Origin of the sequence: Kitasatospora sp. NPDC057595 (assembly GCF_042800875.1) — a bacterium.
GTDB lineage: Bacteria > Actinomycetota > Actinomycetes > Streptomycetales > Streptomycetaceae > Kitasatospora.
Genome location: NZ_JBHVGL010000015.1, coordinates 104,628 through 216,593 on the forward strand (window position 1 = coordinate 104,628; position 111,966 = coordinate 216,593).

At 74.2% G+C, this 111,966-nt stretch carries 97 protein-coding genes, 1 tRNA gene, 1 other RNA gene, 1 pseudogene and 1 riboswitch (1 of these 101 cut by a window edge); of the genes and pseudogenes, 49 read left to right on the top strand and 51 right to left on the bottom strand.

The window, feature by feature from the left end:
- The first annotated feature begins 132 nt into the window (after window positions 1-132).
- Genes ACFU9E_RS22780 through ACFU9E_RS22790 form a run of 3 tightly spaced genes read left to right on the top strand, consistent with a single transcriptional unit; the run spans window position 133 to window position 2,795 of the window.
- Entirely contained in the window at window positions 133-693 is a 561-nt protein-coding gene (locus ACFU9E_RS22780) for a DUF1697 domain-containing protein (RefSeq protein ID WP_380686433.1), read from the top strand.
- Between the two features lie 34 nt (window positions 694-727).
- Entirely contained in the window at window positions 728-2,263 is a 1,536-nt protein-coding gene (locus ACFU9E_RS22785) for a hypothetical protein (protein ID WP_380686431.1), read from the top strand.
- Window positions 2,250-2,795, top strand: a complete 546-nt coding sequence (locus ACFU9E_RS22790) for an FHA domain-containing protein (RefSeq protein ID WP_380686429.1) — start codon at window positions 2,250-2,252, stop codon at window positions 2,793-2,795. Before ACFU9E_RS22785 ends, ACFU9E_RS22790 begins: the two co-directional genes overlap by 14 nt.
- Window positions 2,796-2,802: 7 nt before the next feature.
- On the opposite strand, the gene ACFU9E_RS22795 is transcribed toward ACFU9E_RS22790, so the two are convergent.
- Window positions 2,803-3,765, bottom strand: coding sequence for a DUF1152 domain-containing protein (locus tag ACFU9E_RS22795; protein WP_380686427.1), 963 nt, complete (start codon window positions 3,763-3,765; stop codon window positions 2,803-2,805).
- Between the two features lie 69 nt (window positions 3,766-3,834).
- Between ACFU9E_RS22795 and ACFU9E_RS22800 the strand changes: the two genes are divergently transcribed.
- Window positions 3,835-4,437 carry a DUF6891 domain-containing protein gene (locus tag ACFU9E_RS22800; RefSeq protein ID WP_380686425.1) on the top strand — a complete coding sequence of 201 codons (603 nt, stop codon included), beginning with the start codon at window positions 3,835-3,837 and terminating at the stop codon, window positions 4,435-4,437.
- Window positions 4,438-4,509: 72 nt separating this feature from the next.
- Here the strand turns inward: ACFU9E_RS22800 and ACFU9E_RS22805 are convergent, their stop codons facing one another.
- The gene (locus tag ACFU9E_RS22805) at window positions 4,510-4,923 is read right to left on the bottom strand and encodes a hypothetical protein (protein ID WP_380686423.1); all 414 of its coding nucleotides are present in this window, start codon (window positions 4,921-4,923) and stop codon (window positions 4,510-4,512) included.
- A gap of 117 nt (window positions 4,924-5,040) precedes the next feature.
- Entirely contained in the window at window positions 5,041-5,697 is a 657-nt protein-coding gene (locus ACFU9E_RS22810) for a TetR/AcrR family transcriptional regulator C-terminal domain-containing protein (protein ID WP_380686421.1), read from the bottom strand.
- Between the two features lie 122 nt (window positions 5,698-5,819).
- On the opposite strand from ACFU9E_RS22810, the gene ACFU9E_RS22815 reads away from it, so the two are divergent.
- Window positions 5,820-7,391: an FAD-dependent monooxygenase gene (locus ACFU9E_RS22815; protein ID WP_380686419.1), complete on the top strand. Its 1,572-nt coding sequence runs from the start codon at window positions 5,820-5,822 to the stop codon at window positions 7,389-7,391.
- A 112-nt stretch (window positions 7,392-7,503) separates the two neighbouring features.
- Here the strand turns inward: ACFU9E_RS22815 and ACFU9E_RS22820 are convergent, their stop codons facing one another.
- A complete protein-coding gene (locus ACFU9E_RS22820; protein WP_380686417.1) occupies window positions 7,504-8,268 on the bottom strand; it encodes a hemerythrin domain-containing protein in 765 nt (254 codons plus the stop codon).
- A gap of 274 nt (window positions 8,269-8,542) precedes the next feature.
- Window positions 8,543-9,640, bottom strand: a complete 1,098-nt coding sequence (locus ACFU9E_RS22825) for an alpha/beta hydrolase (RefSeq protein WP_380682136.1) — start codon at window positions 9,638-9,640, stop codon at window positions 8,543-8,545.
- 493 nt (window positions 9,641-10,133) lie between these two features.
- On the opposite strand from ACFU9E_RS22825, the gene ACFU9E_RS22830 reads away from it, so the two are divergent.
- Window positions 10,134-10,880: an SDR family oxidoreductase gene (locus ACFU9E_RS22830; protein WP_380682137.1), complete on the top strand. Its 747-nt coding sequence runs from the start codon at window positions 10,134-10,136 to the stop codon at window positions 10,878-10,880.
- Between the two features lie 63 nt (window positions 10,881-10,943).
- Here the strand turns inward: ACFU9E_RS22830 and ACFU9E_RS22835 are convergent, their stop codons facing one another.
- Both ACFU9E_RS22835 and ACFU9E_RS22840 read right to left on the bottom strand, forming a co-directional pair.
- Entirely contained in the window at window positions 10,944-12,668 is a 1,725-nt protein-coding gene (locus tag ACFU9E_RS22835) for a carbohydrate-binding module family 20 domain-containing protein (RefSeq protein WP_380682138.1), read from the bottom strand.
- Window positions 12,669-12,876: 208 nt separating this feature from the next.
- A complete protein-coding gene (locus ACFU9E_RS22840) occupies window positions 12,877-15,213 on the bottom strand; it encodes a M4 family metallopeptidase (protein WP_380682139.1) in 2,337 nt (778 codons plus the stop codon).
- An 815-nt stretch (window positions 15,214-16,028) separates the two neighbouring features.
- Here ACFU9E_RS22840 and ACFU9E_RS22845 point away from each other — a divergent pair.
- On the top strand, window positions 16,029-16,940 hold the full coding sequence (locus tag ACFU9E_RS22845; protein WP_380682140.1) for a phosphatase PAP2 family protein: 912 nt from the start codon (window positions 16,029-16,031) through the stop codon (window positions 16,938-16,940).
- A gap of 72 nt (window positions 16,941-17,012) precedes the next feature.
- Here the strand turns inward: ACFU9E_RS22845 and ACFU9E_RS22850 are convergent, their stop codons facing one another.
- Window positions 17,013-20,045 carry a bifunctional [glutamine synthetase] adenylyltransferase/[glutamine synthetase]-adenylyl-L-tyrosine phosphorylase gene (locus ACFU9E_RS22850; RefSeq protein ID WP_380682141.1) on the bottom strand — a complete coding sequence of 1,011 codons (3,033 nt, stop codon included), beginning with the start codon at window positions 20,043-20,045 and terminating at the stop codon, window positions 17,013-17,015.
- 162 nt (window positions 20,046-20,207) lie between these two features.
- On the opposite strand from ACFU9E_RS22850, the gene ACFU9E_RS22855 reads away from it, so the two are divergent.
- Window positions 20,208-20,957, top strand: a complete 750-nt coding sequence (locus tag ACFU9E_RS22855; protein ID WP_380682142.1) for a class E sortase — start codon at window positions 20,208-20,210, stop codon at window positions 20,955-20,957.
- A gap of 120 nt (window positions 20,958-21,077) precedes the next feature.
- On the opposite strand, the gene ACFU9E_RS22860 is transcribed toward ACFU9E_RS22855, so the two are convergent.
- On the bottom strand, window positions 21,078-22,319 hold the full coding sequence (locus ACFU9E_RS22860; RefSeq protein ID WP_380682143.1) for a hypothetical protein: 1,242 nt from the start codon (window positions 22,317-22,319) through the stop codon (window positions 21,078-21,080).
- A 162-nt stretch (window positions 22,320-22,481) separates the two neighbouring features.
- The gene (locus tag ACFU9E_RS22865; protein WP_380682144.1) at window positions 22,482-23,843 is read right to left on the bottom strand and encodes a glutamine synthetase family protein; all 1,362 of its coding nucleotides are present in this window, start codon (window positions 23,841-23,843) and stop codon (window positions 22,482-22,484) included.
- A gap of 225 nt (window positions 23,844-24,068) precedes the next feature.
- On the opposite strand from ACFU9E_RS22865, the gene ACFU9E_RS22870 reads away from it, so the two are divergent.
- Entirely contained in the window at window positions 24,069-25,823 is a 1,755-nt protein-coding gene (locus ACFU9E_RS22870) for an NAD+ synthase (RefSeq protein WP_380682145.1), read from the top strand.
- A 15-nt stretch (window positions 25,824-25,838) separates the two neighbouring features.
- Here ACFU9E_RS22870 and ACFU9E_RS22875 read toward each other — a convergent pair whose 3' ends face one another.
- The 3 genes from ACFU9E_RS22875 to ACFU9E_RS22885 form a co-directional block, all read right to left on the bottom strand.
- Window positions 25,839-26,888 (bottom strand): endonuclease/exonuclease/phosphatase family protein, encoded by a 1,050-nt coding sequence (locus ACFU9E_RS22875; RefSeq protein ID WP_380682146.1) that lies wholly within the window; start codon window positions 26,886-26,888, stop codon window positions 25,839-25,841.
- Window positions 26,889-27,181: 293 nt separating this feature from the next.
- Window positions 27,182-27,820 (bottom strand): TetR/AcrR family transcriptional regulator, encoded by a 639-nt coding sequence (locus ACFU9E_RS22880; RefSeq protein WP_355361943.1) that lies wholly within the window; start codon window positions 27,818-27,820, stop codon window positions 27,182-27,184.
- Between the two features lie 121 nt (window positions 27,821-27,941).
- Window positions 27,942-29,567, bottom strand: coding sequence for an MFS transporter (locus tag ACFU9E_RS22885; RefSeq protein WP_380682147.1), 1,626 nt, complete (start codon window positions 29,565-29,567; stop codon window positions 27,942-27,944).
- A 273-nt stretch (window positions 29,568-29,840) separates the two neighbouring features.
- Between ACFU9E_RS22885 and panB the strand changes: the two genes are divergently transcribed.
- The 3 genes from panB (at window position 29,841) to ACFU9E_RS22900 (ending at window position 32,719) form a co-directional block, all read left to right on the top strand.
- Window positions 29,841-30,713, top strand: a complete 873-nt coding sequence (panB, locus tag ACFU9E_RS22890; RefSeq protein ID WP_380682148.1) for a 3-methyl-2-oxobutanoate hydroxymethyltransferase — start codon at window positions 29,841-29,843, stop codon at window positions 30,711-30,713.
- Between the two features lie 168 nt (window positions 30,714-30,881).
- A complete protein-coding gene (locus ACFU9E_RS22895) occupies window positions 30,882-31,910 on the top strand; it encodes an ATP-binding cassette domain-containing protein (RefSeq protein WP_380682149.1) in 1,029 nt (342 codons plus the stop codon).
- A complete protein-coding gene (locus ACFU9E_RS22900; protein WP_380682150.1) occupies window positions 31,907-32,719 on the top strand; it encodes an ABC transporter permease in 813 nt (270 codons plus the stop codon). Before ACFU9E_RS22895 ends, ACFU9E_RS22900 begins: the two co-directional genes overlap by 4 nt.
- A gap of 78 nt (window positions 32,720-32,797) precedes the next feature.
- Here the strand turns inward: ACFU9E_RS22900 and ACFU9E_RS22905 are convergent, their stop codons facing one another.
- Window positions 32,798-36,190 carry a BTAD domain-containing putative transcriptional regulator gene (locus tag ACFU9E_RS22905; protein ID WP_380684720.1) on the bottom strand — a complete coding sequence of 1,131 codons (3,393 nt, stop codon included), beginning with the start codon at window positions 36,188-36,190 and terminating at the stop codon, window positions 32,798-32,800.
- 215 nt (window positions 36,191-36,405) lie between these two features.
- Between ACFU9E_RS22905 and ACFU9E_RS22910 the strand changes: the two genes are divergently transcribed.
- Window positions 36,406-37,221: a site-2 protease family protein gene (locus tag ACFU9E_RS22910; RefSeq protein ID WP_380684731.1), complete on the top strand. Its 816-nt coding sequence runs from the start codon at window positions 36,406-36,408 to the stop codon at window positions 37,219-37,221.
- 19 nt (window positions 37,222-37,240) lie between these two features.
- On the opposite strand, the gene ACFU9E_RS22915 is transcribed toward ACFU9E_RS22910, so the two are convergent.
- Window positions 37,241-37,426 carry a hypothetical protein gene (locus ACFU9E_RS22915; RefSeq protein ID WP_380684721.1) on the bottom strand — a complete coding sequence of 62 codons (186 nt, stop codon included), beginning with the start codon at window positions 37,424-37,426 and terminating at the stop codon, window positions 37,241-37,243.
- Between the two features lie 154 nt (window positions 37,427-37,580).
- On the bottom strand, window positions 37,581-38,273 hold the full coding sequence (gene npdG, locus ACFU9E_RS22920) for an NADPH-dependent F420 reductase (RefSeq protein ID WP_380684722.1): 693 nt from the start codon (window positions 38,271-38,273) through the stop codon (window positions 37,581-37,583).
- Window positions 38,274-38,320: 47 nt separating this feature from the next.
- Between npdG and ACFU9E_RS22925 the strand changes: the two genes are divergently transcribed.
- Together ACFU9E_RS22925 and ACFU9E_RS22930 are read left to right on the top strand one after the other, a co-directional pair.
- Window positions 38,321-39,010, top strand: coding sequence for a hypothetical protein (locus ACFU9E_RS22925; RefSeq protein ID WP_380684723.1), 690 nt, complete (start codon window positions 38,321-38,323; stop codon window positions 39,008-39,010).
- Window positions 39,011-39,094: 84 nt separating this feature from the next.
- Window positions 39,095-40,456, top strand: coding sequence for an MFS transporter (locus ACFU9E_RS22930; protein WP_380684724.1), 1,362 nt, complete (start codon window positions 39,095-39,097; stop codon window positions 40,454-40,456).
- A gap of 37 nt (window positions 40,457-40,493) precedes the next feature.
- Here ACFU9E_RS22930 and ACFU9E_RS22935 read toward each other — a convergent pair whose 3' ends face one another.
- On the bottom strand, window positions 40,494-40,727 hold the full coding sequence (locus ACFU9E_RS22935) for a hypothetical protein (protein WP_380684725.1): 234 nt from the start codon (window positions 40,725-40,727) through the stop codon (window positions 40,494-40,496).
- Between the two features lie 167 nt (window positions 40,728-40,894).
- Between ACFU9E_RS22935 and map the strand changes: the two genes are divergently transcribed.
- A complete protein-coding gene (gene map, locus ACFU9E_RS22940) occupies window positions 40,895-41,740 on the top strand; it encodes a type I methionyl aminopeptidase (protein ID WP_380684726.1) in 846 nt (281 codons plus the stop codon).
- A 27-nt stretch (window positions 41,741-41,767) separates the two neighbouring features.
- On the opposite strand, the gene ACFU9E_RS22945 is transcribed toward map, so the two are convergent.
- Window positions 41,768-42,469: a bifunctional DNA primase/polymerase gene (locus tag ACFU9E_RS22945; protein ID WP_355361968.1), complete on the bottom strand. Its 702-nt coding sequence runs from the start codon at window positions 42,467-42,469 to the stop codon at window positions 41,768-41,770.
- A 405-nt stretch (window positions 42,470-42,874) separates the two neighbouring features.
- Here ACFU9E_RS22945 and ACFU9E_RS22950 point away from each other — a divergent pair, with 405 nt between their 5' ends.
- Both ACFU9E_RS22950 and ACFU9E_RS22955 read left to right on the top strand, forming a co-directional pair.
- Complete coding sequence (locus ACFU9E_RS22950; protein ID WP_380684727.1) at window positions 42,875-43,105, top strand: hypothetical protein; 231 nt, start codon at window positions 42,875-42,877, stop codon at window positions 43,103-43,105.
- Window positions 43,106-43,134: 29 nt separating this feature from the next.
- Complete coding sequence (locus ACFU9E_RS22955; RefSeq protein ID WP_380684728.1) at window positions 43,135-43,332, top strand: hypothetical protein; 198 nt, start codon at window positions 43,135-43,137, stop codon at window positions 43,330-43,332.
- Window positions 43,333-43,360: 28 nt separating this feature from the next.
- Here ACFU9E_RS22955 and ACFU9E_RS22960 read toward each other — a convergent pair whose 3' ends face one another.
- The gene (locus tag ACFU9E_RS22960) at window positions 43,361-44,017 is read right to left on the bottom strand and encodes a PadR family transcriptional regulator (protein WP_380684729.1); all 657 of its coding nucleotides are present in this window, start codon (window positions 44,015-44,017) and stop codon (window positions 43,361-43,363) included.
- A 180-nt stretch (window positions 44,018-44,197) separates the two neighbouring features.
- Between ACFU9E_RS22960 and ACFU9E_RS22965 the strand changes: the two genes are divergently transcribed.
- Together ACFU9E_RS22965 and ACFU9E_RS22970 are read left to right on the top strand one after the other, a co-directional pair.
- Window positions 44,198-44,584 carry an ACT domain-containing protein gene (locus ACFU9E_RS22965; RefSeq protein ID WP_380684730.1) on the top strand — a complete coding sequence of 129 codons (387 nt, stop codon included), beginning with the start codon at window positions 44,198-44,200 and terminating at the stop codon, window positions 44,582-44,584.
- A gap of 96 nt (window positions 44,585-44,680) precedes the next feature.
- Complete coding sequence (locus ACFU9E_RS22970) at window positions 44,681-44,938, top strand: Prokaryotic metallothionein (RefSeq protein ID WP_355361978.1); 258 nt, start codon at window positions 44,681-44,683, stop codon at window positions 44,936-44,938.
- 66 nt (window positions 44,939-45,004) lie between these two features.
- Here ACFU9E_RS22970 and rnpB read toward each other — a convergent pair.
- Window positions 45,005-45,402, bottom strand: an RNA gene (rnpB, locus tag ACFU9E_RS22975) — RNase P RNA component class A.
- Between the two features lie 13 nt (window positions 45,403-45,415).
- Window positions 45,416-46,897, bottom strand: coding sequence for an MFS transporter (locus ACFU9E_RS22980; protein WP_380689620.1), 1,482 nt, complete (start codon window positions 46,895-46,897; stop codon window positions 45,416-45,418).
- Window positions 46,898-47,170: 273 nt separating this feature from the next.
- Between ACFU9E_RS22980 and yaaA the strand changes: the two genes are divergently transcribed.
- Entirely contained in the window at window positions 47,171-47,956 is a 786-nt protein-coding gene (yaaA, locus tag ACFU9E_RS22985; RefSeq protein ID WP_380689618.1) for a peroxide stress protein YaaA, read from the top strand.
- Between the two features lie 106 nt (window positions 47,957-48,062).
- On the opposite strand, the gene ACFU9E_RS22990 is transcribed toward yaaA, so the two are convergent.
- Genes ACFU9E_RS22990 through ACFU9E_RS23000 form a run of 3 tightly spaced genes read right to left on the bottom strand, consistent with a single transcriptional unit; the run spans window position 48,063 to window position 50,828 of the window.
- On the bottom strand, window positions 48,063-49,220 hold the full coding sequence (locus ACFU9E_RS22990; RefSeq protein ID WP_380687489.1) for a bifunctional RNase H/acid phosphatase: 1,158 nt from the start codon (window positions 49,218-49,220) through the stop codon (window positions 48,063-48,065).
- 4 nt (window positions 49,221-49,224) lie between these two features.
- Window positions 49,225-49,968 carry a zinc ribbon domain-containing protein gene (locus tag ACFU9E_RS22995; protein WP_380687491.1) on the bottom strand — a complete coding sequence of 248 codons (744 nt, stop codon included), beginning with the start codon at window positions 49,966-49,968 and terminating at the stop codon, window positions 49,225-49,227.
- A gap of 23 nt (window positions 49,969-49,991) precedes the next feature.
- Window positions 49,992-50,828, bottom strand: coding sequence for a Nif3-like dinuclear metal center hexameric protein (locus ACFU9E_RS23000; protein WP_380687493.1), 837 nt, complete (start codon window positions 50,826-50,828; stop codon window positions 49,992-49,994).
- Between the two features lie 559 nt (window positions 50,829-51,387).
- On the opposite strand from ACFU9E_RS23000, the gene ACFU9E_RS23005 reads away from it, so the two are divergent.
- From ACFU9E_RS23005 to ACFU9E_RS23015, 3 genes are all read left to right on the top strand, one after another.
- Window positions 51,388-52,341, top strand: coding sequence for a hypothetical protein (locus tag ACFU9E_RS23005; RefSeq protein ID WP_380687495.1), 954 nt, complete (start codon window positions 51,388-51,390; stop codon window positions 52,339-52,341).
- Window positions 52,338-54,353, top strand: a complete 2,016-nt coding sequence (locus ACFU9E_RS23010; protein ID WP_380687497.1) for an alpha/beta fold hydrolase — start codon at window positions 52,338-52,340, stop codon at window positions 54,351-54,353. Before ACFU9E_RS23005 ends, ACFU9E_RS23010 begins: the two co-directional genes overlap by 4 nt.
- 292 nt (window positions 54,354-54,645) lie before the next feature.
- Window positions 54,646-54,819 (top strand): hypothetical protein, encoded by a 174-nt coding sequence (locus tag ACFU9E_RS23015; protein ID WP_380687499.1) that lies wholly within the window; start codon window positions 54,646-54,648, stop codon window positions 54,817-54,819.
- A gap of 73 nt (window positions 54,820-54,892) precedes the next feature.
- Here the strand turns inward: ACFU9E_RS23015 and ACFU9E_RS23020 are convergent, their stop codons facing one another.
- Complete coding sequence (locus ACFU9E_RS23020) at window positions 54,893-55,984, bottom strand: alcohol dehydrogenase catalytic domain-containing protein (protein WP_380689908.1); 1,092 nt, start codon at window positions 55,982-55,984, stop codon at window positions 54,893-54,895.
- A 172-nt stretch (window positions 55,985-56,156) separates the two neighbouring features.
- Between ACFU9E_RS23020 and ACFU9E_RS23025 the strand changes: the two genes are divergently transcribed.
- From ACFU9E_RS23025 to ACFU9E_RS23045, 5 genes are all read left to right on the top strand, one after another.
- Complete coding sequence (locus ACFU9E_RS23025) at window positions 56,157-57,527, top strand: M48 family metalloprotease (RefSeq protein WP_380689910.1); 1,371 nt, start codon at window positions 56,157-56,159, stop codon at window positions 57,525-57,527.
- 241 nt (window positions 57,528-57,768) lie between these two features.
- Window positions 57,769-58,428, top strand: coding sequence for a class I SAM-dependent methyltransferase (locus ACFU9E_RS23030; protein ID WP_355361996.1), 660 nt, complete (start codon window positions 57,769-57,771; stop codon window positions 58,426-58,428).
- Between the two features lie 232 nt (window positions 58,429-58,660).
- Window positions 58,661-59,995, top strand: a complete 1,335-nt coding sequence (locus ACFU9E_RS23035) for a hypothetical protein (RefSeq protein ID WP_380688677.1) — start codon at window positions 58,661-58,663, stop codon at window positions 59,993-59,995.
- 94 nt (window positions 59,996-60,089) lie between these two features.
- Window positions 60,090-61,085 carry an N-acetylmuramoyl-L-alanine amidase gene (locus ACFU9E_RS23040; protein WP_380688679.1) on the top strand — a complete coding sequence of 332 codons (996 nt, stop codon included), beginning with the start codon at window positions 60,090-60,092 and terminating at the stop codon, window positions 61,083-61,085.
- A 222-nt stretch (window positions 61,086-61,307) separates the two neighbouring features.
- Window positions 61,308-62,267, top strand: coding sequence for a hypothetical protein (locus ACFU9E_RS23045; protein ID WP_380688675.1), 960 nt, complete (start codon window positions 61,308-61,310; stop codon window positions 62,265-62,267).
- 120 nt (window positions 62,268-62,387) lie between these two features.
- Here ACFU9E_RS23045 and ACFU9E_RS23050 read toward each other — a convergent pair whose 3' ends face one another.
- The 3 genes from ACFU9E_RS23050 to ACFU9E_RS23060 all read right to left on the bottom strand — a co-directional run bounded on the left by ACFU9E_RS23050 (window position 62,388) and on the right by ACFU9E_RS23060 (window position 65,706).
- The gene (locus ACFU9E_RS23050; RefSeq protein WP_380682790.1) at window positions 62,388-63,470 is read right to left on the bottom strand and encodes a prenyltransferase; all 1,083 of its coding nucleotides are present in this window, start codon (window positions 63,468-63,470) and stop codon (window positions 62,388-62,390) included.
- Window positions 63,467-64,240 carry a methyltransferase domain-containing protein gene (locus ACFU9E_RS23055; protein ID WP_355362005.1) on the bottom strand — a complete coding sequence of 258 codons (774 nt, stop codon included), beginning with the start codon at window positions 64,238-64,240 and terminating at the stop codon, window positions 63,467-63,469. The genes ACFU9E_RS23050 and ACFU9E_RS23055 overlap by 4 nt, the downstream gene beginning before the upstream one ends.
- 155 nt (window positions 64,241-64,395) lie before the next feature.
- Window positions 64,396-65,706, bottom strand: coding sequence for a glycosyltransferase family 4 protein (locus ACFU9E_RS23060; RefSeq protein WP_380682792.1), 1,311 nt, complete (start codon window positions 65,704-65,706; stop codon window positions 64,396-64,398).
- Between the two features lie 175 nt (window positions 65,707-65,881).
- On the opposite strand from ACFU9E_RS23060, the gene ACFU9E_RS23065 reads away from it, so the two are divergent.
- The 7 genes from ACFU9E_RS23065 to ACFU9E_RS23095 all read left to right on the top strand — a co-directional run bounded on the left by ACFU9E_RS23065 (window position 65,882) and on the right by ACFU9E_RS23095 (window position 75,310).
- Window positions 65,882-66,517, top strand: coding sequence for a TetR family transcriptional regulator (locus tag ACFU9E_RS23065; RefSeq protein ID WP_380682793.1), 636 nt, complete (start codon window positions 65,882-65,884; stop codon window positions 66,515-66,517).
- A 131-nt stretch (window positions 66,518-66,648) separates the two neighbouring features.
- Window positions 66,649-66,714: riboswitch (cobalamin riboswitch) on the top strand.
- A gap of 116 nt (window positions 66,715-66,830) precedes the next feature.
- Window positions 66,831-68,108 carry a prenyltransferase/squalene oxidase repeat-containing protein gene (locus ACFU9E_RS23070; RefSeq protein ID WP_380682794.1) on the top strand — a complete coding sequence of 426 codons (1,278 nt, stop codon included), beginning with the start codon at window positions 66,831-66,833 and terminating at the stop codon, window positions 68,106-68,108.
- A gap of 101 nt (window positions 68,109-68,209) precedes the next feature.
- Window positions 68,210-68,863 carry an SCO2322 family protein gene (locus ACFU9E_RS23075; protein WP_380682795.1) on the top strand — a complete coding sequence of 218 codons (654 nt, stop codon included), beginning with the start codon at window positions 68,210-68,212 and terminating at the stop codon, window positions 68,861-68,863.
- 133 nt (window positions 68,864-68,996) lie between these two features.
- Window positions 68,997-70,193: a CbiQ family ECF transporter T component gene (locus tag ACFU9E_RS23080; protein WP_380682806.1), complete on the top strand. Its 1,197-nt coding sequence runs from the start codon at window positions 68,997-68,999 to the stop codon at window positions 70,191-70,193.
- Window positions 70,190-71,803, top strand: a complete 1,614-nt coding sequence (locus ACFU9E_RS23085) for an ABC transporter ATP-binding protein (RefSeq protein ID WP_380682797.1) — start codon at window positions 70,190-70,192, stop codon at window positions 71,801-71,803. Before ACFU9E_RS23080 ends, ACFU9E_RS23085 begins: the two co-directional genes overlap by 4 nt.
- On the top strand, window positions 71,800-72,705 hold the full coding sequence (locus tag ACFU9E_RS23090) for an ECF transporter S component (protein ID WP_380682798.1): 906 nt from the start codon (window positions 71,800-71,802) through the stop codon (window positions 72,703-72,705). The genes ACFU9E_RS23085 and ACFU9E_RS23090 overlap by 4 nt, the downstream gene beginning before the upstream one ends.
- Before the next feature lie 121 nt (window positions 72,706-72,826).
- Complete coding sequence (locus ACFU9E_RS23095; protein WP_380682799.1) at window positions 72,827-75,310, top strand: LPXTG cell wall anchor domain-containing protein; 2,484 nt, start codon at window positions 72,827-72,829, stop codon at window positions 75,308-75,310.
- An 85-nt stretch (window positions 75,311-75,395) separates the two neighbouring features.
- Here ACFU9E_RS23095 and ACFU9E_RS23100 read toward each other — a convergent pair whose 3' ends face one another.
- Genes ACFU9E_RS23100 through ACFU9E_RS23110 form a run of 3 tightly spaced genes read right to left on the bottom strand, consistent with a single transcriptional unit; the run spans window position 75,396 to window position 77,994 of the window.
- Window positions 75,396-75,722: an antibiotic biosynthesis monooxygenase family protein gene (locus ACFU9E_RS23100; RefSeq protein ID WP_380682800.1), complete on the bottom strand. Its 327-nt coding sequence runs from the start codon at window positions 75,720-75,722 to the stop codon at window positions 75,396-75,398.
- A gap of 45 nt (window positions 75,723-75,767) precedes the next feature.
- Window positions 75,768-75,899 carry a hypothetical protein gene (locus ACFU9E_RS23105; RefSeq protein WP_380682801.1) on the bottom strand — a complete coding sequence of 44 codons (132 nt, stop codon included), beginning with the start codon at window positions 75,897-75,899 and terminating at the stop codon, window positions 75,768-75,770.
- A gap of 22 nt (window positions 75,900-75,921) precedes the next feature.
- On the bottom strand, window positions 75,922-77,994 hold the full coding sequence (locus ACFU9E_RS23110; RefSeq protein WP_380682802.1) for a DHA2 family efflux MFS transporter permease subunit: 2,073 nt from the start codon (window positions 77,992-77,994) through the stop codon (window positions 75,922-75,924).
- A 331-nt stretch (window positions 77,995-78,325) separates the two neighbouring features.
- On the opposite strand from ACFU9E_RS23110, the gene ACFU9E_RS23115 reads away from it, so the two are divergent.
- The gene (locus ACFU9E_RS23115) at window positions 78,326-79,495 is read left to right on the top strand and encodes a peptidoglycan-binding protein (RefSeq protein WP_380682803.1); all 1,170 of its coding nucleotides are present in this window, start codon (window positions 78,326-78,328) and stop codon (window positions 79,493-79,495) included.
- 31 nt (window positions 79,496-79,526) lie between these two features.
- Here the strand turns inward: ACFU9E_RS23115 and ACFU9E_RS23120 are convergent, their stop codons facing one another.
- The 4 genes from ACFU9E_RS23120 to ACFU9E_RS23135 all read right to left on the bottom strand — a co-directional run bounded on the left by ACFU9E_RS23120 (window position 79,527) and on the right by ACFU9E_RS23135 (window position 84,286).
- A complete protein-coding gene (locus ACFU9E_RS23120) occupies window positions 79,527-80,114 on the bottom strand; it encodes a TMEM165/GDT1 family protein (RefSeq protein WP_355362031.1) in 588 nt (195 codons plus the stop codon).
- Window positions 80,115-80,358: 244 nt separating this feature from the next.
- On the bottom strand, window positions 80,359-81,162 hold the full coding sequence (locus tag ACFU9E_RS23125) for an ABC transporter permease (RefSeq protein ID WP_380682804.1): 804 nt from the start codon (window positions 81,160-81,162) through the stop codon (window positions 80,359-80,361).
- A 3-nt stretch (window positions 81,163-81,165) separates the two neighbouring features.
- Window positions 81,166-82,773 carry a dolichyl-phosphate-mannose--protein mannosyltransferase gene (locus ACFU9E_RS23130; RefSeq protein ID WP_380682805.1) on the bottom strand — a complete coding sequence of 536 codons (1,608 nt, stop codon included), beginning with the start codon at window positions 82,771-82,773 and terminating at the stop codon, window positions 81,166-81,168.
- Window positions 82,774-82,957: 184 nt separating this feature from the next.
- Window positions 82,958-84,286, bottom strand: a complete 1,329-nt coding sequence (locus tag ACFU9E_RS23135; RefSeq protein ID WP_380715278.1) for an MFS transporter — start codon at window positions 84,284-84,286, stop codon at window positions 82,958-82,960.
- Between the two features lie 182 nt (window positions 84,287-84,468).
- Between ACFU9E_RS23135 and ACFU9E_RS23140 the strand changes: the two genes are divergently transcribed.
- Complete coding sequence (locus ACFU9E_RS23140; protein ID WP_380688644.1) at window positions 84,469-85,029, top strand: MarR family winged helix-turn-helix transcriptional regulator; 561 nt, start codon at window positions 84,469-84,471, stop codon at window positions 85,027-85,029.
- 106 nt (window positions 85,030-85,135) lie between these two features.
- Here the strand turns inward: ACFU9E_RS23140 and ACFU9E_RS23145 are convergent, their stop codons facing one another.
- The 3 genes from ACFU9E_RS23145 to ACFU9E_RS23155 all read right to left on the bottom strand — a co-directional run bounded on the left by ACFU9E_RS23145 (window position 85,136) and on the right by ACFU9E_RS23155 (window position 88,618).
- Window positions 85,136-86,935: a glycosyl hydrolase family 18 protein gene (locus ACFU9E_RS23145; RefSeq protein WP_380688642.1), complete on the bottom strand. Its 1,800-nt coding sequence runs from the start codon at window positions 86,933-86,935 to the stop codon at window positions 85,136-85,138.
- A 339-nt stretch (window positions 86,936-87,274) separates the two neighbouring features.
- Entirely contained in the window at window positions 87,275-87,901 is a 627-nt protein-coding gene (locus tag ACFU9E_RS23150) for an FxLYD domain-containing protein (RefSeq protein ID WP_380715280.1), read from the bottom strand.
- A gap of 156 nt (window positions 87,902-88,057) precedes the next feature.
- Window positions 88,058-88,618 carry a DoxX family protein gene (locus ACFU9E_RS23155; protein ID WP_380681774.1) on the bottom strand — a complete coding sequence of 187 codons (561 nt, stop codon included), beginning with the start codon at window positions 88,616-88,618 and terminating at the stop codon, window positions 88,058-88,060.
- A gap of 180 nt (window positions 88,619-88,798) precedes the next feature.
- Between ACFU9E_RS23155 and ACFU9E_RS23160 the strand changes: the two genes are divergently transcribed.
- The gene (locus tag ACFU9E_RS23160; protein WP_380681776.1) at window positions 88,799-89,434 is read left to right on the top strand and encodes a MarC family protein; all 636 of its coding nucleotides are present in this window, start codon (window positions 88,799-88,801) and stop codon (window positions 89,432-89,434) included.
- Window positions 89,435-89,523: 89 nt separating this feature from the next.
- Here the strand turns inward: ACFU9E_RS23160 and ACFU9E_RS23165 are convergent, their stop codons facing one another.
- Both ACFU9E_RS23165 and ACFU9E_RS23170 read right to left on the bottom strand, forming a co-directional pair.
- Complete coding sequence (locus tag ACFU9E_RS23165) at window positions 89,524-90,066, bottom strand: NADPH-dependent FMN reductase (RefSeq protein WP_380681778.1); 543 nt, start codon at window positions 90,064-90,066, stop codon at window positions 89,524-89,526.
- A 22-nt stretch (window positions 90,067-90,088) separates the two neighbouring features.
- Window positions 90,089-90,523 (bottom strand): Lrp/AsnC family transcriptional regulator, encoded by a 435-nt coding sequence (locus ACFU9E_RS23170; RefSeq protein WP_355362051.1) that lies wholly within the window; start codon window positions 90,521-90,523, stop codon window positions 90,089-90,091.
- A gap of 236 nt (window positions 90,524-90,759) precedes the next feature.
- Between ACFU9E_RS23170 and ACFU9E_RS23175 the strand changes: the two genes are divergently transcribed.
- A complete protein-coding gene (locus ACFU9E_RS23175; RefSeq protein ID WP_380681781.1) occupies window positions 90,760-91,590 on the top strand; it encodes a tryptophan 2,3-dioxygenase in 831 nt (276 codons plus the stop codon).
- Window positions 91,591-91,658: 68 nt separating this feature from the next.
- On the top strand, window positions 91,659-92,885 hold the full coding sequence (kynU, locus tag ACFU9E_RS23180) for a kynureninase (RefSeq protein WP_380681783.1): 1,227 nt from the start codon (window positions 91,659-91,661) through the stop codon (window positions 92,883-92,885).
- A 75-nt stretch (window positions 92,886-92,960) separates the two neighbouring features.
- On the opposite strand, the gene ACFU9E_RS23185 is transcribed toward kynU, so the two are convergent.
- A complete protein-coding gene (locus ACFU9E_RS23185) occupies window positions 92,961-94,409 on the bottom strand; it encodes a choice-of-anchor A family protein (RefSeq protein WP_380715282.1) in 1,449 nt (482 codons plus the stop codon).
- Window positions 94,410-94,745: 336 nt separating this feature from the next.
- Between ACFU9E_RS23185 and ACFU9E_RS23190 the strand changes: the two genes are divergently transcribed.
- The 3 genes from ACFU9E_RS23190 to ACFU9E_RS23200 all read left to right on the top strand — a co-directional run bounded on the left by ACFU9E_RS23190 (window position 94,746) and on the right by ACFU9E_RS23200 (window position 96,941).
- Entirely contained in the window at window positions 94,746-95,432 is a 687-nt protein-coding gene (locus tag ACFU9E_RS23190) for a 4'-phosphopantetheinyl transferase family protein (RefSeq protein WP_380681787.1), read from the top strand.
- 141 nt (window positions 95,433-95,573) lie between these two features.
- Window positions 95,574-96,056: a DUF2269 family protein gene (locus ACFU9E_RS23195; protein WP_355362061.1), complete on the top strand. Its 483-nt coding sequence runs from the start codon at window positions 95,574-95,576 to the stop codon at window positions 96,054-96,056.
- 45 nt (window positions 96,057-96,101) lie between these two features.
- Window positions 96,102-96,941, top strand: a complete 840-nt coding sequence (locus tag ACFU9E_RS23200) for a helix-turn-helix domain-containing protein (RefSeq protein ID WP_380681790.1) — start codon at window positions 96,102-96,104, stop codon at window positions 96,939-96,941.
- An 82-nt stretch (window positions 96,942-97,023) separates the two neighbouring features.
- Here ACFU9E_RS23200 and ACFU9E_RS23205 read toward each other — a convergent pair whose 3' ends face one another.
- From ACFU9E_RS23205 to ACFU9E_RS23230, 6 genes and pseudogenes are all read right to left on the bottom strand, one after another.
- The gene (locus ACFU9E_RS23205) at window positions 97,024-97,449 is read right to left on the bottom strand and encodes a hypothetical protein (protein WP_380681792.1); all 426 of its coding nucleotides are present in this window, start codon (window positions 97,447-97,449) and stop codon (window positions 97,024-97,026) included.
- A 104-nt stretch (window positions 97,450-97,553) separates the two neighbouring features.
- A pseudogene (locus ACFU9E_RS23210) lies at window positions 97,554-98,039 on the bottom strand (amidohydrolase family protein).
- Window positions 98,036-99,673 (bottom strand): acyl-CoA dehydrogenase family protein, encoded by a 1,638-nt coding sequence (locus tag ACFU9E_RS23215; RefSeq protein ID WP_380681794.1) that lies wholly within the window; start codon window positions 99,671-99,673, stop codon window positions 98,036-98,038. The pseudogene ACFU9E_RS23210 and the gene ACFU9E_RS23215 overlap by 4 nt, the downstream one beginning before the upstream one ends.
- Window positions 99,657-100,286, bottom strand: coding sequence for a TetR/AcrR family transcriptional regulator (locus ACFU9E_RS23220; RefSeq protein ID WP_380681796.1), 630 nt, complete (start codon window positions 100,284-100,286; stop codon window positions 99,657-99,659). The genes ACFU9E_RS23215 and ACFU9E_RS23220 overlap by 17 nt, the downstream gene beginning before the upstream one ends.
- Before the next feature lie 180 nt (window positions 100,287-100,466).
- The gene (locus tag ACFU9E_RS23225) at window positions 100,467-101,924 is read right to left on the bottom strand and encodes a S28 family serine protease (protein WP_380681797.1); all 1,458 of its coding nucleotides are present in this window, start codon (window positions 101,922-101,924) and stop codon (window positions 100,467-100,469) included.
- 197 nt (window positions 101,925-102,121) lie between these two features.
- On the bottom strand, window positions 102,122-102,991 hold the full coding sequence (locus tag ACFU9E_RS23230; protein ID WP_380681798.1) for a serine protease: 870 nt from the start codon (window positions 102,989-102,991) through the stop codon (window positions 102,122-102,124).
- Window positions 102,992-103,147: 156 nt separating this feature from the next.
- On the opposite strand from ACFU9E_RS23230, the gene ACFU9E_RS23235 reads away from it, so the two are divergent.
- The gene (locus tag ACFU9E_RS23235) at window positions 103,148-104,020 is read left to right on the top strand and encodes a metallophosphoesterase family protein (protein ID WP_380681799.1); all 873 of its coding nucleotides are present in this window, start codon (window positions 103,148-103,150) and stop codon (window positions 104,018-104,020) included.
- A 13-nt stretch (window positions 104,021-104,033) separates the two neighbouring features.
- Here the strand turns inward: ACFU9E_RS23235 and ACFU9E_RS23240 are convergent, their stop codons facing one another.
- On the bottom strand, window positions 104,034-106,568 hold the full coding sequence (locus tag ACFU9E_RS23240; RefSeq protein ID WP_380681809.1) for an ATP-dependent Clp protease ATP-binding subunit: 2,535 nt from the start codon (window positions 106,566-106,568) through the stop codon (window positions 104,034-104,036).
- 298 nt (window positions 106,569-106,866) lie between these two features.
- Here ACFU9E_RS23240 and ACFU9E_RS23245 point away from each other — a divergent pair, with 298 nt between their 5' ends.
- Together ACFU9E_RS23245 and ACFU9E_RS23250 are read left to right on the top strand one after the other, a co-directional pair.
- Entirely contained in the window at window positions 106,867-107,058 is a 192-nt protein-coding gene (locus ACFU9E_RS23245) for a hypothetical protein (RefSeq protein WP_380681800.1), read from the top strand.
- A gap of 46 nt (window positions 107,059-107,104) precedes the next feature.
- Window positions 107,105-107,746, top strand: coding sequence for an HNH endonuclease (locus ACFU9E_RS23250; protein ID WP_380681801.1), 642 nt, complete (start codon window positions 107,105-107,107; stop codon window positions 107,744-107,746).
- A gap of 82 nt (window positions 107,747-107,828) precedes the next feature.
- Here ACFU9E_RS23250 and ACFU9E_RS23255 read toward each other — a convergent pair.
- A tRNA-Val gene (locus ACFU9E_RS23255) sits at window positions 107,829-107,900 on the bottom strand.
- Window positions 107,901-108,026: 126 nt separating this feature from the next.
- On the opposite strand from ACFU9E_RS23255, the gene ACFU9E_RS23260 reads away from it, so the two are divergent.
- Together ACFU9E_RS23260 and ACFU9E_RS23265 are read left to right on the top strand one after the other, a co-directional pair.
- Window positions 108,027-109,439 carry a hypothetical protein gene (locus ACFU9E_RS23260; protein ID WP_380681802.1) on the top strand — a complete coding sequence of 471 codons (1,413 nt, stop codon included), beginning with the start codon at window positions 108,027-108,029 and terminating at the stop codon, window positions 109,437-109,439.
- 70 nt (window positions 109,440-109,509) lie between these two features.
- Entirely contained in the window at window positions 109,510-109,737 is a 228-nt protein-coding gene (locus ACFU9E_RS23265) for a zinc ribbon domain-containing protein (RefSeq protein ID WP_355370978.1), read from the top strand.
- Between the two features lie 69 nt (window positions 109,738-109,806).
- Here the strand turns inward: ACFU9E_RS23265 and ACFU9E_RS23270 are convergent, their stop codons facing one another.
- On the bottom strand, window positions 109,807-110,721 hold the full coding sequence (locus tag ACFU9E_RS23270; RefSeq protein WP_380681803.1) for an HAD family hydrolase: 915 nt from the start codon (window positions 110,719-110,721) through the stop codon (window positions 109,807-109,809).
- 6 nt (window positions 110,722-110,727) lie between these two features.
- A protein-coding gene (locus ACFU9E_RS23275) for a phosphoribosyltransferase (RefSeq protein ID WP_380681804.1) crosses the window boundary here: on the bottom strand, window positions 110,728-111,966 show its end. It continues 1,275 nt past the right edge of the window; only the last 1,239 of its 2,514 coding nucleotides appear in the window; the start codon falls outside the window, past its right edge — the gene reads right to left on this strand; its stop codon occupies window positions 110,728-110,730.

The following is a 111,966-nucleotide window of genomic DNA, read 5'->3' on the forward strand; positions in this document are numbered from 1 at the left end:
CCCGTTCCGTCCCCGGTGGGGGCGGGTCCGGGGGGGGGTGCCGCCAAGCGGGCGGGTCCCCCGGGGGGTGTGTTGGTCGCGGCGCCCGCCCCCCCGCCGTCCGGTGTCGGTGCCCGGTGCCACACTGGCCGGGTGACCACTACCACCACCTACATCGCCTTCCTGCGGGCCGTGAACGTCGGCGGGCGGACCGTCAGGATGGAACGGCTGCGCGCGCTGTTCGGCGAGCTCGGCCTGGAGCGGGTCGGCTCCTACATCCAGAGCGGCAACGTCTTCTTCACCGCCGACGCCACCGACACGGCGGGCCGGACCGCGCTGACCGGGAGGATCGAGCGCCACCTGGAGGAGCAGCTGGGCTACCCGGTACCGGTGCTGCTGCGCACGGTGGACGAGGTCCAGGCGGTGCTGGACGCCGAGCCGTTCGCGGGCGTCGAGGCGACGCCGGACGTGCGGCTCACGGTGAACTTCCTCTCCGAGCCGCTGCCGGCCGACTTCCCGATCCCGTACACCTCGCCGAAGGGTGACTACGAGGTGATCGGCGCCGACTCCGGCACCGCGTTCGTCGTGGTGCACCTGAAGGACGGCAAGTGGGTCACCAGCGGTTCGCTCTTCGGAAAGTCCTACCGGGGCTTGGCGACCTCGCGGTTCCTGCACACCACGGTCAAGATCCTCGCCGCCGCGCGGAAGGCCTGAGCCTCTCGGAAGGGCCGAGCCGCGCGGAAGGCCCATGCCCGCCCACCACCACTCGGAGGCCCCGTTGGCCCGTTCCGCGCTGGACGCCTACGTCGCGCTGCTCGACCGCTCCTTCGTCCGGATCGCGGAGGCGGCGGCCGACGGCCGGAGCTTCGACCGCGCGACGGTCGCGCGCTGCGCGGCCGTCTGGGACAACAACACCTTCCCGCTGTTCATGACCGTGACCCGCCGGACCGCGCTGCGCCGGGAGCGGGCCGCGCGGGCCGGGCTGCGGTGGATGGCCGGGCTGGGCGAGGCGCGGTACGCGTGGATGGTGGAGCAGTCGGCGGCGGCCGGGCACCCGGTCGAGGGGCTGATACCCGCGCCGCCCCCGGACGACCACAGCCCCTACCGGGGGTACCACGGGACGCTCTTCCCGGTGAGCGGGCCGCTGACGGAGACGGCCGTGGACGGGTACGACCTCTCCCGTGCCCGTCTGCTGGGGCTGGAGGCGGAACTGTCCGGCACGCGGCTGCACGCGGCCCTGGAGGTGGAGGTGCCGCGCGTGTACGGCCTTCCCGAGGGGGACGGGGCGACCGGACATCCCGCGCCGCGGCTGTACCTGCGGCTGGACGAGGTGTCGGTGGCGGAGTTCGACGCCGGACCGGCCGTGACGGGTCCGCTGGAGTGGCGGGCGGACGCGGACGGGGTGGACCTGCGGGTGGCCGGGGTCGGGCTGCTGCGGGCGGCCCGGGCCGCGCTGACCGTCGAGGACCGGTACTGGCACCTGACCCCGGCCGGGCGGGCGGCGGACGCCGCGACACCGGTGGAGCGGCGGCCCGGGAGGCTCGGGCGGCTGGGGCGGAACCGGCGCGGTCGCCCTCCCGGCCCGCCGTTCACCGTCCGCGAGGGCGGGGCGCACCGACTGGCGGCGGCGCTCGTGCACCGCGCGATGCTGGAGATCCGGATGGCCCGCTTCCCCGGATCGGCCTCCCGCCGCACGATCCTGGAGGTCTGCCGGATCTTCGAGGGGTCCGGGACGGACCTGCTGGCGGCGGCCCGGCGGGGCGAGGAGGGCGGGCGCGCCCTGATCGAACGGTGGGTGGCGCGCGGCGGCGACGCGTGGGCGGGCTGGTTCGCGGAGCAGCTCGCCCTGGGGCGCCGGGACGGCCCGACCGGGGAGTGGGCGGAGCGTCTGGCCGACCGGCTGCGGGCGGTGCCGAAGCCCGTCGCCGGGCCGCGGCCGCGGCCCGAACGGGCGGCGGTGCGACTGCTGCTGGTCCGCTTCGCCGGTCACGGCTACGACCCGACCGAGCCCGCGTCGGCGGTCGTCCACCTCGCGGTGCCGCCCGAGGAGGCCGGCCCGTGGGAGCTGGTCGTGGCGAAGGTCGAGCGGCTGGAGCGGTTCCGGCTCGACGCGGCGGGGTTCGGCGCGACGGGCTCCGGCACGGCGGGCTCCGGCACGGCGGCGCCGGTGCGGAAGGACGGTGGGCGGCTGACGGTGGGCGCCGGCCTCGCGCTGGAGTGGCGGTCCGGGGAATCTGGACAGGTGGGCGGGGGCGCCCGAGAATCGGTCCATGACGTCGCGTGAGAACCGGACCCGAGTGGTCCGGCCGTCCGAGGCCGAGCGGGAACGGGCCCTCGGGGTCCTGCGGGAGGGCGCGGGGAACGGCCGACTGTCGCACGACACCTTTCTCGGGCGGCTGGACCTCGTCCTCCACGCGGGCAGCCGCGCCGAGCTGAACGCGGTGATGGCCGACCTGCCGGCCGGCAACCCGGTGGGGCGCTTCGCGCTGCGGGTGGTCGGCCGGGTCTCCGCGTTCGGGGTCCGGGTGGGCGAGGCCTGGCGGGCCGAGCGGCTGCCGGGGCTGAGCCTCCCGGAGGCCGGGGCCGGGCAGTTGACGATAGGCCGGATCCCCGGGTCGGGACTGCGGCTGAACGACGCGTCCGTCTCCCGGCATCACGCCGAGCTGCGACGGGAGGGCGACGGCTGGGTGCTGTACGACCTCGGCTCGACCAACGGCACGCACGTCAACGGGTTCCGGATCGTCGGCGGGGTGCGGGTACGGCCGGGCGACCAGGTGCGGTTCGGCAACCTGGAGTTCCGGCTCGCCACCGCCTGACCGGCCGTCAGTGCGGGAACTGGCGGGGCGGCCGCTGGGACGGCAGCGAGTCCTGGAACTCGCCGATGGCGCTGCTGATCTGCCGCATCAGGACGGTGTGTTCGATCCGGTCGAGGTAGCGGTGCTCGGCGGCCAGGGCCTCCACCGTGACGCCGAAGTAGAGCGTCATCAGCGGATTGACGAAGAGGGTGCTGCCGCTGGTCCGGGAGGTGAACCGGACGTCGCCGAACTCGCCGCGCAACGCGGCCGCCACCGAGCCCTGGACGATGCTCGGGTGCAGCGGGAACGCCTCCCGGGCGTGCTCGACGGCGTCCAGGTAGAGGGCGCCCTCCCGGCTGTCGCGCGGAACGGAGAAGGCACCGAGGTAGCCGCCGGCCCGGTCGATCGCGGCGAGGTTCTCCAGCACCAGGGCGTGGTTGACCCCGTGGTAGGCGTCGATGCCGAAGCCGAGGCAGGCGACCAGGCGCTCCGGGACCTCGCTGAGGCCGGCGACGGCGGCGAGGCTGGCCATGTCCTCCTCGGGCGTGCCGAGGCCGGCCTCGTCGCCGCGCATCAGGATGTCGGTCCCGCCGTCGACCAGCAGGACGGCGTCGGTGCCGAGCCGGCCGGTGAGGGCCCGGTAGGCGGCGCGCAGCGGCCGGACGCCCGTTCTGGGGAACGCCCAGACGGCGTCGGGCATGCCGTGCAGCCGGAGCCAGCGGGCCAGCGTCCGCTCCGGGAAGTAGCCCTCGGTGGCGGGGGTGTCGGGGCCGACGAGGGCCAGGTCGGGTTCCTGCCAGACGTCGGCGGGCAGGCCGTCGAGCGCACTGAAGGAGAGGTTGGCGAGGTGCACCTCCTTGCCGGCCGCGCGCAGGGCGAGGGCGAGCGGCAGGCCCGCGTAGACGTCGAAGCCGCCGCCCGCGCCGGCGATCAGGATGCGCTCGGCGGCGAGCAGGCGGGTGATCAGCGGGGGCTGGAGGAGGGAGGTCACCGGGGGACGCTAGCACCGGGGCCGTGGGCGGCGGGGCGAATTGTCAGTGGTGGGTGCTTCGATACGGACATGGACCAGGACACCGTGGAGAGCACCCTTGCCGCCGAGGTACTGCGGGACGCCGAGGAGCGGACCCGTGAGCTGATCCGGTGCGGCTTCCAGGAGCCGGACGAGATAGCCGAGTCCCTGGTCGAGGACCTCGCCGACCAGGGGCTGACGGTGGAGGAGGCGGAGCGCATCGTCGCTCCGCTGTGGCAGGAGCGTCTGCGGGAGCAGGCCGGCTGGCCGGAGACGACCGACGTCGACCGGCTGGAGGCCGCCTTCGACGCCCTGGAGGAGCTGGGCATCGTCGCCGCGATGGACTTCACCTGTTGCGCGAACTGCGGCTACGCCGAGATCGGGGGCGAGGCCGAGGAGGGCTCGCGCGGCTTCGTGTTCTTCCATCAGCAGGACACCGAACGGGCCGCCGGGGGTGGTTCGTTGATGCTGCGGTACGGCGGGTTCCAGGTGGACGGCGAGTCGACCGAGGCGGCCGTGCGGCGGACGGCCGAGGTCGGGCGCGAGGTCGCCGCCGCGCTGGCGGCGGCCGGGCTTCCGGTGGAGTGGGACGGCTCGCCGGAGACGGCGATCGCGGTCACGCCGATCAGCTGGCTCAACCGCCTGCCGGAGTAGCCACCGCACGTCGTCCGCCGCACTCCTTCCACTGCGCACCTTCCCGCGCCGGACCGGCCGGCGCGGGAAGGGTCAGCGGACGACGTGGAGTTCGGCGGTGTGCTCGCGCGCGTTCGCGTGGCGCAGGCTGACCGTCGCGGAGCCGAAGACGGTATCGGTGCCCTCGGTGAGGGTCTTGGTCTCGTCGCCGAGTTTGACCTCGGCCGTGGTGTCGGTGATCCGGCCGACGGTCAGCTTGAGCGTCTTGGCGCCGCCGAACACCTCGGCGCTGTACGTGGAGTCGGCGTTCTCGGTGCGGACGGCGACGTCGCAGCTGTTGTCGTCGAGGCAGAGCGCGACGCCGCCCTTGCAGGCGGTGAGACCGGCGCCGAGGAGCACGACGGCGCCGACCGCGAGGGCGGCCGAGCGGACGGCCGGCACCCGGCGGCGGCCGGGGCGACGGGTCGGACGGTGGTCCTGGTGCGGAGAGGTGGGCGCGCTGGTCATGGCATCGACGGTAGGCGCACGCCGGCCGTCGGACATCGCCCGGCGGCGGTACGCGGCCCCTGGCCCGCCCCGGACGACCCCGGACCGCCGCCACCGCCGAACCCGAGGGGGAAACCCCTAGGGGTCAGCAGGAGTTGACGACGCGACCAGCGATGCCTCGATCCCGGCGACGACGATCGCCAGGCCGCGCTCGAAGCGCCGCTCGAAGTCGCCGAAGAGCTCCCGGCTCGCGGCGGCGGCGAGGGCGTGCTCGGGATCGATGCCCGCCGCCCGCCGGTCCGGGTCGTAACCGGGCGCCCGCTCCCCCGGCATCGGGTGGACGGCCTGCTCCTCGATCACGAAGCCGATGGTGAACGCGTACGCGGTGGTGAAGGCCGAGACGGCGTCCGCGAGTTCGAAGCCCGCCCGGCCCAGCACCGCGAGCAGGGCCTGCTGCCCCTCGGCGTGCCCGGAGTCGGTGAGCCGGGTGCCGCTGAAGACCTTGGCACCGTCCCGGTAGCCGAGCAGCGCGGTGCGCAGGCCACGGCAAGTGCCGGCGACCGCCTCCTGCCAGGCCTCCGGAACGGCGGGCGCCTTGGCGGACATCCGGCGGAGCATCTCGGTGGCCATCTCGTCGAGCAGCGCCTGCTTGTTGGCGAAGTGCCAGTACAGCGCGGGTGCCTTGACGTCCAGCTCGGTCGCGATCCGGCGCAGGGTGAGCCCGTCCAGCCCGGTCTCGTCGAGCAGGCGCAGGGCGGCGTCGACCACCTGGGCACGGTCCAGCTTCGGCGGCATGTCGCACTTCCCTCCAGGTGGCTGCCGTCGTCCCGACGCCAACGTCCGACATTGACAATTTAACACCGTTAAGCCGATGCTTCTGGACGTCCTCCACTTAACAACGTTAAGGAGAGTGTGCGATGGCGCACGCCCAGAACCGGAGCCGGACCGAGGTCCTGATCGTCGGCGCCGGGCCGACCGGACTGACCCTCGCCTGCGACCTGGCCCGGCGCGGGGTGTCCGCGCTGCTGGTCGAACGGGCCCCGGCGCTCTTCCCCGGCTCACGCGGCAAGGGCCTCCAGCCCCGTACCCAGGAGGTCTTCGAGGACCTCGGCCTGCTCGCCGCCGTCCACGCCGCCGGCGGCCCGTACCCGCGCATGATGAGCTGGGAGAACGGCGAACGGCAGGGCGAGTGGGACCTCGTCGGGCACGCCGAGCCCGACCCGACCGTGCCGTTCCCGGCCGTCTGGATGCTCCCGCAGTGGCGCACCCAGGAGCTGCTGCACGAGCGGCTGCGCGAACTGGGCGGCGAGGTCGCCTTCGGCACCGCGCTGAACGGCCTCGACCAGCACCCTGACCGGGTCGAGGCCCGGCTGACCGGACCCGACGGCACGGGCCGCACGGTCACCGCCCACTACCTGGTCGCCGCCGACGGCGGACGGTCGACCGTCCGCCGGGCGGTCGGCATCCCGATGACGGGCGAGCGGGTCGACCCGCGGCCCGCCCTGGTCGCCGACGTCGAGATCGACGGCCTGGACCGCGAGAACTGGCACTGCTGGCCGAAGGCTCCCGGCGGCGCGCTGCTGCTCTGCCCGCTGCCGAGCACCACCGCCTTCCAGCTGTTCGCCCAGTTCGGCCCGGCGAACAACGGCCCGGCGAACAGTGACCCGGCGAACAGTGACCCGGCGGCCGACGGCCCACCGGACGACGGCCCGACGGAGCCCGACACCTCGGCGGGGGGCGTGCGGCGGACCATCGCCGCCCGCACCCACCTGCCGGAGTCCGCGGTCGGCGCCGTGCACTGGGCATCCGGCTTCCGGCCGCGCGCGGCGCTCGCCGAGCGCTTCCGCGAGGGCCGGGTCTTCCTGGCCGGCGACGCGGCGCACATCCACTCCCCGGCCGGCGGCCAGGGCCTCAACACCAGCGTCCAGGACGCGTACAACCTGGGCTGGAAGCTCGGCCAGGTGCTGCGGCACGGCGCCGACGAGGCGCTGCTCGACAGCTACGAGCGGGAGCGCCTGCCGATCGCCGCCGACGTACTGGAGATCTCCACCCGACTGCACCGCGCGGGCGGGGTCCGGGCCGGCGGGCTGCGGCGCGGCCCACGCACCGAGCAGCTCGGGCTCGGCTACGAGGACGGTCCGCTGACCGTCGAGGCGCGCCCCGACCTGCCCGAGGAGGCGTTGCGGGCCGGCGAGCGGGCACCCGACGCCCCGCTGGACGGCGCGCGGCTGGACGGCGCACCGGTGAACGCCCTGGCCGGACGCCGGCTGTTCGAGCTGCTGCGCGGCCCCCGGGTCACCGTGCTCGCGATCGGCCACGCCCTGCCGCGGCTGCCCGCCGGGGTGCGCGGACACCGCGTCGACGGCGGCGTCGCGCAGCGGGTGTACGGGCGGGGCCTGTTCGTCGTCCGGCCGGACGGCTACCTGGGCCTGGCCACCCGCGACCCGGCCGATCTGCCGGGCTACCTGGCCCGGTTCGGCCTGCGCTGACCCCCACGCGCCCGCGCCCGCTCCTGCGCCTGCGCCCGCTCCTGCAGCCGAGGCATACGCCATCGACATATGCCACGCGCGTAGATCAATGGCCCGCGAAAAGCCCCCGCGCTCAGTCGTTCGCCGCGTCCCACGCCCCGGGCGCCCCCCACAGCGGCGCCGTGCACCGCTGGTAGGTGGCCTGCCAGTGCGGCCAGTGCCGGGCCACCAGGTCGTCGCAGTCGGAGAGCAGCCGCTCGACCGTCGCCGGCTCGACGCCGTCCAGCAGCCAGGCGAGCGCGTCCGGGCTGCCCGGACCCTCCGCCGAGTGCAGCACGTCCAGCAGTTCGGGCAGGCTCCCGACCCGCGAGTTCTCCGCGAAGACCCGCTCCATCTGCGGCAGCAGCTGGCGCTCCTCGGTCCGCAGGTGGGTCTCCAGCCGGGCCGCCAGGTCCTCGATGGCGTACGCCACCGGCCAGACCGAGCCGGTGTCCCGGCTGGCGATCCGGACCAGGGTGGTGACCCGGGTGAACGAGTGGTCGAGGTTGTGGTGGTCCGCCTCCAGCCAGTTCAGCAGCAGCCGCAGCTCGGGCGCGAACCGGCGCACGATCGGCCAGATCCGGGTGTCCTGCTGCTCGTGGTGGCAGGTCAGCATGGCGGTGACGAAGGTCCAGTGCCGCAGCAGCGCGGCACCCTTCTCGTCCTCGCCGGGCTGCAGCAGCCGAAGCGCGTTGGGCAGCCTGGCGAGGTCCCGGCGGAGCGCGGCGTGCACCAGGCGCAGTCCGGCGAAGCGGACGGCCTGCGGTTCCTCGTCGACGGCGTGCTCGTGCGCTGGGCCGCCCTGGGCGGGCACTGCCGGCGAGACCGGGGACGCTACGGGCAGCAGGTGGCTGGGCATGGCACTCTTTTCACGCTCGGACAGGGGCCTGGCTCGGCCTGGCACAACTGGCGGGATGACGCTCCCACCACAGTGGTGGGAGGACATCAGAGGCGAATCAATGTCCGATTGACGTGCAGCTCAGCGGCCGTTCGGCCGGTTCCGGCAGGCGCGCCGGCAAACGCGGGCGCAACATTCCGCCGCGCGATCCGCCACGCGATCGACGACGGGGCCGGTCGGGCCCGGCGATCCGCCGGGCCCGACCGGCCCCGTTCCCGTCACAGCCGCGCAGGGCTCAGTCGCTCTCCGGCCCCGCGAGGTTCTTGCTGAGCCACTGCAGGGTGTCCGGGATCATCTTCTTGAAGTCGCTGGTCAGGTGCTTGCCGCCGGGCTGCTCGTAGTACTCGACGGTGAGCGGCGGAGCGGCCTTGGCGACCCAGGCCTTGACCAGCTTGTTCTCGTACGCGTTGGCGCCGCCGGCGGTGGCCAGCATCCGCACGTCGGCCTTGCCCTGGGTGACCAGCAGGTCGGGGCTGTTGGCTTGGCGGTCGTTCTCGTAGCCCTTCCAGAGCGGCGAGTCCGGGGTGAAGTAGCCGTCGATCGGGACGGCCGCCTTGAACTTGTCCGGGTGCTGCAGGGCCAGCTTGGCGCTGCAGAACGCGCCGGTGGAGGCACCCATCAGGCCCCAGCCGTCGCGGCCCTTCACGGTGCGGAAGTTGGCACGGACGAAGTCGGGGACGTCCTCGGCCATCCAGGTGCCCATCTTGGGCTGGCCGGGGATGTCGGCGCACTCCAGGGCCTTGGCCTCGTTGGAGTCCAGGTTCTGCACCGGCATGATCATGATGAACGGGTGCGCCTTGCCCTGCTTGGCGAGATCGGCGTCGACCTCCTGGATCGGCAGCTGGTTGTCGGTCCAGGTGTTGTAGCCGGCGCTCTGGCCGCCCGCGTACAGGGTGAGCACCGGGAAGCCGGTCTTCGCGTACTTGGGGTCGTTGTACTCGGGCGGGAGCCAGACCCAGACCTTTCCGGTGACCCCGGACTTGGCGCCGGTCAGCGTGGTCACCGTGATCTGGCCGGCCGCGGTGTCCCTGGCCTTGCTGAACGCGGCCTGCGGGCCAGTGGGCATCAGCACCTTGCCGGACGACGCGGGGGTCCCGGGCGCCGCGGTCGTGGCCGGAGCGGCCGCCGACGAGCTCGACCCCGCCGCCGTCGGGGACCCGGGCACCGAGGAGGAACCGGTGGCCGCCGCCGAGGAGTGGCCGCCCTTCGCCGCGTCCCCCGCCTTCCCGGCGCTCCCGCCGTCCGAGCTGCCGCAGGCCGCCAGCGCGGCGGCCAGGGTGAACACGGTGGCGCCGGTCAGCACGGCGCGGAAACGGAAGGACTGCGGCTGCACGGTGAGAACTCTCCGACCGGTGTCGCGCCCGCTCCCACGGAGCCGGGCGGTGGCCCCCGGGTGGGGCCGGACAGGCCCGGGGCCGCGACACTGTGCGGGACCCCCGGGAGGCCGCCCGCACGGGAGCGCGCCGTCCTGCGATCTTATGACGTGGGCCGCTGTGCCCCGGTTGCGCGTTGGCCAGCACCGATCCAATGTTTGTTCCCGATCCGGTAAAGCCCCCGGCCACCCCTCCCAACCGGCGGGGACCCAACCCCCGCCGACCGGCGGGCCCCAACCGCCACCCGTCCACCGGAACCCGACAAACCCCCCGAACGAGCGAGCGCACACGCCGAACAGAGCGCTCGCCGGGACAGCACGCGGGGGCCGGTTCCGACCGTTCCCCCACCTCGATCCGCGCGGCGGCAGCGATCAGCCGGGAGACGGGCGCTGACATCTTCGAGAGGATCGAGCAGTCCGTCCGCGCCCACAGCAACCTGACCAGGAGTCCGCCATGTTGGAACGCATCGCCGTCGTCACCGGAGCCGGGAGCGGGATCGGGCGGGCCGTGGCGGTCGAGCTCGTGGTCGGGGGGTGGCGGGTGGTACTGGCCGGGCGGCGGGAGGAGGCGTTGCGGGAGAGCGCGCGGTTGAGTGGGGGGGATGACGCGTTCGCGGTGCCGACCGACGTCACCGACCCGCGGGCCGTGGACGCGCTGTTCGGAGCGGCGGTCGAGCGGTTCGGGCGGGTGGATCTGCTGTTCAACAACGCCGGGGCGTTCGGCCCCGCCGGCACCGTGGACGAACTCGATGTCGACGCGTGGCGGGCCGTGGTCGACGTCAACCTCACCGGCGCCTTCCTCTGCGCCCGCGCCGCGTTCCGGCAGATGCGGGCGCAGCAGCCGCAGGGCGGCCGGATCATCAACAACGGTTCGATCTCCGCGCACGCCCCGCGGCCGCGCTCGGCCGCGTACACGGCGACCAAGCACGCCGTCACCGGGCTGACCAAGTCCCTCTCCCTGGACGGCCGTCCGTACCGGATCGCCTGCGGGCAGATCGACATCGGCAACGCCGCCACCGAGATGACGGCCGCGATGAGCAGCGGCGTGCCGCAGGCGGACGGGCGGGTCGCGGTGGAGCCGACGATGGACGTCGCCGATGTGGCGCGCACGGTGCGGCACATGGCGGAGCTGCCGCTGGAGGCCAATGTGCAGTTCGCGACGGTGATGGCGAGCGCCATGCCGTACATCGGCCGCGGCTGACCCCCCGACAGGAAGCAGGACCCTCGTCCCGCCGGAGACGAGGGTCCCGGTCCAAGGGGGCCGCTACGGGCGCCAGGTGTCGTTCAGCGTCACCTTGCCCGACGCCGGCACGGTGGCGGTCCGGTTGGCACCGGACTCCCAGGTGACGGCGCCCGAGGCGTCCTTGCGGAGGTACTTGTAGGAGAAGGCGGTACCGGCGGGCATCGTCACGTCCGTCTTCCAGACCGGGTACGCGGCCGAGGAGAGCGGCAGCGCGGCGGCCGTGTTCCAGCTGCCGAGAGCGGCGTTGTCACCGACCACGTAGACGTTCTGCCCGTAGACGGTGGTCGCGTTGACGGCGAAGGACGCGCCGCCGGTCACCGTCGTGCCGCTGCCGGGCGCGCCGGCGTACAGCGCGACGGCGTCGCCCGCGCCGACGGTCGCGGTGAAGCGCCCGTCCGTGCCGACGGTGTAGGACGGGCCGGTGCAGCCGCCGGACGCCGGGTCGCCGTGCTGGACGTCGCAGTAGGAGCCGGCGGTCAGCGAGGTCCGGAAGGTCTGGGTGACCGGGCCGCCCTCCCGGTTGATGGCCACGAAGCCCTTGTTCCCGCGGCCGAAGGCGATCGCGTTGGCGCCGTCGGTCCACCAGTCGGTGAGCGCGGTGCCGGCCACCGCGTTGCGGAAGCCGACCATGTTGGCCACCTGCCGCCAGGCGTGGGTGCAGTTCCAGCCGTCCTGGTAGCAGGCGTTGACGGTGCCGCCGTTCGGCGGGCCGTCGTCGTGGCCGGTGAAGGCGTAGCCGGAGTACACGTTCGGCGAACCGTACGGGTGGGCCAGCATGAAGACGTTGGCCAGGGTGTACGTCGAGCCGTCCCGGTAGGTGAGCGTGGAGCCGTTGCGCTCGGTGTCCCAGTTGTCGACGAAGGTGCGGGCCTTGGCGGTGGGCAGCAGGCCGCTCCCCCAGCCGGACAGGTCGGCGAGCCTGCCGCCCTGGAAGGCGCTCTTCAGCCAGGTGCCGGAGCGGAACTCGTCGACGTCGCCGGTGCCGGTGTACTCGGAGGGCTGGATCGGCTCGCCCGCGCCGTAGATGACCTCCTGCACCCAGTACGCCTGGGGGTTGGCCGTCGCGGCCTTGATGGCGGCGAGGTCGGTGGCGGCGATGTGCTTGGCGGCGTCGATCCGGTAGCCGTCGACGCCGAGCGAGGCCAGGTCGTCGAGGTAGCGGGCGATGGTCTGCCGGACGTAGGTGCTGCCGGTGTCCAGGTCGGCGAGGTCGACCAGCTCGCAGTTCTGCACGTTGGAGCGGTCGCCGTAGTTGTTGCCGATCGCCGTCCGGCAGGTGTGGAAGTCCTGGTCCTGGTAGTAGCCGGGGTAGGCGTACTTGCTGTGGACGGTGCCGCCGGTGCCGGTGCCGGAGCCCGCGGACATGTGGTTGATCACCGAGTCGGCGAGCACCTTGACGCCGGCCGCGTGGCAGGTGTCGATCATGCGCTTGAAGGACGCCCGGTCGCCGAGCCGCCCGGCGATCCGGTAGCCGACGGGCTGGTAGGAGGTCCACCACTGGCCGCCCTGGATGTGTTCCTGGGGCGGCGAGACCTCGACGAAGCCGTAGCCCTTGGGGCCGAGGGTGTCGGTGCAGGCCTTGGCGACCGAGTCGAAGCGCCATTCGAAGAGCGTCGCCGTGACGTCCTTGCCGCCGCCGGGCGGGGCGGCCTGGGCGGCGGGGGCCGCGCCGAAGGCGACGGTGAGGGAGAGCGCGAGACCCGCCGAGGCGGTGAGCGCGCCGGCTGCGCGGGCGGTGGTGACCACGTTGTCTCCTGTGGGGGGTGGCCGGGTGGGGGAAGTCCGGGGAGCACGCGCGAAAGCTTGCTGAAACGTTTCAGAAACTTGCAGCGCTGAACCTAGGGGCCCGGCCGGAGGCCGTCAATACCCCGCGCACGACACAGGGCCCGGCGGTCGCACCCGCCGGGCCCTGCCCCTGTCTCACCTGGTTACCGCCGGCGTCACCGGCGCAGGGTCAGCTCGTCGCGATCGAGGTGTCGTCGATCACGAAGCTGGTCTGCAGCGAGACGTCCTCGGTGCCGGTGAACTTGAGGGTCACCGTCTGGCCCGCGTAGGCCGACAGGTCGAAGGTCCGCAGCTGGTAGCCGGCGGCCGCGTCGACGTTCGAGTAGGTCTTCAGCGTGGTGCCGTTGACCTGGACGGCCAGCTTGTCGTACGCCGTCGTGCCGGACTCACCGGTGTCGATGTGCAGGTAGAAGCTCAGCGTCGCCGAGCAGCCCGCCGGGATGCTCACCGTCTGGGACAGCGTGTCGGTGTGGGTCGAGCCGTATCCGTTCAGCCACGCCTTCCAGGTACCGCCGTGCGGCGCCTGCGAGGACGAGTTGTCGACCACGCCGCTGGAGGCGGTCCACGGCGCGGCCGTACCCGTCTCGAAGCCCGCGTTGCCGAGCAGCTGCGCCGGGGTGCAGGTGCTGTTGGGGTCGGTGACCGCCCAGGTGAAGCTGGTGGTCCCGGTCTTGCCCACCGAGTCCTTGGCCGTCACGGTGACGCTGGAGTTGCCGACGGTGGTCGGGGTGCCGCTGATCACGCCGGTGGAGGCGTTGATCGACAGGCCGGCCGGCAGCCCGGTGGCGGTGTAGGTCAGCGCGCCGGTGCCGCCGTTCGCCTTGACGGACAGGCTGACCGCGGTGCCGGCCTTGGTGCTCTGGTTGCCCGGGTTGGTGACGGTGACGCCGCCCGGGTCCGGCGGCAGGGTGCCAACGTTGACGGCGGCCCACGCGGTGCCGACCGCGATCACCTCGGGGCTGCCCGCCCCGTAGAGGTCCCTGGCGGCGTTCTCGGTCGCGGTGCGGGCCGCGGCGTAGTTGGTGGTGGAGGTCATGTACGTGGTCAGCGCCTTGTACCAGACCTGCAGCGCCTTGTCCCGGCCGATGCCGGAGAGGCTGATGCTGTTGACGGTCGGGCTGTTGTAGCTGACGCCGTTGATCACCTTGGCGCCGCTGCCCTCGGCCAGCAGGTAGAAGAAGTGGTTGGCGACGCCGGACGAGTAGTGCACGTCCAGGTTGCCGACGCCCGAGTACCAGGAGTCGGCCGAGGAGCCGTCCTTGGAGGGCTTGTCCATGTAGCGCAGCGGCGTGCCGTTGCCGTTGATGTTGATGAGCTCGCCGACCAGGTAGTCCGGGTTGTCGGAGGGCAGGTTCGCGTAGAACTCGACCGCGTTGCCGAAGATGTCCGAGGTGGCCTCGTTGAGGCCGCCGGACTCACCGGAGTAGGTGAGGTTGGCGGTCGCCGAGGTGACGCCGTGGCTCATCTCGTGGCCGGCCACGTCCAGCTCGGTCAGCGGGTGGGTGTCGCCCGAACCGTCGCCGTAGGTCATGCAGAAGCAGCTGTCGTCCCAGAACGCGTTGACGTAGCCGGTCGAGTAGTGGACCCGGCTGAAGGCGCCGACGCCGTCGTTGCGGATGCCGTTGCGGCCGAAGGTGTTCTTGTAGAAGTCCCAGGTGGCGGCGGCGCCGTACTGGGCGTCGACGGCGGCGGACTCGCCGTTGCTGGCCTGGCCGTTGCCCCAGGTGTCGCTGGTCTTGCTGTACAGCGTGCCGTTGCCGGACGTGCCGTGGTTCATGTTGGTGGTGTACTGGCCGCCGCGGGTGCCGTCCTTGAGCTGGTAGCTGGACCCGCTCTGGGTGGTGGTCAGCGGCACGTTGCCGACGAAGACGCCGGTGCCGGTGCCGGTCTTGATGCCGTCGGCCTTGCTCAGGACCGCGCCGGTGGTGGCGTCGGTGACGACGTGCAGCCGGCTCGGGGTGCCGTCCGACTCCCGGCCGGAGACGACGGTCTCCCAGGCGAGCTTCGGGGTGCCGTCGGCGGCCCAGACGACCAGGCGCGGGGCGGTGTCGACCGCGGAGCCGGCCTCGGCGGCCAGCGCGGCCTCCTGGGCCTTGGGCGCGGCGAGCTTCGGCGTGGTGTCGACGCCGCTCAGCACGGCCTCGCTGGCCTTGGTCACGCCCGTGGTGGCACCGGTGGCGTCCTGGTGGACGATCAGGTCGCCGCCGAGCACCGGCAGGCCGGCGTAGGTGCGCTCGTAGCGCAGGTGGCGGGCGCCGTTGGTGTCCTGGACGACGTCCTTGGTGACCAGCTTCTCGTTGCCGGTCAGGCCCAGCGTCTGGGCGATGCCGGCGGTCTGCTGGTTCGCGGAGGCGATCAGCTCCGCCCGGCTCGCCTGCTGCGCGGCGACGACCGCCGGCGCGTCAGGGGTTGCCGCCTGCGCGATGACCGGGATGCCGGTCACCAGCAGCGCGGTGGATGCGGCCATGACAACCGCGGCCTTCCGGGCGTGGGCGTAACGGGACATGCGGACTCCTTTTCCGACCGCCGCGGGGTTCGCGGACGGTGGAGAGAACCTGGCCGCGGTTGCGACTCAGTGGGGGCCCCCGCCGCCGATACGCGGCGCGGGTGCGGTTGCGGAGCAAGGTGGTCGAGCGTTTTCCGGCAGGGGACGCACCGTTCCTCACCTCGGACCGCTGCACCGGGGGGGTGGGGTCCCCTCGGCTGCAGCAGGAGGAATCGTGGCAGCAAACGAGCCGTTAATGACAGATGCATGCCATGGATTGGCCGATTAGCTACCGGCCCGTAGATCCGGTGGACACCTGGCAGTGTTACGGCGGCAAGAACTTCCGAAGATCGTTTTCATTCCCGCCGAAAAGGTTTGCTCACCCCCGGCAGGCACTGACCAGCACTCAGGGCCCACCCCCGGCCCGAGCGGCGGCGGACAGCGCCGGACGGGCGCGGCACGTCACCTTTCCAGCCGTGCCACGGGCGGTTTTCGGTCAACCCCATTCATTGGACGGAACCGGAAGGCGCCCGAAACGGTCAGATCCCGCACGGCACCGGGCCCGCAGGCCTGCAAGGAATTTCAGCAAGCTGCGGAAAGTCTTACGGGCGGGCACAATGCCTCACCCCCGCCGACCGCCCACCCCCGATTGCGCCCCCCGACCCTCCCGGCATGACAATGGGACGTATGCCCGTCCCACCGGTCCGCACCAGACCCGCCCGCACCCCCTCCCCCGGTGGGAGCCACCCCCTACCACTCAAGGGGGACAGCCGGTGAAGAATCCACTTCCGGAGGATGAGCGGACGGCTACGGGACGTCTGGCAGACTTCTCGTCCATGGGGGAACCGACCGAGATCCAGCAGAACGGCGGCCGCATGCCCGACGGAGCCACCAGCGCGGCCCAGACCCGGACGGCCGCGCTGCGCGCCCGCGTCCGCGAGCAACGCCGTTCGCCGGCCCGCCCGCGGATCTGGTTCGAGCTGGCACTGATCGGTCTCAGCTACTGGATCTACTCGCTGGTGCGCAACGCCGTCCCCGAGCAGGAGTCGGTCGCGCAGAAGCACGCGAGCTGGATCTGGGACCTCGAACACTCCCTGGGCATCGCCGTCGAGCGCTCGATCAACCACGCGGTCGACAGCGTCGGCTGGCTGATCACCGGGATGAACTACTACTACGCGACGCTGCACTTCATCGTGACCATCGGCGTCCTGGTCTGGCTCTACCGCCGGCACCCGGGCCGCTACGTCGCGGTGCGCACGGTGCTGTTCGTCACCACCGCGATCGCGCTGGTCGGCTTCTACTTCTTTCCGCTGGCGCCGCCCCGGCTGATGACCGACGGCGGCTTCATCGACACCGTGAAGTCGCACGGCACCTGGGGCTCGATGGCCTCCGGCCCGGCCACCCACGTCTCCAACCAGTTCGCCGCGATGCCCTCGATGCACATCGGCTGGTCGATGTGGTGCGGGCTGACCATCTTCTTCCTGGCCCGCCGCACCTGGGTCCGGGCGCTCGGCCTGCTCTACCCCGCGGCCACCCTGGTGGTGATCGTCGCGACCGCCAACCACTTCTGGATGGACGCCGTCGGCGGCGAGATCTGCCTGCTGGTGGGCTTCCTCGCCGCCCGCTGGTTCTACCATTCCTGGGTCTACAGGCTCCCGCAGGTGCCCGCCCGGGAGGAGGAGCCGGCCCGGCCGGTCACCGTCCCGGAGCAGTGGAGCGAGCCCGCGGTGAGCAGCGCCCGCCGCTAGCGCCCACGCAGGACGCATAGAGGGGCCCCGGTTCTCCGGGGCCCCTCTCGGCTGCGCGCCCCGTCCGCCCGCTCACCCGTAGAACAGCCGCTCCACCACCGACCGGGCCCGCCGGGTGGTGCGCCGGTAGTCGTCCACCAGTTCGCCGCTGTGCCCGGCCCCGTAGCCCAGGTAGCGGGCCACCCCCGCCAGCTCCCGGGCGTCCGTCGGGAAGGAGTCGCCCGCCCGGCCGCGCACCAGCATCACCGCCGAACGCACCCGGGAGGCCAGCACCCAGGCCGCGTCCAGCACCTCCGCATCCTCGGCCCCGACCAGCCCGGCCCCGGCCGCGGCCGCCAGCGCGTTCCTCGTCCGGGTGGTGCGCAGACCCGGCAGCCCGTGCCCGTGCTGGAGCTGGAGCAGCTGGACGGTCCACTCGACGTCCGCCAGCCCGCCCCGGCCGATCTTGGTGTGGGTGGTCGGGTCGGCGCCGCGCGGCAGCCGCTCCGCCTCGATCCGGGCCTTGATCCGGCGGATCTCCAGCAGGTCCCGCTCCGGCACCCCGGTGCCCGGGTAGCGCAGCGGGTCGATCAGCCGCCGGAAGCGCTCGCCCAGCTCCGGGTCGCCCGCCACCGGCTCGGCCCGCAGCAGCGCCTGGCTCTCCCAGGCGTGCGACCAGCGCCGGTAGTACGCCTCGTACGAGGCGAGCGAGCGCACCAGCGGGCCGTTGCGCCCCTCCGGCCGCAGGTCGGCGTCCACCTCCAGCGGCGGCTCGGTGGACGGCGCGGCGAGCAGCGCGCGCAGTTCGAGGCAGACCGCCTGCGCGGCCCGGGCCGCCTCGTCCTCCAGCGAGCCGAGCAGCGGCTCGTACACGAAGAGCACGTCCGCGTCCGAGCCGTAGCCCAGCTCGTGCCCGCCGAACCGGCCCATCGCGATCACCGCGAGCCGGGTCGGCAGCGCGCCGTTGCGGGCCTCCCAGCCGGCCACGCAGGCCCGCAGCGCGCCCTGGAGGGTGGCGGCGTTCAGCGCGGTGAGCGCCTCGCCGGCGGTGTCCAGCGCCTGCGCCGGGTCCTCGCCGAGCCGGCCGAGCACATCGGCGGCGGCGGTGCGGAACAGCTCCCGGCGGCGCACCGAGCGGACGGCGGCCACCGCGGCCCCGGTCGAGTCGGCCCGGCCGACGGCGGCCAGCACCTCCCGCTCCAGGGCGTCCCGCCCGCGCGGCACCAGGCCCTGCGGGTCGCCGAGCATCGCGACCGCCTCGGGCGCGCGCAGCAGCAGGTCCGGGGCGAGCCGGCCGGCCGACAGCACCCGCGCCAGCTGCTCGGCGGCGGCGCTCTCGTCCCGCAGCAGCCGCAGGTACCAGGGGGTGCGGCCGAGGGCGTCGGAGACCTGGCGGAAGTTGAGCAGCCCGGCGTCCGGGTCGGCGGAGTCGGCGAACCAGCCGAGCAGCACCGGCAGCAGGGTGCGCTGGATGGCGGCCTTGCGGCTGACCCCGGAGGCGAGCGCGGTGAGGTGGCGCAGCGCGGCCGCCGGGTCGGCGTAGCCGAGTGCCTCCAGCCGGGCCCGGGCGGCCTCGGGGCGCAGGCCGGCCGCACCGGTCGGCAGTTCGGCGACGGCGTCCAGCAGCGGCCGGTAGAACAGCTTCTCGTGCAGCCGGCGCACCTCGACCGCGTGCCGCTTCCACTCCCGCTGGAGCGCGGCGACCGGGTCGGAGCGGGTGTCGTCGTTGATCAGCGGGGCGAGCGAGCGGGCGAGCCGGCGCTGGTCCTCCTCACCGGTGGGCATCAGGTGGGTGCGGCGCAGCCGGTGCAGCTGGATCCGGTGCTCCAGTGAGCGCAGGAACCGGTAGGCGGTGTCCAGCGAGGCGGCGTCGGCGCGGCCCACGTAGCCGCCGCGGGAGAGCGCGGCCAGCGCCTCCAGGGTGTTGCCGCTGCGCAGCGCCTCGTCGGTGCGGCCGTGCACCAGCTGGAGCAGCTGGACGGAGAACTCGACGTCGCGCAGCCCGCCGGGGCCGAGCTTGAGCTGGCGGTCCAGCTCGGTGGCCGGGATCGAGTCGATCACCCGGCGGCGCATCTGCTGCACGTCGGCGACGAAGTTCTCCCGGGCCGCGGCCTGCCAGACCATCGGCGCCAGCGCGGCGGTGTACGCCTCGCCGAGCTCCGGGTCGCCGGCCACCGGGCGGGCCTTGAGCAGCGCCTGGAACTCCCAGGTCTTGGCCCAGCGCTGGTAGTAGGCGAGGTGGCTGGCCAGGGTGCGGACCAGCGGGCCGTTGCGGCCCTCGGGGCGCAGGTTGGCGTCGACCGGCCAGATGGTGCCCTCGCCGGTGGTGTCGGCGCACAGCCGGGTGAGGGCGGCGGCCAGCCGGGTGGCGGCCTGGAGCGCCTCCTGCTCGCCGACGCCCTCGCGCGGCTCGGCGACGTAGACGACGTCGACGTCGGAGACGTAGTTGAGTTCGCGCCCGCCGCACTTGCCCATGCCGATGACGGCGAGCCGGCAGGCCGCGGCGGCCTGCGGGTCCTGGGCGGCGGCGAGGTCGAGGGCGGTCTGCAGGGTGGCGCCGGCCAGGTCGGCGAGTTCGGCGGCGGTCTGGGCGAGGTCGGTGGTACCGGTGAGGTCGCGGGCGGCGATGGCCAGCAGGCAGCGGCGGTAGGCGACGCGCAGCGCGTCGGCCGGGCGGCCGGCGGGGTCGGCCGCGTCGGCGGCGACGCCCTCGGCGAGCGCGCGGCGGAAGTCCTCCGGGCCGGGGTGCATGTCGCGCAGCTCGAAGGTGACCAGGACGTGCCAGTCGTGCGGGTGCCGGGCCAGGTGGTCGGCGAGCGCGGTGGAGGCGCCGAGCACGCCGAGCAGCCGGTCGCGCAGCGGCTTGGAGGTGGTGAGGGTGTCCCGCAGGGTCTGCCGGTCGGCCGGGTCGGCGGCCTCCAGCAGCCGGGCCAGGCCGAGCAGCGCGAGGTCCGGGTCGGCCGTGGCGGCGAGCGCGTCGAGCAGCAGCGGGTCGGCGGCCAGACCGGTCAGCGCCGGTTCGGCGAGCAGCCGCAACGCCCGCTCCGGATCGGTGAACCCCCGCCGCACCAGCCGGATCTCCGGCCGGCTGACCCGGCTTCCGGCCCGCTGTTCCTCCACCGCCATCGTCCCTCCGTCGGTCCGCCCCAGCAGGCTACGCGCCCGGGGGCCGCGGGGCGTGTCGCCTTGCCCGTCGGCTCGGCGGCGCGGTGGAGTACGCATGGCCGCCCGGGACGCCGGACCGGCCGACCCGTGGCTCTCCCCCACGCCCATCCGAAGGGACGACCCGTGGCGAGCGAGTACCCAACCGGACGGAACGTCCGGCGCCGGCACCCCCTGCGGGTCGCGATCGGCGTGTCCGGCGATCTGCTGTTCACCGTCGGCGTGCTGTTCGCCCTGCTGCTCGTCCACTCGCTGTGGTGGACGAACCTCACGGCCGGCCGGCACGCGGACCTCTCCGGCGAGCGGCTGCGACGGTCCTGGGAGGCCCCGGCCGCCGCCCCGCCGACCGCCGCCGCCCCGCCGGACTCCCCCGCACCGCCGCCGTTCGCCCCGGGCGACGCCATCGGTTTCCTCCGCGTCCCGGCCCTCGGCGCCGGCTACCAGGTGCTGATCGAGGTCGGCGCCGACCCGGACACCCTCGCGGACGGGGTCGCCGGGGCCTACACGGCGCCGTACCGCTCGGCCATGCCCTGGGAGCCGCAGGGCAACTTCGCCCTGGCCGCCCACCGCGACGGGCACGGCGCGAAGTTCCACGACCTGGACCGGCTGATGCCGGGAGACCCGCTGGTGGTGGAGACCCGGGACCGCTGGTACGTCTACCGCGTCGACGCCACGCTGCCCGAGACCACCAAGGACGACACCGGCGTCATCGCCCCGGTGCCCGCCGGCTCCCCGTACGGGGGACCCGGCCGCTACATCACCCTGACGACCTGCACGCCGGTCTACACCTCGCGCTACCGGATGGTCGTCTGGGGCAGCCTGCTGCGGGAGGAGCCGATGGACCCGGTCCGCACCCCGCCCGCCGAACTGCGCTGAGCCGGGCCGGCGGGCACACGACGGACGGGCGGTGCGCCGTATCGCGCACCGCCCGTCCGTCACTGCCTGCTCCGGCCGCCGCGGCCGGCGCTCACCCGGCGCCCTGCGGGCCGGACCGGGTCACGCGGAGCGCGTGGACCGCGTGGACCGCCGGCCGATCCGCATGGCCGCCGCGCCCGCGACGAGGAACGCCGCCGAGAGGCCGGCCAGGGCCGGCGAGCTCCCGCTGCCCGTCTCGGCCAGCTCCCCGTGGTGCCAGTTGTGCTCCTCGCCGTGGTGGGGCGGCTTGGGGGTCGGGTGCTCCACCTCGACGGACTTGGACTTGTTCACGTTGGTGACGGTGTTGCTCTGCGAGGCCGTCTGGTTCTGGCTCTGACTGTTGCTGTTGCTGTTGCTGTTGTTCGCCGTGTTCTGGGCGGAGTTGTTCAGGGAGTTGTTGGCCGAGCTGTTCGAGGAGTTGTTCACGTGGCTGGCGACGCTGGTGTTCGCGCTGTTGTTGACGTCGTTGTGGATGTGGTTCTGCACGACGACCGTCACGTTGACCTGCGAGTCCTGGCTCTGCTGGCCGTTCTGGGACTGGCCCTGGGACTGGCCCTGCGCCTGGTTCTGGCTCTCGGACTGGCTCTCGGACTGGTTCTCGGACTGGCCCAGCGAGGCCGGGGTGGGCTGGTTCCCGTTCCCGCCGTTCCCGCCGTTCCCCCCATGCCCGCCGTTCCCGCCGTTCCCCCCATGCCCGCCGTGCCCGCCGTGGCCGCCGTGCTCCTCGTGCCCACCGTGCTCGTGGTGGCAGGGGCAGACGGGCTCCTCGTGGTGGCAGTGCTTGCCGGTGGGGGCCGACGACTCCCCCTTCAGTCCGTCGGGGAACCCGGGCCCCGACGGCCGGACACCGAGCAGCCCGCGCTCCTCCTCGCCCGGCTGCTCCTCCGCGCCCTGATCGGTTCCCTCCTCGCCCGGCTGGGCCGCGACCCCCTGCTCGTCCCCCTCGTCGCCCTCCCGGGCCACCACGCCCTGCTCGGCGGCGACGGCCGGCGCCGCCTCGGCCGGGACGGCGTCGGCCGGGGCCGCCTCGGCCGGGTCGACCGCGACCGTCCCGGTGACGCCGTCCGTCCGGTCGTACTGCCGGACCACCAGCTTCGCCGGCCGCGAGTCACGGTTGCCGAAGGTCCGGGCGTGAATGGCGTCGCCGCTGTCCTCCGCGGCCTGACGGAGGAGACCGTCGACCCATTCACCCTGGGCCTCGGCCGATTCGGCGGCTGCACGGTGGTCGGCGGAGGGCGAGGCGTAGGCCGCCGAGGCGGCCCCACACACGAGGGCGGCCGAGGTCAGTCCGGACAGGGCCAGGGTGGTGATTCGAGTACGCATGACACTCCAGGGTGATCCGCAAAACGGATCTTCTGAATACGCCTGCTCGTCACCCCGCGACGGCTCGCACCGCTGCGGATTAGCCGCATTGGCCCAACGGATTACCATGCCCGGGGGACACCGGCCGCACCGTCCACTACGGTTGACCGATCGTCAGAACCGTCAGAGCACCTGGAGGTTCTTGCGCAGCTCGAACGGCGTGACCTCGGAGCGGTACTCCTCCCACTCCTGCTTCTTGTTGCGCAGGAAGAAGTCGAAGACGTGCTCGCCGAGGGTCTCGGCGACGAGTTCGCTGCGCTGCATGAGGTCGATGGCCTCGCCGAGGTTCTGCGGCATCGGCTGGATGCCGAGGGCGCGGCGCTCGGCGTCGGTGAGGGCCCAGACGTCGTCGTCGGCGCCGGGCGGGAGCTCGTAGCCCTCCTCGATGCCCTTGAGACCGGCGGCCAGGGTGACGGCGTAGGCGAGGTAGGGGTTGCAGCCGGTGTCGAGGGAGCGGACCTCGATCCGGGTGGAGCCCTGCTTGCCCGGCTTGTACATCGGGACGCGGATCAGCGCGGAGCGGTTGTTGTGGCCCCAGCAGATGTAGGACGGGGCCTCGCCGCCGGCGCCGGCGGTGCGCTGCGAGCCGCCCCAGATCCGCTTGTAGGAGTTCACCCACTGGTTGGTGACGGCGGCGGTCTCGGCGGCGTGGCGCAGCAGGCCGGCGATGAAGGAGCGGCCGACCTTGGAGAGCTGGTACTCGGCGCCGGACTCGTGGAAGGCGTTGCGGTCGCCCTCGAACAGCGACAGGTGGGTGTGCATGCCCGAGCCGGGGTGGTCGGAGAAGGGCTTGGGCATGAAGCTGGCGTGGACGCCCTGCTCCAGCGCGACCTCCTTCATGACCAGCCGGAAGGTCATGATGTTGTCGGCGGTGGACAGCGCGTCGGCGTACCGCAGGTCGATCTCCTGCTGGCCCGGGGCGCCCTCGTGGTGGGAGAACTCCACCGAGATGCCCATCGACTCCAGCATGGTGATCGCCTGGCGGCGGAAGTCGTGGCCCACCCCGCGCGGGGTGTGGTCGAAGTAGCCGGACTGGTCGGCGGGGATCGGCGGGGTGCCGTCGCCGGGCAGGTTCTTCAGCAGGAAGAACTCGATCTCGGGGTGGGTGTAGAAGGTGAAGCCCTGGGCGGAGGCCTTCTCCAGGGTGCGCTTCAGCACGAACCGCGGGTCGGCGTAGGAGGGCGAGCCGTCCGGCATCAGGATGTCGCAGAACATCCGGGCGGTGCCCGGGGTCTCCGAGCGCCACGGCAGGATCTGGAAGGTGGTCGGGTCCGGCTTGGCGATCATGTCGGACTCGTAGACCCGGGCGAAACCCTCGATCGCCGAGCCGTCGAAGCCGATGCCCTCCTCGAACGCCTGCTCCAGCTCGGCCGGCGCCACCGCGACCGACTTCAGGAACCCCAGGACATCGCTGAACCAGAGCCGGACGAACCGGATGTCACGCTCTTCGAGCGTTCGAAGCACGAACTCCTGCTGCTTGCCCATGGGGACAGTCTCACCTCTGCTCTTTACGCCCGTGTTACGCCCATCATGGCGGATCGAGCCGGGGATGCCCCGCGGGGGACGGCCTCACCCCTCCGGCCCGGAGGGGTCACCACCGGCCCCGGTGGATCCCTCCGGCCACCGGGAGCCCGGGGAAGGGACCACCGACCGGCGCAGCGCACCCCCCGGCCGAGACATTGCGTCAGATCGACGATTAGACTCGGTGGCATGCCCAATCTCCGTCTCGCCCTCTGCCAGACCGACCCGTGGGTCGGTGACATCGCACGCAACAGCGATGAGGTGGTGCACTGGACCAAGCAGGCCGTCGAGGCCGGTGCCCAGCTGGTCGCGTTCCCCGAGATGGCCCTGACCGGGTACCCGGTCGAGGACCTCGCGCTGCGTCGCTCCTTCGTCGAGGCGTCGCGGGCCGGGCTGGTCGAGCTGGCCGCGCGGCTCGCCGCGGAGGGGCTCGGCGGGGTGCCCGTCGTGGTCGGTTACCTCGGCCGTTCGGAGCAGGCCTCGCCGCGGTTCGGCCGGCCGGCCGGCTCCCCGCAGAACTGCGCCGCGGTGCTGTTCGGCGGCGAGGTGGCCACCCGGTTCGCCAAGCACCACCTGCCGAACTACGGCGTGTTCGACGAGTACCGCTGGTTCGTCCCCGGCGACCAGCTGCCGGTGCTGCGGCTGAACGGGGTGGACGTCGCACTGGCGATCTGCGAGGACATCTGGCAGGACGGCGGCCGGGTGACCGCCGCCCGCGAGGCCGAGGCCGGCCTGCTGCTGGTGATCAACGGGTCGCCGTACGAGCGGAACAAGGACGACGCCCGGCTGGAGCTGGTCCGCCGCCGGGCCGCCGAGGCGGGCTGCGCGCTCGCGTACGTCAACATGGTCGGCGGCCAGGACGAGCTGGTCTTCGACGGCGACTCGATCGTGGTCGCCCCGGACGGCGAGGTGCTGGCCCGCTCGCCGCAGTTCGAGGAGCACCTGCTGGTGCTGGACCTCGACCTGCCGGCCGCCAGCAGCGACCACACCGACGGGCTGCTGCTCGCCGACGGCCTGCACCTGGTCCGCGCCGAGCTGGGCGGCGAGCCGGGCCCGGCCCCCGCCGCTCCGCTGTCCGCCGGGGTCGCGCCGCGGCTGAGCGACGAGGCGGAGATCTGGTCGGCGCTGGTCTCCGGCACCCGGGCCTACGTCCGCAAGAACGGCTTCCGCTCGGTGCTGATCGGCCTGTCCGGCGGCATCGACTCGGCCGTGGTGGCCGCCCTCGCGGTGGACGCGCTGGGCGCCGGGAACGTGTACTGCGTCTCGATGCCGAGCCGCTACTCCTCGCAGCACTCCCGGGACGACGCGGCCGAGCTGGCCCACCGCACCGGGCTGAACTTCCGCACCGTGCCGATCGCCCCGATGTTCGACGCCTACATGGCGGCCACCGAGCTGACCGGCCTGGCCGAGGAGAACCTGCAGTCCCGGCTGCGCGGCACCCTGCTGATGGCGATCTCCAACCAGGAGGGGCACATCGTGCTCGCGCCCGGCAACAAGAGCGAGCTGGCGGTCGGCTACTCGACCCTGTACGGCGACTCGGTCGGCGCGTACGGCCCGATCAAGGACGTCTACAAGTCGCTGATCTTCCGGCTGGCCCGCTGGCGCAACGAGGAGGCCGAGCGGCTCGGCGAGGTGCCGCCGATCCCGGAGAACACCATCTCCAAGCCGCCGTCCGCCGAGCTGCGGCCGGACCAGAAGGACACCGACTCGCTGCCCGACTACGACCTGCTGGACACCGTGCTCGACCTGTACGTCGAGGGCGACCAGGGCCGGGACGCGATCGTGGCGGCGGGCTTCGACCCGGCCGTGGTGGACCGGGTGGTGCGGCTGGTGGACACCGCCGAGTACAAGCGGCGGCAGTACCCGCCGGGTCCGAAGATCTCGGTCAAGGGCTTCGGCCGGGACCGCCGGCTGCCGATCACCAACCGGTGGCGCCGCGGCTGACCGGAGCCCACGCCGTCACTGGTAGCGGTAGGTGGCGGCCACCGCGAGGTGGTCGCTGCCGTCCCGCTCCAGGGTCCGCGAGTCGGTGGGCCGCAGTCCGCCCTTGCTCATGATGTGGTCGATCCGGGCCATCGGGAAGGTCGCCGGCCAGCTGAAGCCGAAGCCGTCGCCGGCCGCGCCCTGGGCCGAGCGCATCTGCGAGGTGACCGGCGCCAGGCTGCGGTCGTTCATGGTGCCGTTGAGGTCGCCGAGCAGCAGCACCTTCTTCACCGGCTCGGCCTCGATCGCGTCGCCGAGCGCCTGGGCGCTGACGCCCCGCTGGTCGACGGTGAAGCCGCCCTCGGCCCTGAGCCGGACCGACGGCAGGTGCGCGACGTACACCGCGACGGGGCCCTGCGGAGTGCCGACCTCGGCCCGGAACGCCCTGGTCCAGCCCATCTTGATGTCCACCACCCGGACGTCGCCGATCGGGTACTTGGACCAGAGCCCGACGGTGCCCTCCACCGCGTGGTACGGGTAGCTGTCGGCCAGCCCGGACTCGTAGGCGCGCAGCGGCCGGCCGGCCAGCTCCTGGAGCGCGACGATCTGCGCGCCGGACTTCTCCAGCATCCGGACGGTGCCCTGCGGGTCCTCGTTGGCGGCGGCCACGTTGTGGCTGACCACCGTGAAGTCGCCGGTGCCGCCGCTCTTGTCGGTGAGCGCGCCGCCGAACATGTCGGTCCAGATCACCACCGGCACCAGCAGCGCGAGCAGCGCGGTGGCGGAGCGGCGCAGCAGGGCGGGCACCAGCAGCACCGGCAGGGCCAGGCCCACCCATGGCAGGAAGGTCTCCAGCAGGCTGCCGAGGTTGCCGGTGCTGTTGGGCACCTCGGCGTGGAAGGCCATCAGGGCGCCGACGAGCAGGGCCGCCACGGCGATCAGCAGACCGCGCCGCCAGGCGGTGGCGCCGCGGGCGTCCCGGCCCCAGCCCCGCACACCGAGGAACCCGGCCGCGGGGCGCCGGCCGGATCCCGGGTCGCCGGCCTCCGCCGTGGACACCCGGTCCGCCCTGTCCGCCTGCGCCATGCCGTGGCTCCCGTCGTTCGCGCCGTCCGCCGGTGCCGCCGCCGGTCCGGCGCGGGCCACCGCCGGGCGGGCGGAGGACATGCCGGACCGGGGCGGGTTTGGTCGGATTCCCGGCTCAGCCTATGCCGGGACAGACGTCCGGTCGGTGGACCGGGGTTCCGGCGTGGCCCGGTTGGTGAGCCAGGCCACTGCACGGGGCGGCCGGGAAAAGGGGAGGTCGGGCGGCCGGGGGAGGCGAAGGCCGGGTTGTCGGGACGTCAGGCGGGCACGAGGCGTCAGGCGGGCACGAGGCGTCAGGCGGGCACGGGGCGCAGGGCCGGGCCGGCCAGGCCGGCCAGCAGCGCGTCGACCATCCGCTCGGCCAGCTCCGGGTCGTCCAGGTCGGAGTCGTCCCACAGGATGCTGCGGGCCAGGATGGGGCCGATCAGCAGGTCGCCGAGCAGCTCCTCGTCGAGGTCGGCGCGCAGCTCGCCCTCGGCGACGCCCCGGCGGATGACGTCCCGGGCGGCCTCCCGGCGCGGCAGGATCACCCGTTCGCGGTAGGCGGCGTTCAGCTCGGGCCAGCTCTGCATCTGGCCGAGCGCCGCCTTGAGCACCCAGCGGGAGCGCTTGGCGAGCCCGCGCAGCCGCATGTACTCGATCATCGCGACCAGGTCGCCGCGGATCGAGCCGGTGGCGGCGGGCAGCGGCTCCTCCAGCCTGCTGACCATGTCGACCAGCAGCGCCTCCTTGTTGGGCCAGCGCCGGTAGATGGTGGCCTTGCCCACGCCGGCGGCGGTGGCGATGCCCTCGATGGTCAGCTCGGACAGGCTGGTGCCGTCCGTCATCAGCTCCTCGACGGCGGCGAAGATCGCCTGCTCGGCGGCCTCGCTGCGGGGCCTGCCCCGGCGCGGGCCGGTGCAGGACGGCACGGCCGTCGGCTCGGTCTTCATCTCACGTCTCCCGGTTGTGGGCCCCCGCCCGAGGGAGGGCGGGGGTCGCACGCGCTCGTGGGCCCCGTCACCGGCGGGTTCCCGGTGCCAGGGCCCCATTCTCGCTCAGCGCGGTCGCGGGTCAGGCTTCCGCGGCCGCCGTCTTGCGCGCCGCCGTGTCCGCCCGCCCGCCCGGCGCCGCGGCGGAGCCGCCGGCGGAACCGTCGGCCGGGGCCTTGCCGGGCAGCAGGAACCAGGCGATCAGCGCGCCGCCCACGGTGATCGCGGCGGAGAGCCCGGCCACCACGTGCATGGCGTCGAGGAAGGAGTCGTTGGCCGGGCCGATCAGCTCCTTGCCGCGGTCGCCGAGCCGGGCGGCGACGGCCAGGGTGGCCTCCAGCGACTCGCCGGCCTTCTCCCGCAGCTCCGGGACGGGCAGCTGGGCGAGCTTGTCGGACATCCCGTCGCGGTAGACGGTGGAGAGCACCGCGCCGAGCACCGCGACGCCCAGCGAGCCGCCGACCTGGCGGAAGGTGTTGTTGACCGCCGAGCCTGCGCCCGCCTTCTCGCGGGGCAGCGAGCCCATGATCGCGACGGTGATCGGCGGCATGACGTGCGCCATGCCGGTGCCCATCAGCAGGCCGAGCGCGACCAGCACCCAGATCGGGGTGGTGGCGTCCAGCAGCAGGTAGCCGAGGAAGCCGGCCGCGATGAACAGCATGCCGACGGCGCAGGTGGCGCGGATGCCGAAGCGGTCGACCACCAGCCGGGCGCGCGGGGCGAACACCAGCTGGGCGGCGGCCAGCGGCAGCATCAGCACACCGGCCTGCAGCGCGCTGTAGCCGCGCACGCTCTGGGTGTAGAAGACGCCGAAGAACGAGACGCCCATCAGCGCGAAGAAGACCACGCCGACCACGACCACCGAGGCGCTGAACACCTTGTTGCGGAACCAGCCGATGTCCAGCGCGGGGTGGGCGGTGCGGCGCTCGAAGAGCACGAAGGCGGTCAGCGCGGCCAGGCCGACCAGTACCGGGCCCCAGGCCTCGACGGCGGTGAAGTCGGCCAGCTCGCCGCCCTTGATGATGCCGAAGATCAGCGCGACCAGGCCGATGATGGACAGCAGCACGCCGACCGGGTCCATCCGGCCCGGGTTGGGGTCCTTGGACTCGGGGACCAGCACCGCCATCGCGATCAGCGCCACGACCACGATCGGCACGTTGACCAGGAAGATCGAGCCCCACCAGAAATGCTCGATCAGCAGGCCCCCGGTGATCGGGCCGATCGCGATGGCCAGGCCGACGGCGCCGGCCCAGACGCCGATCGCCTTGGGCTGCTCGGAGCGCTCGAAGACGTTCATGATGATGGCGAGCGTGGCCGGCATGGCCAGCGCGCCGCCGACGCCCATCAGCGCGCGGTAGCCGATCAGCTCGCCCGGTGTGCTCGCGAGCGCGGAGAGCAGCGAGGCGAGGCCGAAGACGGCCATGCCGGCCAGCAGCGCCCGCTTGCGGCCGAACCGGTCACCGAGCAGACCGGAGGTGAAGAGCAGCCCGGCGAAGACCAGGGTGTAGGAGTTGATCGACCATTCCAGGTCGCTCTGGCTGGCGCCGATGCCGGTGGGCGCCGGGGACGCGATGGTCTTCATCGCGACGTTGAGGATCGAGTTGTCGAGCACGACGACGAGCAGGGCGAGCACCAGGGTGCACAGGATCGCCCAGCGGCGGCGGTGGATGGCTTCCGGCACACGGGGTGGCGCGGCGGCGGTGGTCATGGGTTCTTCCCGTCGTGGTACGGCGTGGCACTGGCGGGAATTTCGAGCCGCGGTCGTCTCGTAACCCCCCTGCGGTCAGGGTAGCGGCATTTTCGATACGAGACGAATCCGTATCGTAAAGTCGCGGCAAAGACCGCCCGGCCCACCGGGGCCGTCCGGGCAAGCGGAACGTCCCCCGCCCCTTTTGCACCCGCGCCGGGCCGTGCAAGCATGGAGGTGATCCGGGGACGCCGCACGGCGCCACGAGACGACAACCCTTCAGGAGCCCGTTCGATGAACGCTTCTTCGCCTTCGCCTGCCCAGAACCGGGCGGCGACGACCGCCACCCTCTACGGTGGGGTCACCAACCGCCGCGTCACCGTCCGCGACCTCGCCGCCGCCAAGCAGCGCGGGGAGAAGTGGTCGATGCTGACCGCCTACGACGCCCTCACCGCCGGCGTCTTCGACGAGGCCGGCACCCCCGTCCTGCTGGTCGGCGACTCCGCCGGCAACTGCCACCTCGGCTACGAGACCACCGTGCCGGTGACCATGGATCAGATGGTGATGCTCGCCGCCGCCGTCGTCCGCGGCACCGAGCGGGCCATGATCGTCGCCGATCTGCCGTTCGGCTCGTACCAGGAGTCCCCGGCGCAGGCGATGCGCAACGCGGCCCGGCTGATGAAGGAGGCCGGGGTCGGCGCGGTCAAGCTGGAGGGCGGCGAGCGCAGCGCCCGCTCGATCGAGCTGCTGGTCGAGGCCGGCGTCCCGGTGATGGCCCACGTCGGGCTCACCCCGCAGTCCGTGCACGCGCTCGGCGGCTACCCCGTCCAGGGCCGCGGCGACGAGGCCGCCCACCAGCTGCTGCGCGACGCCAAGGCGGTGCAGCAGGCCGGTGCCTTCGCCGTCGTCCTGGAGGCGGTGCCCGCCGAGCTGGCCCAGCAGGTCACCGAGCAGCTCGCCATCCCCACCGTCGGCATCGGCGCCGGTGCGGACTGCGACGCCCAGGTGCTGGTCTGGACCGACTTCGCCGGGATGACCGCCGGCCGGGTGCCCAAGTTCGTCAAGCAGTACGCCGACCTGCGGGCCGTCCTCGGCGGCGCCGCCCGCGCGTTCGCCGAGGACGTGCGCGGCGGGGCCTTCCCCGCGCCGGAGCACACCTTCCACTGACGCGCACCGTCGTCGGGTTCCGGACCGCGGCCGGACCCCGACGACAGCCCGCGTGACAGCCCGCGTGACAGCGGCCCGACAGCCGCGTGACAGCGCCCCACCGGCCGGCCCCGTACCGGCCCGCCCCCTGACAGCGGGCTGACAGCCGGGTCGGACAGTCTGTGGGGCATGACACGAATCTCCACCGCCCCGAACGACCGGGGGCCCGCCGCGGGGAACGCCGTCGAGGTCCACGGCATCGTCAAGCACTTCGGCACCACCAAGGCGCTCGACGGGGTCGACCTCACCGTGCGCGAAGGAACCGTCCTCGGAGTGCTCGGCCCCAACGGCGCGGGCAAGACCACCCTGGTCCGCGTCCTGTCCACGCTCATCAAGCCCGACGCCGGCACCGCCTTCGTCGGCGGCTACGACGTGCTGCGCCAGCCCAAGCAGCTGCGCCGCACCATCGGCCTGACCGGCCAGTACGCCTCGGTCGACGAACTGCTCTCCGGCTACGAGAACCTCTACCTCATCGGCCGGCTGCTCGACCTCTCCCGCCGGGACGCCAAGGCCCGCGCCACCGAGCTGCTGGAGCGCTTCTCGCTCACCGAGGCCGCCAAGCGGCCCGCCAAGACCTACTCCGGCGGCATGCGCCGGCGCCTCGACCTGGCCGCCTCGATGATCGGCCGCCCCCGGGTGCTCTACCTGGACGAGCCCACCACCGGCCTCGACCCGCGCACCCGCAACGAGGTCTGGGACGAGGTGCAGCGGATGGTCGCCGAGGGCTCCACCGTGCTGCTCACCACCCAGTACATGGAGGAGGCCGAGCAGCTCGCCGGCGAGCTGACCGTCATCGACCGCGGCCGGGTCATCGCGGCCGGCGGCGTGTCCGAGCTCAAGGCCCAGGTCGGCGGCCGGACCCTGCAGGTCCGCCCGGTGCGCCCGGCCGAGCTGCCCGAGATGGCCCGCTGCCTGCAGGACACCGGCGTCGGCGCGACCTTCTCCGCCGACACCGGCCTGCTCTCGGTGCCGATCACCGCCGACGAGCAGCTGACCACCGTGATCGGCGTGCTCGGCACCCGCGGCTTCGCGGTCGCCGGCATCGACACCAAGCTGCCCAGCCTCGACGAGGTCTTCCTCGCCATCACCGGCAAGCCCGCGGACCGCCCCGCGACCGCGGACGCCGCCCCCAGCCTCGCCAAGGAGCCCGTCGCATGACCACCGCCACGCTCGCCCCCGTCCGGGCCGAGGACACCGGGATCGGCCTGGCCGGCCACCTGCGGCACGTCGGCGCGCTGACCCGCCGCAACCTGATGCGGATCAAGGCCGACCCGGAGTCGATGTTCGACGCCATCCTGATGCCGATCATCTTCACGGTGCTGTTCGTCTACGTCTTCGGCGGAGCCATCTCCGGCGGCCAGGACGCCTACAAGCAGTACATGATCCCCGGCCTGCTCGGGCAGACCGGGCTCACCCTGGCGATGGCCGTCGGCACCGGCCTCAACAGCGACTTCCAGACCGGCGTGATGGACCGCTTCCGCACCCTGCCGATCGGCCGCTCCTCGGTGCTGCTGTCCAAGATCGCGGCGGAGACCTGCCGGGCCATGCTGTCCTTCAGCATCCTGATCGTCTTCTCGCTGATCCTCGGCTTCGAGCTGAAGGGCGGCGTGCTGGAGCTGCTGGCGGCGATCGGCCTGTCCCTGGTGTTCGGCATGTCGATCGTATGGATCTCGATGCTGCTCGGCATGGCCCTGCGCAGCGCCCAGGCCGTCCAGGGAGTCGCCATGCTGGTGCTGATGCCGATGCAGTTCGGCAGCTCGATCTTCGCCCCGACCGACACCATGCCCGGCTGGCTGCAGGCCTTCACCAAGGTGAACCCGCTGTCCGCGCTGGCCGACGCCTGCCGGGCGCTGATGAACGGCCAGGGCGCCGTCGCGCACCCGACGCTCGTCGTGCTGGCCTGGTCGGTCGGCGTCACCGCGGTCTTCGCACCGCTCGCCGTCGCCCGCTTCCGCAAGCGGACCTGAGCCGTGGCCGCACGGCGGATCCCGGGGCGCGCGGGGGGCGTCCCGGGATCCGCCGGGTCCGGGCGGCCGGCGCCCCGGTCAGTCGAGCAGCCGGTCGAGCAGCGCGCTGGCCTCCAGCACGGACAGCCCGCGCCCCTCGGTGAGGGCCGCCTCGAACACCGCGTCACCGAGCAGACCGCGCAGGCTCTCCTCGGCCCGCTCGCGTTCCACCCGGTCGAGGTAGCCGCCGCGCGGCCCGTTCATCCCGGCGTGCGCGCCGAACAGCACGGCGGCCCGGCGGGCCGCGTCCAGGTCCCCGTCGCGCAGGGCGAAGGCCTCCAGCACCCCGACTACCGGCGGCAGTAGCATCACCGACATCTGCTCGATGAACCCGCTCGCGCTGTGCGGCATCGCGCGCAGCAGCTCCCGCCCCTCGTCGACCAGTTCGAGCCCGCGCTCCGGATCGCCGCTGCGTGCGGTGACCCAGCCCCGGGTGACGGTCAGCATCCCGCCCACCACGTCCGGGGCGAACCCGCCGACCCGCGTCCAGCGCAGCGCGTCCAGCTCGGCCAGCGCCGCCGCGTGCTCGCCGCGCTGGGCCCGGATGCCGCAGAGCATCAGGTGCCCGAAGAGCAGCGCGCCGTTGGTCGCCTGGTTCTCGCCCGGCCGGATCTCCGCCAGCGCCTCGCGGATCCGGCGCTCCCCCCCGTCCAGGTCCTCGTCCAGCATCGCCAGGCCCAGGTGCACCCGGAGCATCGGCACCTCCTGCGGCGCCCCCAGCTCCTCGGCCAGCTCGATCGCCCGCCGGTACGCCTCGACCGCCTCCGCCGAACGCCCCTGGTTGGCCAGCGACTCGCCGCGCGCGGCCAGCGCCTGGGACATCCCCCACAGGTCGCCGGAGCGCCGGTAGAGCTCCAGCGACTCCTCGCCGTCCACGGTGCTCTGCTCCGCGCCGTCCGGCCAGTCGTTCATCATCTTGGCCCGGATCTGGAGGATGAACGCCAGGTCGCTGGGGCTGCCGTGCCGCCGGCAGCCCTCCACCGCCTCGTCCATCAGGTCCTTCACGCCGTCCAGCTCCCCGACCAGGAAGGTGCCGAAGACCCTCATCAGCCCGGGGAAGCGATAGGCCTGCGGCAGGTCCGGGGTGTAGGCCGCGATGACCTTCCGGGCGGTGGCGACCGCGTCCGGATCGGCCAGCACGTCCAGGTTGCCCTCGAACAGGCTGACCAGCCGGAAGATGACCACCGCCCGGCGGGCCTCGGCGGCCACCTCCGGCGGCATCGGCGACGGGTACTCCAGCACCCGCCGGTCCAGCGGCACCGCGAGGGCGTCCGGATCGAACGGGTCCGGGCCTATCTCCAGCACCGCCTCGTACCAGCGGCGGGCCTCCCGGCTGTAGCCGCGCAGCGACCAGTACCAGCTCATGCCCAGCGCCAGCACCAGGGCCTCGTCCTCGTCCCGGTGGTCGACGGCGCGGCGCAGCGCGGTCCGGATGTTGTCGTGCTCCCGCTCCAGCACCGCCAGCCAGTGCAGCTGCGCCGGGCCGTGCACGTTCAGCTCGGCGGTGCGGACCAGCTCGCGGAAGTACCGGACGTGCCGTCCCTCGGTCTCCCCGGTCTCCCCCGCCTCGGCCAGCCGCTCGACCGCGTACTCGTGGATCGTCTCCAGCATCCGGTAGCGTGGCGGGCCGTCCCCGTCCAGGTCGGCGACCAGCAGGGACTTGTCGACCAGCGAGAGCAGCAGGTCGGCGACCTCCTCGCCGGGCACCTCGGTGCCGTCCGCGCAGACCGGCTCGGCCGACTCCAGCGTCCAGCCGCCGGCGAACACCGCCAGCCGGCGCAGCACCGCGCGCTCCTGCTTGCCAAGCAGGTCCCAGCTCCAGTCGACCACCGCGCGCAGCGTCTGCTGACGCGGCAGCAGGGTGCGGCTGCCGGCGGTGAGCAGGGCGAACCGGCCGTCCAGCCGGTCGGCGATCTGCCGGGCCGTCATCACCCGCAGCCGGGCGGCGGCCAGTTCGATGGCGAGCGGCAGGCCGTCCAGCCGGCGGCAGATCTCGGCGCAGGCCTCCGGGTCGATGCGCGGGTCGAAGCCGGGGCGGGCGGCGGCGGCCCGCTCGGCCAGCAGCCGCAGCGCCACCGGGTCGGGCAGCGGCTCCACCGGCAGCACGGTCTCCCCCGGCACGCCCAGCGGTTCGCGGCTGGTGGCCAGCACGGTCAGGCCGGGGCACTCGGTGAGCAGGGTCTCGGCCAGGTCGGCGGCGGACTGGATCAGGTGCTCGCAGTTGTCCAGGACGATCAGCATCCGGCGGCGCCCGCAGAACTCGACCAGCCGGCGCACCGGGTCGTCGGTGCGGGAGTCGATCACGTCGGCGACCATGCTGCCGCTGGTGTGCAGGACGGTCTCGCGCAGGCCGAGCGCCGAGACCACCGCGCCGGGCACCGCGTCCGGGCGCTCCAGCGGGGCCAGTTCGGCCAGCCAGACGCCGTCCGGCCAGTGCCCGGCGCCCTGCTCCAGACGGCCGGCCTCGACCGAGAGCCTGGTCTTGCCGGAGCCACCGGGGCCGGTGAGGGTGACCAGTCGGCTGGCGGCCAGCGTCGAGCGCAGGGCGGCCAGGTCGCTCTCCCGGCCGACGAAGCTGGTGAGCCGGCCACGCAGGTTGCCCGCGACGCGGGCCGGCGGCACCGGGGCGGAGGGCGCGGGCGCGGTGGCGACCGGTGGGGAGGCGGGCGGTGCGGGGGCCCGGACGGGCGCCGGGGCGAGGGTCGGGGCGGGGGCCTCGACAGGGGAGAGCAGCTCGGCGTGGAGGGACTGCAGCGGGCGGCCCGGGTCGACGCCGAGCTCCTCCGCCAGCGCGCGCCGGGTGCGCTCGTAGTGGCGCAGCGCCTCCGCCGTCCGGTCGCTCTCGTGCAGCGCCCGCACCATCAGGTACTGCAGCGGCTCGTCCAGCGGCTGCCGCTCGCACAGCTCGGCGAGCTCGGCCACCAGGTCGGCGGCCCGGCCGAGGCCGAGGTCGGCGGTGATCCGGTGCCGGCGGACCTCCTCGCGCTGGGCCTCCAGCCGGGTGGCCGGGCCGGTGCGGTCCGGCAGGTCGGCGAGCGCCGGGCCGCGCCACAGCGCGAGCGCGGCCCGCAGCCGCTCGGCGGCCTCGCCGTGGTCGCCCCGGTCCAGTGCCCCGCGGCCCTCGGCGGCCAGCCGCTGGAACTCGGCGAGGTCGGTCACCGGGTCGGTCAGCCAGTAGCCGGCCGGGCCGGAGCCCACCCGGTCGCGGCCGATGGTGCGGCGCAGCCGGCCGACCAGGGTCTGCAGCGCCGCGGAGGAGTCCTGCGGCGGCTCGGCGTCCCACACCTCGTCCGCCAGCAGGTCGGCCGGCACCGGCCGCCCCTGCCGCAGGGCCAGCGCGGCGAGCAGCGCGCGCAGCCGGGCGCCGCCGAGCGGGACCGGGGTTCCGTCGTCGTGGTGGGCGGTGGTGGTACCGAGGATGCCGTAGTGCACTGCACCATTCTGGTGGATCGGCGGCGCCGCCCACTCGGATTTGTCCGGTCCCGTACCCTGATCCGACCCTGACCGGCCCCTGATTCCACGGCCGCGCAGGAACCGGTGCGCGGTTTCCCACGTTCACCCTGGGCGGCTTGTCCGCCGCGGGCGCGCCCGGCATGATCGGCCTCTGCCCCGTCCCACGCGACCCCGACCACCGGAGCACCCACACCATGACCTTCGCCGCCACGCAGCGCTCCCGCAGCGAGGACCGCCGGATCAGTCCGGTGTTCTGGGCACTGCTCGCGATCCTCGTCACCTCCGCCGTGGCCGTCCACCAGGGTTACGGCAACATGCGGTTCGGGATCTTCCTGTTCGTGGTGGCGGGCTGGATGGTCTCGCTCTGCCTGCACGAGTACGCGCACGCGCGCACCGCGCTGCACGGCGGCGACATCTCGGTCGGCGCCAAGGGGTACCTGACCCTCAACCCCTTCAAGTACGCCAACGCGCTGCTCAGCTTCGTGCTGCCGATCGTCTTCGTACTGCTCGGCGGCATCGGCCTGCCCGGCGGCGCGGTCTGGATCGAGCGGCACCGGGTGCGGGGGCGGCTCAAGCACAGCCTGATCTCGGCCGCCGGACCGCTGGTGAACCTGCTGGCGGCCGTGCTGCTGCTGGTCCCGGTCGGGGCGGGCTGGCTCGACAACCCCTCGGTGCGCGCGGAGTGGAACGGCATCGAGCTGAATGTCTCGCCGTTCGCGCTGGCGCTGGGCTTCCTCGGCATGCTGCAGCTGAGCGCGACCCTGCTCAACCTGCTGCCGGTGCCCGGCCTGGACGGCTACGGGATCGTCGAGCCCTGGCTGTCGCTCAAGACCCGGCGGGCGATCGAGCCGTTCGCGCCGTACGGCATGCTGGCCGTCTTCGCGCTGCTCTGGCAGCCGGAGGTGAACCACTGGTTCTTCGAGGCCGTGTACGGCGTGATGGAGCTGCTGGGCGTCGACCGCGCCTACGCGCAGGTGGGCCACGAGCTGTTCACGTTCTGGAAGAACTGACCGGGGTCGGGACCGGGGCTCAGGACTGCTCGGCGGCGGCCCGGGTCAGCTTCTCGCGGCGCAGGTTCATCCAGAGCACATTGCTGGCGATGCCCGCCATCGGGAGCCAGATGAGGCCGATCCACCAGCCCTGGACCGCGGAGACCACGGCGGCGGCCAGCGCGAGAACGGCGACGATCGAGGCGAGGACGGACGTGCGGGGCATGGCGGCAGACTCCTGGGGCCGGTGGACGGACGGCCTCCATTGTCGCCGACCTCACCTCCGGACCGGGTCCAGGGGTGAGGCCGGCGAGCCGGTGGTCGGACGCCCGTGATCGGACGCCGGTGGATCGGACGCCGGTGGATCGGACGCCGGTGGATCAGACGTCGGTGATCCGCAGACCCGCGTGGGCCTTGTAGCGGCGGTTGACCGAGATCAGGTTGGCCACCAGCGACTCCACCTGGTGCGCGTTGCGCAGGCGGCCCGCGAAGACGCCGCGCATGCCGGGGATCCGGCCGGCCAGCGCCTGCACGATGTCGGTGGCGGCCCGCTCCTCGCCGAGCACCATCACGTCGGTGTCGATCCGCTCGATCGACTCGTCCTGGAGCAGCACCGCCGACAGGTGGTGGAAGGCCGCGGTCACCCGGGAGTCCGGCAGCAGGGCGGCGGCCTGCTGGGCGGCGCTGCCCTCCTCCGGGACGAGCGCGTAGGCGCCCTGCTTGTCGAAGCCCAGCGGGTTGACGCAGTCCACCACGATCTTGCCGGCCAACTCCTCGCGCAGCGCGGTGAGCGTGGCGGCGTGGCCGTCCCAGGGCACCGCGACGATCACGACGTCGCTCTCCCGGGCGGTGGCGGCGTTGTCCGCGCCGCGCACGCCGTGGCCGATCGCCTCCGCGGAGGCCTGCGCGCGGGCAGCGTCGCGCGATCCGATGATCACCTGCTGGCCGGCCTTGGCCAGCCGCAGGGCCAGCCCCCGCCCCTGGTCGCCGGTGCCGCCGAGCACGCCGACCACGAGCTGCGAGACGTCCGGCAGGTCATGGGCCGGGTTTGTCGCTGAATCGAGGGAAGTCATGGGCTGATCCTGTCAAACCCGGGGCCCCTCGCGTCATCCTGTCCGCCATGGACGCGGTGAGAGTTTCGGCACTACGGGAGCAACTGGCCGGGACGGGCTGGCTGGAGGCCGTCGGCGGCTTCGCCGGTGAGCTGCGGCGGGCGGTCTCCCGGCGGGGCGCGGACGGGCTGCTGCTGGTCGGCACCGAGGCGTACGAACCGTGGCACCTGGCCGCCCACTTGCAGGACGAGGCGATCTGGTCGGCCGTGCCCCGGCTGGCCCCGACCCTGCTGCGACACCGGGTCCCGGCGCAGGCACCGGCCCATCTGGCGCACGGCCTGCGCCGGCTGACCGAGGCCGGGCGGGGGGCGACCGTCCTGGTGGTCGCCCCGGCGGCGGCCGGGGAGGTGCTGCTGGAGCGGGTGCACGACGCCCGCCGGCACGGCGCGACGGTGCTGGCGCTGGACGGCGCCGGGCCCGGCGGCCCGGCCGGGTTCGGCACGTTGGGCGGGTTCAGCGAGTTGGGCGGGCCCGGTGAGCCGGGCGGAGTCGGTGAGCCGGCCGGGCTCGGTGAGCTGGCCGGGCTCGCGCACCGGCGGCTGGCCGTCGGCACGGCCGAGGAGGAACCGTTCGACCTGGCCCAGCACCTGGTCAGCGCCGCCGCCGGGCAGCGGCCCGCACGGCGCTCGGTCGCGCTGGAACGGCTGGCGGCGCTGGCCGGTCGGCTCACGGCGGGGCCGACGATCAACCGCTGGTAGGGCACCGCAACGGGCACGGCCACCGGGGCCCGGCCGCGAAAATGCGTTGCGGCCCGGCCGAACGCCCCGTCAGGATGGTCGCTCGTGAACGACGCCGACCCACCCCCGAACGGTCGGGCGAGCTCCCTGCTGCGCGCGGTCATCCCCGACCTCTCCCCCTGGCGCTCCTCGCGGGACTTCCGCCTGCTCTGGCTCTCCGGCTGTGTCACCAGCTTCGGCAGCTTCCTCACCTACGTCGCCGTGCCGCTGCAGATCAAGGACCTGACCGGCTCCTCCCTCGCGGTCGGCCTGGTCGGTGCCTTCGAGCTGGTCCCGCTGATCGTCTTCGGCCTCTGGGGCGGCGCCCTCGCCGACGCCCTGGACCGCCGCCGGCTGGTGCTGTTCGCCGAGGCCGCCCTCGGCCTGCTGAGCGTGCTGCTGCTGGCCAACGCGCTGCTGCCGACGCCCGTGCTGTGGCCGGTCTACTTGGTCGCCGCCCTCGTCGCCGCCGCCGACGGCCTCCAGCGCCCGTCACTGGACGCGCTCACCCCGCGGGTCGTGCGGCACGATCAGCTGGCCGCCGCATTTGCCCTCAACTCGCTCTACCGCAACGTCGGTTCGGTGGCCGGCCCGGCGCTGGCGGGCGTCGTGGTGACGTTCGCCGGGGTGCAGACCGCCTACGCGCTGGACGTCGCCACCTTCGGCGCCTCGCTGCTGCTGCTCGCCCGGATCCGCGCCGTACCGCCGCCGACCGGCGCCGAGAAGCCCTCGGTGCGGGCCGTGCTCACCGGCATCCGGTACGCCTGGAGCCGCAAGGACCTGCTGGGCACCTACGCGATCGACCTGTGCGCGATGCTGTTCGCCTTCCCGGTCGCGATCTTCCCGTTCCTGGCCTCCGAGTTGCACGCCGACTGGGCGCTCGGCCCGATGTACGCCGCCTCGGCGGTCGGTGCCATCGTCGTCTCGATGACCAGCGGCTGGACGTCCCGGGTGCACCGCCACGGCCGGCTGCTGCTGGCCGCCGCGCTCGGCTGGGGCGCCGCGATCGCGCTGGCGGGCCTGGCCGACTCGGTCTGGCCGGTGCTGTTCTGCCTGGCACTGGCCGGCGGCGCCGACGAGGTCAGCGGCATCGCCCGCTCCACGCTGTGGAACCAGTCGATCCCGGACGAGCTGCGCGGCCGGATGGCCGGCGTCGAGCTGCTCAGCTACTCGGTCGGGCCGCAGCTCGGCCAGGTCCGGGCGGGCGGCATGGCCGGAGTGGTCGGCGTCCGGGCCTCGGTGTGGATCGGCGGCGTCGCCTGCGTGGTGGGCGTGCTGGCCCTGGCCACCGCGCTGCCGCGGCTGCTCTCCTACGACGACCGCACCGACCCGAACGCGGCCGCCGTCCGCGCCCAGCACGAGCGGGCGGCGGCGGAGCGGGAGGCCGCCGAGGAGGCCGCGGCGGAGCAGGCGGCGGGCGCGTCCTGACCCGCCGCTCCCCCCGTCACCGCCCCTGCTCCCCCGCTCACTCCCCCCGCTCGTCCTCGGGCTTGTCGCTCCAGCGCGGGTCGTTCGTCCACTCCCGGTTGCGCAGCTCGGCGGTCTCCAGCGCGTGCGCCGCCTCCTCGCGGGTGGCGTACGGGCCGAGGCGGTCCTTCGCCGGGCACTCCGGGCCCTCCTCGACCTTGCCGTGCTTGATGCAGTAGAACCACTCGCCGGGCAGGCCGGTCGGCTTGTTGCGGCGGAATCCCAGGGGCATGGTGCGGTCACCTCCGTGTCTGCGGTCGCGGCTCCGCGTTCCCGGTGCGGCGCCGCGTCGTCCCGATCATTCCCCGCCCCGGCGCCGTCCGCACACCCGGACCCCGCGCCGGCGCCCGCCGCGGTACCGGCCACGGCGCCGCAGCCCCGCCAACTAGACTCGCCGCCATGGCACTCGTTCCCGGCATCCAGTCCCCCACCCGCAAGGTCCCGGCGCACATCGCGCGCCCCGAGTACGTCGGCAAGCCCGCCCCGGCGGCGTACACCGGGCCCGAGGTGCAGACCGCCGAGACCATCGAGAAGATGCGGATCGCCGGTGGGATCGCCGCCCGGGCGATGGCCGCGGCGGCCGAGCTGATCGCGCCCGGCGTCACCACGGACGCGCTGGACGCGGTCGCCCACGAGTACATGTGCGACCACGGCGCCTACCCGTCCGACCTCGGCTACCGGGGCTTCCCCAAGTCGGTCTGCACCTCGATCAACGAGGTCATCTGCCACGGCATCCCGGACTCGACCGTCCTCCAGGACGGCGACATCGTCAACATCGACGCCACCGCGTTCATCCACGGGGTGCACGGCGACCTCAACGCCACCTACCTGGTCGGCGATGTGGACGAGGAGTCCCGGCTGCTGGTCGAGCGGACCCGCGAGTCGCTCGACCGGGCGATCAAGGCGGTCAAGCCCGGCCGCCGGATCAACGTCATCGGGCGGGTCATCGAGTCCTACGCCAAGCGCTTCGACTACGGCGTGGTGCGGGACTTCACCGGGCACGGCATCAACACGTCGTTCCACTCCGGCCTGATCGTCCCGCACTACGACAGCGAGCGGGCCACCGAGGTGATCAAGCCGGGGATGACCTTCACCATCGAGCCGATGCTCACCCTGGGCACCTACGACTACGAGGTCTGGCCGGACGGCTGGACCGTCGTCACCAAGGACCGCAAGCGCACCGCCCAGTTCGAGCACACCCTGGTCGTCACGGCGGACGGCGCGGAGATCCTCACCCTGCCGTAGCGGCGGGGCCGGGCCTGGGGGGCGCCGTCAGCCGATGAGCCACTGCTCCTCGGCGACGGCGCCCACCTCGGTGCAGGCGTCGGTCAGCACGTCCAGGACGCGCAGCGGGTCCGGCAGCGGCTGCTCGGGCCCGCGCAGCCACCGCACCTCGGAACCGTCCGGCAGCGCGGCCGGCGGCAGCAGGGTGTACGAGCCGCGGCAGTGCCAGCGCAGGCCGGGGTGCTCGGACATGGTGTCCGGGGTGGAGTCGAGGGCGCTCGGCCACCACTCGTCCTCGTCCACCGGGGTGCCGCGGGTGGCGGTGAAGAACAGGTAGCGGTCCTCGCCGACGGCGGCCACCGGACCCTCGACGCCGAGCGCGGTCAGCCGCTCCAGGGCGAGCCGCCCGGCCTCGGTCGGTACGTCCAGCACGTCGTGGACGCGGCCGGTGGCGGTGACGAAGTTGGCCAGCGGGTCGCGGGAGAGCCAGCGGGCGAGCTGCTCGGGATCGGTGGTGGCCTGGGTCTGCCAGGCGAAGGACACCGGGTGCTGGGCGGGGGCCGGACAGGCCACCCGGTCACAGGAACAGCGGTAACCGGCCGGATGGGCGGCGGGAGCGAGCGGGAACCCGGCGCGGACCGCGCCGAGCAGCTGGTCCAGTCTGGCCGCAGGGCTGTCGGTGGCCGCCGACCGGCCCCGCTCACGATCACGCTTCTGCCACCAGGCCGTCCACCTGCCGCCGGATTCCATCGGGCCCCTTCCGCGCATTGCCGTGCCTGGTGTGACACAGCGTTCGACGTACCACTCCGACGCAACGCACGGCGCCCCCCGCTGCTTCCCCGGGTGGTGCTCGGCCCTGCAGTCCCGCGCCCTGCCGGCCGGAGCCGGGGTAACCGGGCGGCCGACGCCGGGGTCACGGTACGGAGTCACTGCGGCACGACGGCTGCGGCTCGGCGGCCCGGCGGGCACGGTGAGGTGCGCCTCGCCCGGCCCGTACGGGCCCGCTGACCCGGGTGGACCCCGAGGGCGTAACAGGAAGGATAAGGGTGCGCGGGCCCTGTGGATGACCGGGGGCGGTGCCTCTCCGGTCACACTCCCGGCACCCGGCCGCCACACCGTCTCCGCCGCACCGCCGCGGGGTGAGACCCTGGTGGGGTGAAGAGCGCGGACACCGAATTCGTCGGCGGCCCCCTGGACGGCCGGATCCTCCCCATCCCGCTGGGGCCGATGTACGGCGTGCCCAAGAAGTACACCGTGCCGGTCCCCTCGCACGGGGACACCCCGGCGCGCACACTGGTGTACGTCCGGGCCAAGCAGCAGCGGGGCGCCCGCTGGTACTGGCGCTACGAGTACGACGAGGCGGCCACCGTCCGCGCTTCCGGGTGACGGCCGCCTCCCCGCGCGGGAGGACGGCGATGGCGAGGACCGTACGGCACCCGAGGACCCGCGCCGAGGCGGTGGCGCACCACAACCGGCAGGTGGCCGGGGTCACGGTCGGCCTGCTGGTGGTGATCAGCGTCTACAGCGCGGTGCTCGGCTCCAACGGCTGGCTCTGGTTCGGCTGGGCGGTGCTGCTGCTCGCGTGCGTGGCGCTGTTCGTCGTCCACCCCTGAGCAGCAGCACCCTGCGCGTCCGCGCCGGTCAGGCGTCCTCGGCCAGGATCAGGTAGAGCTTCTTGCGGGCCTCGTTGAGCACCTCCAGGCCCTTGGCGCGCTGCGCCTCGGTGCCCGTCGCCATGACCTGCCGGACGGCGTGCTCCACGGCGCCGAGCGCCTGGCCGACCTCCTGGACCGCGGCCCAGTCGATCTCCTGGCCGGCCTCGGCCCACGGCTCGTCCGGCCCGGCATCGGCCTCGGCGCGGCCCGCCTCGGTGAGCGAGACCAGCCGCTTGCCGCCGGTCTCCTCCGCCGTGACCAGGCCCTCCTCCTCCAGCAGCTGGAGGGTCGGGTAGACCGAGCCGGGGCTCGGCCGCCACGCCCCGCCGGACCGCTCGGCGATCTCGGCGATCATCTCGTAGCCGTGCATCGGCCGCTCCTTGAGCAGCGCCAGCAGCGAGGCGCGCACGTCCCCGCGCCGGGCCCGGCCACCGCGCCGGCCGCGGACCCACGGCGGCGGCCCGCCGAAACCGCCCCGGGCCCACGGCGGACCCGGCCGTCCACCCGGCCCACCGCCGAACGGCGGCGGACCGAAGGGGCCGAACGCCCCCCGGCCCTCGGGGCGCTCACCGGGCATCCCGGCGAACTCCGGCCCGCGGCAACCGCCGGGGCCTCCCTCTCCACGGAATCGTCCTGGGCGCATCGCACCCACCTCCCGATCGGGCCGCTCCGGGGCGGCCCACTAGTCGATCACCAGACGATCGTTCGAGGCAGTCGAGTCACTGTCCCGATATCTCGACGATATATCGGTGACTGTCGACCGTCAACGCTTTCCGATACACCGTCCACCACCGCGCGGTACCCGGCCGATACGGTGCGGGGCATGGCCGGAGAACGAGACCTCACGACACTGCTGCGCGACCTGCGCCCCCAGCTCAACCCGGGGCGGTACGTCTACTGCACACTGCCCACCAAGGTGCCCGCCGGACTGCGGCCGGTGGCCACCGTCGCCGAACCCGAGGGGGTGACGGTGGTGGTCGCCCAGGAGGAGGCCGACGCCCTCGGCCTGCCCTACGAGTACGTCGCCGCCTGGATCACCCTGCGGGTCCACTCGGCGCTGGAGGCCGTCGGCCTGACCGCCGTCGTCGCCACCCGGCTGGCCGAGGAGGGGATCAGCTGCAACGTGGTCGCCGGCTACCACCACGACCACCTGTTCGTCGCCGCCGACGACGCCGACCGGGCCGTCCGCGTCCTGGAGGCCCGCGCCTGACGCGTCCGGGTGGCCGCCCAGCCGGGGGCCTCGGAGACTGGAGGGGCCGGGCACCGGCCCGGCCCCTCCCCCGCGCCCGGAAGGAAGTACGCCGCCATGGCCATCTGCATCACCTGCGGCAACGACTACTGGCTCGCCTTCGAGATCAAGACGGTCACCGGCGACGTCTACACCTTCGACAGCTTCGAGTGCGCGATGGAGAAGCTCGCGCCGCACTGCGAGCAGTGCAACGTCCGGATCGTCGGCCACGGCGTCGAAGTGGCCGGCATGTTCTTCTGCGGCGCCCACTGCGCCCGCGTCAACGGCGGGCTCGGCGCCCAGGTCCGCGACGCCGTCGGCACCCACCCGGGCTGACCCGGTCGTCGCGGTACGAAGAACCCCCCTGACCGGGCGGTTGGCCCGGTCGAAGGGGGAAGGGGGCGGAAGAGTCGGCCTGTACGCCGGGTTCTGTCACCCGGGCTGCTCGCGCGGCCCGGGGAGACGGCCATCCATCTAGGGCTGCCGTTGCCGACAGCCTCGTGCGGTCCACCCGCGGACTCGGGCGAGCAGCCCTCAAGCATCCGCGCACGGCGCCGTGAGGCACCGATCTTGACCTTGCTCCAGGTGGGGTTTACCGAGCCGGCCGGGTCACCCCGGTCGCTGGTGGTCTCTTACACCACCGTTTCACCCTTACCCGTCGCCGAAGCGGCGGGCGGTCTGTTTTCTGTGGCACTGTCCCGCGGGTCACCCCGGGTGGGCGTTACCCACCACCCTGCTCTGTGGAGCCCGGACGTTCCTCGGCGGGCCCTAGGACCCGTCGCGACCGCCCGGCCGGCTCTTCCGCCGTAGTGGTCATGGTAGCCGCTCGGGCGGGGCCTCCCGAACCCCGGGGCGGGTCAGCGGCGGGTCACCGCCGAGACGGGCGGCGACCCGGGTGGCGGTGGCGGTGCCCCAGGCGGAGGTGGTGACCAGGCCGAGCAGCCCGATCGTGGCGCCCAGGCCGGCGACGATGTACCAGCCCGCGTGGCTGGCCGGGGCGAAGCCGGAGGCGACCGTGCCGAGCACCGCCGAGGTGACCACGGTGCCGATCACCGCGACGCCGAGCGACTGGCCGACCTGCCGGCTGGTGGACGCGACGGCCGCCGCCACCCCGGCCTGGGCGCGCGGCATGCCGGAGACGGCGGCGTTGGTGATCGGCGCGTTCACGAAGCCGAAGCCGAAGCCGAACAGTCCGTACGCGGCCAGCAGCAGGCCCGGTGGGGAGTCCGCGGCCAGCCGGGTGAGCAGCAGGCCGCTGGCGACCAGGCCGAGGCCTGCCAGCACCAGCGGCACCCGTGGGCCGCGGGCGCCGACGATCCGGCCCGAGAGCGGCGCGCAGACCAGCATCATCCCGGCCATCGGCAGCGTCCACAGGCCGGCCTCCACCGGGCTGTAGCCGCGGACGTCCTGCAGGTAGATGGTGTTCAGGAAGAGGAAGCCGCCGAGCGAGGCGAAGGCGCAGACGGCCGTCACGGTGGCGCCGGTGAACGGCGCGCTGCCGAAGAACCGCGGGTCGACCAGCGGCTCGGCGACCCGGCGCTCCCAGAGCGGGAAGGCCACCAGCGCGGCGAGCGCCGCCGCGGCCAGGCCGAGGATCAGCGGGGACGTCCAGCCGTGCGCGGGGCCCTCGATGATCGCGCCGGTGCCGCAGCCGAGCAGCACCATCATCAGCAGCTGCCCGACCGGGTCCGGCCGGCGGGCCCGGGGCGCCCGCGACTCGGGGACGTAACGGGCGGTCAGCAGACAGGCCAGCAGACCGACCGGAACGTTGATCAGGAAGATCGCCGGCCAGCCCGCGGCGTGCACCAGGAAGCCGCCGAGCAGCGGTCCGAGCGCCATCGAGATGCCGACCACACCGCCCCAGACGCCGATCGCCCGGGCCCGTTCGCGCGGCTCGGTGAAGGTGTTGGTGATGATCGACATCGCCACCGGGTTGAGCATCGAGCCGCCGACCGCCTGCACCGCCCGGAACGCCACCAGCCACCCCAGGCCGGGCGCCAGGCTGCAGAGCAGCGAGCCGAGCACGAAGACCAGCAGGCCGGTCTGGAACACCCGGCGGCGCCCGAAGCGGTCCGCCAGCGAGCCGAACAGCATCAGCAGCGAGGCCAGCACCAGGGTGTAGGCGTCGATGATCCACTGCAGCCCGGAGGCGGGGGCCTCCAGGTCCCGCTGGATCTGCGGGAGGGCGATGTTCACGACGGTGTTGTCGAGCCCGACGATGAACAGGCTCAGGCAGCAGATCGCCAGGATGAGCTGCCGGCGGCGCCGCCCGGGATCGGCGGACGGCGGACTCATGGGGGTCGCTTCGCGCACGCGTCGATCCTCCCACCCGGGCGGGCGTCGACGGGCGACGAAGCGGCCCGTCCGGGTGGCGAGGCCGGCCACCGCGAGCCGAGCGCCGGACCGCGCGCCGGGCGGTGGGCCGGGCAGTGGGCCGCGCGCCGGGCGCTTCGGCGCCCGAGCGGCGCGCGCGGGCCGGCGGGGTGGGGTGACCAGCCGTTTCCCGGCGCGGGGGCGGGTTGCGTAGGGTGGCGTGGTCGGTGGCCGTGGAGTGTGGAGGAGTCCGTCGTGCTGGTGCTGTTGCCGCCCTCGGAGGGGAAGGCCGCGTCCGGGGACGGTGTGCCGGTGGCGCTCGACGGGCTGTCGCTGCCCGGGCTGACGGCGGCGCGGGCGGAGGTGCTGGAGGCGCTGGTCTCGCTCTGCCGCGGGGACGAGGACGCCGCCGCGGGGGTGCTGGGGCTGAGCCCGGGCCTGCGCGGCGAGGTGGCGCGCAACGCGGGGCTGCCGACGGCGGGGGCGCTCCCGGCCGGGCAGGTGTACACCGGGGTGCTGTTCGACAACCTCGGGCTGGCGACGCTGGACGAGGCCGCGTACGGCCGGGCCGAGCGGAGCCTGCTGGTCTTCTCCGGCCTCTGGGGCGCGGTGCGGATCGGCGACCGGATCCCGCCCTACCGCTGCTCGATGGGTGTGAAGCTTCCCGGGCCGGGGGCGCTCGGCGCGTACTGGCGGCGTGCGATGGCCGATGTGCTGCCGGAGGTCGCCGACGGCCTGGTGCTGGACCTGCGCTCCTCCGCCTACGCGGCGGCGTGGAAGCCGGCCGGCGAGGTGATCGCCCGGACGGCGACCGTGCGGGTGCTCCAGGAGCGGGACGGCCGGCGGACCGTCGTCAGCCACTTCAACAAGGCCACCAAGGGGCGGCTGGTCCGCGATCTGCTGGTGGCGGGCGCCGAGCCGAAGACGCCGGGTGAGCTGCTGGACGCGCTGACCGTGCTGGGCCACCGGGTGGAGGTCGCCGCCGAGGGCACCGCGCGCAAGCCCTGGCAGCTGGACGTGGTGGTCACCGAGGTGCACTGAGCGGACAGGTGCACGGGCGGACGCGCGAACAAGTGCACGGACAGGTGCACCGACGGGAACGCGCGCCGGGGGCCGGTCGGATCGGCCGACCGGCCCCCGGCGTTTCTCAGCGCAGGTGCCCGGTGTCGTTGAGCAGCCGTAGCGAGGCGTTGCCGTCCGCGTAGTACTGGACGGCGCAGAGCGAGGCGGCGGACAGCTCCATCCGGTACAGCGAGTCCGGCGGGGCGCCGAGCGCCAACCGGACCAGCGTCTTGATCGGGCTGACGTGCGAGACCACCAGCACGGTCCGTCCGGGGTGGCGGGCGAGGATCTTGTCCCGGGCCACCCCGACCCGGTGGGTGAGCGTGGCGAAGCTCTCGCCGCCGCCGGTCGGCCGCACCTTGGTGGAGCCGAGCCAGGCGGTGAGGTCGTCGGGGTACCGCTCCCGCGCCTCGGCGAAGGTCAGCCCCTCCCAGGCGCCGAAGTCGACCTCGCGCAGCCCCTCCTCGTACCGGACCTCCAGGCCCAGCCGGGCGGCGACGGTCTCCGCGGTCTGCCGGGCACGCCGCATCGGCGAGGCCACCACGGCCTGGACCGAGCCGCGCGCGGCGAGCGCCTCGGCCACCCGCTCGGCCTGCCAGCGGCCCTTCTCGGAGAGCTCCGGATCGGTGCCGCCGCTGCCGGAGAACCGCTTCTCCGGGGTGAGGTGGGTCTCGCCGTGCCGGAGCAGGACGAAGGTGGTCGGGGTGCCGAGGTCCGCCGGGGCCGCCCAGCCCGTCTTGGGCGCGGCGGTCTCCAGCGGCTCGGTCTCCGGCGGCTCCACCGGGGAGGGCGCGGAGGCGGCCACGGGCCGGGGCTCCCGCTGGCGGCCGGCCTTGCCCGCGTCCATCGCCTCGTTGGCGAGCCGGTCGGCGTCCTTGTTCTGCTCGCGCGGGATCCAGGTGTACCGGACCCGCCCGCGAGGGAAGACCTCGCGGGCCTCGGCGGCGAGCGGCTGCATGTCCGGGTGCTTGATCTTCCAGCGGCCGGACATCTGCTCGACGACCAGCTTGGAGTCCATCCGGACGTCCACCGAGGCACCCGGGTCGATCTCCCGGGCCGCGCGCAGCCCGGCGATCAGCCCCTTGTACTCGGCCACGTTGTTGGTCGCGTGCCCGATGAACTCGGCCGCCTCGGCGAGGAGCTGCCCGGTGTCGCCGTCGCGGACCACCGCACCGTAGCCGGCCGGCCCCGGGTTGCCCCGGGAGCCGCCGTCCGCCTCGACGACGAACCTGCGCGCCGCCACCGGCTCAGACGCCGGAGTCGGCGGTGCGGACCAGGATCCGCGAGCAGTTCTCGCAGCGGACCACCTTGTCGGCCGGCTCGGCCTTGATGGAGTTGAGCTCGGTGATCGAGAACTCGGTGCGGCAGCCCTCGCAGCGGCGCTGGTAGAGCCGGGCCGCGCCGACGCCGCCCTGGGTCTCGCGCAGCTTGCTGTAGACCTTCATGAGGTCGGCCGGGATGACGGCGGCGACGGCCTCGCGGTCACGCTTGACCTTCTCCACCTCGGCGTCGATCTCGGCGTACGCGGCGTCCCGGCGGCCCTCGGCCTCGGTCAGCACGACGGTGGAGTGCTCCAGGCGGGCGGACAGCTCGGTGGTACGGGTCTGGGCGGACTCCAGCCGCTCCATGATCTCCAGCACGACCTCCTCCAGGTCGCCCTGGCGCTTGGCCAGCGACCCGATCTCGTGCTGGAGGTTCTCCAGGTCCTTGGGCGAGGTGATCGCACCGGAGTCCAGGCGCTGCTGGTTGCGGGCGGCCCGGGTACGGACCTGCTCCACGTCCGCTTCGGCCTTGGTGAGCTCGCGGGTGGTGTCGCCGTGCTGGGCCTCGGCGGCGACCACCAAGTCCTTGAGGGCGGTGTGGTCGGCGTTGACCTTGTCGATCTCCGCGTGCTCGGGCAGGCTGCGCCGCCGGTGGGCCAGCTGGTCGAGCTTGGAGTCGATGGCCTGGAGGTCGAGCAGGCGGATCTGGTCGGCGGGCGCGGCGTTCAAGCGGAGAGCTCCTGTGAATCGGGTCAGGCGGGGAAGGACATGGGGGCGTGCGCGGTCCACGGGTCGGTGACCGTGCGGGAGACCCGGGTCTCCACGGTCCAGCCGTGCTTCTCGACGGCGCCGTGCAGCGCCCGCTCGGCCAGCGGCAGCCAGGGCCACTCGGTGGCCCAGTGCGCGGCGTCGACCAGGGCGACCGGCGCCGCCTCGGCGGCCTCGGAGGCGGGGTGGTGGCGCAGGTCGGCGGTCAGGTAGGCGTCCACGCCCGCCGCGCGCACCTCGGCGAACAGGCTGTCGCCCGAGCCGCCGCACACCGCGACCCGGCTGACCAGACGGTTCGGATCGCCGGAGACCCGTACACCGGCGGCGGTGGCCGGCAGCCCCTTGGCGACGTTCGCGGCGAACGCCGCGAGGGTCAGCGGGGGCTCCAGCAGGCCGATCCGCCCGGTGCCGCGCCGGCCCAGCGGGTCGGTCGGGTCCGGCACCAGCGGTCCGGTGACGCTCAGGCCGACCGCCTCGGCGAGCGCGTCCGAGACGCCCGGGTCGGCGTGGTCGGCGTTGGTGTGCGCCACGTGCAGGGCGATCCCGTTGCGGATCAGGGTGTGCACGACGCGGCCCTTGAAGGTGGTCGCGGCGACGGTGGTGGTGCCCCGCAGGTACAGCGGGTGGTGGGTGACCACCAGGTCGGCCCCCCACTCGACGGCCTCGTCGACGACCGCCTGCACGGGGTCGACGGCGAAGAGGACGCGGCGGACCTCGGCCTGAGGGTCTCCGCAGACCAGGCCGACGGCGTCCCAGGACTCCGCCCACCGCGGCGGGTACAGCTCTTCGAGGGCGGTGATGACGTCGGACAGTTTCGGCACCTGTCGAGACTACCGTGCGCGGGGGCGGCGGCGGTCCGCCCGGTTCGCCGCCACGGCCCGCGCCGGGGCGGTGCCCCTCGGTGGGCGGGGCGTACGGATGCGCGTCAACCCGCGCTACGGCGTGCGCGGGCGGCCGGCGCGGCCCCGTTCGACCGGCGCGCGGGGGCGGTGCGCACGGGACGGCGGGGCGTGCGCCGGGCACACCGGGCCGTTCGCACGAATTCGAAACAGCACCGGGATCACCCTTACGAGTGAAGTGACCGGCTTCGGATTGAGCATCCCTCGCTACCGAAAGTAACTTCTCCTCTGCGAACGGGAGTTGCCCGACCAGGGGGGTCGGCGAGGCGCTCCGCCGGAGGGACGGGCCCGGGTGAGGCAGGGCTGTCCGGGCCGCGCGGCGGACGCGGCCGGGGCGGTGCCGACGGTGTCGGCCGCCGCCGGGGCAGCACACCCGGGCAGTTCCGAGGAACCGATGTCAGGCCGTGGCCGCGCGCCCCGGTGCCGGAGCAGTGGGCACCGACGGGGCGCGCCGGCACCGGACGAAGGGATGTGGTGGCGAATGGTGGCGGGCACATCGTTTCGTACGGCCGGAGGAACGGACTCGGCGGGCCACGGGCCGGATGCGGCCGACCGGTGGCCCGAGCTGACGCGGACGGCGCCGGCCGTCACCGGAGGCCGGGGAGGCGGCGGGGACGCGCGGGTCGGCGGGCAGGCCGACTGGCGGGTCACCGTCGAGGGCTTCTGGTGCACGGCCGGGCCGTCCGCGGGCGAGCTCCCCGACGAGGGCTGGAAGCCGCACGTCAGCGCCGCCTCGGCGGCCGGCGGCGCGGTGCTCGCGGCCGTCACCGAGGTGCTCGCCGAGGACCCGTGCGCGTTCAGGTCCGCGGCCGGCCCGGCGCAGCTGCACCGACTCAACTCGCGCGACAGCGCACGGGGTTCGGCCGGAAGGTGCATCACCGTCCATCCGGGGGGCGAACCGCGGCTCCGGCGGCCGGCCGCCGCGCTGCACCGGGCCACCGACGGCCTGCCCGGTCCTGCGGTGCTCTCCGACCGCCCGTACCGGCCGGGCGCGGGCCGGGCGACGCCGCGGCGGCGCGGCAGCGGCGGGGTGCTGCCGGTCGGGCGGTACGTGGTCACCGGGGCGATCCGGCACGGCGCCAAGGGCGGCGTCCTCCGCGGCCGGGAGGCCGACGGCGGCGCCGAGGTCGTGGTCAGGCAGACCCGCGCGCACATCGAGGTGGACCGCGCCGGCGCGGACGCGCGCGCCGCGCTGCGGCACGAGGCCGACCCGCTCGCCCGCCCGGAGGGCCGGGAACCGGCGCCGCGCCCGGTCGAACCCGTCGAACAGGACGACGCGCTCCACCTCGTGCAGGAACGAATCGCCGGGGAGCCGCTGGGCAGCCGGGCCGGCAGCCGCGCCGATGCGGCCGGCACCCCCGGCTGCCGTGCCCCCGAGCAGGGCCTGGAGCGGCTCGCCGCCGACCCGGACCCGACCGGGACGGTGGCGGCATGACCGTGGCCGCCCGCGCCGCCACCCAGGCACTGCGCCGGCTCGGCTTCACCTTCTCCGCCGACGGCAGCCACGCCGCCTGCCTGGCCTCCGCCGCCGACGGCGGCTGGTACGTGGAGAGTTGGCGCCTCCCGCTGGACGGACCCGCCGTCCCGACCGGCCTGCGACTGCCGGGCAACCGCTTCGAGAGCTTCCGCTCACAACTGGTCGCCCTGCCGGACGGTTCGGTGCTGGTCTGCCGGCACGACGGCGAACGACAGCAGCTGGTGACGCTCCGCCCCGACACCGACCCCAGCGGTCAAGCCGTCACCGCTGAACGGCCGTTGACCACACTGAGGATGCCCGGCCTGCGCCTGCTGCCGCTCCCCGAGGGCGCGCCGTCCGGCCCCGGCGCACCGGTCGCGGTGGCCCTGGGCAGCGACACCCGGCCGGCCACCACCGTCTGGCTGCTGCGGGCCGACGGATCCGCGCCGCAGCAGGTCGCCGAGATCCCGGGCCTGCACGGCGGCGGCGTCTGGCTGGACCGCACCGGCGCGCTGCTGGCGCTCGACCGGGTGCGCGACGGCCTGGTCCGCACCGTGGTGCTCGACCTGCGCAGCGGCACCGTCACCCCGCTGCTGGAGATCGGCGGCCACAGCAACGACCGGCTGGTGCTGTTCGACCCGGACAGCCGGTTCGCGATGGTGCGCAGCGACGCACCCGGCACCGACCGGATCGGCTGGGGCGTGCTGGGCGGCGGCGAACCGCTGCGGTTCCCGGAAGCCCTGCACGTCGCGGGCATGTTCCTGCGACCGGTGGCGCTGCGACCGGACGCGGACGGGCCCCGGGTGGCCGTCCAGGTCGACCACGGCGCGGGCTGCTCGCTCGCCCTGTGGCGGCCGACCGCCGGACGGCTGGACCCGCTGCCCGTCCCGCCGGGGCGACTCGGCGCGGTGGGGCACTGGTCGGCGGGCGGGCTGCGGGTGCCGTACTCGGCGCCCGACCACCCGACCGCACTCGCCACGCTGGACGTGGACGCGCTGCTGGCGCACGTCCCGGCCGGACCCGCGTCCGGCCCCGTGCCGGTGCCGCTCCCGCTGCAACTGGCGCCGCTCGGCTCCGGCCTGCCCGGACCGTGGCGGGACACCGTGCCACCCTGGCGGCCCGGCGCCGTCGGACGCGCCAACACCTCGGCGCCGCCGCCCGGCTGGCGTCTTGACGGGTCCGCCGAGCCGAGTGACGGCGGCCGGTGGCGCCCCGCCCAGAGCATCGAACTCGCGGGACCGGAAGGACCGTTGGAGGCCGTGGTGTACGGCGGGGACGCCTGGCTGAGCAGTCCGCACCTGGTGCTGGCCCTGCACGGCGGCCCGGCGGACGCCTGGCGACTGGAGTTCGATCCGGCCCTGCAGCGGATGGCGGCCGAGGGCCTGGCGGTGCTCGCGCCGAACCAACGCGGTTCCACGGGCTACGGGTTGGCGCACGCGATGGCCATCCGGGGCACCTGGGGCGGGCCCGACCTCGACGACGTGCTGCACCTGCTGGAGGCCGTCGCCGGTCAGCGCGCGGCGCTCGGCCTGGAGCCGCCGGCCCTGTTCGGGGTCAGCTACGGCGCGTTCCTCGCCCTGCTCGCCGCCGCACACGCGCCGGCCGGCCAGGTGACGCGCTGCGCGGTCGTCGCACCGTTCCTCTCCGGTGGCCGGCTCCTGGCCGAAGCGTCCTCCTCCGTCCGGGCGTTGACCACCCGGCTGGGCGGCGGCGAGCCGATCGCGGACGCCCGGGGACCGCGCGACGTGCTCCAGCTGGCGCACCGGATCGGCGCACCGCTGCTGATCGTGCACGGCGACCGCGACGAGGTCGTCCCGGTGAGCCAATCGCGTTCACTGCGCCACGAGTTGCTGCGCATCGGACGCACGGAGGGCACCGACTTCCGCTACGTCGAGGCGGCGGGCGCCGGACACGAGGTCCTGGCCGAGGAGGGCGGAGCGGTCCTGCACGAGCTGCTCGCCACCTTCCTGCGCACCGGCCGCCCGGGCTGAGCATCCCACCCCGGCATCTCCCCCGCCCAGGAAGTCGGATCCGCCGACTTCCCACTCCGCAGCGCCCCACCGCCCGGGTGTCGCAGTGCCGTGCCCGGTGCGTGTTCGGGACCGTTCGGGGCCGTGCCGTTCCCCGGATGGCCGTCATGATCTCGATAGGATCTCGCCCGGTCCGGCGGTTAGGGTGGCGGCCGGGGTGCGGGCGCGATCACCGGCCATGCCCCGACCGCGCCCGCGATGTGCCGGCCGGGCGCCGATACACCTGCACCCTCGCAAGGAAAAGACGATTCTGATGTCCGACACCCTCACCGACACCACCGGACCCGCCAGCGGGACCGACGCCGACGAGACCACGGCCGAGGACACCGCGTCGCACGGCCGTCACCGCGGCCGGTCCGCCGCCGACGACAGCCCCGAGGCCGATCCGCACGGCCGCCACCGTGCCGCCGGAGACGACCGGGGCTGAGCCCCACCACCCGACGAGGCCCGCCGGAGCCCTCCGGCGGGCCTCGTCGCGCACCCGGCCCCGGGCGGGGCGCTCAGCCCGGCGTCACGACCGTCCGCAGCGCCTCGCCGCCGCGCATCTGCGCGAGCGCGTCGTTGACGTCGGCCAGCGCGACCCGGTGGGTGATCATCCCCGCCAGGTCGATCCGCCCGGCCCGCCACAGGTCGACCACCAGCGCGACGGTGCGCGTCAACGGCGCGCCGCCGTACAGCGAGGGCAGCAGCCGCTTCTCGTTGAAGAACAGCTCACCCATGCTGAAGCTCGCGAGGTCGTCCTGCGCCCCGGCGCCGATCACCACGACGGCGCCGCCGCGCCGGGCCGCGCCGTACCCGGCCCGGACGGTGGCCGAGCGGCCGACCGCCTCGAAGACGTAGTCGAAGCCGCCGCCCGGCAGGCCCTTCGCCACCGCCTTGAGCTCCTCGGGGGCGAGCGCCTCGGTCGCGCCGAAGGCCAGTGCCCGCTCCCGACGGGAGACCACCGGGTCGACCACGGCGATCCGGCCCGCACCGCAGACCCGGGCGCCCTGCACCGCGGCGACGCCGACACCGCCGGCGCCGATCACCGCGACCGACGCGCCCGGCTCGACCCGCGCGGTGTGGACGGCCGCGCCGATGCCGGTGGTGACGCCGCAGCCGATCAGCGCGGCCAGGTCGTAGGGGAGGTCGGCGGGCACCGGGAGAACCGCGTCGCGCTCGACCACGACCTCCTCGGCGAAGGTGCCGGTGCCGTAGAAGCCGGACGCCTCGCCGCGCCCGCCACCGTCCGCGCCGTAGCGGAAGCCGGGCGCGCCGAGCCGCCGCAGGCTGGCCACGCAGAGGTGCGAGCGGCCGCGCTCGCAGTGCGCGCACCGGCCGCAGGGCGCCATCCAGCAGAGCACGACGCGGTCGCCGACGGCGATGTCCGTCACGCCCTCGCCGACCTCGACGACGTCCCCGGCCCCCTCGTGCCCGGGCACGAACGGTGCGGGCTGGGGCAGGACACCGCTCATCGCGGACAGGTCGGAGTGGCAGAGGCTGGCGGCGCGCAGCCGGACCCGCACCTTGCCGGGGCCGAAGCCCACGGCCTCGACGTCGTCGCGGACGTCGAGCGTCTCCTGGCCGGTCTCGTGCAGGATGGCTGCGCGCATGGGGGCTGCTCCCGGGTCCGTCTCGGATCGCTGGTCCGGCAGATTCTGACACGGCGTCCAAGGGGTGGGTGGAACACGTTCCACCACGTCTCCCCGGCCGGTGGAACGCTGCGGAATCCCAACGGAATCCAAGGGTTCCCCGGGTCCGTGGCGCCTGGCATGATCATCCGCCGTGCCCAACCCCACCGCTCCCCCACCGTCGTCGGCAGCACCGACGACGTCGGCGCCGGCGCCGACCGCCTCCGCCGTGCGCCCGCTCTCCTGCCCGACGTGCTCCGGGCCGATCGACCCCGACCCCCGGTTCACCGCCTGGTGCCCGGCGTGCGAGTGGAACCTCGTCCCCGCCGAGGAGGCCGCCGAGGACTGCGCCAGGTCCACGAAGGAGCTGGCCCGGGAACGTGCGGCAGCCGAGCGGACCGAGCGGCTGTTCGAGGAGGTCGTCGACGGCCGCACCGACACCACCCGGCGGGACTGGCTCACCGCCTCGGCGCTGGCCCTCCCCGTCCACGCGGTCACCGTCGTCGTCGCGGGGGCGGCCGGCCTGCTGCTCGTCACCGGCAATACGACGGTGCGCTGCCTCGGCGCCCTCCTCCTCGCCGTCGCCTTCCTGCTCCGTCCGCGGCTCGGCCGGGTGCCGAGCGGCGCGGGCGTGCTGAGCCGCTCCGAGGCCCCCGCGCTGTACGGGCTGGCCGACCGGGTCGCCGCCGAACTCGGGGCGCCGCCGGTCGGGGTGATCCGGGTCACCGAGGACTTCAACGCGAGCATGGCGGTGGTCGGGCTGCGCCGGACGTCGGTGCTCACCCTGGGCCTGCCGCTCTGGGAGGCGCTGGACGACGGGCAGCGGCTCGCGCTGCTCGGGCACGAACTCGCCCACCAGGTCAACGGCGACAACCGGCGCGGCCTGTGGCTCGGCTCGGCGATGCGGGCGCTGGCGCACTGGTACGAGCTCGCCCGGCCCGCCGACCGGTCCCGGGGAGGGTACGGCGTGATCGCGCTGCTGTCGCTGATCGGGGACTTCATAGGCAACGCCTTCCTGCATCTTGTCAGCCAACTTCCCTACCGGGCCTACCTGTTGCTCGACCGACTGACGGCGCGCGCCGGGCAGCAGGCCGAGTACCGGGCCGACGAACTCGGCGCCCGGGTCGCGTCCACCGCGGCGGCGCGCGGGATGCTGGGGGCGCTGCTGCTCGGGCCGGCGACCGCGACGGTGACCATGCGGCTGCGCGCCGAGATCCAGTCGCGGCCCCGCTCCGGCCGGCGGGACGCCGCTCCGGGGCCGGACGTCACCGAGCTCTGGCCGCAGCTGCGCGAGCACCTGGCGGCGATCCCGCCGCTGGAGCGCGAGCGGCTGCTCCGCCGCTCACGGCGGGACGGCCACACCGTGGACGCCTCGCACCCGCCGACCCATCTGCGGCTGGCGCTCCTCACCCGGCGTGCGACGCTCCCGGCGGCCGTCACCTGCGCGCCGCACGAGGCCGCCGCCGTCGCCGCCGAGCTCGCCCCGCACCGCACCCGCATCGCCCGCGCCCTCCTCGCCGGCTGACCGCCGCTGCCGCTACCGCGCGGAGCAGGAAGTCGGCCGGTCCGACTTCCTGCTCCGCGCTCCTCTCCACAGCACCCTGTTCGCGAGGCGGAGACAGGTCGACCGGTCCACTGATGGCGGGGGCCCGGGCGGGAAGAGGGGCCCGGGGCCGGGCGGGGGCACGGGGTGGGGCGAGGGCGTACCGTCGAGTAGGGTCCGACGGCGAGCAGGAACACCAGACCACCCGTCGAGGAGCAGCACCATGTCCGACCTCCTGGAGACCACGCGCCCGCAGCCCGAGGTGCTGGCCGCGTTCGAGGGCGCGACCGGGTTCATGCCCGTCGACGAGGGCCTCGCGCTGTACGCCGCCGCGGTGACCGCCGCGCGCCGGACCGGGCTGCCCGTCCTGGAGATCGGCACCTACTGCGGCCGCTCCGCGATCCTGCTGGCCGCCGCCGCGCGGGAGGCCGGCACCGTGGCGCTGACCGTCGACCACCACCGCGGCTCCGAGGAGCAGCAGCCCGGCTGGGAGTACCACGACCCGACCCTGGTCGACCCGGAGGTCGGCCGGATGGACACCCTCCCCCGGTTCCGCCGTACCCTGCACGCGGCCGGTCTGGAGGAGCACGTGGTCGCCCTGGTCGGGCGCTCGCCGCAGATCGCGGCCCTGTGGGGCGGCCGGCTCGCCCTGGTCTTCATAGACGGCGGCCACACCGACGAGCACGCCACCGGCGACTACGAGGGCTGGGCGCCGCACCTGGCTCCGGAGGGCCTGCTGGTGGTGCACGACGTCTTCCCCGACCCGGCCGACGGCGGCCAGGCGCCGTACCGGGTCTACCTGCGGGCGCTGGCCGAGGGCTTCGAGGAGGTCTCGGTGACCGGGTCGCTGCGCGTCCTGCGCCGCCGCGCCACCACCGGCTGATCCCCGGCCCCGACCGCGCTCCGCCCGCCGCCCCCGCACGGGTGTCCGGAATCGGCCGACCGGCCCCACGGGCGATCACGGATGCTCTAACGTCGTGCCGGGGCTGCCGGGCGGGAGCGCGAACGGTACGGTGTCCGCGCGATCGCGGACGCCCGCGTCGCGGCACGGCCGCATGACACCAGCAGAACATCCGGGCGGAGCGCACCCGGGCCGACCGTGGGGGCCAGCACAGATGACGGACCAGCAGAACACCGCACCGGCGGTCTGGGACCCGACCGCCCGGGGCGGTGCGGGCGGCTGGGTGCGCGGTCCCCAGCAGTCCCCCGCCCCGAGCGCCTCCACCGCTCCCGCCGCGCCGCCGACCGCCCCCGCCGCGCCGCCGCAGCCGGCACCGCCGCACCCCGCGCAGTCGCCGGCCGGGCCGCCCGCCGACGACGCCCCGACGGCCGTCATCCCGCAGCCGGTGCCGCCGCGGCCCGCCGCCCCCGGCTCGCTGCCGCCCCCGACCGTCCCGGCGTTCCCGCAGGCCACCCCGGGCGCCGGCGCGTCCTACGGCGCGCCCCACCCGCAGCAGCAGGCGCAGGCCCCGCAGCAGCCCCCGTTCCTGCCCCCGCCCCAGCGGGGCTACGGCGGCCAGGCCCCGTACGGGCACCCCGGCCACCCCGGCCACGCGGCCCCCAGCCAGCCCGCCCCCAGCCAGCCCGGCTACGGCCAGCCCGGCTACCCGCAGCCCGATTACGCCCAGCCCGACTACCCCCAGCACCCCTATCCTCAGCAGACCTACCCGCAGCACGACTACCCGACCGACTACGCGGAGCCCGACGACGACGGCGGCGGCAAGCGCGCACCGCTGCTGATCGCCTTCGCCCTGCTCTTCGTCCTGGCCCTGGGCGGCGGCATCCTCTGGGCGGTCCGCGACAAGGGTTCCAGCACCGACCAGGCCGGCCCCGCGGCCCCGTCCGCCTCCGCCACGGCCGGCGCCGACGCCTCCGGGAACCCGCCGCCCGCGCCGGCCCCCAACGGCTCCGCCGGTGCGCCGACCCCGGCCGCCTCCGACACCGCGGCGGCGAGCGCGACGCCCAGCCCGACCGACTCCGCCGGCGGGCCCAACGCGCAGTCCCAGGCGAAGGCGCTGGACGAGCTGCTCAGCCAGGGCGAGAGCGCCAAGGCCCCGATCGGCAACGCGGTCGCCAAGGTGAACAGCTGCCCGGCCAAGCCGGAGATCGACACCGCCGCTCAGGTCTTCGACAGCGGCGCCAAGCAGCGCGACCAGCTGCTCACCAAGCTGGCCACCCTGAGTGTCACCGACCTGCCGGGCGGCGCGGACGCCGTACAGTCGCTGAAGTCCGCCTGGCAGCTGTCCGCCGACATCGACCGGGCGTACGCGAGCTGGGCCCGGACCGTCGCCGCCCAGGGCTGCTCGGGCAGCGCCCCGAACACCGCCGACAAGAAGCGCGCCGACGAGCTCAACCCGCAGGCCACCCAGGCGAAGAAGGACTTCGTGGCGAAGTGGAAGACGATCGCCGACCAGTTCGGACTCACCGCCCGTACCCAGGACCGGATCTGACCCACCCGTGACGCGCACCACCCAGCACCCCACCGAGCCCCTCGAACCGACCGAAGCGGCCGAACCTTTCGAAGCGGCCGAGCCGATCGAGCCGATCGACGACCCCGCGCCCGCCGCCCCGCCCCGCCCGGCGGAGCAGGACGGGCCCCGGCCCCGGCGCCGGTCCGCGCTGCTGCGCACGGTGACCGTGGTCGGCGTGCTGGCTCCGCTCGGCGTGGCCGGCTGGCTGGGCTGGCAGGCCGTCGGCGACCCCGACCGAAGCACACCGGACGCCGCCCCGCAGGCCGTCGGCCCGGCGAGCACCGGCCCGACCGACCCCACCGACACGACCGGTACGACCGGCACCCCGAGCGCGACGGCGTCCACCACCCCCGCCGCCCCCACCGACCCCGCGCTCCCCGCCGCCCCGGCGGCCACCACCCTGACCGGCCGCACCGTCCTGCTCGACCCCGGCCACAACACCGGGAACTCCGCCCACACCGCCGAGATCAACCGCCAGGTCGACATCGGCAACGCCCGCAAGGAGTGCGACACCACCGGCACCAGCACCAACGCCGGCTACACCGAGGCCGAGTACTCGCTGGACGTGGTCCGCCGGACCCGCGCGCTCCTCGTCGCCCGCGGCGCCACCGTGGTGCTGGTCCACGACGGCGACCGCCCCTGGGGGCCGTGCATCGACGAGCGCGCCCGGATCGGCAACACCGCCCGCGCCGACGCGGCGGTCTCCGTCCACGGCGACGGCGGGCCGGCGAACGGCAGCGGCTTCCACGTGATCATGCCCGCCAAGGTGGTCGCCGGAAAGGCGAACACCTCGGCCATCGTCGACCCCTCGCACCGGCTGGGCCTGCTGCTGCGCGAGAGCTTCCACGCGGCGACCGGCGAGCCGTACGCCGACTACACCGCGAGCCAGGGCCTGGACACCCGCTCCGACCTGGGCGGGCTCAACCTCTCGACCGTGCCCAAGGTGTTCATCGAGTGCGGTAACATGCGCAACCCGACGGACGCCCGCCGGATGACGGATCCTCAGTGGCGCCAGCAGGCCGCCCAGGGGATCGCCGACGCGCTGACGGCGTTCCTGACCGCCCGGTAGGAGCCCGCCGGGGCGCGGTGGCCGAGGGCCGGAAGCGCGCAGTTTGCAACGACTTCGCCCCATTCCCGAGCCCTGCCGTGCACCTGCGCGGCCGTTGGCCCTAGGCTTCTGGTCCGTTCGGGGTTTTCCGGCCGGTCAGCCGACCGGCGGGCGCCGACACCACACCGGCCCAGCGCCGAATCGAAAACCGCCGACCACGACACACCAACGAGGGGAACGTTAGTGAATCTGCGCGCTCTCACCAAGGGAGACGCCGCCGTCGCAGGTGCGGCCGTCCTGCTCTTCATCGCCTCCTTCCTGCCGTACTGGACCGTCGACTGCAAGGGCAAGTACTGCGGCGACACCTCGACGAACGCCTGGGACAGCGTCCTGTTCCCCGTCCTGCCCTCGGTCTTCCTGCTCGGCATCCTCGCCGCCGCCCTCATCCTGGTCCAGCGCTTCCAGGGCCAGGCCGCCGCGAACCGTCAGATCCTCGGCCTGCGCCTGGACCAGTGGGGCATCGCCTTCTCGGTGGCCGCGCTCTGGGCGGCGCTGTGGTCGCTCGGCGGCGGCCTGAAGGGCATCGGCCACGGCATCGGCGCCTGGCTCGCCGTCATCGCGCTGATCGTGCTGGCCGGTGCGGCCGCGGGCGGCCAGCTGCTCCCCGTGCTCAAGACCCCGCTGGTCACCGACCGTCCGGCCGCCCCGGCCGCCTTCCCGCCCGGCGGCTACCCGGCCCCGGGCCAGCCCGGACAGCCCGGCCAGTACGGCTACCCCGGCCCGGGCCAGGACCCGGGCCAGGCGCCGGCCCCGGCGTTCGGCGGCCAGCCCGGCGGCTACGGCTACCCGGCCCCGCAGGCCGGCCAGCCCGGTCAGCCGGTGCAGGGCCAGCCGCAGGACGTCGCCGCCCAGCAGGCCGCGGCCGCGCAGGCCGCCGAGGCCGAGGCCGCCCGTCAGGCCGCCGCGCAGCAGGCCGCGCAGCCGCAGCCGGCCCCGGCGGCCGACTTCGCGCCGTTCTGGTTCGCCGTCCCGGCGCCGCGCCAGCTGGCCCCGAAGGACAACCCGGCCGGCGCGCCGGTCGGCGAACTCGTGCCGGGCACCTGGTACCTGGCGGTCGAGCAGCGCGGCACCGCGCTGGTCGCCCAGCTGCAGGACGGCACCCAGGGCGTGCTGGCCGACACCTCGGGCATCCAGCGCGGCTGACCAGCGGAGCCGGCCGGCGAGGCCGACCCGCGGAGCGCGCGACGCCCGTACCGCCGCACCGGAAGGGGCGGGACCGGATCCCTCCGGTCCCGCCCCTTCGGCGTCGGTGCCGCCGGGCGGTCAGCAGCAGTCCTGGACCACCAGCCCGGCCGGCAGCTCCTCGCCACCGAAGACCGAGACCGTCGCCGGGTGGCCGCCGAGCGCCGCGACCGCCAGCAGCAGCGCCCCCGCCGTCCAGGTGGTGCGTTCCTCGGGCCAGATCGCGTCGTCCTCGAAGACGTACCCGGTCCAGTACGAGCCGTCGACGTGCCGCAGGTGCTTCTGCATCCAGCGCAGGATGTCCACCGCGCGGTCGGACTCGCCGACCGCCCACAGCGCCATGGCCAGCTCGGCGCTCTCGCCGCCGGTGACCCAGGGGCGGTCGCTGACGCAGCGCACGCCCAGGCCGGGGACGACGAAGCGGTCCCAGTCCCGGGCGATCCGCTCCAGCGCGGCCGGGCCGCGCAGCGCGGTGCCGAGCACCGGGTAGTACCAGTCCATCGAGTAGCGGTCCTTGTCCAGGAACCGCTCGGGGTGGTGGGTGACGGCGTGCCGCAGCCGGCCGGCCGCGAGCTCCCAGTCGGGCTGCGGCTCCTCCAGGTAGTCGGCGACGGCCAGTCCGCAGCGCAGCGCGTGCAGGATGCTGGAGGAGCCGGTGAGCAGTGCCTCGCCGGTGGCCGCGCCGTGCTCGTCGACCCGCCAGGCGATCGGCCCGCCGGGCAGCCGCTGGGCGACGATGAAGTCCAGCGCGCGCCGGACGGTCGGCCACATCCAGTCCAGGAAGGCGTCGTCGCCGGTGGAGAGGTGGTGGTGCCAGACGCCGACGGCCACGTAGGCGCAGAAGTTGGTCTCCTTGGCCGCGTTGCACACCTCGCCGTCGGCGTGGTCCGGCCGGCCGTAGGCGTAGGCGGCGTACCAGGAGCCGTCCGGGTTCTGACTCCCGGCCAGCCAGCGGTAGGCGGCCTCGGCGGCGGCGTGCTCGCCGGCGGTATCCAGCGCCATGGCCGCCTCGGTGTGGTCCCAGGGGTCGAGGTGGTGGCCGCGGAACCACGGTACGGCACCGTCGGGCTGCTGCTCGGCGAGGATGCTGCGGACGGTGTCGGCGGCCTGTTCGGCGTCCAGCACCCCTTCCAGCAGCAGGACCTCCGGGACGGCGGCGGTCACTCCGCCCCGCCCGCTGCCCGGTCGGCGGTGCCGCGCGACGCCCCGGCCCGGTGGGGCTTGGCCGCGTAGGCGACGAAGCTCTTGCCGATGACCGGGTTGAGCGCCCGCTCGGCGGCCTTGGTGAGGGTGCTGATGACGGGCGTGCCGACGATGTCCCAGACCAGCAGCTGGTGGTAGGCCTTGACTGGCAGCGCCTTGTCGTTGTCGACGCCGACCGCGCACTTGATCCACCAGTACGGCGAGTGCAGCGCGTGCGCGTGGTGGGTGCCGTACGGCTCAAGGCCGGCGTCCTTGAGCTTGTCGAGCAGTTCGTCGCCCCGGTAGATCCGGATGTGGCCGCCCTCGACCTCGTGGTACTCGTCGGAGAGCGCCCAGCAGATCTTCTCGGGGAGCCAGCGCGGCACGGTGACGGCGAGCAGGCCGCCGGGCTTGAGGACCCGGAACATCTCGGCGAGCACGCCCTTGTCGTCCGGGATGTGCTCCATCACCTCGGAGATGATGATCTTGTCGAAGTGGTCGTCCTCGAACGGCAGGGCCAGCGCGTTGCCCTCCATCGCGACCGCGGACGCGCCCTCGGGCGCCTCGCCGGCCTGCTCCATGGCGGCGAACCACTTCCTGACCTCGGCGATCTCCTCGGCGTTCTGGTCGAGGGCGACCACATTGGCCCCGCGCCGGTAGCACTCGAACGCGTGCCGCCCCCCGCCGCAGCCCAGGTCGAGCACCCGGTCGCCGGGGGCGAGCGGGAAGCGCGAGAAATCAACGGTCAGCACTGCGGACTCCCATTCCTTCGGTACCCAAGGTTCCTGACGCCGGGTCAGAGACATCGCGGGGGCGTACGGCGCGCGTACGGGGCGGGGGCAGAGCGGCGCGCGCCGTCCGAGCGGGTGCGGCCGACCGCCGTCCGGCCGCACGCCGGCACGCGCCGTCAGGCCACGTAGCGCCAGCCCGGTCCGGAGCGGGCCGCGCTCCCGGCCCCGGTGGCGATCGCGGCCCGGTAGCCCTCGACGGTCAGCTCGGCGGCGCGCTCCCAGGTGAACCGCGCCAGCACCCGCTCCCGGCCCGCCGCGCCGAGCGTCGCGCGCAGCTCCGGGTCGTCCAGCAGCCGGCCGAGCGCCGACGCCAGCGCGTCCGGGTCGCCCGGGGGCACCGCCAGGCAGCTCTCGCCGTCCGGGCCGGCGACCTCCGGGATCGCCCCGCCGGTGGTGGCGACCAGCGGGGTGCCGGTGGCCATCGCCTCGGCGGCGGGCAGCGAGAAGCCCTCGTACAGCGAGGGGACGCAGGCCACCTCGGCCGAGCGGTAGAGGTCCACCAGCTCACGGTCGGTCAGGCCGTGCCGGAACTCGATGTGCCGCTCCAGCCCGAAGGCGCGCACGGCGCGGGCGATCGGCCCGTCCTCCTTCTGCGGCTTGCCGACCACGACCAGGTGCGCGTCCCGCTCGGTGCGGACCTTGGCGAGCGCCCCGACCAGGTGCACCAGGCCCTTCAGCGGGACGTCCGCGCTGGAGGTGGTGACGATCCGTCCGGGCACCCGCGCCACCTCGTCCGACGGCGACCACAGCCGGGTGTCGGCGCCGATCGGCACCACCGAGACGGTGTGCGGCGCGGCGCCCAGGTGCTCGGCGATCTCGCGCTTGGAGGTGCCGGAGACGGTGATGATGTGGTCCAGCCGGGCGGCGACCCGGCGCTGCATCCGGGTGAAGGCGTACCAGCGGCGCAGCGACAGCCGCTTGAGCCGGCCGGTGGCCGCGTCCAGTTCGACCTTGCGGTCCACGGTGATCGGGTGGTGGATCGTGGTGACCAGCGGGAAGCCGTGGCGCTCCAGGCCGAGCAGGCCGTAGCCGAGCGTCTGGTTGTCGTGCACGACGTCGTAGCGGCCGCGGTGGGCGGCCAGGTACTGACGGGCCCGCAGCGAGAAGGTCAGCGGCTCGGGGAAGCCGCCGGTGCGCATCGTCAGGTACTCCAGGACGTCCACCGGCCCCCGGTACTCCTCGCGCGCCGGGGTGCGGAAGGGGTCGTCGGCCCGGTAGAGGTCCAGGCTGGGCAGTTCGACCAGCCGGACCGAGCCCGGCCCCTCGACCTCGTCCAGGACGGGGTACGGCTGGGCGCCGATCACGTCCACGTGGTGGCCGAGGCGGGCCAGCTCACGGGAGAGGTGCCGTACGTACACGCCCTGGCCGCCGCAGAACGGGTCGCCGCGGTACGAGAGCAGGGCAATCCGCAGCGGCTGCGCGGTCATCGTCGGCCCTCATCTCTGCTGCTGTCTGTGCTGCCGGTCGGTAAAGTAGATCAGGTTTCAGTGGGTGCGGAGTCCACCGGTGACCATGTGAACAATGAGAGACCTCGAAGATACCGGCCCGTAGCTTCCGCTCAGGATCCAGGGCTGGTGATTCGCGCCACGCCCGGGAGTGTCCTTGCCGTCACCGTCGTCACCACCCTCACCCCCGCCCCTGCCGCCCCTGCCGGCGCGGCAGCCGGAGCCGCCGCTCACCGCCCGGCAGGCGGAGCGGCGGCGGCGGATCCTGCGGACCGCGACCGCGCTGGCGGCGCGCGGCGGGTACGACGCCGTCCAGATGCGGGAGGTCGCGGAAGGTGCCCAGGTGGCCCTGGGCACGCTCTACCGCTACTTCCCGTCCAAGGTGCACCTGCTGGTGGCGGTGATGCTGGAACAGTTGCGCGGCCTCCAGGAGCAGGTCCGGCGGCACCCGCCGGTCGAGTCCGAGCCGGCGCCGCGGGTCGCCGAGACGCTCACCCGGGCGTTCCACGCGCTGCAGCGCGAACCACTGCTGGCCGAGGCGATGGTCCGCGCGCTGTCCTTCGCCGACCGCTCGGTGGGCGCCGAGGTGGACCAGGTCTCCGCCGCCACCGGGCAGCTCATCCTGGACGCCATCGGGCAGTCCGGACCGCCCACCGAGGCGCAGCGCGCCGCCGTCCGGGTGATCGAGCACACCTGGCACGCGGCGCTGGTCGCCTGGCTCTCCGGCCGCGCCTCGCTCGCCGAGGTGCGGGCCGACCTGCACACGGCGGCCCGGCTGCTCACGCTGCCCTGAGACCGGCGCTCCCGCCGCCCCGGGACCGGCCGAACTGGAACCTGTTCTCACCCGGCCCGCTCCGGCCTGCCCGGACCGGCGGCTAAAGTCGACGGGCAGGACAAACTCCATCCGTTCCTCCTTCGGGGAAAGCCGGTGCGAATCCGGCGCTGACCCCGCAACCGTGAGCCCGGCGCCCGCCCGCCGGGCGAGCCGGAGTGCCCGGGGAGGGGCGAGCGGCCCCACGCCCGGCGCACCGCCGCCGGGCACCGTCGAGGACTACGGGACGGCCCGCCCGGGCCGGCACCGCTCATCGAAAGGCACACCTCCGATCATGCTGACCGCCGCCCGTCTGGGCGCCGCCGCCCTGACCGCCGCGCTGCTCACCGGCACCGCCGCCGCCCCGGCCCTGGCCGACACCCCCGGCGCCGGAACGGCGCCCGCCGCCGCGGTCCCCGACGGCCTGTACGGCAAGGGCGACCCGACCTACGACGGCGTCTGGCGGCAGGCGCTCGCCCTGACCGCGCTCACCACCGCCAAGGTGACCCCGGCCGACTCCGCCGTCGCCTGGCTCACCGGCCAGCAGTGCGCGGACGGCGGCTGGCCCTCGTACCGGGCCGACGCCTCGGCCGCGTGCGACGCCAGGACGGAGGACAGCAACGCGACCGCCGTCGCGGTGCAGGCGCTGGTCGCGCTCGGCGGCCACCAGGAGGCGGTGGACAAGGGCGTCCAGTGGTTCAGGGCCAACCAGAACCCGGACGGCAGCTGGGCCTACAACCCCGGAAACCCGGGCGACGCCAACTCCACCGCCCTCGCCGTCAACGCGCTGCTCGCCGCCAAGGCCGACCCCGCGACCGTCACCAAGGCCGGCCGGAGCGCCTTCGACGGGCTCGCCGTCTTCCAGCTCGGCTGCGCCGCCCCCGCCGAGCAGCGCGGCGGCTTCGTCTACCAGACCTCGCCGGACGGCACCCCCGCCGAGGCCAACGGGCTGGCCGGCGGACAGGCCTCGCTCGCCGCGACCGGCGGCCGGCTGCCGGTCGTGGGCACCACCCGCTCCGACGCCGCCCCCAAGGCCCTGGCCTGCCCGGACGGCGGTGCCACCGCCACGGCCGTCCCGCGCGCCGACTCCGGCGAGGCGGCGAGCGCGTACCTCACCGCGCAGCTCGCGGCGGGCGGGCAGCACCTGACGCTGACCCTGCCCGGCGCCGCGCCCGCCCCCGACTACGCGGCCACCGCCTGGGGCGCGCTGGGCCTGGTCCAGGGCGGCCACCCGCAGCAGGCCGCGGGCGCCGTCGACTGGCTGGCCAAGGAGGGCGGCAGCTGGACCAAGGGCGGCACCGACGCCGCCGCCACCGCCACGCTGCTGCTGGTCGCCCAGGCGGCGCAGCGCGACCCGGCCGCCTTCGGCGGGACCGACCTGGTCAAGCAGCTGACCGCGCTCGGCCCGGCGCCGAAGGCCACCGCCGCCGCGTCCGCCCCGGCGAGCGCGCCGGCGAAGAAGGAGGACAAGGACAGCCTCAACAAGTACTGGCCGCTCGGCATCGGCCTGCTGATCGGCGTCGGCGGCGGCCTCCTGCTGAGCCTCCAGCGCAAGCGCGGCGCGAAGCTGTGACCGCCCCCGGCCGGGCCCCGCGGCCGGAGCCGCCGGCCCCGCCGGACCCCGCCGCGTCCGGACCCGGGTCCGAGACGCGGCGGCGGGTGGTGCGGGCGGCCGTGCGGTTCGCGGCCGGGGTGATCACCGGGCTGCTGATCCTGCTGGTGCTCGCGGCTGCCCCGGCCCAGGCCGCCGGGTACCGGTACTGGTCGTTCTGGCAGTGGTCCGACGGGGGCTGGGCGTACCAGCAGCAGGGGCCCGCCGTGCACGTCCCGGCGGACGGCGCGGTGGAGGGCTGGCGGTTCGCCGTCAGCCCGGACGGCGGGCGGGACGCCGCCCGGCCCGCCGCGGCCGGGGACTTCGCCGCCCTCTGCGCCGGCACCCCGGCGCAGGACGGGCGCAAGCGGGTGGCCGTGGTCCTGGACTTCGGCGGCGCCGCCGACGCGCCGGGCGGCGAGAGCCCGCCCGCGCCGCGGACCGCGTGTGCCGTCGTCGCGCCCCGTGCCGGCTCGGCCGAGGTGCTGGCCACCGTCGCGCCGCCGCTGCGGTACGACACCAACGGCCTGCTCTGCGCCATAGCCGGGTTCCCGCGCGCCGGGTGTGCCGACCAGCTCGGCGCGGCCGGCGCGCCCGCCGGCGGCGAGCGCCCCGCGGAGAGCGCGAGCGCCGCCCGGACCTCCCCGAGCGGGCCCTCCCTCGGGGTGGGCGCCGGCCTCGCACTCGTCGTCGTGCTCGGCGCGGGCGCCGCCTGGCAGGTGCGCCACCGCCGATGAGCACCACGCCGCCCGGCCCCGCCCCCGCGGCCCCGGCGTGGCAGCAGCCCCCGCGCAGAAAGCCCCGCCGCAGTAAGCCGGGCATGGAGAGTCGGCCCGTCCGACCTCCCGCTCCCCACCGACCGTCCCACCCCTGGACCCCACCGTGCCCACACCCCGCGCCGCCCGCCGCCGGCCCCCCGCCGGCCCGCGCCACCTGCACCCCGGTGCCTGGTGGCTGTGGGCGCTCGGCCTGGGCGCGGCCGCCACCCGCACCACCAACCCGCTGGTCCTGCTGCTGCTCGCCGCCGTCGCCGGTTACGTCGTCGCCGCCCGGCGCGGCGACGCCCCCTGGTCGCGCTCCTACGGCGCGTTCCTGCGCCTGGGCCTCCTCGTGCTCGGCATCCGCCTGCTCTTCGCCGTCCTCCTCGGCTCGCCGGTCCCCGGCACCCACGTCCTGTTCACCCTCCCCGAAGTCCCGCTGCCCGTCTGGGCGCAGGGCGTGCGGATCGGCGGCCGGGTCACCGCCGAGGGCCTGCTCGCCGCGCTGTACGACGGGCTGCGGCTGGCCACCCTGCTGGTCTGCGTCGGCGCGGCGAACGCCCTCGCCAGCCCGGCCCGCCTGCTGCGCACGCTCCCCGGCGCGCTCTACGAGGCGGGCGTCGCCGTCGTGGTCGCGATGACCTTCGCCCCGAACCTGGTCGCCGACGTGCAGCGGCTGCGCGCCGCCCGCCGGCTGCGCGGACGCACCGACCGCGGGATCGCCGCCGTGCTCAGCGTCGGCCTGCCCGTCCTGGAGGGCGCGCTGGAGCGCTCGGTGGCGCTGGCGGCCGCGATGGACACCCGCGGCTTCGGCCGGACCGCCGCGGTGCCGCGCCGGATGGCGGTGCTCACCGCCGTGCTCACGCTGTCCGGGCTGCTCGGCGTCTGCCTGGCCGCGTACGGACTGCTGACGGCGGGCGGCGCCGGGTGGGCGCCGCCGGTGCTCGTGATCGGCCTGGCCGCCGCCTTCGCCGGGCTCCTGCTCGGCGGCCGACGTTCCGTCCGCACCCGCTACCGGCCGGATCCGTGGGCGCTGCCGGAGTGGCTCACCGCCGGGTCCGGGGTCGCGGTCGCCGCGTCGACGGCCTGGCTGGCCGGGCTCGACCCGCTCGCCTTCGCCCCCACCGTCGTCCCGCCGACCGCGCCCGTCCTGCCGGTCGCCGCCGCGGCGGCCGTCCTGCTCGGACTGGTCCCCTCGTTCGCGGCCCCGCCCCCGCCGGCCGCCACGGCCGACACCGGCACCGACGCCAAGACCGATACCGCCGACACCACCGACACCGACCCGGCCCAGCCCCGGAGGACCTCGTGATCACCTTCGAACAGGTCGGCGTCCACTACGCCGACGCCGCGGCCCCCGCGCTCAGCGGCGTCGACCTGACGATCCCCGAGGGCGAACTCTGCCTGCTCGTCGGCCCGTCGGGCTCCGGCAAGTCCACCCTGCTGGGCACAGTGAGCGGCCTCGTCCCGCACTTCACCGGCGGCGTGCTGCACGGCCGGGTCACCGTCGGCGGGCGCGACACCCGTGAGCACCGCCCGCGCGACCTCGCCGACCTGGTCGGCACGGTGGGCCAGGACCCCCGCGCACACTTCGTCACCGACACCGTCGAGGACGAACTCGCCTACGGCATGGAGTCGTTGGGCCTGCCCCCGGACGTGATGCGGCGCCGCGTCGAGGAGACCCTCGATCTGCTCGGCCTGGCCGACCTTCGCCGCCGCGCCCTCGCCTCGCTCTCCGGCGGCCAGCAGCAGCGGGTCGCGATCGGCTCGGTGCTCACCGTCCACCCGCGCGTGCTGGTGCTGGACGAGCCCACCTCCGCGCTGGACCCGGGCGCCGCCGAGGAGGTGCTGGCCGTGCTCCAGCGGCTGGTCCACGACCTCGGCACCACCGTGCTGATGGCGGAGCACCGGCTGGAGCGCGTGGTCCAGTACGCCGACCGGGTCCTGCTGCTGACCCCCGGCGCGCCGCCGGTGCTCGGTGAGCCGGCCGAGGTGATGGCGCACGCGCCGGTCCACCCCCCAGTGGTCGGACTCGGGCGGCTGGCCGGCTGGCGCCCGCTGCCGCTCACCGTCCGCGACGCCCGCCGCCGGGCCGCCGGGCTGCGCGACCGCCTGGCGGAGCACCGCCCGCCCGCCCCGCCCGCCGTCCGGCCCGGCGAGCCGCTCGCCACCGCCGCCCGGCTGGTGGTCCGCCGCGGCCCCGTCCCCGCCCTGCGCGGGGTCGACCTGACCCTCCACCCGGGCGAGGTCACCGCCCTGATGGGCCGCAACGGCGCCGGCAAGTCCACCCTGCTCGGCACCCTGGTCGGCCTGCACCCGCCCACCGCCGGCTCGGTCACCGTCGGCGGCCGCACCCCGCACCGCACCCGGCCCGCCGAGCTGATCCGCCAGGTCGGGCTCGTCCCGCAGGACCCGCGCGACCTGCTGTACGGCGAGAGCGTCAGCGCCGAGTGCGCGTCCGCCGACCGCGACGCGGGCGCCGAGCCGGGCACCTGCCGGACCCTGGTCGAACGCCTGCTGCCCGGCCTCGCCGACACCGCCCACCCGCGCGACCTCTCCGAGGGCCAGCGCCTCACCCTCGCCCTGGCGGTGGTGCTCACCGCCCGCCCTCCGCTGATCCTGCTCGACGAGCCCACCCGGGGCCTCGACTACGCGGCCAAGGCCCGGCTGGTGGAGATCCTGCGCGACCTCGCCGCCGCGGGCCACGCGGTACTGCTCGCCACCCACGACGTCGAACTCGCGGCCGAACTCTCCCACCGCACCGCCGTCCTGGCCGACGGCGAGATCGTCGCGGACGGGCCGACGCCTGAGGTGGTGCTCGGCTCACCGGCCTTCGCCCCGCAGGTCGCCAAGATCCTGGCGCCGGGCCTGTGGCTGACCGTCCACCAGGTGGCCGACGCCCTCGCCGAGGCCGCCGAGTGAACCCGCCGCACGCCCCGCTGGCCCGCCCCGTCCCGCTCGGCCGCCGCTCGGTGCTCGCCCTCGCCCTGGTCTCCCTGGTCGGCGTGGCGGGCTTCGGCTGGCCGCTGCTCGCCGCCACGGACTCCGCCCTGGTCGGCCACTCCGCCGACGCCCCCTGGCTGTTCGCCCTGCTGCTCCCGCTGCTGCTCGCCGTGCTCGTCGCCCAGATCTCCGAGGGCCGCGCGGCGGGCGGCGGCGCGCCCGGCCTGGACGCCAAGTCGGTGGCCCTGCTCGGCGTGCTGGCCGCCGCCGGCGCCGCGCTGCGCCCGCTCGGGGCGGGCACCGCCGGGCTGGAGCCGATGTTCTTCCTGATGGTGCTGGCCGGCCGGGTGCTCGGGCCGGGCTTCGGCTTCGTGCTCGGCGCGCTGTCGATGTTCGCCTCCGCCCTGCTGACCGGCGGCGTCGGGCCCTGGCTGCCGTTCCAGATGCTCGCGATGGGCTGGGTGAGCCTCGGGGCCGGTCTCCTGCCCGGCCCGGCCCGGCTGCGCGGCCGCCGCGAACTCGTCGTCCTCGCCGGCTACGGAGCCGCGGCCTCCCTCCTCTACGGCGTGGTCATGAACCTCCAGGGCTGGCCCTACATCGCGGGCCTGGCGAGCTCGATCTCCTTCGTCCCGGGCGATCCGCTCTCCGACAACCTGGTCCGCTTCGCCGCCTACTGCCTGACCACCTCGCTCGGCTGGGACCTCCCGCGCGCCGCGCTCACCGTCGTCCTCTGCCTGACCCTCGGCACCCCGCTGCTGCGCGCCCTGCGCCGCGCCACCCGCCGCGCCGCCTTCACCGCCCCGGTCGCCTTCCGCCCACCGGCTCACCCGCCCGGCAGCACCCCGCCGACCGAAGGGGTGAACCACACCGCCCGCCCCTGACGACGGTCCGCCGTCTTCGGCTGCCCCAGCCGTATGAAGGTCCCGCCGGTCGGGATTCGGCGCCGGTCGATCCAGGTACGAGGTTCTGCTGTCAGCGTCACCCCCCGACAGCGAGGTTCCCGTGTCCCCTGTCCGAAGACTGCGGCCGCGGCCGCGGTACGTCCTGTCCGCGTTGCTGGCGGTGGTGCTCGGTGCGGGCGCCGCCGCACTGACCGATCCGGCCCCGGCGGCCCAGGCGGAGGCGGCGAGCGCCGACCACGTCCGGCCGGCCGCGGAACCTGTGGCCAAGGCCAAGGCCAAGGCCGCCCAGCCGAAACCGAGGGGGGCCGGGACGCAGCGTCCGATCGGCCCGGACCCGGTGGTCGACCTCCTGGCGCACGGCAACCTCACCATGGCGTCCAACTCGGTGCTGACCTGCGACGACAGCGACGGCACGGTCTGCTCGGACACCGAGGGGTCGAACAACGGCCGGACCAAGTTCGTCAAGGTCGACCCGAACGCGCCGGGGCCCAACGCCTCCTCCGCGCAGCTGCTGCTGCCGGCCGGCGCCAACGTCCTGTCGGCCCGGCTGTACTGGCAGTTCAACCCGACCAACACCAGCACCATGGGCGGCACCTCCGGGGACATCAACACCGGCAACCAGGTCTTCTGGAAGGTCCCCGGGGCGAGCGGCTACGAGCAGGTGACCGCGGACACCTACGACTGGTTCGACCAGATGGTCGGTGGCACCCCGCCGGAGCCGCTGTTGGCCGCCGGGGCGGTCAAGGACGTGACCGCGGAGGTGAAGGCCGCCGGCCCGGGCAGCTACACCGTCGCGGACATCCAGGCGTGCGCCGGACGTTCCTCCGCGCAGAACTTCGGCGGCAACAACGTCGGCTGCTGGGGCGGCTGGTCCCTGGTCGTCGCCTACGAGAACCCGGCGGAGCCGCTGCGCTACCTCCAGGTCTGGGACGGCTACCAGCTGCTGCGCGACCCGGACAACGAGACGACGATCACGCTCGGGGGCATCCGCACCCCCGCCACCACGGCCCCGAAGGCGATCATGGGGATCACCGTGGGCGACGGTGACGCCCCGATCGCCGGCGACACCCTGGCGGTCGGCTCCGCGACGGACAACCTGACCCTGCTGCCGATGCCCGGCCCCACCGGTATCGGCACGGACAACGCCTTCACCAGCCGGATCGACCACGTCGCGACGGACGGGACCGGCACCAACATCACCACCCGCGATCCGGACCCGGTCAACAACTACGGCTACGACGCCCGGATGATCGACGTCACCGGCAAGATCCCGGCCGGCAGCCACCAGGCCCTGGTCCGCATCAGCGGCGCCGGTGACGCGCTGGAGCCCCAGGCGCTCTGGCTGGCCCTGGACGCCCTCGAACCCGACCTCCAGATCTCGAAGGCCAACAATCCGCCCGGCAGCCCCGACGACAACCCGCCCGGCCTGGTCGGCCCCGGTCAGACCATCACCTACTCGTTCACGGTGGCCAACCGCCACCAGGACGGCAGCGCCACCGACCTCGACACCGCGACCGGCGTCACCGTGACCGACCGGATCCCGGTCGGCACCACCTTCGTCGCCGGGTCCAACCCCGCCTGCCAGGCCTCCGGACAGACCGTCACCTGCACGGTCGCCGACCTGGCACCCGGCGCCGAGGCCACGGTCGCCTTCCAGGTCACCGTCGACGACTCGGCCGCCGTCGGCACCCACCTCGACGACACGGCCACGCTCCACTTCCGGGGCAGCCAGACCCAGCGGGAGCAGGAGCGCACCAGCAACACCGTGCGCAACACCGTCGCCGAGGTCCCCGGCTACACCATCGTCAAGACCGCCACCCCCGGTAGCGCCCGGCCCGGTGACACCGTCCGCTACCGGATCCAGGTCACCAACACCAGCCAGGTCGACGCCCCGGGCGTCACCCTGACCGACGACCTGTCGGGTCTGCTGAACTCGGCCGCGTACAACAACGACGCCGTCGCGGACCGCGGGAGCGTCACCTTCGCGGGCACCACGCTGACCTGGACCGGTGATCTGCCCGCCGGGGCCAACGCGACGATCGACTACTCCGTCACCGTGCACTCCCCGCTGGCCGCCGACGCGGTACTGCGCAACGCCGTCACCTCCGGCACCTTCCCGAACAACTGCCCGCCGGGATCGACCGACCCGCGCTGCCGCGCCGAGGTTCCGGTCACCGTGCCCAGCCCCAGCCCGAGCCCCAGCCCGACCCACAGCCACAGTCCGACCCACAGCCCTCGTCCGACCCACAGCCCCACCCACAGCCCGAGCCCCAGCCACAGTCCGACTCACAGCCCGAGCCCCAGCCCGACCCACAGCCATGGTCCGAGCCCGAGCCCGAGCCCCAGTCCGACCCACAGCCACAGTTCGAGCCCCAGCCCCAGCCCGAGCCCGACCCACAGCCACAGTTCGAACCCGAACCCCGGCCACAGCCCGGAGCCCGGCCCGAACGGTCCCCCGCACCACGGCGGCCACCTCCCCGAGACCGGTAGCGACAGCCGGCTGCTGCCCCTCGTCGGGCTCGCCGCGCTCGGCACCGTCGCGGCCGGCGCGCTCCTGGTGATCCGGGCCCGCCGCACCCGCTGAGTCCCCCAGGGACGACGCCCGCACGGCGGACACCGACGGCCGCGCCCACGCTCCCCGCGTGGGCGCGGCCTCGTGTGTGTCGGGCTCAGGCCTTGGGGCCGGTGGCCTGGACGACGTCGAAGGACCAGAGGGTCGAGCCGGTGGCGGCGGGGCGCTGCGGGGCCTCGCCCTCGGGGGTGGCGGGGCGGTGGGCCGAGCGCATCGGGCCGGTGAGCCAGGCCTGGAAGGACTCCTCGTCGCGCCAGCGGGTGTACACGAGGTACTGGTCGGTGCCCTCGACCGGGCGCAGCAGCTCGAAGTACTCGAAGCCGTCCGAGTTCTCCACCGCGCCGGCCCGGGCGCCGAAACGCTTCTCCAGCTCCTCCCGCTGCTCAGCGGGGACGGTCAGGACATTGATCTTGACGACGGACACGCCGTACCTCCTCGGGGTTGTTCTGAGAAGGCAGTCTGCTACACCTCACACGATCCACGGCGGGGCGACCCTGTCCCCGGTCTCCAGGTTGTGCGCGGTGGACGGCGCCAGGGAGGCGACCACGGCGGTGAAGCCCTCGTCGGAGCGCAGCCGGCGCGGGGCTCCGGCGGGCAGCACGAGGGTGTCGCCGGCGGCGACGTCAGAAGGAGCGGCCCTCCCCGTGGTACGGGGGCTCGTGGCCGGGCGGGTCGGGGCGGTCGCGGGCGTCGGCGCAGAGGGTGGAGGCCATCCGGGTGAGCAGGTCGGCGAGATCGGTGTACTGCTTCTCGTCCCAGTCACCGAGCAGTTCGGCCAGCTGCGTGCGCCGGGCGGCGACCAGCTGGAGGGCCACCGCCTCGCCCGGTTCGGTGAGGCGCAGCGGCAGCCCGCCGGCGCGGGCGGCCAGACCGCGGCCCTCGACCTCGCGCACCGCCTCCTCCACCACCGGGAACGGGATGATCCGGCGCTCCGCCAGTTCGGCCGGCTCCACGGAACCGTGGTGGTGCATCTGGAGCAGCAGCCAGCTGGAGGCGGGCTTGAGGTCGAGGCCGGCGGTGGCGGTGATCCGTTTGAACAGGTCGCGCCGCGCCTCACGGGTGCTCAGCACCGACAGGGCACGGCTGATCTCGTCCAGCGAGGAGCGCTCCACCGGGTTGACGCCGATCGACTCGCTCAGGTCGGGGGCGGTCACGGTGCTGCGCAGCTTCTGCTCCCGCAGGAACAGCGAGAGGACGAAGGCGACCACGGCCACCGGCACCGCGTAGAGGAAGACCCGGGTGATCGACTCGGCGTAGGCGTGGTGGATCCCGGCCTGGGCGGCGGCGGGCAGCTGTCCGATGACGCGCGGATCGGAGGCGATGGTCCCCGGCTCGAAGCCGGGCGGCAGCGGGATTCCGGCCAGCGCGTCACGCAGGCGGCGGTTGAGCCCGGAGGCGAAGACCGTGCCGAAGACGGAGACCCCGACCGAGGCGCCGATGGAGCGGAAGAAGGTGGCACCGGCGGTGGCGACGCCGAGGTCCTGGTAGCCGACCGAGTTCTGCACGATCAGCACCAGCACCTGCATCACCAGGCCGAGGCCGAGGCCGAAGACCAGGAACCAGCAGCTCATCACAAAGGTGCTGGTGTGTTCGTCGAGCGTGGAGAGCAGCAGCAGGCCGACGACGGTGATGGCCGTTCCGGCGATCGGAAAGACCCGGTAGCGACCGGTTCGGGCCACGATCTGCCCGGATCCGATCGAGGTGATCAGCATGCCGATCACCATCGGCAGCATGTGGATGCCGGACATCGTCGGCGAGACGCCCATCACGATCTGGAGGAAGGTCGGCAGGTAGGTGAGCGCGCCGAACATCGCGAAGCCGACCACGAAGGAGATGACGGCCACCAGGCTGAACGTCCGGGAGCGGAACAGCCGCAGCGGCAGCACGGGTTCGACGGCGGTCCGCTCCACCAGGACGAAGGCGCCCAGCAGGACCAGGCCGAGCACGCCCAGGCCGACGATCTGCCAGGAGCCCCACGCCCAGGTGGTGCCGCCGAGCGAGGTCACCAGCACCACGCAGGTGGCGACGGCCGCGATCAGCGTGGTGCCGAGGTAGTCGATCCGGTGCCGGCGCCGAGTCTGCGTGCCGTGCAGCACGGCCGCGATCACGGCGAGCGCGACCACGCCGATCGGCAGGTTGACGTAGAACACCCAGCGCCAGCTGAGGTTGTCGACGAACAGTCCGCCGAGCAGCGGGCCGAGCACGCTGGTGACGCCGAAGACGGCGCCGAAGACGCCCTGGTACTTGCCGCGGTCCCGGGGGGCGACGAGGTCCCCGACGATGGCCTGGGAGAGCACGATCAGCCCGCCGCCGCCCAGGCCCTGCAGGGCGCGGAAGGCGATCAACTCGCCCATGTTCTGGGCGATGCCGCACAGCACCGAGCCCAGCAGGAAGATCACGATGGACGCCTGGAAGAAGACCTTCCGGCCGTACATGTCGCCGAGCTTGCCCCAGAGCGGGGTGGCCGCGGTGGAGGCGAGCAGGTACGCGGTGACCACCCACGAGAGGTGCTCCAGGCCGCCGAGGTCGCTGACGATGGTGGGCAGGGCGGTGGAGACGATGGTCTGGTCGAGCGCCGCGAGCAGCATCGCCAGCAGCAGGGCCCCGATCGGCACCCACAGGTTGCCGGGGGCGGGCCGGGGCGGGCCCGGTTCGCCCGCCGGGACCCGGTCGGACGCGGCGATCGGATCCGTCATGGCGTCTCCGTATCCGTAGCAGCAGCTCTGCGGTGATCACTCCCAGCTCACCATGCTGTCAGAAATGCACCGATTCGCACTTTTTCGGTTGAGCCGAGCGTAAGGGCGCCCACTGGGCTGGACGCCGTCGCGACCTCCACGTCGACACATCGACCGTCCACCGGCCGCAAACCACCACCAACCGGCACAAGACCCCCACAACGAGCCGGACGCCCCTGTCCCCCCTCGGGGACGTCCTGCATAATCAGGCCCGTCCGACGTCCGCACACGAGTCCGACCAGAGCCCGGGTCCGAGACCGCCACCGACCGAGATACCCAGGAGGGCCGGCCGATGCCGGACCAGCACTGCCCGACGTGCGGCACCGCACGCTCCACCGGGTGCGGCTGCCTCGTCCCGGACGGCAGCCTCGACGAGACCACCGTCCTGCCGCACCTGGAAGGCCCGCCGCTGGTCCGCCCGTACGTGCCGCAGGCCGTCGGCCAGGTCGTCGACGGCCCGCCGCCCGGGGCGGCCTACGAAGCGGTGCCGCCGCCCCCGGTCACCGACCCGTTCGGCACCACCGTGCTGCCGCCCGCCGCTCCCCCGCTGGGCCCGGACGCCGACGCCTACGCGACCACCGTGCTGCCGCCCGTCGCCGCCACCCCGCAGTTCCCGCCGCTGGGCCGGCCGCCGCACGGCGCTCCGGCCGCGCCCGCCGAGGACGAGCTCGGTGTGTTCCCGTTCGCCCACGCCGCGCCCGAGGCCCCGACCGGCGGCGGCCGGGCCGCCCGGCGCGCGGCGGAGCAGGAGAGCGCCCGCGGACCGCTCGCCCGCCGCAAGGGCCTGCTGATCGCGGCCGGCGCCGCCCTGCTGGCCGTCACCGTGGGCCTCGCCTACGCGCTCACCCCCTCCCCCGCACCGCCCGACGGGGCGGCCCCCGTGCCGACCGCCACGCTCGGCCTGGCGCCGGTGGACCCGACCACGCCGGCCCAGCCGAGCCCGAGCGCGCCGCCGCCCACCGAGGACACCCCGACGCCGACGCCGACCCCGTCCCGGACGACCGCCAAGGCGTCGCCGAGCAAGTCCCCGACCGGCACCCCGCCGCCGGACGCCCCCGCCACCACGGTGGCCGCCGCCCCGCCGGTGAAGGCGCCGGAGCCGAACCCGGCCGCCACCGCCCCACCCGCACCACCGGCGCCGCTCCCCACCGCCCCGCCGCCCGCGCCCAGCACCGCACCGCCCACCCCGGCCGCCCCCTCCCCGACCGCATCCCCGACACCGGCGCCGACCCCGACGATCCGGGTCCTGGAGTACGGGATGGAGGGGCCCGACGTCCAGGCGCTCCAGCGGCAACTCGCCGTCGTGATCTGCTGGGAGAAGGTGCCCCCGACCGGAAAGTACGACGACCGCACCAAGCTCATCGTCATGTACTTCCAGGACATCAACGGCATCCGGGGCGACGCCCGTGGTGTCTACGGCCCGAGCACCCGCGCCGCCCTGGAGGCCCGCACCGGCTGCTGAACGGACGGGGCGCACCGGACCGCCCGCCGCGTCAGCCCTTGATCGCCTGGAAGATGCTGAACGCGGCCATCAGCACCATCACACCCGCCGCGAACCGGATGATCATCTTCATCGGCACGTGCTTCAGCAGCTTCTGCCCGCCCAGGATCGCGATCCCCGCCACCGCGCACAGCGCCAGCCAGGCACCCAGGCCCACCGCGAGCGGGTCGGCGTACTTGGCGGCCAGGTTGGCGGTCATGATCTGGGTCAGGTCGCCGAACTCGGCGATCGCCACGACCACGAAGCTGGCCCCGGCGACCTTCCAGAAGCTGTTGGCGGACGGCTCCTTGGCGGCGTGACCGTCCTCCTCGTCACCTCCGCCGTGGAACAGCAGCATCGCCGCGCCGGCCAGGAACAGCACACCGGTGACGCCCTCCACCCAGCGGTGCGGCAGCAGCGAGAGCAGGTGCCCGGCGACCAGCGCGATGCCCACCTGCAGGGCGAAGGCCGCGGCGATGCCGGCGAAGACGTAGCTCGCCCGGTACTTGGCGCCGAGCATCAGGCTGGCCAGGGCGGTCTTGTCCGGCAGTTCGGACAGGAAAATGATGCCGAAGGTGATCACGGCAACGGTCAGACTCATCGGGGGTGGTGTCCCTCGGGTTCGGGCTGCCGGCCCGCAGCAGCTCCGTCAGGGGTCGCTCCGGCCCGACAGCACTGGTTGGCATTCCACGGCACGCGCACGACGCGCGTCCGTCCACACAGCACTGCGGCCGAAGGTCTCGCCGGCACCGGTCGCAGAACCGCGGGTGCCCCGGGCGCCGGGCCCGAGGGGCCAGTATGTCGACGGTCCGGTGGAGGGCTACTCCCCTTCAACGCCGCCCAGCCTACCCGATCACGTCCCCCGGCCGCCCGGCGCTCACCAGCCCCCGGCCGACCAGCTCCAGCACCACCGCGACCGCCACCGACTCCACCGCCAGCAGCCCGACCAGCACGAACAGCTGCACCGCGCCCGCCTGGACCGGCGAGGCCCCGCCGAGCAGCATGCCGACGAAGGCGCCCGGCAGGGTGACCAGGCCCACCGTGCGGGTCTGGTCGAGCGCCGGGACGAGCGAGGTGGCGGCGGCGGTGCGGCAGATCTCCATCCGGGCGTCCCGGTCCTCGAAACCGAGCGCCAGCGCCGCCTCGACCTCGCCGTGCCGCTGGCGCAGCTCGTCCAGGGCGCGCCGCCCGGACAGCGAGGTGGCGGTGAGCGCGCCGCCGATCAGGATGCCGGCGACCGGGATGACCGACAGGCCCTCGAACGGCAGCAGCCCGCTGCCGAGCAGCAGCAGGAGCACCGGCAGCACCCCGGCCCCGATCGGCGCGGCCGCCCACAGCCAGCCGCGCCCGGGGGCCGGCACCATCCGCCGCCCGGCGGTGCGCACCGCGACCGTGAACATCAGCAGCACGAAGAGCGCCGACCACCAGCGCGATCCGACCACCCAGGTGATCACCAGCGCGACGGCGGCGAGCTGCACCACCGCGCGCAGCCCGGCCCGCAGGACGGCGTGCCCCTGGCCGAGCCGCCCCCACCCGGCGACGGCCACGCCGGCCAGCAGCAGCACGGCGGTGACCACGCCCAGCCCCGGGGTGACCGGCAGCAGCTGCCCCGCGGCGGCGAGCGACGACGCGCCCGACCGGCCGGGCACCGGTCAGATCCAGCTGGTGAACCACATCCGGTCCTGCCAGGACGACATCGGGATCACCTCCGCCGTGTACAGCGGGTAGAAGAAGGCGAAGCAGGCCATGATCGCCAGCACGATCAGCCCGGCGCCGATCGCACCGATCCGGCGCCGTTCGGGCGGGCACCCCTGCGGCCCCAGCATCGCTCCCAGCATCTGCGCCACGGCCAGGCAGAGGAAGGGGACGAGCACCACCATGTAGAAGGAGAAGACCGTCCGCTCCTGGTACTGGAACCACGGCAGGTAGACGCCGGCCACGCCGCACAGCACCGCGCCGGAGCGCCAGTCCCGGCGGAAGACCCAGCGCCAGAGCAGGTAGACCAGCGCGATGCAGGCCGTCCACCAGAGCAGCGGGGTGCCGAGGCCGAGGATCTGCGCCGCGCAGCCGCCGGAATCGGTGCAGCCGCGCTGGCCGGCCGGCACCTGCTCCCAGTACATGGAGACCGGCCGGCCCTGGACCAGCCAGCTGAACGGGTTGGACTGGTAGGTGTGCGGGCTGCTCAGGCCGGTATTGAAGTCGTACATCTGGGCGTGGTAGTGCCAGAGGCTGCGCAGCGGCGCGGGCACCCAGCTCATCGACACCTGCGGCAGCCCGATGCCGAGCACGCTGTCCGGGGAGAGCCCGGCCCGGCCGTCGGCCCACTGGCGGTCGAAGCCGCCGCGGGTGAACAGCCAGCCGGACCAGCCGCCGAGGTAGACGAGGAACGCGGAGCCGACCATGGCGAGGAAGGCGGGCAGCGCGTCGAGGCGGAGCATCGCGCGCCAGGGGCGGCGGGCGCCGGCCCAGCGGCGGCCCGACTGGTCCCACAGCACGGTGAGCAGGCCGAAGGCGGCGAGCACCATGGCGCCGTTCCACTTGACCCCGGCGGCGGCGCCCAGGCAGAGCCCGGCGGTGATCCGCCAGGGCCGCCACCCGAGCCGCACGGTGTCGCCGCCGCGCTCGGGCAGGACGGCGGCGAGCCGGGCGCGGGTGCGGTCGCGGTCGATCAGCAGCGCCCCGAAGGCGGCCAGGACGAAGAACATCTGGACGCCGTCGAGCAGGCCCACCCGGCTCATCACCAGCTGGAGGCCGTCGACGGCCATCAGCAGGGCGGCGGTGCAGCCGATCAGGGTGGAGCCGAAGAGCCGGCGGCCGATCCTGGCGAGCATCAGCACGGTGACGGTGCCGAGCAGCGCGGTCATGAAGCGCCAGCCGAAGGGGTGCAGGCCGAAGGCCCACTCGCCGAGGGACATCACCCATTTGCCGAGCGGCGGGTGGGCGATGAACTCGGGCGCGGAGGTCAGCGGGACCTGCTGCGGGACGGCCAGGATCTGCTCGTTGGCGTGCTCCGGCCAGGTGCCCTCGTAGCCCTGCTGGAGCAGGGACCAGGCGTCCTTGGGGTAGTAGGTCTCGTCGAAGACGAAGGCGTTGGGGTAGCCGAGGTTCCAGAACCGCAGCAGCCCGGCGAAGACCGCCACGGCGATCGGTCCGAGCCAGTCGGAGCGGTCCGCCGCCCGGCGCAGCAGCCCCCGCCGCTCCGGTGCCGGGTCGGCGGGTGCCGCTTCCGCCGGGGGGTGGGTGAGCGCCGCTTGGGTCATGGTGTGGGTAGCCTCGCCGATTTCGCCTGTCTCGCCTGTGCCGGTCGTGGCCGGCCGGTGCCCCCCGGGCCGGCCGGACGGTCGACAGCCACTGACACTATGTGCCGCCGAGCGTGAAACCAAGCGCGACGGGCGCCGGACAGGTGACCTGTCCGGCGCCCGTCGGGGCGGTGCCGCCCGGGGATCAGGCGGCGGCCTGGAGCTCCCGGACCGGCCGGGCCGGGGCGCGGACCGGGGCCGCGGGGGCCTGCTCCTCGCCGGCCGGGCCGTCGACCGCGTTGTCCTGGGCGGCGGTGAGGTACGGCCGCAGGCGCAGCGCCAGGACGACGATCAGCACGGTGCTGCCGGCCATCGCCGCCAGGTAGAGCGGCCAGGTGCCGGAGCCGACCAGCAGCACGCCGACCGCCGGGCCGACCGCGATCGCGATCTGCTTCACCAGGGCGTACCCGGCGTTGTAGGTGCCGAGCAGCCGGGCCGGGGCGAGGTCGGCGACCATCGGGCCCATGGTGGGGGCGAGCAGCGACTCGCCGACACCGAACAGGGCGTAGATCGAGACGATCGCGACCGTGGCGGCCATCGCCTCGGTCCGGATCAATCCGGCCACCAGGGCCATCGTCCAGGCGCCCAGCCAGACCACGGCGGCGGCGGCCATCGCGGTGGTGCGCCGGCGGCGGGCGGTGATCCGCACCACGAACATCTGCAGCACCACGATGGTCAGCGCGTTGGCGCCGATGGCGATGCCCAGGGTGGACGGGGCGGTGCCGACGGTGTCGGTGGCGAAGGCGGCGACGCCGGACTCGAACTGGCCGTAGCAGGTGAAGAAGATCAGCCCGGCGAGGATGCTGAGCCGGAGCATGGCCTTGTCCGCGAGCAGGGCGCGCAGACCCTGCGGGCCGTCGTTCTGCTCCTGGACGAGCAGCGGGGCGGCCTTGGGGATCCGGGCGGTGCCGGTCACCAGGGCGAGGCCGAGGAAGGTCGCGGCCTCGATGGTGAACAGCCGGGTCAGGCTGGCCGGGTCGGTGACGTTCACGATCTGCCCGCCGACCAGCGCGCCGATGCCCATGCCCAGGTTGACCAGGGTGAACTGCAGCGCGAAGGCGTGCGAGCGGGTCGCCGCGGTGGAGCAGCGGACGATCATCGTGGCGAGCGCCGGCTGGCAGGTGGTGACACCCGCGCCGAACAGGAACGAGGAGACCAGCAGCGCCGGGGTGCCGGTGGCGTGGCCGAAGGCGAAGGCGCCGGTGGCGGCCAGCGCGGTGCCGGCCAGCAGCACCGGGCGCGGCCCGTACCGGTCGATGCCGCGGCCGGTGAACGGCAGGACGGCCAGCGCGGCCAGCGCGAAGACGGTGAACACCATCCCGGCGGCGAGCGAACCGAGCCCGCGGACCTGGTCCACGTACACGAACATGTACGGCATCGTGAATCCGCTGCCGAACGCGCTGAGCGCGTTTCCGATCTGGACGCGGCGCAGCGGGCCGCCCGCCCCGCGTCGCTGCTGCCTCTGCTGCTTCACCGTGCCGGTCACCGTGCACACCCCTTCATTGCGGACGGGCCCCGTCAGGGCTCCATCAGTTTCGCTGCGTACTCTTAAGGGAAGAAGACTTAAGAGCTAAAGTTTGACTCTAAAGTCTTAGCACCCGAAGAGTGTCGAGTCAAAGGCTTAAGGAGTGCACTTCACATGGGAGACTGGTCCGCATGACTGCAGAGAAGCCCGCGCCGGCCACCCCCCGCGAGCTGGGCATCGCCGAGCAGGTGGCCCTCTACCAGCGGGAATTCCCCACCGTCGACCCGCAGGTGGAGACCATCGTGCAGACGCTCTCCCGGGTCGCCCGGCGGATGACCGTCGCCTACGACCGGCAGCTGACTGTGCTCGGAATCACCTCCGCCGAGTGGGAGGTGCTCAAGGCGCTGGTGGTCGCCGGCGACCCCTACCGGCTCGGGCCCGGCGAGCTGGCCAAGCGGCTCGGGCTCACCCCCGCCGCGATGACCCACCGGATCGACCGGATGGTCACCGAGGGGCTGGTCACCCGGGAGCGGGACGAGTCCAACCGGGTCCGGGTGATCATCGAGCTCACCGAGCTCGGCCGGGACAAGTGGCTGGAGTCGATGCGGATGGCCGCGGTCTTCGAGGAGGAACTGCTCCAGGACCTCGTCGGCGAGGACCGCACCGTGCTCTCCGGGATGCTCGCCCGGATGCTGCGCCGGATCGAGGAGAGCCGGCCGGACGCGCTCGGGCGCACCGCCGACCTGAACTGAGGGCGCGCGGACAGCAGTCCGGCCCGCCGGGGGACTCCCCCGGCGGGCCGGACCGTTCGTGCGGTGGTGCGAGGGTCCGTCAGGCCCTCATCCGATCAGAGGTGGATCAGCAGGGGCCGTTGTCGGTCCAGACGCCCCACTGGCCGGCGAGCGACGGGTCGTCGCCCTTGGTCCACCACTTGTTGGTGTAGTAGTGGCCCTTCCACGAAACCTTGGTCGAGGTCGCGTAGGTGGTGGCCGCGTCCCAGCTCGGGGCGCCCGCGCAGCCGGCCGGGGTGGTCGGCGGCGTGGTCGGCGGCGTGGTCGGCGGAGTCGTGGGCGGGGTGGTCGGCGGCGTGGTGGGCGGCGTGGTCGGCGGGGTGGTCACCGGCGGGGCCGGGCAGCCGGCGGCCGAACCGTTGGTGGCCTCGACCATCTTGTCGAACAGGGCGGTCTTGTTGCCCAGGTCGTACAGCGAGAAGGCGAAGGAGCCGCCGAGGCCGTTGCAGTGCGCGTAGTCCAGCTTGGCCTGGATCGAGCGGGCGTCCTCACCGGACCAGAAGACGTTGCCGTCGTAGAAGTAGGTCGCCTTGGCGTCCTCGTCCCAGTAGGTCTTCGCCGGGTTGTCGACGAAGCCGGCCAGCTCCTTGTACATCTGGATGCCGGCGACGCCGCCCGAGAGCGGGGCACCCGGGGCCGGGGCGGTGGCGGCCTGGAACAGACCGTTCTTGCCGTTGTTCTGGACGCCGGTCCAGCCGCGGTAGTAGAACGGCACGCCGACGTTGATCTTCTTGGCCGGGAAGCCACCGGGGATGCCGTACTGCGGGTCACCCACGGTGTAGGCCTTGACGGCGTTGTCGACCGAGTACTTGCCGGTGCCACCGGGGACCGGGTTCATCGGGTCGTTCGGGCCGCTGTAGATCGGGGCCTGGTGGTTGGTCGGGCCCTTGGCCTCCCAGCCGCCGTGCATGTCGTACGTCATGATGTCGAGGAACGACAGGTACTGACCGATCTTGTCGGTCTCGACGTTCTTGATCTTGTCCTGGCCGGCGCCCACCGCGGCCGCGGTGTGGTAGGTCTTGCCGTCGGCCTTGCCCTGCGCGTCGAGCTGCTCACGCAGCTCCTTCAGCAGCAGGGTGAAGTTCTGCTTGTCGTTCGGGCTCTCCTGGTTGCCGAGGTGGCCGCCGCCGCCCGGGTACTCCCAGTCGATGTCGATGCCGTCGAAGATGCCGGCCGCCGAGCCCGGGCCGCCGTAGCCGGCGTCGACCGGCAGGTTGCCCTTGATGAACATGTCGATGCAGGACGAGACCAGCTTCTTGCGCGAGGCGTCCGTGGCGGCCGCCGACGAGAAGTACTTGGAGTACGTCCAGCCACCCAGCGAGATCAGGATCTTGAGGTTCGGGTTCTTCGCCTTCAGCTTCTTCAGCTGGTTGAAGTTGCCCGCGATCGGCTGGCCCCAGACGTCGCCGACGCCGTCGACCGAGATGTCCGGGCCGAAGCTCTTCTGGTAGTCGGCGAACGCGTCCGCCGCGCCGTCACCCGCGCTCGGGTTGTTCTCGTCCTGGCTCGCGGCCTTGGTGGCCTGGAAACAGGTGCCGTTGGTGGGGTGGATGTTGGCGAACGAGTAGATCAGGTAGTCCAGCTTCCCGGCGACGCCGGTGTCCTGGATCGTCTTGGGGTAGTACGCGTTCGAGTAGATCGACCACTGGTCGAAGTAGGCGACCTTGATGCCACCGCTGGTGGCGGGCGCGCCGGTGCTGTTGCCGACGGCGGCGTTGGCGGTGGCGCCGCCGCTGAGCGCGAGGCCCGCGCCGAGCAGCAGGGAGGCCGTGGTACCGGCGGCGATCGCGGTCAGGGACTTGGACCGCTTGCGGCGGCCGCCCTCCTGAACCGGGGCCCCGGCCCTTTCGATGCGTGAACGGAGCATGGGTGCGTGACTCCTGGGTGTGGGGGATTCCGACGCGCCCCGGGGCGCAGGTACGGGGTGGGGCCGTACGACCGGGACATGACAGAACAGGATGGGGGAATCGAGCGGAACATGCCTTGACGGACGCCGGGATAAGCCGAACCGGCGTCAGCGGCGGACCGCTGACGCCGGCTCAGGGGCTCCCTGCACCTGGGCACTAAAATGGACTAGACCAACTACCCCGTCAAGGGGTGATGTTGACGCTTGAGCCGCCCTTAAGGTTCGCCGGGAACCGAAGCACCCCCGCTGACCTGCGGATCAGCGGGGGTGGCCGGGGCGCGGCGGGCGGTCGGTACGCGGTCAGTACCGAACGGCATTGGCGACTACGGCCTTCACCGAGCCCGAGAGGTCCCGGTTGCTGGTCGCCTTCGCGTCGGTCTTCTGACCCGCCGCCAGGTCCGGCACGGTCACCGCCGTCACGTCCAGCAGATTGCCGCTGTCGTCGGTGAAGTTGACCTGGATCACGTACCGGCTGGTGTCCTGCCCGTGGTTGGTGACGGTCAGCGTCGTCTCGGCCTTGCCGTTCGCGAACGAGACCGCCCCGGGCGCGACGTCGCCCTTCGCGTCCAGCCCGCCCTTGATGCCGGCGATCGCGGAGGAGGCCTTCGCCTGCGCCGAGGAGACCGCGGAGGCCGCCGCCGAGGGAAGCCCGCCGGCCGCCGAGGCCAGCACCGAACTCGCGGCCGAGGCCGCGGCGGAGGCGGCGCCGGCGATCGCCGAACCCGCCTGCGCGGCGGCCGAGGTGGCCGCGCTGCCGGTCTTGCCCTCACTGGACGAGGAGCAGCCCGCCAGCGCCGCCCCGCCGACCAGGGCGGCGACCGCCGCCGCGGCCAGCACGCGGTGCGGGCGGCGGACGACGGGGGCGTACGGGTCGGCGGCGGTCGGCCGGGACGGGGCCGCGGGGCGGCGGATCGATTGGCGGTCCATCGGGGTCCTCGATTCTGGCCGTCGGGGTTCCGGCCGTCGGGTCCGGCCGGCGCCGGGCTGCCCGGCGGGCCTCCCCGCCCACGTTCCGGGGAGCGCGCGGCGTTCGCCACCAGGGCCGGGGCGTTCGGGTGACCCGGCCCCGGGAAGCGAGCCGGGTCAGGAGAGCCCCGAGCCCTCCTGGGTCTCCGACTCCACCGCCGCGCGCTCCTCCGCCAGCCGCAGCGCGTGCCGGCGGCGGGCCACCACCCCGTACGCCGAGGCCGCGCTCGCCGCGAAGGCCAGCAGACCGACCCACGGCTGGTTGAAGGCGTGCCCGGTCAGATGGTCCAGCGAGTACCGGCCCGGGCCGGCCAGGCCCAGCGCCAGACCGGCCGCGCCGAGGAACGCCGGGTACTCGTAGCCGCCGCCCATCGCGAAGAAGCCCGCCGGGGCGTGCACCGCGACGGCGCCCGCCATCGTCCCGGCCACCACCGCGCCGGCCGCGGGTGTGGCCAGCCCGGCCACCAGCATCGCGCCGCCACCGGCCTCGCCGAGGCCCGCGGCCAGGGCGCTCTGTCGCGGCGGGTGGAAGCCCATCGCCTCCATCGCCTTGGCGGTGCCGTCCAGGCCGCCACCGCCGAACCAGCCGAACAGTTTCTGGGTGCCGTGGGCGATCAGCACCCCGCCGACGGCACCGCGCAGGGCCAGCAGGCCCAGGTCGCTACGGTTCAGAGCCATGTCGAAGTCCCCTTCGGGAGCCCTCCGCCGCGCGGAGGGGTGGTCCGGCTTCCATCGCAGCGGAAACCGCCGGTCGGCTCGACCCGGGGCGGCCGTTCGGGCGAATCAGGGCGCGAACGGGAATAATTCGGACAGGCGTGGCACCCGGGCGGGACCGATCGCCGCGGCCATGCTTGGCGCATGTTCGTCTTCGATCTGAGCAGCGCCTTCATCGCCTTCTTCGCCGTGGTCGGCCCGCCGAAGGTCCTGCTGTCCTTCGCCCGGCTGGCCGGCACCCGGAGCACCGGGGAGCTGCGGCGGCTGGCGGCCTGGAGCTCGGTCATCTCGGCCGTGATCGGGACGGGCCTCGCCTTCAGCGCCGACTTCGTCACCTCACTGTTCCACATCAGCGACCAGTCGTTGCAGCTCGCCGGCGGACTGATCTTCTTCGTCTACGCGGTCGCGCTGGTCTTCGGCGTGCACCTCGGCGCCGGCGCCGACGAGGCGGACGAGCACCTGGCCGGCCCGCTGGTGGACGGCATCCGCGAGCTGTTGCTGCCGTACCTGGCCAGCCCGCTCGCCGTCACCGCGGTCCTGGTCGGTTCGCTCGCCAAGGACGACTGGGGCTGGCACGCCACCGTGGCCGGCGCGTACGTCGCCGTGGTGGTGATCAACTTCATCAGCGTCGCCGTCCTGGCCCCGCTGATGCAGCGCACCCACCGGACTTCGCTGGAGGTGATCGCCCGGCTGCTCGGCCTGCTGCTCGCGGCGGTCGGCGCCGAGCTGTTCCTCGAAGGGCTGGCCGGGCTCGGCGTGCACCTGCCCGAGGGGCACTGAGGGGCGCCGAGGGGTACTGGGCCGCGCTGCGACACGGGGCGCAGCGCGGCAGAGCGGTTCGGGCGGGGCGGCTCGGGCGGCGGGACGGCTCAGGCGGCCGCGGCCAGCCGGACCAGCGCCTCCCCGATCCGGTCGCGCACCAGCGGATCGGCGACCAGCCCGTCCGCCCCGACGTCCCCGCGCACCAGCGGCAACCGCACGCAGGCGCCCTCCACCACGGTCGCCCCCGTGTAGCGCAGCACCGTGCCCAGCGTCGCCTCGGCCCCCAGGCCGCGCCCGGTCCCGGCGGCGTTGATCCAGGCGGCCGGCTTGTCCGCGATCTCGATGCCGCCGACCGTCCAGTCCAACAGGTTCTTGAAGGCACCCGGCAGGGTCCCGGCGTACTCGGGCGTACAGATCAGCAGGGCGTCGGCGGCCTCGATCGCCGCCCGCAGCGCGGTGACCGGCTCCGGCAGCGGGTCGGTGTCGAGGTCCGGGTTGAAGTGCGGCAGTCCCGCCAGCCCGGTGTAGTAGCTGGTCGCGATTCCCTCGGTGGCGAGCGCCACGGCGGCGGCGGTGCGCAGCACGGTCTCGTTGACGGACCCGGCGCGCAGGCTGCCGGGGAGCAGCAGGATGTGACGGTCGATCGGCATGGGCAGGAACCTATCGGCCGGTTCAGGGCACGACCACCGGCCGCCAGGGAACGGGGCTGGAGAGGATCATCGAGCTGGCCGGCTGGCCGTAGCCGCCGAGGCGGTCGATCAGGGCCTCGAAATCGGCCATCGCCGGAACGGCGACCAGCAGCACGCAGCAGGCGCCGCCGGTGACCCGGTGCAACTGGAGCACCTCCGGCCAGCCGGCCACCTCCGGGTCGCGCAGCACGCAGCGCGGGCCGTAGCACTGGAGCTGCACCAGCGCGGTGATCGGCAGGCCGGAGCGGGTGAGGTCGACGTGGGCGTGGTAGCCGGAGATCACCCCGTCGGCCTCCAGGCGGCGGACCCGTTCGGCCACGGCGGGTGCGGACAGGCTCACCCGGCGCGAGAGTTCGTTGTAGGAGAGCCGGGCGTCGGCCTGCAGCTCGGCCAGCAGGCGGCGGTCGACGGCGTCCACGGCGGCTCCTGAGGGTGTGGTCCGGTTGGCTGGAAACCGCTGCTTTGCGATCGTGAAGAGGATCGGGAAAACACCTCTCGTACGACAGGCGCGGCCGCGGTTGCCGTGCCCGCCGCCCATTCAAATGCGGGACGGGCCGCCGCACAATGGGGCTCCGGCGACGACCGGGGCGACCAGCGCGGATCCCGGGCCCGTCCGGCGGTTCGGTTCGCCGACGACTTCTGGAGGGATCGGGTATGGGGCACGACACGGTGGAGAGGCCCAACCTGTCGTTCGGCCGGGCCGGGGAGCCGGAGCGGGGCACCCCGTACGCGCGCTACGTGCGGCTGGACGAACTGCACGGCCTGCAGCACCCGCTCAGCGAGGAGCCCGCAGAGCTGTCGTTCATCGTCACCACCCAGGTGATGGAACTGCTGTTCGGCCTGCTGCGGCACGAGTGGACGCTCGCCCAGCGGGCCCTGCGCGCGGACGACCTGCCGGGCGCCCTGGCCGCGCTGCGCCGCAGCACGCACGTCCAGGACGTGCTGGTGGAGTCCTGGGACCTGCTGGCCACGCTCACCCCGCAGGAGTTCAACGCCTTCCGCCCGCTGTTCGGCGAGGCCTCCGGCTTCCAGTCCTCGGCCTTCCTGCAGCTGGAGTTCCTGCTCGGCAACAAGAACGCCGCGCTGCTGAACATGTACCGCGACAGCCCGCGCACGCACGCCGAGCTGACCGCCGCCCTGCGCTCCCCCACCCTCTACGACGACGCGCTCGCGCTGCTGGCCCACCGCGGCCTGGCCGTGCCGCAGACCGTCTCCGAGCAGCGCCACCAGGCCGACGAGGCGGTCGCGGACGCCTGGCGGCGGGTCTACACCGAGCCGGAGCACGCGGCGCTGCTGCCGCTGGCCGAGGCGCTGCTGGACGTCGCCGAGCGGGTGACCCGCTGGCGCCAGCGCCACCTGGCGGCGGTCAAGCGGGCGATGGGCGGCAAGCCCGGCTCCGGCGGCTCCAGCGGTCTGACCTGGCTGCGCCGCTCCGCCGAGCAGGACGTCTTCCCCGAGCTGTGGGCGATCCGGGACGGGCTGTGACGACCCCGCAGCGTCCCGGCGGGCGTGAACGGGCAGTGGAAGAGGACAGGGCGAGGGAAGGGCTGGGCATGATCACGCGCGAGGAGTGCGCGGCGCTGGACGCCGCCGACCCGCTGGCGGCGTTCCGCGGGGAGTTCGCCCTGCCACCGGGGGTGATCTACCTGGACGGCAACTCGCTCGGCGCGCTGCCGGTCCGCACCCCCGAGCGGGTGCGGACGGTGGTCGAGCGGGAGTGGGGCCGGGAGCTGATCCGCAGCTGGAACGACGCGGGCTGGTTCGAGCAGCCGTACCGGCTGGGCCGGCGGATCGCCCCGCTGGTCGGGGCCGCCCCGCAGGAGCTGGTGGTCTGCGACACCACCTCGGTCAACCTGTTCAAGGTGCTGGCGGCGGCGCTGCGGCTGCGTCCGGGCCGCTCCGCCGTCCTGGGCGACCGCGCGGCCTTCCCGACCGACCTCTACATCGCCGAGGGCGTGACCGGGCTGGTCCCGGGCGCCCGCAGCGTGCTGATCGACCCGGCCGAGCTGGACGCGCACCTGGACGGGGACGTCGCCGCGGTCGTCCTCTCGCACGTCGACTACCGGACCGGCGAGCTGCTGGACATGCCCGGGATCACCGCCCGGGTGCGGGCCGCCGGGGCGCTGATGATCTGGGACGTCTGCCACTCGGTGGGCGCGCTGCCGGTCGAACTCTCCGCCAGTGGCGCCGACTTCGCGGTCGGCTGCACCTACAAGTACCTCAACGGCGGCCCCGGCTCACCGGCCTTCCTGTACGTCGCCGAGCGGCATCTGGCGGCCGGGGCGCCGCAGCCGCTGAGCGGCTGGTTCGGGCACGCCCGTCCGTTCGCCTTCGAGCCCGGCTACGACCCGAAGGACGGCATCGGCCGCTTCCTCACCAGCTCGCCGTCGCTGCTCGGCCAGGCCGCGCTGGAGGCCTCGCTGGACGTCTGGGAGCGGGCCGACCGGGCCGCCGTCCGGGCCAAGAGCCTGGCGCTGACCGATCTGTTCATCGGTCTGGTGGAGGGCCTGGACGGCATCGAGGTGGTGACCCCGCGCGAGCACGCCCGGCGCGGCAGCCAGGTGGCGCTGCGGCACGCCGACGGCTACCCGGTGGTGCAGGCGCTGATCGCCCGCGGTGTGATCGGGGACTTCCGGGCCCCGGACCTCATGCGCTTCGGCTTCACCCCGCTCTACCTCTCGCACACCGAGGTGTGGGACGCGGCGCGGCACCTGGCCCAGGTGCTGGAGAGCGGCGAGTGGAAGGACGAGCGCTTCTCCCGGCGCGGCGAGGTGACCTGAGGCCGGCGAACGCAACGGGGCCGCCCGGTCGGAGGACCGGGCGGCCCCCGGCTGTGCGGTGCCTACCGCGAGCGGCTAGCCGTGGCGGCCCCGGCGCCGGGCGGCCAGGACGGCGAGCCCGCCGAGGACGAGCAGGACGCCCCCGACGAGGCCGAAGGTCACGGCGTTGCCCGAACCGGTCGAGGCCAGCGAACCGCCGCCTCCGCCGCTACTGGGCGCGGGCTGCTGCCCGGTCGGGCCCTGGCTCGTGGGCCCGTCGCCGGTGGGTGCGGCGGCGGACGAGCTGGACGTGGCGGTCGGGCCGGTCGGGGCCGCCGAGGTGGTGGTCCCGGTCGGCGCCGGCGAGGTGGCCGTCTCCGTCGGGGCCGGCGAGGTCGCGGTCTCCGTCGGGGCCGGCGTGGTGGACGTCTCCGTCGACGTCGGCGACGGGCCGGTCGGCGTCGGCGAGGTGGTGGTTCCGGTCGGCGTGGGGGTGGTGGGGGTCGGGGTCGGGGTCGGCGAGGTGGGCGTCGGGGTCGGCTCGACCGCGCAGTCCGGCAGGTCCCCGTCGAACGGGTAGCTGTGGATCTCGTAGCCGCCGTTGCCGGTCTGTATCAGGTTGCCCGCCAGGTAGACCCGGCCGTTCATGCCCGGCATGTCGATGGTCGTGGTGCCGGCCGGGTTGCCCGCCATCACCGCGCCCTGGAACTGCGCGCTGCCGTTGATCTGCGCCGCCGTGGCCGTGGGGAAGTTCCACAGCAGCTTGGAGCGCATCTCGGTGGTCTGGTCGCCCGGCAGGCCGGTACCGGTGTAGGTGTTGATGACCGGGTCGGCCGACTGCATGTTGACCACGACGGTCGCGCCGGCCGGGATGTTCGCGAACACCAGGCCGATCTGCCCGCCGGTCGGCGAGGTGAGGTTCCCGGGGACGTTGAAGACCTGCTTCATGCTGGTCCCGTCACCGGTGAAGGTCGCCTCGCTGCCGGTGAGCGCGACGGTACCGGTGGCGGCGGTGCGGCCGACACAGGCGGAGACGTCCTCGATCTGGGTGAGCACCGAGCGGTACGGCGCGGCGGCGCCGGCGTCCTGTATCGCCTCGCCGGTCGGGTCGATGGAGACCGAGCCGGTGAGCGTGCCCGCGTGCCGCAGGTTGCCGAAGGCCTGGCCCTTGGAGTCGATGCCGCCGATCAGCAGGCTGTTGTCGGGCTGGACGGTGACCTTGCCGCCGACCGTGAGGAAGTCGCTGCCGTTCGGCGGGACGACCCGCGAACCGACACCGACCACGCCCGCGTTGAAGATGCCGCCGCCGTTCTTGTCGACGGTGAAGTCGCCGAGGGTGACGATCCTGCCCTCGGCCTCGGCCGCCCGGCCGGCGACCGTGTAGTTGCCGCCGGTGAAGACGTTGATGGCGGCGTCCCGGCCCGGGAAGTCGCCGTTGTTGACGCCCGGCCAGGTGGCCGGGCAGTCCGGTCCGCTGCACGCGCCCAGCGGCGGGGCCAGCGGGGCGGCCGAACCGACCGTCAGCACCGCCGCGAGCGGCAGCACGGCCGTGGCCGTCGCCGCCGCGATCCTGACGTTGCGGCGCCCGCGGGGGCGGGGGACCCGTCCCGCGGTGGCTCTTCTGTGACCGGGTGTACCGGTTCCCTGACTCATCTGCACATTCCTCCGCGAAGAGAGAGGCAGGTGGAAGGGCACCCGCCTCGTTCCGGTTGATCCTGCATCATCCCGGCCGATACCTAGAGAATCCAGAGATTTTGGATATCGGGCATCAAATCGGGCAATCGGCACCCTACAGACCATCAGCGCCAATCGGAAAATCTTCCGAACGGAAGGATCGACCGTGTCCTCCCTGGCCACCCGCGGCCCCGCTAGGTTGGAGGCATGACTTCCGACGCCATCGCCACCGTCGCCACCAGCGCCGACGTGCTGCGCCACCCCGGGGCCGGCGAGCACCTGCTCACCGCCGTGGAGAAGGAGCGCGCCGCCCGGTTCCGGCACGAGTCGGGACGGGTCGACTTCATCGCCGCGCACGCCCTGGTCCGGCTCTGCGCCGCCCGCCTGCTCGGCGTCCCGGCCACCGCGCTGACCCTCGCCCAGCACTGCCCCGACTGCGGCAAGGGCGACCACGGCAAGCCCTACCTGCCCGACCACCCCGGGGTCGCGGTCAGCCTCTCGCACACCAAGGGCGTGGTCGCGGCCGCCGCCGGGCACCGGCCGATCGGCGTCGACGTCGAGCTGACCGACCGCGGCGGCAGCCTGCTGGACGTCGCGCCCCGGGTGCTCACCGAGGCGGAGCTGCGGCTGGTGCGGGAGCACCCCGACCCGGCGCGGGCCTTCCTACGGCTCTGGGTCCGCAAGGAGGCCCTGATCAAGATCGGCCGCACCACCCTGGACGGCCTCGCCGCCGTCGACCTCTCCGGGCTCCCGCTCGACCTGCCCGACGGCCGGCCGCTGCTCAGCACCTTCGAGGGGCTCCGGCTGCTCGACTGGGTGGACGAGGCGCACGGGGCGGCCGTCGCGGCGGTCTGCGAGCTGCCGCCGCGGGCCGTGGAGCTGAGTGCTCTCTAGAGCTGCCCAGGTGGGGGCCGGTCGGACGGTCGGATAAGCGGTGTTAGCGTCCTGGGCGGGGCGAGGAGATCCGTCCGCCCCGGCTGCCCGCGCCGCGACCGCCGACGGGCCGCCCCCGTTGAGTCACAAGGGTGCCCCGCCATGGCCAAGTTCCTGCTGAGCCTGCACGTCCTCGCCTCGGTGCTGTTCATCGGCCCGGTGGCCGTGGCCGTCAGCATGTTCCCGCGCCGGGCGAAGGCCGCGCTGGCGGGCGGGCCCGAGCAGGCCGCCGACGCCGGCATGCTGCGGCTGCTGCACCGGATCACCCAGGTCTACGCGCTGCTCGGGATCGCCGTTCCGGTCCTCGGCATCGGACTCGCCCAGGTGATGGACGTGCTCGGCCAGTCCTGGATGATCGCGTCGATGGTGCTGACCGCCGTCGCGGCCCTGTCGCTGCTGCTGTTCGTCCTGCCCGCGCAGCAGGCCGCGGTGGACGCGCTCGCCCTGGACGGCGGCTCGGCGGAGCACGGCAAGGCGGTCAACGGGCTCAAGCTGCTGCCGATGACGGCGGGCGTCTTCAACCTGCTCTGGGCGGTCGTCGTGGTGCTGATGATCGTCCGGCCGGGTTCCACCACCGGCGCCTGACGCCCCCGCGTCCGCCCATGTGTCCGCGGTAGTACTGTCCCCGCCATGACGATCACGGTGGGGATGGGACCGGAAGCCGCCGGCCGGGGCGTGGGCACGCTGCTGCGCGGCTGGCGGGAGCGGCGCCGGCTCAGCCAGCTGCAACTGGCCCTGCTGGCCGACTCCTCGGCCCGGCACATCAGCTTCATCGAGAACGGCCGCGCCCGGCCCAGCCAGGAGATGGTGCTCAGGCTCGCCGAGCACCTCGACGTCCCGGTCCGCGAGCGCAACGCGCTGCTGCTGGCCGCCGGGTACGCGCCGCACTACCCGGAGAAGCGGCTGGACGACCCGGCGATGGCGGCCCTGCGCTCCGGGATGGAGCGGCTGCTCGCCTCGCACGACCCGTACCCGGCGCTGGTCGTCGACGGGACCTTCCAGGTCCTCGCGGCCAACCGGGCCCTCGGGCTGCTGCTCTCCGGAGTCGCGCCGCACCTGCTGGAGCCTCCGCTCAACGCGATGCGGATCACCCTGCACCCGGAGGGCCTCGCACCGCGGATCCTCAACCTGCGGCAGTGGCGGCGACACCTGCTGGAGCGGATGGAGCAGCAGCTCGGGCTGGTCCGCTCGGAGCCGCTGCGGGCCCTGCTGGAGGAGGTCCGGGCCTACCCCGAGCCGCCCGGCACGGCGGCGGACGGTGACGGGGAGGAGGACATCACCGAGCTGTTCCCGTTCGCCCTGCCGCTGCGGGTCGCCCACGAGGGGCGGGTGCTGTCCTTCCTGTCGACCATCGCGACCTTCAACACGCCGATGGACGTGACCGTCTCCGAGCTGGCCATGGAGACCTTCCTCCCGGCCGACCCGGAGACCGTCGCGTTCCTGCAGGAGGCCGTGGGGACGGCCCGGTAGTCACCCGGGCGGGCCGCCACACGCTCACCCGGTCACGCGGGTCACGCGCTCACCCGGTCACGCGGGTCACACGCTCACCCGGTCACACGGGCAGCCGGCGCAGGGCGGTGAACTGGAGCGCGGCGAAGAGGGCCACCGTCGCGGCCTGGAGCGGGATCCAGACGTAGCCGGCGGTGGTCGGCTCCAACCACAGCTCCATCGCCACCACGCTGAGCACCGTCCAGACCAGGTTGACGTCGATCACCGCCCGCACCGCGAGCCCCGGCGGCTGCGGGCGGGCCGCCAGCAGCCCGACCGCGAGGCCGAACACCGCCAGCACGGCGCCGAGTTCGAGCAGGGTCGAGCGGCCGACGCCCAGCAGCTCGCCGAGCGGGCCGGGGAAGGCCAGATAGGCGAGGCCGTTGCCGCCGCTGACCACGGCGTCGAGGGCGAGGAAGCCCCGCAGCGCCTTGACGGAGGCGGGGGCGGGGGCGGTGCGGCGGGCGGTGTTCAGGGTGTGCGCGGACATGGCGGATCGGCCTCCGGACGTGGGTGGGATCCCGGTCGGCGCTGCCGCCGCCGGGTGCCCACCACTGTGCCGGGGCGCGGCGCGGGCGTCGATGACCTCCGAGGTCATATCCCGAACAGGGCGGCCGCGTTGTCGTGGCAGACGGCGCGCAGCCACTCCTCCCCCAGCCCGAGCCGGTCCAGCGCCTCCAGCTGGTGCCCGTACGGGTAGGGGATGTCGGGGAGGTCGCTGCCGAGCAGGACGCGCTCGCCCAGCGCCCGTCCGCGCCCCAGGCGTTCAGCCACCCGGCCGTCCCGGGCTTGTGCGGGTAGAGCATCGCGGTGAACGCCCGGACGCCGGACTCCCGCAGTCGGACGACGCGCCGATGCTCCGCCTCGCGGTAGGTGATCGGCCAGGGGCGGCCGGTCAGCGGCCCGGCCGCGTCGAAGTACGCCCACACCTTGTCGGGGACGTTCTGCGGCATGGTGGGCCCCTCCTGCCCGAGGGCGGGCAGGAGGGAGCGTGTGGACGTCGATCAGGCCGGGGAGGCCGAGGTGCTGCCAGAAGGCCCGCACCCCGTCCGCCTCGGCCACCCGCTCGGGCAGGCTCACGCGGCGGGCACCGGGCGGGCGCGGTCGATGATCGCCCCGGCGTCCGGGCCGGGCGGCAGGGTGCCGAAGGCCGCGCCGTGGTCGCCGCCGAGCCGGGAGGCGCAGAACGCGTCGGCCACCGCCGGGTCGCCGTACCGGACGAGCAGCGAGCCCTGGAAGGCCAGCGCCATCGCCTCCACCAGCCGGCGGGTGCGGTACTCCAGCTGGTCGAGGTCGGTGAGCTGCTTGCGCAGGCCGGCGACGGCCGCGTCGAGCCGGCGGTCGGCGCCCGCGGCGGCGTCCAGCTCGCCGAGGAAGGCCTCGACGGTCTCCGGGCGCTTGGCCATGGCGCGCAGCGCGTCCAGGGCGGCGACGTTGCCGGAGCCCTCCCAGATGGAGACCAGCGGCGCCTCGCGGTAGAGCCGGGGCATCCCGGACTCCTCGACGTAGCCGTTGCCGCCCAGGCACTCCAGGGCTTCGGCGGCGTGCGCCGGGCCGCGCTTGCAGACCCAGTACTTGGCGACCGCCAGGCCGAGCCGGCGCACCAGCGTCTCCTGCTCGTCCCCGGCGATCGCGGCGTCGGTGGCCTCGGCGAGCCGCATCGCCACCGCGGTGGCCGCCTCGGACTCGACGACCAGGTCGGCGAGCACGTTGCGCATCAGCGGCTGGTCGACCAGCGCCTTGCCGAAGGCGCGCCGGTGCAGGGCGTGCTGGACGGCCCGGGTGGCGCCGAGCCGCATGCCGGAGGCGGCGCCGATGGTGCAGTCCAGGCGGGTCATGTTGACCATCTCGATGATGGTCCGCACGCCCCGGCCCTCCTCGCCGACCAGCAGGCCGTACGCCTCGTCGTACTCGATCTCGGCGGAGGCGTTGGACTTGTTGCCCAGCTTGTCCTTGAGCCGCTGCAGCCGGAGCCGGTTGCGGGTGCCGTCCGGCAGGACGCGCGGCAGCAGGAAGCAGCTGAGTCCGCCGGGTGCCTGGGCGAGGGTGAGGAAGAGGTCGGACATCGGCGCCGAGGTGAACCACTTGTGGCCGGTCAGCCGGTAGCTTCCGTCCGGCCGCGGGACGGCGGTGGTGGTGTTGGTGCGGACGTCGGAGCCGCCCTGCTTCTCGGTCATCGACATGCCGGCGATCAGCCCGCGCTTGCCGTGCGGCTCGCGCAGGCCGAAGTCGTACGCGGTGGCGGCGAGCAGCGGCTCGAACTCGGCGGCCAGCCCCGGGGTGGCGCGCAGGGCCGGGACGGCGGCGTAGGTCATCGAGACCGGGCAGGTGTGGCCGGCCTCCACCTGGCCCCAGACGTAGAACTTGGCGGCGCGGGCGGTGTGCGCGCCGGGGCGGTCGTCCCGCCAGGGGGCGGCGTGCAGGCCGTGGCCGACGGCGGTGCGCATCAGCTCGTGCCAGGCCGGATGGAACTCGACCTCGTCGATCCGGTGGCCGAAGCGGTCGTGGGTGCGCAGCAGCGGCGGGTTCTCGTTGGCCAGCCGGCCCCACTCGGCGGCCTGCTCGGAGCCGGCCAGCCGGCCGAGTTCGCGCAACTCGGGCTCGGCCCAGCCGGCGCCGGCCCGGTGCAGGGCGGCGAGCAGCCCGGGGTCGGCCGCGGTGTCGTGCCCGTACGGGAGCGGGACCTGGTTGGTGACCTCATGCGTCGCTGTCATCGGGTACTCCCAGAGAACGGAGGGTGAAGGAGACCAGGGCGGGGACCACCGCGTCGGGGGCGGTCCTGGGGCCGGGCGGGGGTGCGGCGGCGAGCGGGCCGGTGAGCGCCTCGGCGGTGGCGCCGACGATCGCGGCGGCGGTCAGCTGCGGGTCCTGGGGCGGCAGCTCGCCGGCGGCGAGGGCGGCGGCGATCTCGGCGGCGAGCACGTCGCGGAAGGTGCGGCGGAAGACCAGCCGTTCGGCGTCCACCACGGTGTCGGCCGGCTCGACCAGCAGGGCGTGGGCGAGCCTGGGGGCGCGCAGGGCGCGGGCGGCGAAGGTCTCGACGACGGCCGCGATCCGCTCCCGGGGGGTGTCGTGGCGGGCGACGGCCTCGTGCACGGCGGCGACCTCCCGGGTGACCACCCGGCGGAAGAGTTCGACGGACAGCTCGGCCTTGCTCGCGAAGTGCCGGTACACGGAGCCGGTGGCGATCCCGGCGTGCTCGGCGACGGCGGCCATGCTGCAGCCGCCGTAGCCGCGCTCGGCGAGCAGGCCGACCGCGGCCTGGAGCACCGCCTCGCGCTGGGCGTCCAGACGGGCTTGCACGGCGGGGGTGCGTCGGTAGGCCATGCAAGCATTGAAGCACTGATTCACTGCTTCGGGGAGGGGGTGCGGGCCCGCCGCCCGGGCCTCGCCGTCCCCGGGAACGCCGGAGGGCCGCCCGGTTGCCGGGCGGCCCTCGTCACGCCGTGCGGGACGGCTGTCGTGCGGAACGGCTGTCGTGCAGGACGGCTGTCGTGCGGTAGGCCACTACAGCCGGACGCGGTCCTGCTTCAGCCCCTCCTCGTCCAGCGGCCCGATCGGCGGCACCTGGTACCCGCCGCTCAGCCCGCGGGCGGAGGCGGAGCCGAGACCGGCCCACTCCAGCACCTTGGCGGTGGCCGCCGCGGACTCGGCGGCCGGCAGCCTGGTGATGTTCGAGCCGTGGTTGCCGCCGGGCACGGTGTAGACGTAGCTGTCCTCGCTGCCCCGGCCGAGGCGGAACGGCTCGGCACCCCACGGGTCGTTCTGGCCGTAGACGAAGATGATCCGCTCGGCGTCGTTGCGCACCCAGCGGTCGATGTCGCGCATCGCGGACGGGTCGAACCGCATCGGGATGCTGCGTGGCACGTAGGTGCGCGGCGCGTACAGCTCCTTGTAGTCGTAGTGCAGCAGGCCCTTGAGCCGGGAGACGTCGAAGGAGGGCGAGCCCAGCTGGGTGCCGGCCTGGTAGTAGTACGCGGTGTACCCGGCGAGCGCCTGGTCGCTGTTGCCGGTGATGCCGGACTGCGAGTCGAGCCAGGCGTACAGCGCGTCGTCGGTGCCGGCGGCGCCCGGGACGTTCACGCAGTCGGCCTCCAGGCTGTACTGCCAGAACGTCCAGACCGAGTCCAGTACGGCGAGCTCGTAGGCGCGGTCGGCGCTGCCGACGGTGGTGAAGGTGGAGCCGGCGGCGGCGTTGTCGGCGGCGTAGCGGGGCTCCAGGCGGTCGCGGCGGGCCAGCAGTTCACGCTGGGTGCCGTTCAGCGCGGCCCGGCACTCGGGGGTGCCGACGTTCTCGAAGAACCGACTGTACGCGGAGTCCTCGCGGTCGTTGACGTCGTTCGGCGCGACGTAGGCGATGGTGCCGGCCACGTCGTCCGGGAAGAAGCGGCGGTGGTAGGTGGAGGACATGCCGCCCTTGGAGCCGCCGGTGGAGAGCCACTCCTGGTGGTAGATCCGCTTCAGCGCGGTGATCAGCCGGTGCGCGTCGGTGGCCGCCTGCTCGATGCCGGCCTTGGACCAGTCGGCCGGCTCGGGCCGGGAGGGCGTGAAGTAGCGGTACTCGATGGAGACCTGGTTGCCGTCGACCAGCCGGGCCGGCTCGGTGCGGCTGGGCGTGGTGCGCAGCGTGTAGCCGTTGGTGAAGAACACGGTCGGCCGGTCGTAGCCGCGGTGCAGCACGCTGAGCCGCTGCTGGAAGGTGCCCAGCCAGGGGCGGTTGTGGTCGATCGGCTGGGTGTAGGTGAGCAGGAAGTAGCGGTGTCCGGTGGTGGTGGGCTGCTCCTCGGTGACCGTCATGCCGCGGATCGCCGCCAGGCGGTCCTTGACGTCGGCCGACGGGTCGTCGGCGACGGAGGCCGCCGCGGGCGCGTCCGTCCCGCGGGCGAACGCCGTCGGGGCGAGGCCGAGGCCGAGCAGGGGTATCAGCAGGGCGGCGACCAGCAGCCTTCTCATCGTCGTGGTCATCAACTCTCCATCGGGTCAACGGAACTGGGTGTTGCCATGGTCCGTACCACGCTCCGGCCGTCGGTATGCGGCCTTCGGTGCGCGGCCGCCGGTGTGCGACCGCCGGCACGCCACCGCCGGACGGACCGGCCGTCCGGCGGACGACCGAATGGGCCACCCGCCGGTCGCGGATGGCCCATCGGGGACGAACGTGCCGGTCAGGGGCGGGGCAGGGTGCAGCCGACCCGGGTCAGGTCGAGCTTGTTCCCGGGGCCGAAGCAGGCGGGGATGATGTACGTCTCCTGCGCGTAGCCGATGCCCGCGCGGACCGTCACCACGCCGTTCTGGTCCACCTCGCAGGGGTTGTTCAGGGTGCAGCGCTGGCCGCTCTCGTTGATGGTGTTGTTCACCGCGACGACCTGGCCGCTGGCGGCGTCGACGACCGGAGAGCCGGAGGTGCCGCCGATGACGTTGCAGGTGGAGGTGTAGCGGAGGGAGTCCTTGAAGGTCCAGTCCGCTTCCTTGAGCCGGTAGGCGAAGCCGTCGGCCGAGCAGGAGTAGATCCTCTTCCAGTACCCGGAGACGACCTTGATCGCGGTGCCCTGGACGGGGTGGGTGGCCGCGACGGTCAGCGGGGCGATGCCGTAGGAGGACTGGATCGCGGCATAGGTGGTGTTCAGTTGGTAGATCGACACATCGGTGTCGGTCATGGTGCCGTAGACCATCTTGGTGGCACGCAGGGTGCCGGCCGAGCCGCCGCTCGCGTTCAGCAGCGTGAAGGTGCGGCTGGAGGCCTGGTTGACGACCACCTGGCCGGGGCCGGGCATACCGGTCTCCAGGCAGTGGCCGTTGGAGAGCACCAGCGCCGGGTCGCTCGCCGTCGAGGCGGGGAACCGGACGAGCGAGCCGGAACAGTTACTGAGGGCCACGGTGCCGGCGAAGTTGACGGCGGCGACCTTGCCGGCCTGCACCGATTCCGCGGCACCGGGCGCGGCCGTGGTGGTGGCGGTCGCGGCGGGGGCTCCGGCGAGGGCGGTCGCCCCGGCGGTCAGGAGCGCGGCCAGCGTGCCTATGAGCGGCTTCTTCATGAGAGACCTCTCGGTGTGGGGGTGCCCCAAAGCTGTCGCGGACATGACGCCCTGTCAAGGGATTCGGCAGCGGGTACGACTCCCGACACCCTGTTCCGGCCGCCGGACCCCGGTACTGTGGCCGGGACGGCAGCGACGACCATCTGGGGGGCCGACATGGCCGGTGAGAACCACGCGGACAGCACGCGACGGGGCACGGCCGGGGGCCGGCTGCTCGCGGTGAGCGATCTGCACGTCTCCTACCAGCAGAACCGCGACCTGGTCGAACAGTTGCGGCCCGGCTCGCCGGAGGACTGGCTGATCGTCGCCGGTGACGTGGCCGAGTCCACCGTCACCATCCGCTGGGCCCTGGGTCTGCTCGCCGAACGGTTCGCCAAGGTGATCTGGGCCCCCGGCAACCACGAGCTGTGGACCCACCCCAACGACCCGGTCCAGCTGCGCGGCGTCGAGCGCTACGAGCACCTGCTGGACATCTGCCGCGAGCTCGGCGTGGTGACCCCCGAGGACCCCTACCCGGTGTGGACCGGCGCGGGCGGCCCGGTCGCCGTCGCCCCGCTGTTCCTGCTGTACGACTACTCCTTCCGGGCCCCCGGCACCACCACCAAGGAGGAGTCGCTGGCCGCCGCCTACGAGTCCGGCGTGGTCTGCGCGGACGAGCGCTTCCTGCACCCGGACCCGTTCCCGGACCGCGACTCCTGGTGCCGCGAGCGCGTCCGGCTGACCGAGAAGCGGCTCACCGAGCACGACCCGCAGCTGCCGCTCGTACTGGTGAACCACTACCCGCTGGTCCGGCAGCCCACCGAGGTCCTCTGGTACCCCGAGTTCGCCCAGTGGTGCGGCACCGAGCTGACCGCGGACTGGCACCGCCGGTTCAACACCGCCACGATGATCTACGGGCACCTGCACATCCCCCGGCGCACCGCCTACGACGGGGTCCCGTTCGAGGAGGTGTCACTCGGCTACCCGCGCGAGTGGGGCAAGCGCGGACTGCCGGACCCGCTGCTGCGCGAGGTGTTCCCGGGCGCCTGACCGGAGCGGGCGGCTACTCCCCCTCCTCGGCCTCCGCCTCGGCCTCCGCCTCCTCGAAGGTCGCCGAGCGCTCCGGCCGCGCCAGCACCACCGTCAGCTCACCGTCCGACACCTCGGCGAGCAGGGTGTCCCCCTCCTGCACGGTGCCGTCCAGCAGCAGGTTGGAGATCCGGTTGTCCAGCTCCTGCTGGATCGTCCGGCGCAGCGGCCTGGCCCCGAACTCCGGCTGGTAGCCGCGGTTCACCAGCCACTCCTTCGCACCCTCGGTCACCTCCAGCTCGACGTCCTGGGCCTTGAGCCGGCGCCGGGAGCGGTCCAGCAGCAGGTCCACCACCTGGAGCAGGTCCCGGCGGGTGAGCGCGTGGAAGACGATCACCTCGTCGATCCGGTTGAGGAACTCCGGGCGGAACTGCCCGCGCAGGTCCCGCATCAGCTCGTCGCGGATCTCGTCGACGTCGCCCGCGTGGTCGAGGATCCGCTGCGAGCCGATGTTGCTCGTCATGATCACCACGGTGTTGCGGAAGTCGACCGTACGGCCCTGGGCATCCGTCAGCCGGCCGTCGTCCAGCACCTGCAGCAGCAGGTTGAAGACGTCCGGGTGGGCCTTCTCCACCTCGTCGAAGAGCAGCACGCTGTACGGCTTGCGGCGCACCGCCTCGGTGAGCTGGCCCGCCTCGTCGTAGCCGACGTACCCGGGCGGGGATCCGACCAGCCGGGAGACGGTGTGCTTCTCCTGGAACTCGCTCATGTCGAAGCGGATCATCCGGTCCGGGTCACCGAACAGCAGCGCGGCCAGCGCCTTCGCCAGCTCGGTCTTGCCGACCCCGGTCGGGCCGAGGAACAGGAACGAGCCGGTCGGCCGGTCCGGGTCGCCCATCCCGGCCCGGCCGCGGCGCACCGCCTGGGCGACCGCGGTGACCGCCTGGTCCTGGCCGATCACCTTCTCGTGCAGGTGCTCCTCCAGCTTCAGCAGCCGCTCGCGCTCGGTCGCGTTCAGCTCGGCGACCGGGATGCCGGTGCGGCTGGAGAGCACCTGGGCGATGTCGTCCGCGGTGACCGCCACGACCTCCTCGCGGGACTCGGCGATCGCGGCCAGCTCGTCCTCGGTCTGCCGCAGCTCGCTCTTCAGGTTGGCGGCCCGCACGAACTCCTCGTCCGCCACCGCCTCCTCCAGCTCGCGGCGCAGCTTGGTGATCCGGTCCTGCACCGGCATCGCGACCGTGGAGCCGCTCAGGCTGCGCAGCCGCACCCGGGCGCCGGCCTGGTCCAGCAGATCGATCGCCTTGTCCGGCAGGAAGCGGTCGCTGACGTAGCGGTCGGAGAGGGCGGCGGCGGCGTCCAGCGCCTCGTCGGCGAACCGCACCTGGTGGTGCGCCTCGTAGGCGTCGCGCAGGCCGTGGAGGATCTCGATCGTCTCCTCGACGCTCGGCTCCGGCACCAGCACCGGCTGGAAGCGGCGCTCCAGCGCGGCGTCCTTCTCCACGTGCTTGCGGTACTCGTCCAGGGTGGTCGCGCCGACCACGCTCAGCTCGCCGCGCGCCAGTGCCGGCTTGAGGATGTTGCCCGCGTCCATCGAACCCTCGCCGCCACTGCCCGCGCCGACCACGGTGTGCAGCTCGTCGAGGAACAGGATCACCCCCTGCTCGGCCTCGGTGACCTCGTCGATCACGCTCTTCAGCCGTTCCTCGAACTCGCCCCGGTACTTGGAGCCGGCCACCAGCGCGGTGAGGTCCAGGGTGACCACCCGCTTCTCCTTGAGGCTCTGCGGCACGTCCCCGGAGACGATCCGCTGCGCCAGCCCCTCCACGATCGCCGTCTTGCCGACCCCGGGCTCGCCGATCAGCACCGGGTTGTTCTTGGTCCGGCGGGAGAGGATCTCGACGGTCTGCTCGATCTCCTCGGCACGGCCGACCACCGGGTCCAGCCGGCCCGCCCGGGCCTCCTCGGTGAGGTCCCGCCCGTACTCGTCGAGCGTCGGCGTCCGACTGGGGTGCGCTCCGCCCTGGCTGCGCTCGCCGCCCACGCCGCGCCCGTCCAGCACGGTGCGCAGCGCCTCCTGCGACGGCGCGACGTTGCGCAGCGCGGCGCCGGCGCCCGAGCGCTCCTCCTCCAGCAGCGCGCCGAGGATGTGCTCCGGCCCGATGTACGAGGCCCCGGCCCCCTGCGACCGGGCGTGCGCGGCCAGCAGCGCGCGCTTGGCGGCCGGCGTCAGCGCGGGCCGCCCGTCGGCCTCCGGCGCCCCGTCCCCGGACGGCAGCGCCTCGGCCAGATCACCCGCCAGCCGGTCCGGGTCGATCCCGGCCCGCTCCAGCATCCGGCGCGACGGCTCCACCCGGGTGGCCGCCCAGACCAGATGGGCGGTGTCGAGATCGCTGCTCCCGTCCTCGGCGGCCCGCTGCGCGGCGGTGGCGAGCAGCTCCTGCGCCGACTCGCTGAGCAGCCGCCCGATCGGCACCCGCTGCACGGCGGGCGGCGACGCCATCGGGCTCATCCCGAAGAACCGGCTGAGCAGATCGGAGAAAGGGTCGTTCGAACCGAACGGCGGCATGGTCACGGAGGCTCACCTCTCCCAAGCGGTTGGTGCCCACCCAAACACACCCCGCCACCGCCCGCCCCCCAAGCGCCGCCGCCCCGGCGACCCACCGCCCACCACCCCCACACCGCCGCCCCGCCCCTGGACGAGCGCAGCGCCACAACTCCGGCGGCACCGGGTGGGAGATAGCAGGGGAAGCTCGGCCAGCAACGCGCCTGCCCCCGACCGGCCCGAATCCGAGATCAAAATCGGTACCCATTAAGCATCTAGTCCTACTAGATTCCTCGAAGACCCTTGCCTCTTCAGGAGCCTCATGTCCGCGATCACGCCACCAGCCGAGTGGGACCTCAAGCCCGGCGACCAGATCGAGCGGAAGACGCTCCACACCACGTACGGAGGGCGGACCCAGGGCGGGATCGGCCCATCCGCCAAGAGCCCCAATGTCATGATCTTCACCGAGCAGGCGGCCGGAGAGAAGCACGCACACGGGCCAGCACTACCCTGACGACCTGAACGAGAACGAAGTCCTGTACCACTACCCGGTCACCCGGGTGCCGGGCCGCGATCTCAGTGAAGTCAACGCCACGAAAGCGGCCGCGACGCTCCGACTTCCGCTGTTTGTGATCACCGAACATGGCAACCTCCGAGGCGTACACCTTGCCTGGGTCGAGGGCTGGGAGGATGACAGCAGCCTGTTCCTGGTCAAGTTCGGTGAAACCCCGCCCGCGCAAGTCCTCGACCACGACCGCTCGGAAGAGCAGCCGTTCCAGCTCGAAGGCAACAGGCGCCGCCGACGGAACGGGACCGTGGTCACACGACCGGACCAGGCGCGGTTCAAGCTCGAAGTGTTCCAGCGCTACGGTCCACGCTGCCCGCTCTCAGGAATCGCGATCCCCCAGATGATCGAGGCAGCGCACTTCCGAGGCGACGCTGACGGCGGCACCTCGGACGCCCGCAACGGCCTGCCGATGAACGCCGCGCTCCACAGGGCCTTCGACGCTCACCTCTTCGCCATCAACCCCGACACCCTGACCGTCGAACCGCGCCCCGGCGGGCCGAGCCTGGAAGCCATGGGCATCGTGCACCCAAAGCTCACCCTGGACCGCCTGCCACACCCAGAGGCTCTCCGGTGGCGCTACACCGAGTGGCTGCGCTGCACCGGCCGAGAGGCCGAAGTATCGGCAACCCGATAGCCGAACCGGGCACCCAGCGGCCCGAAAACGATCAAGGGCCAGTTCGGGAGGATCACTCCTCCGAACTGGCCCTTCTCATCTGTGGGCGCGGACGGTTTCGAACCGCCGACATCTGCTTTGTAAGAGCAGCGCTCTACCGCTGAGCTACGCGCCCCCGGTCGTGCGGGCCCGTTCGGGCGCACGACGAATGCTTAGGGTACCTGGTCCGGGGGGTGCTGTGGTGCGGGTGGTCGGGGGGTGGGACGGGTGGGGTGCCGGTGGGGTGGGGTGATCGGGAACAATGGTCGGTGGATCAACGGTCGGAACCAGGGAGCGCGCAGTGAGGGTGGCCGGCGGAGGCGGGCGGGGGCGGCGGTGGCCGGGAAGTGCGGTGGCCGAGGCGCTGGTGCTGCCGCTGGTCGTCGCGGGGGCGTTGGGAGCCGCGGGGGCGGCGTCGTTCGGGACCGGCGGGGGCTGGTGGGGACGGCGCGGCGGGGAGGGCATGCGGGCGGACGCCCGGGCGGCGCGGGACGCGGCGCAGCAGGCGTTCTACGACGTGGACTCCGCCCAGCGCGATGTGCGGCTGGCGGTGGAGACGGTGCGCTCCGCTGGGGACGGGGCGACGGCGCGGCGGGCGGTGGCGGACTTCGAGGCGATCTCCGGCCGGGTCGACCAGGTGACCGTGAACTACCTGGCCGCCCTGGACGCGCACGACCTGGACGCGGAGGACCTGGAGTCCGGGGCGGCGGCCCGCGCCAAGCACCAGTTGGACGACGTGAAGGGGCAGCTCGGCTCTGCGCTCGCGGAGCTCAACGACTTCCTGCGCAAGCTGCAGCCGACGCTGGAGCGGGCCGAGCAGCAGCTGATGCGGGTGACCCCGGCGATCGAGCAGGCCAAGCGGGCGCTGCTGGACGCCAGCAACGCGCTGGACGCGGCGCGCGGCGCCGGGTTGCGGGCGGACGGGCCGGCGGCGCGGCTGGCGGAGCTGGCGCCGGAGCTGGGGCGGCTCAACGAGGGTGTGGCGCAGCACGGGGTGCCGGGCACGCTGGAGCGCGCGGAGCGGGTGCGGGAGCGCGCCGAGGCGATCGCGGCGGAGGTCGGGCACCTGCCGGAGCGGGCCCGGGAGATCGACCGTCGGGTGGCCAGTCTGCGGACCAGGATCCAGGCGCTGGAGACGAAGGCCGCCACGGTGGAGCCGGCGCTGAGCGAGCTGCGCCGGCGGTTCTCCACGGCGTGCTGGCAGGACCTCCAGCGGGTACCGGACCAGGTCGCGGAGACCGGGCGGGCCGCCGAGGGCAAGCTCGCCGAGGCCGCCCGGGCCCGGGACGAGCAGCGCTGGGCGGATGCCACGGGCGCGCTGGGCACGGTGCGCGCGCTGCTGGACACCGCGGACGGTTCGGTGGTCGCGGTGAACGACCGGCTGCGGCAGCTGAACGAGGTGCAGATCGACCCGAACAAGGAGGTCGAGCGGGCCCGGTTCGCCCTGCGGGACGCCCAGCGGCTGGCGATGGCGGGGCGGCACGCGCCGGATCCGCGGCACGCCGCACCGTTGGACGCCGCCGTGGCCCGGCTGGACCGCGCGGTGGCGGAGCTGGAGTCGGCGGGGCGGCATCCGGACTACTGGCGGTTCCTGACCGAGCTGGCCGCGGTGCGGGAGACGGCGGCGAACGTTGTGGAGCTGATCCGCGGCGAGCTGGGCAGCGGCCACCGCTGACCGGAGCACCGCACGGCCACACGGCCACACGGCCTCCACGGCGGGCGGCATCGCGGATACGCTGGCGGGCATGCCTCGTTATGACTTCCGCTGCCGCGCCTGTGGCGCCACCTTCGAGCTGCGCCGTGCGATGGCGCAGGCCAACGACCCCGCCGTCTGCCCGCAGGGCCACCAGGACACCGTGAAGCTGCTGTCGACCGTCGCCGTCACGGGCGCGGCCTCCGCCGGCGGCGCGCCGCAGCAGGCCCCCTCGGCCGGTGGCGGCGGGGGCTGCTGCGGCGGCGGTTGCTGCGGCTGATCGGCCGAGGGGCCGGCAGGTCAGTAGGCCAGGAAGCCAGTAGGCCAGTAGGCCAAGAGGCCGATAAGGTCAGGACGCCCCGGCCTGGGACGCCCCGGCAACGGCGGCGTCCGGCTCGACGGCCTCGCCGCGCACCCGGGCCAGGAAGCGGCGGACGATCTCCTCGCCCGCCGCCACGCCCACCTCGTCGAGGGCGGTGACGCCGGGCGCCGTCCACCCGTTGTCGGCCAGTTCGCCGTGGCCGGGGCGCCAGGCGGCGTCGGCGGCGCGCAGCAGGTCGGCGTCGAGCAGCGAGTCCCCGGCGGAGAGCACGGTGCCCCCGCCCACCCGCCGCACGACCTCGGCCAGCGCCGCGCTCTTGCTGAGCGGCGCCGGCACCGCGTACACCTTGCGCCCCTGCAGCGAGACGCCCCACCCGCGCTCCGCGCACCAGCCGGTGAGCTCGGCGAGCCAGCCCTGCGGCAGCTCGGCGCGCTCGACGACCAGGTAGGCGAAGAGTTCGTCGGCGACCCGCCGCTTGTGCGTCCACTCGGGGTCGGCGCAGAGCGCCAGGTGCTCGACCACCTCGGCCAGCGGGGCCGCCCCGCCGGCCAGCCGGGCGGCCATCTCGTCCTGCCAGTCGGCGTCCGGCACGCCGTCGACGAGCAGCCGCCCGCCGTTGGCGCAGATGGCGTACGGCGGGACCCAGCCGGGCGTCGGGCCGGGCAGGTTGACCCGCTCGTACTGGGCCCGGGTGCGGGTGGTGGCGGGGACGAGCACCGCTTCCCGGGCGAGTTCGACGAGCAGTTCGGCGGCCTGCTCGGTCATGAACGACAGCGCCTTGCCGTCGTGCACCTCGACCGAGAGCAGGCGCGGCGCGAGCCGGTCCGGCACGTCGAGGGCGAGGGCCCGGTTGGAGTAGATCAGGGTGCGGTCGAGGTCGCTCGCGACGACGAAGCGGCCCGCGGCGCCGCCGTTCATGCCACCGCTCAGGTATCCAGTCATCGGGGCTCAGGACTCCTTCACCAGGACGGCCGTACCGGAGGCGCCGGTGGCACCCCGGGTGTAGCGGGGGTGGATGAGGCCGACGCAGGAGTACGGCAGGTCGTCCACCTCCTCGACCGGGACCCCCCGCTGGGCGGCGAGCAGCCGGACGTGGTCGAGGTCGGCGCCGGCGCCGCGACGGGCCAGCACCCGCCAGGGGACGCGGCGCAGCATGACCCGGGTGGTCTCGCCGACGCCGGGCTTGACCAGGTTGACGTCGTCGATGCCGAACTCGGCGCTGATCCGCTCGACGGCGGCCCAGCCGGCCCAGTCGGGGGCGCGCTCGGCGGCGTGCTCGGGGGCGAGGAAGCGTCCGGCCGCCGCGACGGCCTCGGCCCGGACGTCCGCGAAGTGGTCGGCGACGGTGTCCAGGAAGGCACCGGAGACGTCGGCGCCGGCCAGCTCGGTGTAGTGCTTGGCGCCGTGGAAGTCGTCCGGGCCGATCAGTCCGGCGCGCAGCACGGTGCGCGAGACCAGGCCGGAGACGGTCGAGTTGAGGCAGGCGGAGGGGATCAGGAAGTCGTCCCGGGTGCCGAAGGTGGACACGCAGCGGCCGGGGTCGGCGAGGACGGCGAGGCCGGGGTCGAAGCCGGTTCCGGCGAGCGCCTCGGCGAGTTCGCGGGTGATCGCGCCCTTGCCGGTCCAGCCGTCGACGAACACCACGTCGGCCGCCCGGTGGTGGGCGTCGAGGTAGCGCAGGGCGACCGGGTCGATGCCGCGGCCGCGGACGATGGAGACGGCGTAGTGCGGGGCGTCGACGCCGTGTCCGGCGGCGAGCCAGCGGCGGATCAGGATGCCGACGGGCGTGCCGGCGCGGGCCAGCGAGGCGAGCACCAGGCCGGGGCCGCGTTCGCGCAGCAGGGTCTCGGCGACGGTGCCGACGGCGAGCGCGATCCGGCGGGCGGAGGTCCGCAGGGCCTGGTGGAACAGCTCCTGGTACTCGGGGCTCGGCTGGTACTCGACCGGCAGCGACTCGGCGTAGTGGGCGCCGCCGCTCTGCACGGCCTCCTCGCGCTCCTCGGTGGGGGCCTCCAGGGCGACCTCGGAGAGGTCCTTGAGCAGCCAGGCCACCTCGTCGGCCCGGTAGGAGGAGAACGCCGGGCCGTACAGCGGGGCCGGCAGCGCGCCCGGCCGGTGGGAGGGCAGCACGGCGAGCACCACCCGGTCGGTGACGCGGCGCAGCTGGCCGAGCAGGGCGCGCTCGCC

What these genes read in the sequence shown, in the direction of transcription:
- ACFU9E_RS22785 (WP_380686431.1), top strand. Translation starts at nt 728, where the DNA reads ATGCCCGCCCACCACCACTCGGAGGCCCCGTTGGCCCGTTCCGCGCTG.
- ACFU9E_RS22790 (WP_380686429.1), top strand. Translation starts at nt 2,250, where the DNA reads ATGACGTCGCGTGAGAACCGGACCCGAGTGGTCCGGCCGTCCGAGGCC.
- ACFU9E_RS22800 (WP_380686425.1), top strand. Translation starts at nt 3,835, where the DNA reads ATGGACCAGGACACCGTGGAGAGCACCCTTGCCGCCGAGGTACTGCGG.
- ACFU9E_RS22805 (WP_380686423.1), bottom strand. Translation starts at nt 4,923, where the DNA reads ATGACCAGCGCGCCCACCTCTCCGCACCAGGACCACCGTCCGACCCGT.
- ACFU9E_RS22810 (WP_380686421.1), bottom strand. Translation starts at nt 5,697, where the DNA reads ATGCCGCCGAAGCTGGACCGTGCCCAGGTGGTCGACGCCGCCCTGCGC.
- ACFU9E_RS22815 (WP_380686419.1), top strand. Translation starts at nt 5,820, where the DNA reads ATGGCGCACGCCCAGAACCGGAGCCGGACCGAGGTCCTGATCGTCGGC.
- ACFU9E_RS22820 (WP_380686417.1), bottom strand. Translation starts at nt 8,268, where the DNA reads ATGCCCAGCCACCTGCTGCCCGTAGCGTCCCCGGTCTCGCCGGCAGTG.
- ACFU9E_RS22830 (WP_380682137.1), top strand. Translation starts at nt 10,134, where the DNA reads ATGTTGGAACGCATCGCCGTCGTCACCGGAGCCGGGAGCGGGATCGGG.
- ACFU9E_RS22840 (WP_380682139.1), bottom strand. Translation starts at nt 15,213, where the DNA reads ATGTCCCGTTACGCCCACGCCCGGAAGGCCGCGGTTGTCATGGCCGCA.
- ACFU9E_RS22845 (WP_380682140.1), top strand. Translation starts at nt 16,029, where the DNA reads ATGGGGGAACCGACCGAGATCCAGCAGAACGGCGGCCGCATGCCCGAC.
- ACFU9E_RS22850 (WP_380682141.1), bottom strand. Translation starts at nt 20,045, where the DNA reads ATGGCGGTGGAGGAACAGCGGGCCGGAAGCCGGGTCAGCCGGCCGGAG.
- ACFU9E_RS22860 (WP_380682143.1), bottom strand. Translation starts at nt 22,319, where the DNA reads ATGCGTACTCGAATCACCACCCTGGCCCTGTCCGGACTGACCTCGGCC.
- ACFU9E_RS22865 (WP_380682144.1), bottom strand. Translation starts at nt 23,843, where the DNA reads ATGGGCAAGCAGCAGGAGTTCGTGCTTCGAACGCTCGAAGAGCGTGAC.
- ACFU9E_RS22870 (WP_380682145.1), top strand. Translation starts at nt 24,069, where the DNA reads ATGCCCAATCTCCGTCTCGCCCTCTGCCAGACCGACCCGTGGGTCGGT.
- ACFU9E_RS22875 (WP_380682146.1), bottom strand. Translation starts at nt 26,888, where the DNA reads ATGGCGCAGGCGGACAGGGCGGACCGGGTGTCCACGGCGGAGGCCGGC.
- ACFU9E_RS22880 (WP_355361943.1), bottom strand. Translation starts at nt 27,820, where the DNA reads ATGAAGACCGAGCCGACGGCCGTGCCGTCCTGCACCGGCCCGCGCCGG.
- ACFU9E_RS22885 (WP_380682147.1), bottom strand. Translation starts at nt 29,567, where the DNA reads ATGACCACCGCCGCCGCGCCACCCCGTGTGCCGGAAGCCATCCACCGC.
- panB (WP_380682148.1), top strand. Translation starts at nt 29,841, where the DNA reads ATGAACGCTTCTTCGCCTTCGCCTGCCCAGAACCGGGCGGCGACGACC.
- ACFU9E_RS22895 (WP_380682149.1), top strand. Translation starts at nt 30,882, where the DNA reads ATGACACGAATCTCCACCGCCCCGAACGACCGGGGGCCCGCCGCGGGG.
- ACFU9E_RS22900 (WP_380682150.1), top strand. Translation starts at nt 31,907, where the DNA reads ATGACCACCGCCACGCTCGCCCCCGTCCGGGCCGAGGACACCGGGATC.
- ACFU9E_RS22910 (WP_380684731.1), top strand. Translation starts at nt 36,406, where the DNA reads ATGACCTTCGCCGCCACGCAGCGCTCCCGCAGCGAGGACCGCCGGATC.
- ACFU9E_RS22915 (WP_380684721.1), bottom strand. Translation starts at nt 37,426, where the DNA reads ATGCCCCGCACGTCCGTCCTCGCCTCGATCGTCGCCGTTCTCGCGCTG.
- npdG (WP_380684722.1), bottom strand. Translation starts at nt 38,273, where the DNA reads ATGACTTCCCTCGATTCAGCGACAAACCCGGCCCATGACCTGCCGGAC.
- ACFU9E_RS22925 (WP_380684723.1), top strand. Translation starts at nt 38,321, where the DNA reads ATGGACGCGGTGAGAGTTTCGGCACTACGGGAGCAACTGGCCGGGACG.
- ACFU9E_RS22935 (WP_380684725.1), bottom strand. Translation starts at nt 40,727, where the DNA reads ATGCCCCTGGGATTCCGCCGCAACAAGCCGACCGGCCTGCCCGGCGAG.
- map (WP_380684726.1), top strand. Translation starts at nt 40,895, where the DNA reads ATGGCACTCGTTCCCGGCATCCAGTCCCCCACCCGCAAGGTCCCGGCG.
- ACFU9E_RS22945 (WP_355361968.1), bottom strand. Translation starts at nt 42,469, where the DNA reads ATGGAATCCGGCGGCAGGTGGACGGCCTGGTGGCAGAAGCGTGATCGT.
- ACFU9E_RS22955 (WP_380684728.1), top strand. Translation starts at nt 43,135, where the DNA reads ATGGCGAGGACCGTACGGCACCCGAGGACCCGCGCCGAGGCGGTGGCG.
- ACFU9E_RS22960 (WP_380684729.1), bottom strand. Translation starts at nt 44,017, where the DNA reads ATGCGCCCAGGACGATTCCGTGGAGAGGGAGGCCCCGGCGGTTGCCGC.
- ACFU9E_RS22965 (WP_380684730.1), top strand. Translation starts at nt 44,198, where the DNA reads ATGGCCGGAGAACGAGACCTCACGACACTGCTGCGCGACCTGCGCCCC.
- ACFU9E_RS22970 (WP_355361978.1), top strand. Translation starts at nt 44,681, where the DNA reads ATGGCCATCTGCATCACCTGCGGCAACGACTACTGGCTCGCCTTCGAG.
- ACFU9E_RS22980 (WP_380689620.1), bottom strand. Translation starts at nt 46,897, where the DNA reads ATGAGTCCGCCGTCCGCCGATCCCGGGCGGCGCCGCCGGCAGCTCATC.
- ACFU9E_RS23005 (WP_380687495.1), top strand. Translation starts at nt 51,388, where the DNA reads ATGGTGGCGGGCACATCGTTTCGTACGGCCGGAGGAACGGACTCGGCG.
- ACFU9E_RS23010 (WP_380687497.1), top strand. Translation starts at nt 52,338, where the DNA reads ATGACCGTGGCCGCCCGCGCCGCCACCCAGGCACTGCGCCGGCTCGGC.
- ACFU9E_RS23015 (WP_380687499.1), top strand. Translation starts at nt 54,646, where the DNA reads ATGTCCGACACCCTCACCGACACCACCGGACCCGCCAGCGGGACCGAC.
- ACFU9E_RS23020 (WP_380689908.1), bottom strand. Translation starts at nt 55,984, where the DNA reads ATGCGCGCAGCCATCCTGCACGAGACCGGCCAGGAGACGCTCGACGTC.
- ACFU9E_RS23030 (WP_355361996.1), top strand. Translation starts at nt 57,769, where the DNA reads ATGTCCGACCTCCTGGAGACCACGCGCCCGCAGCCCGAGGTGCTGGCC.
- ACFU9E_RS23035 (WP_380688677.1), top strand. Translation starts at nt 58,661, where the DNA reads ATGACGGACCAGCAGAACACCGCACCGGCGGTCTGGGACCCGACCGCC.
- ACFU9E_RS23060 (WP_380682792.1), bottom strand. Translation starts at nt 65,706, where the DNA reads ATGACCGCGCAGCCGCTGCGGATTGCCCTGCTCTCGTACCGCGGCGAC.
- ACFU9E_RS23070 (WP_380682794.1), top strand. Translation starts at nt 66,831, where the DNA reads ATGCTGACCGCCGCCCGTCTGGGCGCCGCCGCCCTGACCGCCGCGCTG.
- ACFU9E_RS23110 (WP_380682802.1), bottom strand. Translation starts at nt 77,994, where the DNA reads ATGACGGATCCGATCGCCGCGTCCGACCGGGTCCCGGCGGGCGAACCG.
- ACFU9E_RS23115 (WP_380682803.1), top strand. Translation starts at nt 78,326, where the DNA reads ATGCCGGACCAGCACTGCCCGACGTGCGGCACCGCACGCTCCACCGGG.
- ACFU9E_RS23120 (WP_355362031.1), bottom strand. Translation starts at nt 80,114, where the DNA reads ATGAGTCTGACCGTTGCCGTGATCACCTTCGGCATCATTTTCCTGTCC.
- ACFU9E_RS23130 (WP_380682805.1), bottom strand. Translation starts at nt 82,773, where the DNA reads ATGACCCAAGCGGCGCTCACCCACCCCCCGGCGGAAGCGGCACCCGCC.
- ACFU9E_RS23140 (WP_380688644.1), top strand. Translation starts at nt 84,469, where the DNA reads ATGACTGCAGAGAAGCCCGCGCCGGCCACCCCCCGCGAGCTGGGCATC.
- ACFU9E_RS23145 (WP_380688642.1), bottom strand. Translation starts at nt 86,935, where the DNA reads ATGCTCCGTTCACGCATCGAAAGGGCCGGGGCCCCGGTTCAGGAGGGC.
- ACFU9E_RS23150 (WP_380715280.1), bottom strand. Translation starts at nt 87,901, where the DNA reads ATGGACCGCCAATCGATCCGCCGCCCCGCGGCCCCGTCCCGGCCGACC.
- ACFU9E_RS23155 (WP_380681774.1), bottom strand. Translation starts at nt 88,618, where the DNA reads ATGGCTCTGAACCGTAGCGACCTGGGCCTGCTGGCCCTGCGCGGTGCC.
- ACFU9E_RS23160 (WP_380681776.1), top strand. Translation starts at nt 88,799, where the DNA reads ATGTTCGTCTTCGATCTGAGCAGCGCCTTCATCGCCTTCTTCGCCGTG.
- ACFU9E_RS23165 (WP_380681778.1), bottom strand. Translation starts at nt 90,066, where the DNA reads ATGCCGATCGACCGTCACATCCTGCTGCTCCCCGGCAGCCTGCGCGCC.
- ACFU9E_RS23175 (WP_380681781.1), top strand. Translation starts at nt 90,760, where the DNA reads ATGGGGCACGACACGGTGGAGAGGCCCAACCTGTCGTTCGGCCGGGCC.
- kynU (WP_380681783.1), top strand. Translation starts at nt 91,659, where the DNA reads ATGATCACGCGCGAGGAGTGCGCGGCGCTGGACGCCGCCGACCCGCTG.
- ACFU9E_RS23190 (WP_380681787.1), top strand. Translation starts at nt 94,746, where the DNA reads ATGACTTCCGACGCCATCGCCACCGTCGCCACCAGCGCCGACGTGCTG.
- ACFU9E_RS23195 (WP_355362061.1), top strand. Translation starts at nt 95,574, where the DNA reads ATGGCCAAGTTCCTGCTGAGCCTGCACGTCCTCGCCTCGGTGCTGTTC.
- ACFU9E_RS23200 (WP_380681790.1), top strand. Translation starts at nt 96,102, where the DNA reads ATGACGATCACGGTGGGGATGGGACCGGAAGCCGCCGGCCGGGGCGTG.
- ACFU9E_RS23205 (WP_380681792.1), bottom strand. Translation starts at nt 97,449, where the DNA reads ATGTCCGCGCACACCCTGAACACCGCCCGCCGCACCGCCCCCGCCCCC.
- ACFU9E_RS23215 (WP_380681794.1), bottom strand. Translation starts at nt 99,673, where the DNA reads ATGACAGCGACGCATGAGGTCACCAACCAGGTCCCGCTCCCGTACGGG.
- ACFU9E_RS23220 (WP_380681796.1), bottom strand. Translation starts at nt 100,286, where the DNA reads ATGGCCTACCGACGCACCCCCGCCGTGCAAGCCCGTCTGGACGCCCAG.
- ACFU9E_RS23225 (WP_380681797.1), bottom strand. Translation starts at nt 101,924, where the DNA reads ATGACCACGACGATGAGAAGGCTGCTGGTCGCCGCCCTGCTGATACCC.
- ACFU9E_RS23230 (WP_380681798.1), bottom strand. Translation starts at nt 102,991, where the DNA reads ATGAAGAAGCCGCTCATAGGCACGCTGGCCGCGCTCCTGACCGCCGGG.
- ACFU9E_RS23235 (WP_380681799.1), top strand. Translation starts at nt 103,148, where the DNA reads ATGGCCGGTGAGAACCACGCGGACAGCACGCGACGGGGCACGGCCGGG.
- ACFU9E_RS23240 (WP_380681809.1), bottom strand. Translation starts at nt 106,568, where the DNA reads ATGCCGCCGTTCGGTTCGAACGACCCTTTCTCCGATCTGCTCAGCCGG.
- ACFU9E_RS23245 (WP_380681800.1), top strand. Translation starts at nt 106,867, where the DNA reads ATGTCCGCGATCACGCCACCAGCCGAGTGGGACCTCAAGCCCGGCGAC.
- ACFU9E_RS23260 (WP_380681802.1), top strand. Translation starts at nt 108,027, where the DNA reads ATGGTCGGTGGATCAACGGTCGGAACCAGGGAGCGCGCAGTGAGGGTG.
- ACFU9E_RS23265 (WP_355370978.1), top strand. Translation starts at nt 109,510, where the DNA reads ATGCCTCGTTATGACTTCCGCTGCCGCGCCTGTGGCGCCACCTTCGAG.
- ACFU9E_RS23270 (WP_380681803.1), bottom strand. Translation starts at nt 110,721, where the DNA reads ATGACTGGATACCTGAGCGGTGGCATGAACGGCGGCGCCGCGGGCCGC.